The following is a 114549-nucleotide window of genomic DNA, read 5'->3' on the forward strand; positions in this document are numbered from 1 at the left end:
GTCGTCGGTGAGCAGCCGCATCATCCGCCCCAGCGCCTCGCGGTCGGTGCCCGGCAGCAGGTCAAGGCCGACGAACACCCCGTACGCCTGTGGCACGGTCGCGATCCCCGCCTGGTGGACCCCGTCGAAGGGTTCCACCGCGGAACCGCCGGAGGCGGGGACGGCCGGGGCCGGCCGGGGGGTGGCCGGGGAGGCGGCCTGGTCGGGAGCGCACGCGGCGAGGGCGCCGGCCGCGGTGGCGGCGCCTCCCGCGAGCAGTCCCCTACGGCTGATTCGGGGGTTTGGCATGGGTTTCACTCCGTTTTTCGCTCAGCCGTGGCTCTCGCCGGTGTCCATCCCCTTGTCATCCTTGTCGGCTTTGTCCCCTTCCGTGTCCATTCCGGGCTGGTACTCTTCCTGGCCTCCGGCGAAGTCCTTGCCGACCGCGGTGAACTCCACGGTCTTGCCGTCCTTGAGGTTGAGGGTGAAGGGGATCTGCGCGCCGGGCTTCACCGCTTCGGTGACGCCCATCAGCATGATGTGGTCGCCGCCCGGCTGGAGCTGGTGGGTGCCCCTCGCGGGGATCACGATCCCGCCCTCCTTAGGCCTCATGATCATCTTTCCCTTGGAGTCGACGACCTCGTGCAGCTCGATCATCGGCGAGATCGGCGAGGTGGCGGAGAGGACCGTCACCTCGGCGTCGGTGTTGTTGACCAGGGTGCCGAAGGCGGCGCTCATCCCCTTCTTGGCGGTCTTCACCCACGGATCGGTGATCGTCAACGCGGGAGCGGCGGAAGAGGGTGTCGCGGAGGGCACGACCGGACTCGGCGCCGCGACCGGCACCGTGGCGGCCTGGGAACCGCACCCGGACAAGGTCAGTGCCGCCGCGACGAGGATCGCGGCAGGGGTGATACGACGAGCGAACATGCTTGATGCCTTTCTTCGGGCCGAGCCGGGCAGGCCTCGGCGAAACGCCGTCTCGATACGGTCATGCCGGACGGGCAGCGGGATATCGTCACGCGAATTCGGTCCGCCGGGCAGCCGGAGAGCCGCGCCGACACGTGTTGGTCGCGGGGTCGGGCTCGGGCCGGACCGCCACCGTGGCGACGGCTCGGAGCCGCGCGGGCCCGCGCGGGCGGGCTTGGGAATGGGTGATGGCCCGGGTGACCTGGGAGGTCAGCCGGAGGTGGCGGTGACGATCCAGGGAGGACCACGCCGGCTGACGGCGTGGCGCAACACGGCGGGGCGGAGCACGCCCGGCTCGATCGTGCCTGCGCTGAGAAGGGAAACGTACGCCGGGGTCACGAGCATGACGAGCACGCGGCACAGCCGCACGCCCAGCCGACGGAGCAGCGCCCACAGCACCGCCTCGCCACGCGCCAACCACAGTGCGGTCAGCCCCACGGCCCACCCGTGCCCCACCAGCATGCCCAGACCGGGCAGCAACCCCGAGTGGACATGCCCGATCATCTCGGCCGGGGACGCAACGTGGGAGAGGGAGAACAGCACATGCAGCCCGGCCTGCACACCCGCCAGCAGCGGCAGGATCACCACGAGCGTGCGCTCGCGCCCCGACACCGCGAGGCCCACGCCGAAGGCGAGGGCCAGGGCGGTGGCCGAGACCGGCGCGGAGACCGAACCACCCGCGAGGAGGTGCGCCAGCACGCCCAGCCCCAGGCAGACCGCGGCGAAGGTGGCAGCGCGGGCGAGGCGGAAGGGCAAAGTCGCGGGCATGGTGCGGTAATCATCCCATGCCGCCAGGGCCGTCTCTAGCACTGAGGCCCGCCGAGGCCACGAAACGATCGGCAGTGGCCCCATGAATCCTCGCCGAGGGAAGAAAACATTGATCATTTTGGGGAATGTCGGCTCCGCAGGTTCGTAAAGGTCATCCGAGAAGCTGGGAGACCGTCGCGAGATGCGATTCCTCCGGAGCCCCGGGAAGACAGGCCGGGCGGCCGGTGGCCGGCATCTGCGACGGTGGGGCACCGCAATCCAGCGCGGAATGAATCTGAGCTGCGCCGCGGGTGACCTGCTGGAGCATGCGGGCGGTGGCGACCTTGGCCAATCCGGTCTCCAGCCGAGTGTCCAGGCCCGCCTCCATCCGGGCGACGGCCTCGAACACCACCGGCCGGGTGGTCCGAATCGCCAGGAACATGTCGAATACCTGCCCGTGAACCTGGAAGAGATCGAGCCGGCCTCGTGTCTTCCCGGATCCCGAACGGACGCGCTCGCACATGCGCATCAGAGCCTGTTCGGCTCTGCCCAGCCCATGTAAACAGTGCAGCAGCGTCGCCAGCCGCGAGCGCTGGGTCAGCACACGCCGACCTTTACCGGGCCGTCCGATCAGGTGGTCGGCGGGGACGGTGACACCGTCCAGGATGAGCGTGCGCCACCTGTCCGCGGTCGCTTCCCGCAGCCTCCCGGCGGCCCCAATGGCAGGTGCCGCGGCGGGTAGAAGAAACAGCGACGTCCCCTGATGGTCCGGCTGCGGGCCGTCGATCCCGGCCGGCACCAGTATCAGGTCGGCGTCCGTGGCGAGCCATGCCCTGCCATACAGTTCCCAGGAGCCGTCGCTTGCTCGTACCGCGCGCGGCGCATGGGGTTCGGGGTCGTTCGTGACATTGCGTCGGTCGTGTGCGTCGCATACGCGCAGCCGGCCGTCGATGATCCCGTCCAGGTAGTGATCGAGTACGGCGGGCGCCGCGTGCTCGCCCAGCGTTGTCACATCCGGCAGGGTCACCGATCCCAGCGTGGCCGGTCCGTGCTCGCTCGCGCCCTCCGCCTCGGCTAGGTGGGCGTACTCCGTGAACAGGAGCCCGCCGCCGCCCAGTTCGGCGGGGAGCGGCAGTCCCCACAGCCCAGCGGCCTTGGCCTCGGCCGCCAGGTGGTCCGATGCCGCTCTGGCTGAAGAACCACCTCCGTTCAGTCTCTCCTCGTGCGGCACGACCTGGGCGCGGACGAACTCGCTCACGCGGTCGCGCAGAGAGACGACCCCGGGCGGGCATATGGGTTCTCCCCAGAGGTTGTCAGGTGGTTCGGCGGTGTTCTCTTTGGTGAAGCGGTATGTCATTTCAGCTCCGATGTGATGAACGACCATGCCGGGCCCCACGACGGCCTGCCGTGGAACCGCTCTAAAACATGCCGGTCGGGTCACCGGGTGTTGTCGGGCCGTTCCCGGCGCAGGGTCAGCAGGAACATGGCCAGACTGATGAGCGCGATCGTGCTGAACCCGACCAGCAGCAACGCCGACGCGCCCGAGGTGCTCTCCCGGTCGTCGATCGTGGCAGCGGGGCCGGCGGAGGCGGTCAGCGAGGGCACCACCTGGCCTGTCGAGCCGGTCGGGGGAGTGGTCGGTGGGGCGGACGCGGTAGCACTCGGCGCAGGCGAGCCGTTGCCGGTGAGGCCATGTGCCGGTGTGGCGGGCGCGGAGAACAGGATGAACGGCGAGCAAAACAGGGCGATCAGGGCGCCCTTGACGACAGGTGGTGGCAGGACTGCCATGACGAACTCCAGGAGAGACCCGGCTGCGGTTGACACCGCGGGGCGCGGGTATGCGGACGCGGCCCCGCATGGGCGTGCGTCTGGTCACAGAGGCGTGCCGGCGACCCGGAACTCTTCGGGACCTCTCGGTCCGCGCGTCGGCGCGGATCACCCTGGAGCGTGCGCGTCGGTCAGCCGGCGGGTCGCGAGGCCGGGGGCCCTCGTCGACGCGGGACCGGGGCGGTCTCCCAGCCTCCGCGGGGGTGCTCATCGGCCGCCGGTATGACCTGCCAGAACCGCGGGACCTTGGCGGGGAGGACGAACAGCGGCCGGATCACCGGCATGGGCATGCCATGCAGGCGGATCATCAGCCACAGCGCGCTCTCACCGCGGTGCAACCACCAGCCGGTCAGCAGTGCCACAGTCAGATGCGCCAGGATCATGCCCAGACCCACGTGGTGGTGCTCGGCAGAGGCCGCCGGGACCGGTACGGCCCGGGAGAACACCTCGTGCAACAGGATCTGGCTGGTGGCGGTGGCCGTCAGGACGACTCCCAGCCCCCGCTCGCGGGCATTGAGCGCGTAGGCCAGGGCGAAGGCGAACGCCATACCCGCCAGGGCCAGGTGCGGGGGCACGAGGCCACCGCCCGCCAGGGCATGGCCGCCGCCGGTGACCGCGATGCACAACGTCGCGAAGACGAGGGCTCGCGGCACGCGCAGCGCCGACACCGTGGAGGTCATGGCCCACATCCTGACAGCTCCGGGTGCCGCCCCTGTTCCCGGCCCCGCCACGGGCCCGGGCGGCACCTTTGAGGTCCTCGTGCTGGAAGTCGTTTGTAACGATCTCCACGGTCTGCGCTGTGGTGTTGCTCATGGTGTCCTGCTCCTCAGGGCAGAGGAGGGACGAGGTGCTGGAGCGGACGGTTCCCCGCCAGTCGGCGGCCGCCGGTTTACGGGCTGGACCTATCGACCGGTGAGGTCATTGCCGAGAACAGTGATCTGTGGTCGCCCACGGCTGCCGGTGGATCGTGTGTTCGCCGCGCATGTGCGCCTCAGCGGTCAGGTGTGCTGATGCCTGGGGATGGAGTTGGGCAATTCGGTGGCGGGCGGGGTGGTGCCGCTGCGCCAGGGCTGTCCGATCCGCACCAGCGGGGAGGGGGAGTTGGGGGACTTCATCAGGGCTTTCTTCACGGGAAAGCAGTAGTGGGCGTACGAGGTGAGAATGTGCCTGCTGCCGATGTCGAAGCAGCGCCTGCCGTCGCCGGGGTGGGTGGGCAGCGTGGCGGTGGAGAAGAACAGGTAGCCGTTGTAGAGGCCGGCGGTGGCGAATACGTCGATGCGCCCGTAGTGCCCCGCCTCCACGCCGAAGTCTGAGGAGGTGGAGCCGGTTCTGCTCCAGGTGGTGGTGTTGGTGCGGCTGTGGGAGTACTCGGTGCTGACCGATCCGCCGAGCGGGCCGAGGTTGAAACCGGCGCTGCCGCCGATGGCCCATCCTTCGGTGACGCTCTCAGAGTGCTCCAGGGTATGGCTGACGGTATAGGTGATCGTGGTCGGGCCCAGGGCGCTGTCGGTGGACAGTTGCCAGGGGTAGGGCTTGTCCAGGCATCCTCCGAAGGAGGTGGCGGCCGGGTAGCGGCGGATGAGCTCAGGGATGCGGTCGTAGATGTACTTGCACAGCTCGTGGGTGTCGTACCGGTCGATATAGGCGATGTTGTCGTGGTTGGTCGCGGTGAAGCAGATGTTGCACAGTTGGCGCAAGTCCTGCCAGCGGGCCGAGCACCAGGAGATGTCCGCCAGGGAGGTCGTCTTCCAGTCCGCTCCCCGGGCCAGGCCTGAGGAGGAGGCCGTGCCGGGGATGTCGTAGCCGGGGTCGCGTCCCATTCCCGGCGCGGGCAGCGCCGACTCCCCGTGCGGGGGCGGGCTTTGCGGGGGGAGTGTCCGGTGGGTGTGCTCGGGAGGCGCCGTACGGTACTCGGGGCTTTCATGGGCGAGGACCGCGTCCTCGTCGCTCATCACTTCCATCTGATGTTCCATGTGCTGTCCCATCTTCCGTGGCCGTGATTACGATCGAATGTTAAAACTCGGTAGGTGATCTCAAAGGTGATGGAACCCTCGCTTTCCGAGCCCAGCCCATGCGCCGACGCGAACCTGGGTGTCGATAAGGCTGCTGTCACCGGGGACATGCGAGCGCATCAGCCCTGATCATTGATGTCCTTGTGGGTTTTTTCTATGGATTCCGAGAGGTGTGAGGTCGTGCGTGGCCAGTATTGGCCCGCTCTCGGGGGTTTATCTGCGGCAGCTGGATAGCCGTCAGCCCGATGAGAGCCGGATGCGACGTGGCGCGTGCCATCGATGAACTCGTGGCCTGCGCGCTGGTCTGTTCCCTGGCCCCGGCCGTGGCCACTATGGTTCCGGCACCCGACGTTTCTCCCGGCCCTTTCAAGCCACGGCAGGCCCCGGGAACCGGCCGGCGCGTCAGGTCTCGTCGAGCCTGTCGGATCAGCCGCGAAACTCGTGGGAACTTCTCCGGGCGCGTATCCGACTCATGAGATGAGAGACCGCGTGGCGATGACCGCGCGGCCCTTCGGCGGTTCCGGATCCTGATGCCACCCTTCCCGGGGCCGGAAAGAGGATCGAACCCGGCCGTCTGATCAGCCGTACCTCAGGGTGATGTCCGTTCGGCGGTTTGTTGCTATGCCGGACTGATGGGCACTGTCACTCCTGATCGATTGAGAGAGTCATGGGCGCGAACACGTACGTGGTGCAGGGCATGAACTGTGAGAACTGTGTCGCCTCGCTGACCAGGAAGGCATATGACGTGCCAGGAGTGACCGAGGTCGCGATCGATCTGCCCACCGGCAGGATGGATGTGACCTGGAATAACGCTGTCGACGATGCCGCGGTTCGCGACGTCGTCGAGCGGGCCGGATTCCAGATTGCCTGACGCGCACTCATGACGCCTTCCACGAACGAGGTTCACCCGAGAATTCGGCGGGCCACCGCGCTGACGTGCAGTTCGTCGGGGCCGTCGAGAAGACGGGCCATCCGGCCGGTACGGAACAGGGCGGGCAGCGGGGTGCCGGGGCCCAGCCCGGCCGCCCCGTGGACCTGGATGGCCGCGTCGGTGACCTGTTGCAGCATCCGGGCGGTGGCCACCTTCGCCAGGCCGGTCTCGACCCTGGCGTCCAGCCCCGCCTCCACCAGGGCCACGGCCTCGAACACCAGCGGGCGGGTGGTCCTGATCGCGAGCAGGGCGTCGAAGACGAGCGCTTGGACGAGTTGAAGGTCGGCGAGTCGTCCCGAGGCCGTCGGTCGTGAGCGGGCTCGCTCGCGCATGAGGGTGAAGGCGCGTTCGGCCTGGCCGAGCCAGCGCAGGCAGCGCAGCAGGCGGCCGAGCCGCACCCGTTCGGCGACCACGCGCAGCCCCCGCCCGGGCTCCCCGAGGAGATGGCCGGGTGGGACGGTGACCGCGTCCAAGGTGATCTCCCATTGGCCGCCCACGCCGAGGATCGGCAGTTCACGGATTACCCGGAAGCCGGGTGTGGAGGTGGGCACGAGCAGCAGGGACAGGCCGGTCGTGGAGGGTGGGGCGCCGGAGGTGCGGGCGAGCACGGCGGCCAGGTCCGCGTCGCCCGCGCCGGTGACGAACCATTTGCGTCCGTGGACCGTCCAGGAGCCGTCGGGCTCTTGTACGGCCCGGGTGGCGGTGAGGCAGGGCTCTGAGCCGGGCGCGTCCGGCTCGGTCATCGCGTTGCACATGGTCAGCCGCCCGCTCGCCACCCGGGACAGGTAGAGATCGCGTACGGCGGGCTCGGCGTGTCCGGTCAGGGTCGTCACGTCCAGCAGCGCGGTGGAACCGAGCACGCCCGGACCGTGATCGCTCGCACCCTCGGCCTCCGCCACGTGCGCGTACTCCGTCAGTGACAGGCCCGCGCCGCCCAGCTCTACCGGCAGCGGCAGTCCCCACAGCCCTTCGGCGCGTGCCCGGTGCCTGAGCCGGGCGAGGAGTTCGCGTGCGGGCGCGCCGCCGGAATCCAGTTCCCTCTCATGTGGCATGACCTGCTCGCGGACGAATCCGGCCACCCGCTCGCGCAGCGCGAGCACCTGCGGCGGGCAGGTGGGCGCCCCCCAGGTGTCCCCGGCGGACAGTTCAGTGCCGGTCGTGGTGACGGCCTGCTGTGACATTCCAACTCCAGACATGTCGGGAACTGATTGAAAAATTCATCCGACTTCCTGCTGTGGAACAGGTCGCGTAGATGCGCCGCCGAGTTCCCGTTCGCGTCAGGCACGACTCGCGGTCACCCCGCGGGAGAGGAGAGCCATGGCACACCCCGTCACCGTCGCAGCGGCGCACCCGCTCGACGGCCTCGGCCTGCGGGCGGTGGGGCCACCTGCCCTCACCGCCGTCGCCGCCCGCCATCTGGTTCTGCTGGGCGCCGCCGACCTCGGATCGGCCGCCTCGGACGGCCCCGGGATCGTGTCGCTCAGCGGTGCGGGCGGGCGCCCGCTCACCGCCGAAATCGTCTGGGCCGACCTCGCCCCGGAGGACGAGGTGAGCGACGAGGCCACCGCGCAGGCCGCGACCGGGGTCGCCCACGTGCACGGCCGCCGCGACGGCGAGCCGCGTGGCCTGGCCGCCGACTACCTGACGACCGCCTGCTCGGTGCTGGCCGTTCAGGGACTCCTGGCCGCGTTGATCGGCCGTGCCCGCGGCTGTGCGGCCGAGACCGTGCGAACCGGCGTGGACCTGGCCGGGTTGCTCGCCGTCGGCCAGTACCTGGCCGCCGCCACGGCCGGAGAGGAGGAGGCGGTGCCGTTCGCGCCCGGTGGGCCGCCCTTCACCACGGCCGACGGTGTGTGCTTCGAGGTCGAGACCCTCGATCCGACCGCCTGGTTGGCTTTCTGGCAGGTGTTGGGGGTGGCTGAGCGTCTCGCCGGGTCGGCGTGGAGGTCTTTCCAGTTCCGTTATGCCACGGCCTGCTGTCCGCTTCCCGAGGAACTGCACGCGCGGGCTCGCGCGGCGGACTGGGAGGACGTGCGGCACGCCGCGAAGGAGTCGGGGGCCTTGGTGTGCGCGCTGCGGTCCCTAGCCGACCGCCTGACCGAACCTCGCCCGGCGGCGCCCTGGCAGCTGTCGCCGCTTCTCCCGGTTTGCGGGCCGCTCTCGCGGGATGCAACGGCCGAGATCGCCCGCCCGCTGGCCGGGCTCACGGTCCTGGAGGCCGGGCGGCGGATCCAGGCGCCGCTGACCGCCTACCTGCTGGGCCTGCTCGGCGCGGACGTGGTACGGATCGAGCCGCCCGGCGGGGATCCGCTGCGCGGCATGCCCCCCATGTGCGGTGATCTGTCGGCCCGGTGGCTGGCGCTCAACCGGGGCAAACGCGCGGTGGAGATCGACATCAAGTCGGCCGCGGGCCGAGCCGGGCTACGCGACCTGGTCGCGGACGCGGACGTCTTCGTGCACAACTGGGCCCCGGGCACGGCCGAACGTCTCGGCCTGGACGACGGCGACCTGTCGGCGGTCAACCCCGGGCTGGTCTACGCCTACACCAGCGGCTGGGCCGGGCGGTTGGCCGACGTCCCGCTGGGAACCGACTTCATGGTCCAGGCCCGCACCGGTGTGGGCGAGGCCGTGCGGCCCGCCGGTGAGCCGGCCGCGCCGTCGCTGATGACGCTGCTCGATGTTCTCGGCGGCCTGCTCGGCGCCGAGGCGGTGCTCGCCGGGCTCCTGCTGCGCGAGCGCGACGGCCACGGGGTGCGGGTGGACTCCTCGCTGCTGGGCGCGGCCGAGGTGCTCACCGAGCCCGCGTTGCGCCGGGCCGCCGAGGGCGGCGGTCCCCGCGCTCCGCAGGGTTTTCGCCGCCCCCTGAGGACGGCGGATGGCTGGGTGGCCGTCGCCGACGGCCGAACCGGGCAGGTGCGAGCCGGGCAGGTGGGCGCGGCCTCGCTGAGCGAGGTCACCGAAATCACGGAAATCACCGAGATGACCTCGGCCGAGGCCCTCGCCTGGCTCCGGAGCCGAGGGCTGGGGGCCACCACCGTGACGACCGCCCTGGACGCCCTGCCCGCCGACCCGCGTTTCGCATCCGCCCTCACCCGTGACGAGCACGGGGCCCTGGCCGTACCCGCTCCCTGGAGGTTCGCATGACCTTGCACCTGGACGACCTGGTACCCGTCGCGCTGAGACGCCGGTGGGCCGCCGATGGCACCTGCCCGGATCTCGACCTGTACGCTCTGTTCCGCGCCCGCCGCCTGGCGACCCCGGACCAGGTCGCGGTGATCGACACGGCGGGCGAGCTCACCTACGCCGAACTGGACCGCCTGGCCCGGGCGGCGGCGGCCGGGCTGCGCGGGCTCGGCGTCTGCGAGGGCGACGTCGTCGGCGTTCAGCTGCCCAACGGCCGCGACGCGGTCGTGGCGGATCTGGCGGTGGCGGCGCTCGGCGCGGTGGCGCTGCCGTTCCCCGCGGGGCGGGGCGCGGCCGAGGCCGTCTCCCTGCTGGGCCGCTCCGGCGCACGGGCCGTCATCGCCGCCGTCGACCACCGGGGCACCGCCCACGCCCGCGAGCTGGTGGCCGCCGCCGACGGCCTGCCGGGCCTGCGGGCGGTGATCGCCGCCGGTCCGCAGGAGCCCCCGCCGGGCAGCGTCGCCTGGAGTGAGGTGCTGCGCGCCGACGGCGGCGCCTTCGTCCCGGCCAGACCCGACCCCGACGGCGCGGCCCGCATCCTGGTCTCCTCCGGATCGGAGTCAGAACCCAAGATGGTCGCCTACTCCCACAACGCGCTCGCCGGGGGGCGGGGCAACTTCATGGCCACCCTCATTCCCGGCGGGAGCACGCCGCGCTGCCTGTTTCTGATCCCGCTGGCTTCGGCCTTCGGCAGCAACGGCACCGCCGTCACCCTGGCCAGGCACGGCGGCTGCCTGGTGCTCCTGGACCATTTCTCCCCCCGAGCCGCGCTGGCCGCGATCCGTGAGCATCGACCCACCCACGTGCTGGCCGTACCGACCATGATCCGCATGATGCTCGACCAACCGGACGCCGGACCGACGCCGCCTATGACGGCTCTGGTGCTGGGTGGCGCCGAGCTGGACGCGGCCACGGCGGCCGAGGCGGGCCAGGCGTTCGGCTGCCCGGTGGTCAACCTGTACGGCTCCGCCGACGGGGTGAACTGTCACAGCGGGTTCCGCCCGGCCACGGCGGGCGATCCCGGCCCCGGTGTGGTGGTGGGCCTGCCCGACCCCCGGGTGACGGAGATCCGTATCGCCCCGCCTCCGGACGGGGAGAGGTTCGGTGAGATCATCGCGCGCGGCCCGATGACCCCGATGTGCTACGTCGGCGCGCCGGAGCTGAACCAGCGCTACCGCACGGCCGACGGCTGGGTCCGCACCGGCGACCTGGGGGTGATCGACGCCGACGGGCGGCTGCGCCTGATGGGCAGGCTCAAGCATGTCGTCATCCGCGGCGGCGCCAACATCAGCCTGGCCGAGGTGGAGCACGCCCTGGCGACTCACCCTGAGGTGCGCGAAGTGGTATGCCTGGGCGTTCCCGACCCGGTGATGGGAGAGCGGCTGGCGGCCTGCGTGGTGCCACGCCCCGGCGCTACCCCCGGCGCCCCCGACCTCGCGGGCCTCTCCTCCCACCTGCTCCAGCGGGGGCTTGAGCGGGGCAAGCACCCCGAACGGCTGCTGCTGGTGAAGGAGCTGCCGCTGACCCCGGCGGGCAAGCCCGATCGGGACGCGCTGCGCGATCTCCTGCTCGGCGGACACCGCGAATCGGCGTGAGCCCTCCCGGGCCGGAGGCGACTTCGGCCCGGGAAGGACTCTCTTTCAGGCTGCCCGGTCGGCGGCCTCCAGCGATTCGATGAGCTGGGTGCGGGCTCGCGCGACCCGGGAGCGCACCGTGCCGATCGGACAGCCGATCAACAAGGCGGCCTCGGCGTAGGGCATGCCGACGACCTGGGTGAGCACGAAGGCCTCACGCCGCTCGTGCGGCACCTTGGCCAGCAGGTCGGCCAGGGCCACCCCGTCCTCGCGTCCCGGTAGCCCGCGAGGCTGACATCGTTCGGCGGCGGCTTGCCAGTCGGCGAGATCGGCGATCCTGGGGCGGCGGGACGCCGATCGGAACCGGTCGACGACGACCCTCCGGGCGATGGACAGCAGCCAGGTCCGGGCCGACGAGCGGCCGGCGAAGCGGGGCAGGCTCCCCAGGACCCGCACGAACGTCTCCTGGGTCAGGTCCTCCGCCGACGGGGTCCCGGCCAGGTAGGCGATGAACCTGCTCACATCGGTGTAGACCGCACGGGTGAAGGCCTCGACGTCCGCGGGCGCTCCTCCGCGCGCGGCCAGTGCGAGCACCGTCAGATGCTCGTCAGAGCATGCGGGGGTGTCATGGTCGGATGCGCGGTGGTCGCGCGTGACAGAACTCATGATGATCGTTCCTTGGGTCGCGGTGCAGAACGGATACACGGTCCGGAGATGCGTGGCCCCTGACGGGCTGGTGGAGGAGACAGGGGCACAGGGGCGGGGCGGCCACAGGAGCCGGGGAGGTGGGCCGCGAGGACGCGGCGCGTGCGGCGGCCGGACGGCTTCTCGTGCGGGTCGCGTCATCGCGCCCGCTCTTGTGGGAACCTCGGCGGGCCCGCGTGCGACTGTCTGGAGCGCGGTCGTCGCGAGGACGCCGCGAGTGGAAGGAGGCCGCGATGCGGCTGGAAGGACCGGTACGCTCCGGGCGCGTCACGGCCGGGGAACGGTGGGTGACCGTCCTGCTCACCGCGGCCATGGGGGTGTCGATGCTTCAGCTCTTCCTGATCGGTGCGCTCGGCCCGCGGCTGGTCGGGGAGGCGGGTATCTCCCGTACGGCGATCGGCCTGACCACGACCGCCGGGTTCGGGGTCGCCGCGCTGTTGTCGCTCACCGCCGGTCGCTGGGTGGACCGGCTGGGCGCCCGTCGCTGCCTGGTCGCCCTGCTGCTGCTGGCCGCGGTGGCGCTGGCCCTGATCGGCGCCGCCTCGAACACGTTCGTCCTGCTGGCGGCGGTGGCCCTGGGCGGGCTGCCGCAGGCGCTGGCCAACCCCGCGACCAACAAGATCATCATGGCTGTGGTCGAACCGGCCAGGCGCGGCGCGGTCACCGGCTGGAAGCAGTCCGGGGTGCAGCTCGGCGCCTTCGCGGCGGGACTGCCGCTGGCGGCGCTCGCCGCCTGGATGGGATGGCGTGGTTCGGTGTGGACGGCCGCCGCGCTCGCCGTCCTCATCGCCTGCTGGGCCCTTCGCGCGCTGCCGCCCGACCCCGGCCTCGCGCAGGCGCCGCCCGCCCTGGACAGGCCGCGCACCCGCGTCGGCCGGCTGGCGCTGTTCTCCTTCCTGCTGGGGTGCGGGATCGCCGCGGTGAACACCTACCTCGCGCTGTTCGGGGTGGAGCGGCTGGGATTGGGGCCGGTCGTGGCGGCATGGTTGATCGCCGCGCTGGGCGTCACCGGGGTGGTGGGCCGGGTCGGGTGGTCGCGGCGGGCCGGCCGTCTGGGCCGGTCCGAAGTGCTTCTGGCCCCCCTCGCGGCGGGAGCGTGCGGGGCCGCCCTGCTGCTCGCGGCGGCCTCGTCGGCTCCCTTTCTGGTCTGGGCCGGGGCGGCGGCCGTCGGCGCTTTTGCCGTCGCGGGCAACGCGGTCACGATGGTCGCGGTGATCAAGCGTGCCGACCCTCGTAGCGCCGGTCGTGCCTCCGGGCTCGTCTCGGCGGGCTTCTTCGCCGGCTTCGCCGCCGGGCCGCCACTGTTCGCGATCCTCGTCGAGCTCATGGGGTACGGGCCGGGCTGGGTGCTGGTGGCCGCCGAGTTCGCCGCCGCTGCCGCCGTCGCGGCACCGCTGCGGTTCCGGGCCGGAGCGCGCCGATGATCTGGGCGCAGAAAGCGCTGGTGGAGCTTTTAGTTCGGGCAGGGACAACCGAAACCGAAGTGGCCGGGCGGTGGCCGCTACACGCAGACCCCGGCTCCGGCCGTTGGACGACCACCGCCCGCGGGTCATGGACCGGTGGTTTCTGGGCGGGCCTGCTCTGGTTGCGGGCGATCATGAGCGGTGATCCCGCCGACCGGGCCGCCGCGACCGGCCGCACCGCGCTGCTCGGCCCCTGGATCGAGGCCGACACCGCGACCCGGGGCCTGATCTTCTGGTACGGCACCGCGTTCGGCGTCGCGGGTGGGGACACCGCGGCGGCGGCGCTTCGCGACCGCGCGGCCCGCGCCTGCCTGGACGCCTACGACTCCGGGCTCGGGTTGGTGCCCTGGGGGGAGGCGTTCGGCGGTCCCCGCGAGGTGGCTCGGGTCGACGGGCTGCCCGGCCTCCTGCAACTCCTGCGCCTGCAAGGGCCCGGCGGGATCACAGCCGCCCGGAATCAGCTCGAACTGCAGCTCGGGCTGACGACGGGGGAGCGGGAGCCGCGCCCGGCCTGGCGGGCGCGGCCGGATGGTACCTGGGCGCACCATTCCGATCCGGCGCCCGGCTGGAGTCGTACGGCGGCCTGGCTGTCCCTGGCGGTCGCCGACGCCGGCGACGAGGCAGAGCGACGGAAGTTGCTGAGTCATCCCCGGGTGGCCGCCCGGTTCGCGGCGACCTCGCCCGCCGTCCCCCTGGCACGTCCCGGCGGACCACCCGATACCTCGGCCGCCGCGATCGAGGCCGTGGCCGCCCTCAAGCTGGCCGCGCGAGCCTCCGCGACCTGCCCGCAGACAGCGGCCCGGCTGCGGGAGCGGGCCACCGCCGTGCTGCGCGAACTGGTTACCGCGCACCTGCGCGACGGCCGCCTCCTGAACGGGTGCTACGACATCGACCACGGCGTGGCCACCCGCCACGAACTGGTGTGGGGCGACTTCTTCCTGGCCGTGGGTCTGGCGACCCTCACCGGAGTGATCAGCCCCTTCACCTGCTGAGTACCGTGGCCAGCGCCTGGGCGACGGCCTGCTCCGGACGATCCGGCAGCCAGGGGCATCGCCAGGCGACGTGGTCGTCGGGACGGACGAGGACGGCGCCGTCGGCCTCGATCCCACAGGCGGTGGCGATGTCCGCGTCGCCCACATGCACCAGCAGGGGTACACCCTGGGGCACCGACTCTCGCCAGGGGGCTCCGCCCGGCCCGGTGAGCAGGGTGAAGCCGGTGCCGACAAGGTCGAGCGTGGAGATCTCGCGCCCCTCAGGGCGCGTCCACAGGTGGGGAAGACGATGTCCCGGGCGGGCCGAGGGCCGGTAGGCGCAGACCGGATCCGGCAGGTCGGGGGGCGATGTGCCGTCGGGGACAACCGCCGCGCCGGGGCCGTCGTAGGCATAGCCCAAGACGAGTCCGTCGCTGGGGCGCGAGCACGGCCGGGGCCCGTCCACGCCCGAAAGGACGGCGGTGGATTCCAGAGTCGCGAGCAGGCTGCGACGGCTCTGGGTGACGGTGTCGGCCCCGACGGGGCGCCGCTCGGCCTCGTAGGAGTCGAGCAGTTCGGGCCCCGCCCAGCCCTGCAGGACGGCGGCGAGTTTCCAGGCGAGGTTGTCGGCGTCCTGGATGCCGCAGTTCATCCCGAATCCGCCGTAGGGAGTCATGGGATGTGCCGCGTCCCCGGCCAGGAACACCCGACCTGCCCGGTAACGGTCGGCCAGCAACGCGGCGGCGGTCCACTCCTGTGTCGCGATCACGTCGATGTCGAGATCCGGTACGGCCGCCGCCTCGTGGATCAGATCAGCGCAGTCGCGGGGGGTCAGGTCGTCGACCGCGCGGCGCGCGGGGTCGTGGACGAGGTTGAACAGCCATCGGCGCCGGTTGTCCACCGTCATGAACGTGCCGGTCAGTGCGGGATTGGCGATGGTGTAGATCAGGCTGAGCCGGTCGGCGAGGTGTGGGCGCAGGTCGGCTTCGAACAGGATGTTGAGATTGCGGCTGAGGGCGAGGTCGCCGGACATGGCGATGCCAAGCTCGCGCCGTACGAAACTGCCGGCGCCGTCGGCGGCGATGACATAGGCGGTACGGAGGGTCGATGTCTGTCCGTCGGCGTCGCGCAGCCACGCGGTCACCCCCCGCTCATCCTGCTCCAGCGCGATCAGTTCCTGGCCGAAGTGCACCCAGCCGGGGCCGAGCGACTCGGCGTGCTCACGCAGCAGCGGCTCCAGCACGTCTTGGGAGCAGACCGCGGTGAAGGCAGGGCTGAAGGCCGCCCGCGCCGGGTCGGGCAGGTTGCTGTTACGGATGTGATCGGCGCAGGTCAGGGAGGTGCCGAAGAAGAAGTGCAGGCTCTCCTCGCGGGGCACTCCGGCGGCCAGCACGGCCTCCTCCAGGCCGTAGCGGCGCAGCACCTCCATGGTGCGGATGCTGAGCGCTCGCCCCTTGGGGAAGGCCGAGGTGGCCGCATGCCGCTCGACGAGCAGCGAGGGCACCCCGAACCCGGACAGCGCGATCGACGCGCACAGGCCGACCGGTCCGCCGCCGACGATGAGCACGGGAACGTCCACGTGCCTCCTTCCAGAAAAAAGGGGTGGCGGGGCGGCTCGTACGGAACCGCCCCGCACGATCGGTCAGCCCAGGGCCGCGGTCAGCGCGTCGGCGCCTGCCCGGTACACGGCGAGCAGATCCAGCCCCTGGTCGGGGAAGTTGTTGATGACCACACGCTTGGCCTCGACACCCGCAAGGGCGTCCCCGCCGGGCATGGCGGAGTTGTCGAGCACCAGTTGGGGCTTCTTGCCGGCCAGCTCGGAGATCTGGCCGGCGGTGGGCGGCTGCGGGCCGAACACCCCGGCCGGCTGGGCGCCGGCCAGGTCGGCGGCCCAGACCACGAACGCCTGCGAGACGATCACCGGCGCGGTGCCCTTGGTGGCAGCGGTGACCTTCTCCTTCAACGCGGTGTACTCGGTGTCGAAGGCCGCGGTCCACGCCTCGGCGGCCTGGGCGGTGCCGAACTCACCGCCCAGGCGCCGCACCTCGGCCTTGACCTTGTCGGGGGCGTTGTCCAGGGAGACCTCGATCAGCTTGGCCTTGGACCCGGCGGCCTCCTTGAGCTTGCCGGCGAAGCCCTCGAAGGCGGCGTACAGCACCACGTCGGCCTCGGCCACTTTCGCCAGATCCGACGGCTTGGGGTCGTAGTCGGCGGCGTGGTGCACGCCGGGTGGGACGATCACCGTGATGTCGGTCGCGCCTGCGGCCTTGGCGAACCCCGCCTCCCAGGTGGAGGCGGCGACCACCTTCAAACCGCCTCCCGTGGATGAAGTGGGAGAAGCGGAGGGGGAAGCCTCCTCGGTGCTCCCGCAGGCGGCCATGGCCAGCGCGGCGACAGCGGCCAAGGCAGCGAGACGGAATCGGCGCAAGATGATCATTTCGTGAGGATCCTTTCCGGGATCGAGTAGAGAAGGACGGTGCAGACCCCGCCGACTAGCACCAGCACCGGGCCTGGCGGGAAGTCGAAGAGCAGGGCGAGGCAGAAGCCGCCCAGGTTGAAAGCCAGCCCGAAGGCGACCGACCAGCCGACCATGGCCGACAACGACCGGCCGACCCGGCGCGCGGCCAGGGCGGGCAGCAAGGTGAGCGCGTCGACCAGCAGCGCCCCGGTCAGCCGGATGGCCGAGGCGATCGCCACCGCGATCACCACCAGCAGGACGAGCGTGAGCCGCTCCACGGCCACCCCCGAGCAGACGGCCAGCTCACGGTCGTGCAGCAGCAGGGCCAGGTCCTTCCTGCGCAGCCCGTACAGCACCGGGACAAGCACGGCCAAAACGGCGAGCGCGGCCACATCCCCGGGGCGGGTCGCCAGGATCGACCCCCACAGCAGTTCGAACGCCCCGTTGGCGTTCACCCCGGAGATCGACAACACCAGCAGCGCCGCCGCGATGGCCAGCGTCATCAGCAGGCCCATCGCCCCCGACAACCCCGCGCTGCTGCGGGCCAGCGGCGTGAGCGCGCCACCGGTCAGCCCGCACAGCACCAGCGCGCACAGCAGCGGGTCCAGCCCGGTCAGCAGGCCGATCGCGATGCCCAGCAGCGCGACGTGCATCATCGCGAAACGGACCGGCATGATGTCCAGCCCCACGATGAACACCCCGACGATCGGCAGCGCCACCGAACCGAGCAGCAGCGCCACCAGGGCCAGCCGGACCGAGGGAATCTCCAGCAGCGTCCAGATCGAGTTCACCGGACCTCCCGCAGCCGCCCGGCGGCCATCTCGGCCACCCGCCCGCACGCCTGGGCGACCACCCGGTCATGGGTGACCACCACCACGCTCACCGCCAGCCCGGCCAGCACGCCGGCGACCTGCTCCTGACCGGCGAAGTCCAGCGCCGCGGTCGGCTCGTCGGCCAGCACCAGCCCCGCCCCGGCCGCGACCTGTCCCAGCGCCCGCGCCAGGTAGGCGCGCTGCAACTGGCCACCCGACAGGGTGGCCAGCGGGCGTTCCAGCAGTGCGCCCACTCCCAGGTCCTCGGCCGCGGCGAACGCCCGCTCGGCGTGTCCGCCGCTGGCCAGCAGCTCGCGCACCAGCAGCGGAAAGCGTCCGGCCGCTTGGCGCTGCGGGATCCAGGCGACCTCGGAGCGGCGGCGGGCCCAGTCGGCCGGCGTGCGCGCCCGCCGTCCCGAGACCTCGATCACCCCGGAGACCTCGCGATGCAGTCCAAGAAGCGCGCGCAGCAGCGTGCTCTTGCCCGAGCCGTTGGTGCCGGTGATGGCCAGATGCTCGCCGGGGGCGAGCGCCAGGTCGACGGCGTCCACCGCGAGGAGCCGGCCGTGCCGGCAGCTCACGGCGGACAGGCGTAGGTCGGCGGCGGACGCCGGGGAACCGGACAAGGGGACGGGGACGGGCATGGGCGTACTCCGGTTGGGGGGAGGGGCAGGGCGGCAGCCGGGCGGACCGGGTCCGCCCGGGAGGGCATCGTGAGGAGGCGGGACCGCCTGTGGGGGGCAGCCCGTGAAGGGGGAGCGGCTCAGCCGCGGATCGGCAGTGGCGGGGCCCGCCCGCTGAGCGCGTACCGCAATAGCGCGGACCGCAGGAGCGGCGGTGCGAGGGAAGTCGTACGCGATAGGCGGGCAGGCGCGGCCGTCTGGCTACACCGGACCTTCAGCAACCGGAACAGCCGGACGGCGAGGCGGCGCAGCACCGCCCAGAGCGCGGCCTCGCCACGAGCCAGCCACAGCGCGGCCAGCGCTCCCGCCCAGCCGTGCGCCACCACCATGCCCAGCCCGGGGACCAGCCCGGAACCGGAATGCGCGTGCCCGCCGACCTCGGCCAGCGGCGCGATGAGGTGAACCGTGGAAAAAAGCAGGTGCAACGCCACCTGCGTGCCTGTCAGCAACGGCCAGATCACGCCCAGGCCGCGCTCGCCGCCGGTCGCGGGCAGCGCCACCAGGAACGCCAGCGCCAAGGCGCACGCCGCCGCCGGCGCGGAGACGACGCCCCCGCCGGACAGGTGTGCGAGCACGCCGAGCCCCAGGCACACCACGGCGAAGGCCGCGGCGCGGGCGAGACGTAGCGTCAGGTGCGCGGGCATGGCCGGCGGATCACTCCGCGCCGCCGGGACGGCCTCGGCGAGAGGCCTGCAACCAGATGCCCGCGCCGATGGCCACGATCGCGGCGAGTGCGACCCAGATCCAGCCCGGCAGGCTCCCGGCGTTCTCCTGCTCGCCGGTGGCGGAAGCGGGGCCAGGCGAAACGGGCTGCGCGACCACCGGTGCGGACGCCGAAGCCGTCGGCTCCGGCACCGGTGTGGTCGCGACGGTCGGTGCGGCCTTCGCGGACGGTGTCGCCGGGGCGGTCACGGTGAAGGGAGTCTCCCCCTCGATCGGATGACCGTCGGAGGAGACCACCCGCCAGGCGATCACATAGTCACCCGGGTCCAGAGGCGCCGAAACGTCGGAGGTGACCGTGTCACCTGCGACCTTCGCTTTGCCGATGTCGATGATCGTGTCGCTCGCCGTACGCAGCGCGACCGCTGGGAAGCGGACCTGAGAGCTGAACTCCAGCTTGATCCGTTCGACGGCGGAGACCTTGGCATCCTTGGCTGGAGAGCTGCTCTTGAGACGGTCGTGGGCGAGCGCGGCGGGTGCGCCGAGCAGGACGAATATGGCGCAACACAGGGCGGTGACAACGGTCGTGCGGACGGATCGTGGCAGGGACGCCATCGTGGACTCCAGAAGGGACCTCCGGCCGTGCCCTCGGCACAGACCGGCGAAACGGAAGGAACGCCTCCAGTGAAAAAAGGAGGGCGTCTGGTCACGGGGGCACGCCGCCCTCCGGACCCTTCCTCCAGGTCCTTCAGTCGGCGTGTCGCGGCACGGGCGGGCCGCGCCGCCGCAGCACCGGCAGGATTTCCCAGCCGCCGTACGGCCGGACATCGGCGGCCGGAACGGCCCGCCACACCGGCGGCGCCACCTCGGCGGGGACGGCGAACAACAGCCGGATCAGCGGCCTCGGCCCGCCGTACAGGCGGATCATCAGCCACAGGGCGCTCTCGCCCCGGTGCAGCCACCATCCGGTGCCCAACGCCACCGCGAGATGGATCATCGTCATGCCCAGGCCGGAATGGCCGTGCTCAGCGGAGGACATCGCCTGCGGCGCGGGCGCGGCGCGATTGAACAGCTCATGCAGCAGGATCTGCGCGCCGATGGTCGCGCCGAGCACGACCTCCACACCGCGCTCGCGCCCGTTGAGCGCGTACGCCACGCAGAAGGCGATCAGTGCGCCCAGAACGGCCAGGTGCGGCGGGATCAGGCCGCCCCCGGCCAGCGCGTGGCCGCCCGCGGAGACCGCGAGGCACATCGTCGCGAAGACGATGGCTCGTGGCACGCGCAGCGCCGACGCCGTAGGGGTCACAAAGGACATCCTGTCAGCCGGGTGGCTCGCCGAGAAGACCGGGACGGCGGATCATGCCTCAGGCCGTCGCGGCCGGGTGCATGAATCTCATACCCGGACATACGTGGGAACGGCTCCCGCCGTTCACCCGAAACGCGGGACGGTCATGCGAAGAGCGCCTCGTTTCCCATGGCGGCCGTGCGTGTGGAGCCGGATCGCGTGCCGTCCGGGACCGCACGCACGGCACGCGCGGCGGTCCCGGACGCCGTTGCAACGATCACTGAACGAACCGGTCGGGGGCTTGTCGTTAATGGTGGTTGTGCGAACATGGTCGGCGTAGGCGACGGCGGAACGAGGAAACCGGTGTGAATCCGGTGCGGTCCCGCCACTGTGATCGGCGAGTGAATCCCGAACAGGCCACTGCCCGCGTGCGGGTGGGAAGGCCGGGAGGAGCATCGACCCGAGAGCCAGGAGACTCACGCTGTCGCCTCCTCACGAAATGGGGCGGATCTCCCCAAGAGAGGATGGTGGCCGTCATGCGGTTCTCCCGCTATAGGGCCCTTCAGCCTGCCCGTCGTGCAGGACTCTCCTGGTGATCCGGCCTCTCGCCCGTCGCGGCAGCCGTCGAGGAACGGTGGCCGCGGCCAGTTTCCAGGAGACCACCTATGGGCATCCCCCGCCCGATCACCGGCGTGCTGCTCGCCGTCCTGCTCACCGCCACCGCCTGTGGCGCCCCCGCGTCGCAGGGCTCACCGAGCGCTTCGGCGGCACCGCCTTCGGCCGAGGGCCGTTGCGTCACGAGCTTCGACGCCGCCAAGGACTACTTCCCGGTCAAGCAGAAGGTGGAGCACGCGACGAACTTCACGCTGACCTACGCCAAGAACTATCAGGTCCTCACCGTCAAGCAGCCCGCCCCCGGCGCCAAACCGGAGACCTACGTGCTGGTGCGGTGCGGTACCCCGGCTCCCGCGCTCACCGGCGAGCTGGCCGCGGCGGTCACCGTCGAGACCCCGATCGAGCGGCTGTTCTCCGCTTCGACGACCCACCTGCCGTTCATCACCGACCTGGGCGTGCTGGAGCGGCTTACCGGTGTTTCGTCGGCCGGGTACATCACTTCCCCCCAGGTGCTGGCCCAGGTGAAGGCCGGGAAGATCACCGAGTACGCCAAGGGTCAGGAAGTCGACACCGAGAAGGTGATCGCCGCCAAGCCGGACGTGCTGATGAGCGGCGGCACCGAGGACAAGTCCTACGGCCCGTTGCGCCAGGCCGGGATCAAGGTGGTGGCCAACGCGGAATGGCTGGAGTCCACCGCGCTGGGCCGCGCCGAGTGGATCAAGGTGATGGCCGCGCTGACCGGTACCGAGGCCAAGGCCGGTGAGGTGTTCGGCAAGGTCGAGACCGACTACACCGCCTTGGCCGCCAAGGCCAAGGCGGCCGCGCCGGTCACCGTGCTGCCGGGCCAGATGTACGAGGGGCAGTGGTCGGTGCCCAACGGCGGCAGCTATGTCGCGGGGCTGATCAAGGACGCGGGCGGCACCTACCCGTGGGCGGACACGCCGGGCCCCGGCAGCACCACCTTGGACCTGGAGGCTGTGCTGTCCAAGGCCAGGGACGCCAAGGTGTGGCTGGCCACCGTGAACGAGTGGAAGAGCCTGGCCGATGTGGAGAAGGCCGACCCGCGCTATGCCAAGTTCGGCGCGTTCGAGTCCGGGAGCGTCTGGTCGGCGAACAGGACGCTCGGGCCTGGGGGCGGCAACGACTTCTACGAGCGCGGCGTCGGCCACCCGGACCTGATCCTGGCCGACCTGGTCGCGATTTTGCACCCAGACCTCGCGCCAGGGCACGCCTTCACCTTCTACCAGCAGCTGACCAGGTGACGGCTCTGGCCCTCGCAGGCGTTCCGGCGGCGGCCCAGCGCCGCCGGAGCGTCGTCCTGGCCGCTCTGGGGATCACGGTGCCGCTGACCTTCGTGCTGGCGGTCCTGCTCGGATCGACCCTGATCCCGCTGAACCAGGTGCTGGCGGCGCTGGTGCGTGACACCGGCGCGGATCCGGGGGTTCAGGAGATCATCTGGACGGTACGGCTGCCGCGCGCCATCACCGCGGCCCTGGCCGGAGCAGCCCTGTCAGTTTCGGGAGTGCAACTGCAGACCCTGTTTCGCAACCCGCTGGCCGAGCCGTACATCCTGGGGGTGAGCTCGGGCGCGAGCCTGGGCGTGGCCCTGGTGATCATCGGGTGGGGCGGCGCGGCCGGCGCGTTCACCGCGGGCATCGCGGGCCTGGGCCGCGCGGGCGTGGTGGTGGCCGCCTCGGCCGGTGCGGCCACGGTGCTGGTGCTGGTGCTGGTGCTGTCGCGGCGGGTCAGGTCGGTGATGACGTTGCTGATCATCGGCGTGATGGTGGGGTCGGCCGCCACCTCGCTCATCACGCTGCTGCTGGTCTACACCGACCCGCAGCGGGCCCAGCAGTTCATCATGTGGGGTCTGGGCAGCTTCGCCGGCACCACCTGGGGGGACCTCGGGGTGTTCGTGCCGGTCTGCGTGGCCGCGCTGGCGGGTGCGCTGGCCGGGGTCAAAGCGCTCAACGCGCTGCTACTGGGCGAGAACTACGCGCGCACGATGGGCGTGCAGGTCCGGGGGGTGCGCACGCTCACCCTGCTGACCTCCTCGGTGCTGGCCGGGGCGGTGACCGCCTACTGCGGGCCGATCGCCTTCCTTGGCCTGGCGGTGCCGCACGTGGCCCGGCTGCTGCTGGGCACCGCCGACCATCGGGTGCTCATGCCCGCGGCCGTCCTGCTGGGCGCCGCCGTGGCGCTGGCGTGCTGTGTGGCCACCCAGGCGCCGGGCAGCGGGGTCGTGCTGCCGCTGAACGCCGTGACCACCATCGTGGGCGCGCCAGTGGTGATCGCCGTACTGCTGCGCAGCCGCGCGGCCCGAACCGGACTGGCGGTGTGAGCATGAGCCTGGAACTGCGCGCACTGCACGCCGGATACCCCGCCCGGCGGGGACAGCAGGAGCGTCGCGTGCTCGGCGACCTGGACGCCGAGGCCCTGGCGGGCGAGCTGACCGTGCTGATCGGCCCGAACGGCACCGGCAAGTCCACGCTGCTTCGTACCATGGCCGGGCTCCAGCCCGCGCTGGGCGGCCAGGTAAACGTCGACGGCGTCGGCATCGAGACCCTGCCCGCCGCCCGCCTGGCCAGGAGCCTGGCCGTCGTGCTCACCGAACGCGATCTGCCGCCGCTGCTGAGCGCCCGCGAACTGGCCGGGCTGGGCCGTCACCCGCATACCGGATTCACCGGACGGCTGTCGCCCGGTGACCACGAGATCGTCACGTGGGCGTTGACCGCTGTGAACGCGGGCCATCTGGCCGACCGGGCGGTGAGCGAGCTGTCCGACGGCGAGCGCCAGCGGGTGCTCGTCGCCCGCGCCCTGGCCCAGGAACCGGCGGCGATCTTGTTGGATGAGCCGACCGCCTTCCTCGACGTCACCTCCCGGGTGGCGCTCATGGGCCTGCTGCGCCGTCTGGCCCGCGAGAAGAACCTGGTCATCGTGGTCTCCACCCATGATCTGGAACTGGCGCTGCGGGTCGCCGACCGGATGTGGCTGATCGACCCGGCGGGCCGCCTGCACACCGGGACCCCGGAGGAGCTGACGCTGCGGGAGGTGATCGGCGCCTCCTTCGACGGGGCTGAACTGACCTTCGACGCGGCTTCCGGCATGTTCGTGCCGCAGAGCGGGACCGGCGCCACCGTCCGTGTCCTCGCCGAGGGTCTGCACGCTCCGCTGCTGGAGCGGGCGCTGGCCCGAGAGGGCTGGCATACGGTCGGCGCCGGGCCCGCCGAGTTGGCGGTGGAATGGACGGGCGACGGCTACGAGGCGGCCTACGACGGCACCACCCACTGGTTCGCCACTTTGCCCGACATGGCCACCTGGACGCGTACGGCGCACTCCCGGCTCACCGTCGCCCGGCCCGGACTGCTTCCCGCCTCACCGCCGACGGTGTCCGCGGCGATCGCCGACGTCTCCACGATCAGCGGCTACTTCGACGTCGGGATCGGCCCGATCGAAGCGGGCTGGCGACCGCTCATCGACCTGCTGGTCGACCCTGAGCCCCTGCGGCAGCGAATCACCGATGTCGCCGAACGCCTGGGGACCGACGAGATGCGGGTGGCGGCCTCCATCTTGTTCCAGGGGCTGGCGGCCCGGCTGTGGTCACCCGTCATCGGCGCGGCGGTAGCGCACGACCTGCTCTTGGACCTGGCCCCCTTGCGAGTCCACTGGCAGGCGGCGTCCAGCGGGCCGCTGCCGCTGCGGGCCGAGCGCCTGACCGGCTGGCAGATCCTCGACCCCGCCAGGATCGCCGAACCGCTGCACCGCAACGTGCTGACCGAGGTGCTGGAGCCGCTGGCGCAGGGCGTACAGGAAATCGTGAAGATCGCCCCTGGGCTGCTGTGGGGCAACACCGCCTCCGCCCTGGCAGGAACGGTTCGGACCATCGCCCGTCAACGACCCGAACTCGCCGCGCGGGCCATCGCGCTCGGGCGCGAGCTGCTCGCACTGGGGGTACTGCGAGGTAGCGGCGACCTGGTCGAGCCCGCCCCGGGGCAGCCGTTCTTCGTCCGGCGCAGCTGCTGTCTGTATTACCGCCTGCCCGAGGGCGGCAAGTGCGGAGACTGTGCCCTCATCGACCCCGAAACCCGCCACCGGCAGTGGGCCGCGGCCCTGCGACAGACCAAAGGATTCTCATGAGCCACACCGTCGTCGAGGAACACGGCACAGGAACTCTGCACGTGTGGGCGTTGCCCACCGACGAACGCACCCTGCTGTCGCTGGTCACCGGCATCTTCGAGAAATACTGGGAACACATCTGGTTCGGCGTCATCGTCCAGGGCGCGGCCTGGGAGGTCGCCGCCCCCAACGCGCCCGAGCGGATCAGCCTGTACGACGGCTATGTCACCGTCGACTTCGGCCGCTGGCACTTTCACCTGTGCATCGGCGAGCACACCGCCAGTGGCCCCGAACTCGGGCGGATCCGCCGCTGCGCCCGCGCCGAGCTGTATCGCTCGATCGGCGCCGACGGCAGCCCCGTCTCCTGGGGCGTGCGGATGTTCAACGGCCGGGATGACCAGCTGATGACGGTGCTGCTGCCCAACCCGTTCCTCACCGACCGCCAGCAGATCCTCGACCCGCCCGACTATGAGCGTCTGGCCGCCTGGGACGAACTGCGCGCCACCTACCTCGGCCTGGGACCCGACCCGCTGGATCGCACCGGAAAGGGATTCAAGCACGCATGAGCAGGCTCACCGTCTGCCGGGACTGCTGCTGCGGCAGCGCCCGCAAGGTCCCCGGTCTCGACCACGACGAGCAGCTCCGCCGCCTGTCGGAGATCGCCGAGGTCCACATCAGCGACTGCCTGGATGTGTGCGAGCAGGCCAACGTCATCGTCGTCCGCCCCTCGCCCGCCGGACGCGCCGCGGGCGGGCGGCCGGTATGGCTCGGCCTGGTCAACCACTCCGATGCCGTCGAGGATATCGCCGCCTGGATCCGGGGCGGCGGTCCCGGCCTCGCGCCGATTCCCGACATCCTCACCCTGCACGCCTTCACCCCGCCTGGCCTGGTCAGAGTGAGGAAAGACCCGCTCGTCCGAGGGCTTTCCGTGGTGAGCCCCGAAGAAGGCGTCTCAGCGAACAGGGAACCGTGATGCCGGACCAGCGCTCTTGCGGCCAAGCGTCGTGTCCGGGCCGGTTTCGGCGGCGCCGTATCAGCTTTTTGTCGTTGATTTGAAGATCCGGCTTCTCGCCTCATCCCGCTCATCGGGCTCAGCCCGTGAGTGAAAGGACCTGTTCATGACGAGCCGACGCTCGCTCCCCCTCCTCCCACTTCTCGTATCCGCCTTGCTGGTGGCCGGCTGTGGAACCACCGAGCAGCCCACCGCCGGCCCCACGGCTGTCACGAGCCCGGCCGCTGCGGGCTTCCCGCTCACCGTGACCAACTGCGGCGTGAGCACTACCTTCCAGAAGCCGCCGCAGCGGGCGGTGACACTCAACCAGCATGTCACCGAGATCATGCTCGCTCTCGGGCTGGAGAAGTCGATGGTCGGGACCGCCTACCTCGACGACGAGATCCCGCCCGACTACCAGGCCGCCTATAACGGAATCAAGGTGCTCGCCGAGGAGTACCCCTCCTACGAGGCGCTGCTGTCGGCCGAGCCCGACTTCGTCTACGGCGGCTTCAACAGCGCCTTCGACGACAAGGAAGGGCGCGGCCGGGACGCCCTGGCCAAGGCCGGGATCAACTCCCACGTCAACATCGAAGCCTGCCCGACCGGTCCGGTGACCATGACCCAGGTCGAGGACGAGATCCGAACCATCGGCACCATCTTCGGGGTGGCCGACCGTGCCGAGCAGCAGATCACCGCGATGCGCGGCGTGCTGGACGGCGTCAAGGCCAAGATCGACGGGGCCGACCCGGTCAAGGTGTTCGTCTACGACAGCGGTGACAAGACCGCCTTCACCGCCGGCGGCGCCGGAATCGGCAACGAGATGATCAAACTGGCCGGTGGGACGAACCTGTTCGCCGACCTTCCCAAGTCCTTCGGAGACGTCTCCTTCGAGCAGGTCGCCGACCGGGCACCCGAGATCATCGTCATCTACGACTACGGCGACAAATCCCCGGAGGACAAGAAGAAGTTCCTGCTCGCCAACCCGGCCCTCAAGGACGTGCCCGCGATCAGGAACCAGCGGTTCGCGGTGCTACCGCTGTCGTCCACGGTGCTGGGCGTGCGGGTTCCCGCAGGGGTGGAGTCGCTGGCCCGTCAGCTGCACCCGGACCGTTTCGCGTGACCCAGATCGCTCCAACCTCGCCGTCGGTGGCCTTGGCCCGTCGCCTGCGCATGCCGTACGCGCTGGTCCTGTCAGTGCTCGGCATCGCCGTGGTCGTGGCCGCGACGGCTGGAATCTCGATCGGCTCGGTCCGCCTGCCGTTCGCCGAGGTGTGGGGCATCGTGCTGCACCGGCTCTACCCTCCGCTGGTCGAGCCCACCTGGACGCCGGTCAGGGAGACGATCGTGATGGACGTCCGCCTGCCCCGGATCCTGCTGTGCGGCGTCGTGGGGGCGGGGTTGTCGGTGTGCGGGATGGCCTTGCAGGCGCTGGTGCGCAATCCGCTGGCCGACCCGATGCTGCTCGGGGTCTCCTCGGGGGCGACGGTCGGCGCCGTCGTCGTCATGGTGTTCAACGTCTCGCTGCTCGGTGTGTTCTCGCTGCCGCTGGCCGCCTTCGCCGGCGCCTTCACGGCGCTCGTGCTGGTCTACTTCCTGGCCCGCACCGGCGGGCGGATGACGACCGTACGGCTGGTGCTGGCCGGCGTCGCCACGGCCGAGGTCCTTTCGGCGGTGGCCAGCTACCTCATCGTCACCTCCAACGACCCGCACAAGGCCGATTCGGCGCTGCGCTGGATGCTGGGCGGCCTGGCCGGCACCACCTGGGACCTCGTCTGGATCCCCGCGGCGGCGGTGCTGCTCGGCACCGGCGTACTGCTGGGTCTTGGCCGCCCGCTCAACCTGCTGCTGGCCGGGGAGGAGGCCGCCGCCGCCCTGGGACTGAACGTGCACCGCTTCCGCGGTGCGCTGTTCGCGCTGGTCGCCCTGATGATCGGCACGATCGTCGCGGTCAGCGGTTCCATCGGGTTCGTGGGGCTGATGCTGCCGCATGTGGTGCGCCTGCTGGTCGGCGCCGACCATCGGCGCGCGCTGCCCGCCGTCGCCCTGCTGGGCGCGGCCTTCCTCATCGCCGCCGACCTCGCCGCCCGCACTGTGATCGCCCCCGAGGAGATTCCGATCGGCATCCTGACCGCCCTGACCGGGGGGCCTTTCTTCCTGTGGCTCATGCGGCGGAGGGCGGCCCGGTGATCCCGGCGGACAGACCCGCGGCTCTGCACGTGGAGGACGTCGGCGTCGTCGTCAGCGGCAAGGTCCTGGTGCGGGAGGTGTCCTTGGACGTCGCCCCGGGCGAGGTCGTCGCGCTCGTCGGCCCCAACGGCGCGGGCAAGTCCACCCTGCTGCGCACCCTCTACCGTGCGCTACGCCCCACGTCGGGACAGGTGCGGCTGGACGGTGAGGACGTCTGGCGGATGACCGGCAGGCGGCTGGCCCGGCGGCTGGCCGCCGTCCTGCAGGAGACGCCCGGCGAGTTCGAGCTGACCGTGTACGACGTGGTCGCGATGGGCCGCAGCCCGCACAAGCGCGCGTTCCAGGGCGACGACGCCGATGACCGGCGCATTGTCTTGGACGCGCTGGGCGAGTTGGATGTCGCCGACCTCGCCCAGGCTCCGTTCGACCGGCTGTCCGGCGGCGAGAAGCAGCGCGTCCTCATCGCCCGCGCCCTGGCGCAACAAGCAGGGACGATGGTGCTGGACGAACCGACCAACCACCTCGACCTGCGCCACCAACTGGATGCCCTCCAGTTGGTGCGGCGGCTCGGCGTGACCGCCGTCGTCGCGCTGCACGACCTCAACCTGGCCGCGGCGTTCTGCGACCGGATCTGCGTCATGGACACCGGCCGCCTGATCGCCGCGGGCCCGCCCGCCCGGGTGCTCACCACGGCACTGCTGGCCGCGGTCTACCGGGTCGAGGCCGAGGTCACCCTGCACCCCCGCACCGGCGTCCCGCAGATCAGCGTGCTTCCAGGAGACCTGACACGACCCGACTGCGGCCCGGGGCCGTGGTGATGTGCACGGGCCGGGCCAGCCTGGTCAGGGCGGATTCGCGCAATGAACCTGGGCATCAGCGGGCTACAGAGTAGGTGCATAACGGCACAGCAGAGTCATGCCAAGGGCGACCTGGGCGGGTTCCAGCGTAGTCTTGCCGTCCTCGATGTCCCACAACCCGTTCTGCAGGATACGGCCAAGCGTCCACCCGGTCGCCCGCTGCCGGTCCAGGCCGAGCACCTCGGTGAGGAGGTCGAAGCGGCGGAGGACCGTGCGGGTCACGTCGCCGGTCGCCACCACCGCCTCTTCCCATCGGCTGTCCAGCGCCGGCCACAGGTCGAACCCGGGGTCGCCGGCCAGCGGTTCGGGGTCGATGGCCAGCCATGGTTCCCGTTGCCCGGCGAGGATGTTGTCGTAGTGCAGGTCCCAGTACAGCAGGCGGTCACCGGGTTCGCCGATCAATTCGGCCACGGCGGACGCGCAGGCGCGTACCAGTTGTTGCTCGGCCGGGTCACGCAACGCCGACACAGCGCGTGGAACCTGGTCCAGCATGGCGGCGGCGATGTCGGCCAGGCGCCGCAGACCAGGTGGGGCGGGCACCGCGACCAGGCGCGCCATCAGTTCGGCGAGGATCCGCATGGCGGCATCGTCGTCAGCCACCGACGACAGCGGCCGGGCTGCGTCCAGTCGTTCCAGCAACATGGTGCCGGTGTGCGGGTCGTGGTCGAGCAGGCGCACCACGCCGTTGCCGTCCCATGCCCGCAGACCAAGCGCGGCGCCGACGTTGTCTTCGCTTGCCTGCTGGAATTTCAGCACCGCGGGCGCACCATCTGCGCGGATCACCGGCAGCACGAGCGAGGCCTGGCCGTGTGCTGCGGGGCCGTCCGGCCGCAGTGTCCAGTGGTCCAGGAAGTCCGCGGCCAGTCGGGGCAATTCGGCGATCCAGGCACGGCCGGACGCATTGTCCTTGCCGTACGCCGCGGCGAACGCGTCGGGGACGTCGACGGGGATCGGCGTGCTCATGTCGGGTATCTCCTTCGTGGGTTTCGGGGTGTTCGGGATACGAAAGGTCCTGGGGGTGCCCGGCTTCTGGGCCCTCCACTCGGGGCGCCGTCACCAAAGGGCTGCGAAACGCCCTCTGAAGCAGTCCGTGCAGGATTTACCGGCTCAGTCATGTGCTACCCGGTGTTAGGGAAGCGTTCCAGAAGCGGATACGGCCATCGGGCTTCGCGTGCCGCGTTCGCGGTCGCCCTCGGTTGTGAGTTGCGCCACGTCCACCGCCTGGTCTACTCCGAAGGCATCGCGCTCGACGACCCGGGAGCCGCCGTGCCCATCGGCCTTGGCTGCCGCATCTGTGAGCGGCGCGACTGCGTGCAGCGAGCGCGTCCCCCGGCCGGGGGACGGCTGTCGATCGACGAGAACCGCCGCACCCACGTTCCTTATCCGGTCGTCAGCCGGGAGGCCGGCATCGACGGTTGACGGCGGCGAGACGGTGGCGGGAACGGCGTGCAAGAGATGCGGGCGCCTTTCATCCCAGGGCGGCCCGCAGGACATCGGGTGCCTCCACCAGGGACGGGCCGTACCAGGTCAGATGCCGGCCGCTGACCAGCGCGGCCGGTGTCCCGGGGAAGAACCCGGGACCGTCCTCGGCGGTGAACCGGTAAGGCTCGTCAGGCAGGACGACGAGGTCGGCGCCCGCCGCCAGCAGGTCGGGCAGGGCGACCTTCGGGTAGCGCTCCGGGTGGCCGGAGTAGAGGTTGCCGACACCGATCCTGCTCAGGAGGTCACCGGCGAAGGTGTCACGTCCGAGGACCATCCAGGGTTTGCGCCAGATGGGGATCACCGCCCGCCGTACACCGGGGAGCGGCGGAGCCGACCATGCCCGTTCCGCGGCGGCGAGCCAGCCCGGCTCGGGAAGAGCGCAGGCCACCGTGAGCGTCCGGCGCAGGGAGGCGAAGGCCTCCTCCAGTGTGCGGATCCTCGTCACCCACACCGCCAGCCCGGCCGACCGCAGCGCCTCTAGGTCGACAAGGCGGTTCTCCTCCTCGTTGGCCAACACCAGGTCCGGCTCAAGGGCGGCGATCGTGGCCAGGTCGGGGTTCTTGGTGCCGCCGATCCGCCGCACCGGCAACGGCGCGGGATGGGTGCACCAGTCGGTCGCGCCGACCAGCAGGTGCGGGGCGGTCTCGGCGAGCGACTCGGTGAGCGAGGGGACGAGGGACACCACGCGGCGTACGGCACCACGCGTTCCAACGGAAGTGCCGAGGTCGTCAAGCATCGTCGATGTCCCTTCCGGTGGGGCCGGTCACAGCCTCGACGCGGGCGGCCAGGGCATTCAGTACCTCACCGTGCTGGGCGGGCACACTGATCTCCAACAACAGGTGGCCTCCGGTGGCGGTCAGAGTGAAGGTGAAGAACGAGCAGCACAACGTCTCTCGTAGGGCCGGTTGCGCCGCCCAGGCAGCCACCGATGGCACGGAATCCAGCCTCAGCCGCAACCTGACCGGGCAGGGCCGTCAGCGCGGAGGATCCTCCGGCGCCGGGACGTTTCCGGGCTCGCGAGCGCGTACCGATGCCATGCGTGTTCGCTCCATCCTCGTGGACAACACGGATCAACCCGCGGCCGGTATCCTGACTCCCGGATCAGCGCGCCATCCGGCCTTCCCGGCTTTCGCCAGTGGCTGTCGATGTTGCGATGACGCACTTCCCGGTCACAGTGGCGGGACCGCGCTGGATTCACACCAGCTTCCCTGCACCGCGGGCCTTGTCCACGAACATATAGTTGGACGTCCTAGTAAGTCCAGTGCGGCACCCGCCATCAGGCCCAGAACGATCACCCGGCCCCCGGCCCGCCCGTACGGCGCGAGCGCATTCCGGCCCCTGTCGCCCGGGGAGCCGAATGCGCCTAGGCTGGACCCGCAGTCGGTTCGCCCTGCCCGCCAGGCAGGCGCGTCGTAAGAGGGAACCCGGTGCGGCAACACTCGCCTGCTTGGCTCGCGAGCTCGCCAATTCCGGGACTGCCCCGCAGCGGTGAGTGGGAACGACCGCCGTCAAACGCACTGGGTCCGAGTACCGGACCGGGGAAGCGACGGCCAGTAGATGCCCGGGCGAAATCCCGGGCGTGCCCGCGAGTCCGAAGACCTGCCACTGCCCGCGTGCGACCACGCACGCGGTGACTTCGGTGACCTCGAGGGCGGGTCGGCGGTACGAGCGGGCATCAGATCAAGGTGCTCGCCGCTCAGCCGTTCCTTCGCGCCCCTGAGAGCACCGGGGTCCTTCCATGACTCGCGAAGGAGAGTTTCGTGGCTGAGACTTCCGCCACCCCCGCATCAATCGCCACCGTCCACGGCTATCCACGCCAGGGACCCGACCGCGAGCTGAAGAAGGCGATCGAGAGCTACTGGGCGGGCCGCGTCACCGCCGATGAACTGAACGACACCGCGGCCCGGCTGCGCCGCGACAACTGGCGCCACCTGACCGGCGCCGGCGTGCGAGAGATCCCCACCGGCGACTTCTCGCTGTACGACCATGTGCTGGACACCACCGTCATGGTCGGCGCCATCCCTGAGCGTCACCGGGCCGCCGTCGAGGCCGACGCCCTGGACGGCTACTTCGCCATGGCGCGCGGCACCCAGGACGTCGCTCCGCTGGAGATGACCAAGTGGTTCGACACCAACTACCACTACCTGGTGCCGGAACTGGGGCCCGACACCGTCTTCACCGCAGATCCGGCCAAGCAGGTCGGCGAGCTGCGTGAGGCTCTCACACAGGGGCACAGCCCGCGTCCGGTGCTGGTCGGCCCGGTGACCTACCTGCTGCTGGCCAAGCCCGCGCCCGGCGTGGACCCCGGCTTCGACCCGATCACCCTGATGGATCGGCTGCTGCCGGTCTACATACAGGTACTCGCCGCCCTGCGCGCGGCGGGCGCCGAGTGGGTGCAGCTGGACGAACCCGCCCTGGTGCAGGACCGCGATCGGGCCGTGCTGAACGCTACGGCCCGCGCCTACCGGGAGCTCGGCTCCCTGACCTACCGGCCGAAGATTCTGGTCGCCAGTTACTTCGACCGGCTGGGGGAGGCGCTGCCGGTTCTGGCCGGGGCGCCGATCGAGGGGCTGGGCCTGGACTTCACCGGCTCGGCCGCGGCGAACCTGAACGACCTGGCCAAGGTGGGCGGGGTTGTCGGCAAGCGTCTGATCGCGGGCGTCGTGGACGGCCGCAACGTGTGGATCAACGACCTGGAAAGGTCGTTGTCCACCCTGGCCACCCTGCTCGGCCTGACCGACCGGGTGGACGTGGCGGCCTCCTGCTCGTTGCTGCACGTCCCGCTGGATGTCGCGCTCGAGCACGGAGTGGATCCGCAGGTCGGCCGCTGGCTCGCCTTCGCCAGACAGAAGACGGCCGAGATCGTCACCCTGGCCAGGGCACTGAGCGAGGGCACCGGCGCCATCGCCGGGCAACTGGCCGCCAACCGGGCCGATCTCGCCTCACGGGCGGCCTCGGCGCTCACCCACGACGCCGCCGTACGGGCCCGCGCCGCCGCGGTCACCTCCGCCGACACGCGCCGCGCCCAGCCGTACGCCGAGCGGGCCGCCGCCCAGCGTGCCCGGCTGAACCTGCCGCAGCTGCCGACGACCACCATCGGCTCCTTCCCGCAGACCGCCGAGCTGCGGACGGCCCGCGCCGACCTGCGCGCCGGACGCATCGACGCCGCCGCCTACGACGAGCGGATCGCCGCCGAGATCCGCTCGGTCCTGGCCTTCCAGGAGGAGGCGGGCATCGACGTCCTGGTGCACGGTGAGCCCGAGCGCAACGACATGGTCCAGTACTTCGCCGAGCAGCTCAACGGATACCTGGCCACGCAGCATGGCTGGGTGCAGTCCTACGGCACCCGCTACGTGCGGCCGCCGATCCTCGCCGGAGACGTCTCCCGCCCCGAGCCCATGACCCTGCGCTGGACCCGCTACGCCCAGTCCCAGACGACGCGTCCCGTCAAGGGCATGCTCACCGGTCCGGTTACCATGCTGGCCTGGTCCTTCGTCCGCGACGACCAGCCCCTGGCCGAAACCGCCCGCCAGGTGGCGCTGGCCCTGCGTGATGAGGTCACCGACCTGGAGGCAGCCGGCACCACCGTCATCCAGGTCGACGAGCCCGCCCTGCGCGAGACCCTGCCACTGCGTGCCGCAGACAGGCCCGGCTACCTGGCCTGGGCAGGCGAGGCCTTCCGGCTCACCACCGGCGGGGTGCGGGCCGACACCCAGATCCACACTCACATGTGCTACGCCGAGTTCGGTGAGATCCTGGCCGCCATCGACGACCTGGACGCCGACGTGATCAGTCTGGAGGCCGCGCGCTCCCACATGCAGGTGGCCCACGAGCTGGCCGGGGCGGGGTATCCCAGAGAGGTCGGCCCGGGTGTCTACGACATCCACTCCCCGCGCGTCCCCGATGCCGGGGAGATCGCGTCCCTGTTGCGTAAGGGGCTCGACGGTATCCCGGCCGAGCGGTTGTGGGTCAACCCCGACTGCGGGCTGAAGACCCGCGGCTGGCCTGAGGTGCGAGACTCCCTGGGCAATCTCGTCACCGCCGCCCGCGAGATCAGGACCGAGGTGACCGGCTAGGAGGCCCACTGACGCGCGCCGGGCCTGGGACGGCGGGTTTTCCTGCCGTCCCAGGCCCGGCCACGCCGTCTTACACGCGACGACCGGCCGATGGCCAGCCTGATCGTCATGTGCGGCGAAAGGACAGCCACATGAGCAAGACTCCCAAAACGCGGCAAGTTCGAATCGGCGAGCACGACATGGTGGCGATGAGCCCTGACGACTACCACCGGCTGCACGCGGTTCGCCGTCAGATGGGCGCGCAGTCCGCACGCATGCGGGTCCTGAAGTCCGACTTGAACCGGGCACTGACGCGGCTGGCCCAGATCGAGGCCGTCATACGAAGGGTCACCCTCGACCACGCCGCGGACGCGTGCGGCCGAGAGGAATGCACTTCATGCATTTTACTGAAAACCGTCGACACAGCTCCCTCTCCGCACGACGCGAACGGCGATCACAGCTAGAGCGTTTCGATAGGACGGATGAAAGTCCAGGCCGGTCTTGGTGGTGAACGCGCTGACCGTGGCCAGGCGGTACGCCTCGCCACGGCAAGCACCGGCACCTCTAGCTGGCCAGCCCTTTTCTCCATACCACTTCTTCGCCATGGCCCGGCAAGCAGCGGGCCTCCAGCGACGCAACCTCCAGCACCGCGGGAAGAGCCCGCTCATGGAGCGGGCCCGCGAACTCGGTTGACTCACTGCTCCAGAGGTTCACGTTGAGTTCCATCGGTTGGTCCGGGATCGGTGTCGGCCCCCACAGGAGACGTTCGTGGACGATGACCCTGTCGACGTGCCATCGAATGTATTCGGGCCGCCATTCGATTTCGTAGCGGTGAAATGCTGCGGACGCATCGAAGCCGAGATCGATGAGGGCCGGTGTTCCCCGATACCCGTACTCCAGTTTCGTGCCCGCGGCCCCTGGGTTGTAGAAGACGTTGATGAGCATGCGGGTGGTGTCCCGGCCGAGGAACTCGATGTCGATCTCCTGGCGAGGGCCGTTGCGATGGAGGAACAAGCCCGTCACCAGGCCCGAACCAGAGGGAACCCGCAGATCTGCCGCGAACGTGCCGTAGGTGAAGGAGCGGCGACTTGCGATTGCGCCCCCGGTGAGCTCTCGCACCTTGTTCGTTTCGCGGCGGAGCGTGAGTGACGCAGGGCTGCCGTGCTGCAGCGTGACGTTGTCGGGGCGGAAGAGGGCTCTGTTGCTCGGGAAGGTGTCGTCGCGGAGGTACCAGTCGCTGCCGTCGAGACGGGGGTGCACACGCAACGCGATCGCCGCACTATCGCCGTCTGCGCCCCCGCCCCCAGGCATCCTGCCACCACCGGGAGGTGGCGATGACTCGAACGAGACACCCCGCCACGCCGGGCGATCGACAATCCAGGGAGAAGCATCCCAGGCCAGGCGATGCCCCGAAAGAGCCATGTCCTCGATCGAGCGAGTTCCGGCCGTGATGCGTCGCTGTCCTCTCTCCTGCTGGCGAGGCCAAGGATGGATCGGGTAATCGCACCCGAGAAACCGGACGAGCCGTTCCCACGGGTCCAGCTCGTCGACCGGAAGCACAAGACGGTGATGCTGCGGAGTGTCGAGGTCCTCGCCCAGAACGTCCGCCGTCGCGCTGGTTCCATCTGTCGTGACGATGAGACGCATCGGCGCCTTCGAAGCGATGCGTTCAACCTCGCCCAGACCTAGCGATCCGATGTTCACGTAGGCGTCGAACATCCGGCGCCGGCCGCCACGAAGGAGCGTGTCAAGCTCGCCCGGGGGCAGGTCGGTGAGGTCACTGATGCAGCGGAATCCGAGGACTGACAGAGCCTCCGCCACCGTGGACAACCCCGTACCGGGCGCGCCGACGACCACGATCGGACCTCTTGTGGGCCGAGGCCGGGCGAGCAGAGGAGACTCGCGCTGGATCGCGCCCACCTTCGCCAGAATCGGCAGGACCGAGTAGGAGTTACTTGACTTGATGCCTGGGCGCTGCTCGATGACGGGCCGATCCGTCATCCGGACCGAGAGACGATCGAACTGCAGGTTCATCCACAGGTCGATCGGGCCGTGGGCTGGAAGCAGGCTAAGGAGTTTTTCTGCTCCCGCACGAGAGAGCACGTAGCCAGATAGCTGCCACAGCCCCCTGGTCGGGCGCCGGAGCGCGGGCCGGGTGCGGCTTCGCGCTTCGTCCTCTCCTGTCTCTTGGTAGGAGAGATAAAGAAGGTCGACGGCGTCATCGAGACCTTGGCCCGATCGCAGTTCGCTCCATGCACGGTCCAGCACGGACATGCACGTCCGCGTGACGTACGCATCGTCCTCAAGCACCAGGGTGAAGGACGCGTTGCTGGCGACGATCAGCCTCCACACCTCGATGTGGGAGAGTGCCACCGCGATCTCTTGCGGCGTCATGGTAATCCGCGTCGCCCAGGTGGCGTCGTTGACGTCGAGCCTGGGATGCGGATCGACAAGGAGTTGCTCGGCCAACGTGTAGGTCGGCTCGAGGAGGGTCGCCGGGGGCGGGCCTTCGAGATAGCGGGCATCGATCGCCGAGAACCGTCTCGTGATCGTGCTGAGCGAGCGGCCTTCCATATCCTTCAGCCGTCCGAGTTCACGGTTCAGCGTGTTCCAGCGTTCCTGGGCGCGATCGAGGTTGATGACATAGATGCGTTCGATCGCCGTGTCGTCACCGTTTGCTGAGAACGCGGTTGACCGTCGCCGAGCGAGAATTCGTCTGGTCCGGTAGAGGGCATGGGCGCGCAATGTGGAACGCAGGCCGGAAAGGGAGGTGATGTTCATGCTAGGGAGAAGTCGCCAGTCGTCGTTCAGGGAGGAAGTGAGGCGATGTCGGCCAGGAAGGCCTGGTTTGGAGTTGCGAGTAGGGACCTCATCTGCCTTGGCGCCACAAGCGCCAGTTCCGCTCGTCGTTGCGGTAACTGAGCGGCCACCGGCTCGCGGCAATGGTGTCCCATGTACAGAGGATTTCGACGTCGATCGGTTGCCCGAGTCGTTCCCGCGAGAGGGCGTAGCGGGCAAGCGCCACCGTGAGGTTGCCCGGTCCCGTCATCGCCTGGATGTCGATTGGCCCGCCGGGATGACCGAGGATCGCCGCCGTGCTTGCCTCGAGTGCCGCCAGGACGACCGGATGGTGGTCCGGTGCGATGATCGGGGTGTTGTTGACGTAGTGGATCCATGCGTCGGAGTCGCTGTCGTTCGACATCGCGTTGAGTGGGTCAACCATGGCATCGGTCGCGCTGTCGTAGCAGAGTGCCTGGAGGCGCAGCCGAGAGTCCCGGAAGAGCGGTGTCCAGTCGGCGCCTTGGTAAGCGTCATCCGCATCGATGTAGAAGCCGCCGCTGTCGGCCAGATAACACAGTCGGAAGTAATCGCTGCGCATAGCCGGGTGCGGGCAGGCATCGAAGGCCGCCACGTGCGCGTCGTCGTACGTGGCCTCGATGAACGAGCGCGCCGACTCGTCGCCGTACACATCCCGGCGAAACCCCTGGCCCTCCAGCGCCGTCCAGCTCGCCATGCACTCCAACACGTCGGCTGGGATCCTCGCGGGATCGTCCCAGAACTGAACGATCACACGGGGAACGGGAGCGGTCAGAGTCGATTCGGAAGGATTTGAAAGCGTACGCGTCAGGTGCCGAAGGTACCGGGACCTGCGGACGTGGTCATCGACGATGTTCTCCACATCGGCGTCGTGATCGAGGGCCGCTCCTGGTCGAACGTCGTGGTCATGCGGGCCATGTGACGCGGGTAGAGTCATCGGCGCCCTTCTCAAGCGGCGTTGTCCTGGGCCGATTCGAGGCCCCGTACAGCGGTTCCTGGAGTGTTTCAGGGGTTATGGGCCGCGTCGCCAGAGTCTAGGCCACTTACGAGCGGCCGGAACATTGTCCGTGACTTGGTGGTAGAGGTCGACCTGGAACCCGCTGATGAGACAACGGCACCGCCTTCTCTGCGTGGCGATGAGCGGCGGTGAGCCGCGCCAGTTGGCATCACGGGGGAGAGACAGCCGACGGCCAGGTCGTTAAGCTTTCGGATGTGGATGGTTCGCCCGTCTTCTCCGGAAGGCGGGCGTCGTAAGAGGGAACCCGGTGGGAATCCGGGACTGCCCCGCAGCGGTGAGCGGGAACGACCGCCGTCACAAGCACTGGGCTCATGCCTGGGAAGCGACGGCCAGTAGGTCATGCCTCAGGCATGGTGCCCGCGAGTCCGAAGACCTGCCTCCGCCCGCGCGCCGCTCGGCGCGCGGTGGTCCGCGGCCTCGTGGGAGGGCTTGGGACGCGCTCGCCGGGGTCCGCTCCGCGTTGCGCTTCTTTCTCCTGCCCGGCCGCATGCTGGCAAGACGAGGGAAGTTGCCATGAGGACGACCGTTCTGGGCTACCCGCGCATCGGTGCGCATCGGGAGCTCAAATTCGCCACCGAGGATTTCTGGGCCGGAAAGATCGGCGCCGACGAGCTGGAGGCGGCCGCCGCGTCGCTGCGCGGCTCGGTCTGGACCGAACTGCGCGACGCGGGTCTCGACACGATCCCGTCGAACACGTTCTCGTTCTACGACCAGGTGCTCGACACCACGGTAATGGTCGACGCCGTGCCCGCGCGATACCGGGAGCTCACCGGGCTCGACCGGTACTTCGCCATGGCGCGAGGCACCGCCGAACTCCCGCCGCTGGAGATGACCAAGTGGTTCGACACCAACTACCACTACATCGTCCCCGAACTGGCGCTGGACGCCCGGTTCCAGCTGGCCGACGGCTCGGCCGCCAAGCCCGTGGCCGAGTATCTGGAGGCCAAAAGGCTGGGGATCGAGACGCGGCCCGTACTCGTCGGCCCGCTCACGTATCTGCTGCTGGCCAAGCCCGCGCCGAACTCGCCCGAGGGATTCACCCCGCTCGACCTGCTGGACTCCCTGGTGGAAACCTACGCCGAGCTGCTGGAACGGCTGGCGGGTGCGGGCGCGCGGTGGGTGCAGTTCGACGAGCCGGTCCTGGCCCGCGACCTCGGGGCCCGGGAGATCGACGCGTTCGGGCGGGCCTACCGGCGGCTGGGCAACCTGCCCAGCCGTCCGAAGATCCTGCTCGTCACGTACTTCGGCGAGGTCGCCGCGCAGGCGCTGCGGGTGATCGCCTCCACCGAGGTCGAGGCGGTCGGGCTCGACCTCGTCGCCGGGCCCGGCAACCTGAACGCGGTGGCCTCGGCCGGCGGACTGGTCCGCAAGACCGTGGTCGCCGGCGTGGTCGACGGCAGGAACGTGTGGCGTGCCGACCTGGCGCGGGTGAAGGCGACGTACGCGGTCCTGCTCGGGTTCGCCGACACGGTGGAGCTGAGCAGTTCCTGCTCGCTGTTGCACGTCCCGGTCGACCTCGACAGCGAGACGGCACTGGACCCGGCGGTCCGGGCGCGGCTGGCGTTCGCCCGGCAGAAGGTCGCCGAGCTGGTCGATCTGGCCGCCGGCCTGCGGTCGGAGGATCCGTCGGTGGTGAAACCGCCCGCCGTACCGGCCGATCCCGACGTCCGGGCCGGGCTGGAGACCCTCGGCGACGCGCGGCGGGCCGATCGGGCGGTCCGGTTCGCGGCACAGCGTGCCAAGCTGGGGCTGCCCGAGCTGGCCACGACGACGATCGGCTCGTTCCCGCAGACCGCGGAGATCCGCAAGGCCCGCGCCGACCACCGGGCGGGACGGATCGACGAGAATGCCTATGTCGAGGCGATGCGCGCCGAGATCGCCCGTGTGATCACGCTTCAGGAGGAGCTTGGACTGGACGTGCTCGTCCATGGCGAGCCCGAGCGCAACGACATGGTCCAGTACTTCGCCGAGCAACTCGATGGCTACGCCGCCACCGACCACGGCTGGGTCCAGTCGTACGGCTCCCGCTGTGTGCGCCCGCCGATCCTGCACGGCGACGTCTCCCGCCCTGAGCCGATGACGGTGGGGTGGAGCGCCTACGCCCAGTCCCTCACGCCCAAGCCGGTCAAGGGCATGCTCACCGGGCCGGTGACGATGCTGGCCTGGTCCTTCGTCCGCGACGATCAGCCCCTGGCGCAGACCGCCCGCCAGGTCGCCCTCGCGCTCCGGGACGAGATCACCGACCTGGAGGCCGCCGGGATCGGCATCGTCCAGGTGGATGAGCCGGCGCTGCGCGAGCTCCTGCCGCTTCGCAAGGCCGACCAGGAGGGCTATCTGGCCTGGGCGGTCGCCGCGTTCCGGCTGGCCACCTCCGGCGCCGCCGACTCCACCCAGATCCACACCCACATGTGTTATTCGGAGTTCGGCGAGATCATCAGCCCGATCGCCGACCTGGACGCCGACGTCACCAGCGTCGAGGCCGCCCGCTCCCACATGGAGCTGGTGCCCTACCTGACCGAGGTCGGCTACGCCAACGGCATCGGTCCCGGCGTCTACGACATCCACTCGCCGTGTGTCCCGACCGCCGAGGAGATCGAGGACAACCTGCGCGACGCCCTCCAGGCCGTCCCGGCCGACCGTCTGTGGGTCAACCCCGACTGCGGGCTGAAGACCCGCGGTTACCCGGAGACGCGAGCCGCCCTGGCCAACATGGTCGCCGCCGCCCGGGCGGTCCGGGCGGCCATCTGACCGGTACAGCCTCCCGGCCCGAAGTGCTGCTTTGGGCCGGCGTTCCGGTCAAGGTCATCCTGGACGGTCGCGGAGGTGAAAGCGCGGGCCGCACCCAAGCAGGCAGCTCGCCGGCAACGAGGCCGCCCTGGATCTCCTAGCCCGGAAGCTGGGCTCATCACGGTGAGTGCTCGGGGGGCGTCGCCGTCATCGGACGCGAACGCTCAGCCGGTGTCAGCACTCCGTTCAACGGCGGCCGGTTACTGCCGATAGAGGTCCAGCGGGAGCCGTCCGGGGTGTCCGCGACCAGCACGCCGCCGCGCAGCAGTGCCGCGCGCAGCGCGTCCGCGACGTCGTAGCGTCCCTGGCGGCGCAACTCACCGCGCAGCGCGAGCACGGACTCGACCAGGGAAGCGACCAGATCCCCCGGAGTCGGGGCGCATGCTCGGGTGCCCAGCTTCGCGATCAGCAGTCGCAGGCTCTCCCTGGCGTGCTCGGCCCCACCCTCGTCCTCCTCGGTGTCGGCGCCCCAGCGGGCGATCTCGGCCTCCAGATCGAGTACGGCCCGGACTGTGTCGGCGCCGTCGCGCCGGGCTAGCGCGACGGCGAACCGCTCCTCACAGGAGCGGGTCGCCTCTCCCAGACTGACCTGGCGGGGCGCCGACGAGATGACCGGCGGCGGAGCGTCGCTCACCGTCATCTCACCGCGGGTCAGACGACGAATCTCCTCCAGGTTTGTGCTCGTACCCGCGGGCAGTACGGCCTGGGAGCCGGGCCGACGGATCGTCACGCGGCCCCGGCCGGCCACCAATGCCTCCTCGGTGTTCAGGTCGACGACCAGCGCGGTGTGCTCGTCGATCCCCAGGACGGCGGCGCCCGGCGGCAGTTCGGGTTCCATCCGGGCCAGCCGCCGCTCGCCGAGGTAGCAGTAGCGGGTGTCGTGGGTGCCGCCCTCGGTGTTGTCGTAGTGCGGGACGACCGCCACCTTGAGGCCGAGGGCGCCCAGCAGGTCCAAGCCCGGCCGCCAGTGGGGGGCGATGCCCACCTTGTAGATCTCATACACCGGCACCGCCGCCACGCCCGCCGTGCAGGCGGCGGCCGAGGCCAGCACCGTCGCCCCCTCCCGCGACCGGAGGCGGGCGCGTAGGTCACCGGCGACGTGCGTCGCCGTCCACCGCTCAAGGGCGAACGTGGGGCTGCCAGGGCCGGAGAACACCCAGTCGGCGCCACCGACCTCGTCGCTCACCTCCACCTCCAGGCTGACACTGCGCGCGAAGTACCCCCGGGCCCGGGTGGAGATGTCAGCGGCGTTCTCCTGGAACGCGTACGGAGTGTCGAGCAGTACCGCCCGCGGCCGGTCATCCAACCGACGGATCACCGAGCGATGGACCTCGACCATCGTCGGGCTCGTCTCGCCCGAGCCCATGAGCACCAGCACCCCAGGTCGTCCCGGCATCGAGTTCCGCCTCTCCGTCGTCCTGCGCCAAGCCACGCACAGGAACGCCTCGGCGGCAATAGCATCTCTGCGACAAACACGTTGTTGCATAATCAGCGCAACAGTGCGGCCGGATGACGGGACATCATGTGAACGAGCAGCTCAGCCACCTCGTACCGGTATCGGTCGAGATCCTGTTGCTGCGGGTCGACCCGGCGGGCGCATGGCACTACCGGCACATCGTGACATCACTGAACAAAGGAGAAAGCCCGGACCAGGCGGTCCGTCGCGTCGGTGGCCTCACCGCCGAGGCGACGTCCACCGTGGTGCACTCCACGAGCTGGCGCTACCAGCCCGAAGGCCAGGTCGTCCTGACCTACGCCGTCTGTCCCGATCCCGCCGCCCACCTGCCAGCGATCGCGCTGACACATTTCCGGCTCGCCAGAGGGGCCACTTCCTCGGCGCCGTCACCCGAGCACCTGCAGATCGAGAACGTGGTCACCCACGCCCTGCGACACCTGGCCTTCCTTATGCTGACCGACCCGGTCGTGGGCGAGGCCCTCACTCGCGACCCGGCCCTGGCCGCCGGCCTCGACGCCCTCCAGCGCGACGCCGCGCCCCTCGGCGTCGCCGGAGAGCTGCGACCCGCGAGAAAGCACTGAGGACGCTCGTGTGAGCGTGCGAGTCCGTTCGCGGGCACGGGAAGGTCGGAGGAGATTCGAAGGAGAAGGCATGGGTGCCGGGCATGGCACGTGAAAACGCCATCACGGCATAGTTCGCAGGTGTGGATACATCACAGAAGGTGCCTGGTCAGTTTGCGGTGTTCTCCTGCTGGTAGGCCTGCAGGACCTGCTTGCGGCGCTTGGCCGGTAGGCGGTCGATGTAGAGGCGGCCCTCCAGATGGTCGCTCTCGTGTTGCAGGCAGCGGGACAGCAGGCCGCTGCCCTCGACGGTGATCGGGGCACCGGTGACGTCGAAGCCATGCACGGTGGCGCGATCGGGCCTGGCGAGGAGGGCTCGTTGGCCAGGCACCGACAGGCAACCCTCTTCCTCTTCGTGCAGCCTGCGGTGTCCCACCTCGGGCATGATCAAGGTTGGATTCACCACGACGCCCTTGCGGAACTCCTTGCTGTCGTCGGGGCAGTCGTAGACGAACACCCGCAGGCCGACGCCGATCTGGTTGGCCGCCAGCCCGACGCCCCGCGCGGCGTACATGCTGGTGAACATGTCCTGTACCAGTCTCGTGAGGTCGGCGTCGAAGACGGTCACCGGCGCGCACGCGCGGTGCAGGACCGGGTCGCCGACATGGCGAATGGGCAGCGCGGAGCCCTGGTCAACGGCGTGCACGATACGAACCCTCCCGGGCGGCGAACATTCTGCGACTCAGATGCACCTGCATTTTAGGCGCAGGAAGGCCGGCGGATGCCATGATCGATTAGCTCTGTCCGCTGTTCTCGTTCGAAGAACGTCCCAGGTTCCGCATGAACCGTGGCCATCCTCCTCACGGATGGCGTGCAAGCCCATCAGGAACCGGTCAATGGATGTCTCGGCGCGACATGATCAGTCGTTCGCTGCCCGTCAGAGCGACCGCTCGCCACCCTCGGGCGCGGTAGAGGCCCAGGGCCGCGGCGGCGCAGGTGTGAGTGGTCAGCCAGCACCTTCCCGGCACGGCGCGGGCGAGCACGGCGTCATGGAGTGCGGCTCCGAGCCCCAGCCCGCGCCGCTGCGGCAAGACGCACAGCTCCCTGAGCGTGAAGTCCTGGCCCGGCTCATGACAGGTGAGCCTGGCCAGACGTGAGCAGCGCACGCCGTAGGCGAAGCCGTACAGCTCCTCACCGCCCAGAGCAAGGGCGAGCACGAACCCGGGCCGCTTACTGTCGGCGAGCAGCCGCGCGGCCACACCCCGCGCGGCGAGGTACGGCTCGCGCCAGGGCGGCAGGGTGAAGACGTCACCGCCGACGTCGGCGATGGCCGGCAGGTGGGAGGCGGCGGCCTTCTGGCCGACCACCTGGATGTGGATGGGGGCGGCGCCCGGTCGTCCGGTTGGACCATTCATCAAGGAAGGACGGACGGCGGGCGCCGCGGTCATGGGGTCAGGCCCTGGCCGCGTCGAAGCGGGCGATGACGTCGCTCCAGTTGATCAGCGACCACAGCTTTTCGACGTAGTCGGGGCGCACGTTGCGGTACTGCAGGTAGTAGGCGTGCTCCCAGGCGTCGAAGACCAGCAGCGGGGTGGTGTTCATGCCGACGTTGCCGTGGTGGTCGTACACCTGCTCGACGACCAGACGGCGGCCCAGCGGTTCCCAGGCCAGGATGCCCCAGCCCGAGCCCTGCACGGTCGCGGTGGCGGTGGTCAGCTGCTTCTGGAAGGCCTCGAACGAGCCGAAGTGCTCGGTGATGGCCTCACCGAGCGCTCCGTCGGGGCGGTCGCCGCCGTCGGGGGAGAGGTTCTGCCAGAAGATCGAGTGCAGCACGTGCCCGGACAGGTTGAAGGCGAAGGTCTTCTCCAGCCCGACCAGCCCGCCGAACTCGCTCTTGTCGCGGGCCTCGGCCAGCTTCTCCAGGGTGTCGTTGGCGCCCTTGACGTAGGCGGCGTGGTGCTTGGAGTGGTGCAACTCCAAGATCTCCCCGGTGATCGCGGGCTCCAGCGCCGCGTAGTCGTAGGGCATATCCGGAAGGGTGTAGTCACCCATGGGTGTCTCCTCTGCAGGCTTCTAATGCATGTATCTCGCAACAACAATAATCATGCAACTAGCCGGGAGGGAGTGCGGCATGCCACCGCGCGCCCTCAGTCGGTCCGGCAACGCCGGCAGCGGCCGCGCAACACCTGGCCCGAGGGGGTGATCTCGAACCCGGTTCGTGCCATCAGGCTTGCCGCCGTCTGTGTCAGGTTCGCAACGGCCACGTCGGTCAGGATCCCGCAGTGCTCGCACAGGACATGGTGGTGCGGGGCCGCGGCGATGCCGAAACGCGTCTGCCCGGCGTGCTCCACGCTGTGCAGGAGGCCGTGTTCGGTCATCGCCGTCACGTTGCGATAGACGGTGGAGACGTTGATCGTCGGCTGGGCCGCCGTCACCAGGTGGTGCAGTCTGGAGGCGCTGAGATGGGCTGAGGCCTTCACCAGGATGGACAGGATCGTCATCCGGGGGACGGTCCGGCGCAGACCCTTGCTGCGCAGAACCTTCTCGAACTCGGCGTCCGTGTGCTTCACGTCGATGTCTTTCATCTCGATGTCCTTCACCTCGATCGCGTCCGTACGGCGAACACGATCAGAGCTCCGCCGTCCACCTGCAAGGGCGCACAACGCGGCCACCAGCGCCGGCACCCGCCGATGAGACGCGATGGGTACCTCGATGTGGACCACCTTTCCCAGGCCCCAGGGCAGCCCGCAGCTCATACGCCCGAGCCTGCTGTCACCTTGACCGTCCCGCGATGATGGTGCAAGCAGTCTGCTATTGCAACTTTTATGCAATTAGGCAGGTCGGCGAGTGCTGCGTTCATCTACGGCCACCCCCTGGCGATGACGCCCGAGCAGGTCCGCCACGCCCGCGACCCGCCGACCCGCTCCGACAACACCGTCTCCTCGATCGCCGCCGCACGACAACAAGAGCGCGGCGCAACCCTGCTGGAGGTGGCAGGAACCAGCCAAGACCTCAAGGAGCGCCCGGCCCGCGTCGAGACGCGCGCCGAGGCTCGCCTCCGGCCATCGCCGATCTAATGCCACTTGCCCGCAATTGCAACCTATGTGCAGAATGTGGTGTTTTCTCGTATGACGATCATTTGACCTCGCACCTCCGGAGACTCATCACATGAGCCGCCCGCCCCATATCCCCCCAGCCATGCCGACCATTGGCGACAACGCGCCGCTGAAGGCGGTAACCCGATCATGAGAAGGCTGCTCGTCCTGGTAGTGGCTCTGACGCTGACCGCCTGCTCACCAGCTCCCGCCACTCAGGAGACCGGCCAGGAGGCCGAGCAGACGGCGGCGGCGCCGCAGGCCGGCTTCCCGGTCACGGTGGAGAACTGCGGGCGCAAGCTCACGTTCGACAAGCCGCCCGCCAAGGTGGTGACCGGCTACCACCCCGCCCTGGAGACCCTGCTCGCCCTCGGCCTGGGCGACCGGATCGCCGGGCGCACCAACTTCTCCGAGAGCCCGTTCCTGCCGGGGCAAAAGGAGCAGTACGCCAAGATCCCGGAGATCTCCGACACGATCATGCTGCCGCAAAAAGAGGTCATGCTCGCCCAGAGCGCGGACTTCGTCCTGGACAACGCGATGGCCAGCTTCGACGCCGCCGGCGGCTACGCCACCGTAGAGGAGCTGGACGCGGCCGGCTCCCCCGTGTACATCCTGGGCGGCTGGTGCAGCCCCGAGGAGGTACTCGAGTTCACCATCGACGATACCTACGCCGACCTGCGCAATCTCGGCTCGATCTTCGGCGTCCCCGACCGTGCCGACGCGCTGATCGGCGAACTTCAGGGCAAGCTCGCCGACGTCACGAAGCGCGTCGCCGGCCGTACCCCGGTCAAGGTGCTGGCCACCGACGGCGGCAAGGGCCCGGTCAACGCCTACGGCGGCGCGGGCATCACCAATCAGATGATCACCTCCGCCGGCGGGACGAACGTGCTGGCCGACGTCAAAGGTGACTACACCGAGGTCAGCGCCGAGAAAGTCAGCGCGGCCCAACCCGAAGCCGTCCTGATCAGCGACTACGCCACCCTGCGCGGCGAGGACATGCCGAGCTCGCAGGCCAAGGCCGCCGAAGCCTTCGCCATCGCCAGGAACAGCCCGGCCGCCAAGGACCAGCGCTACCTCGCGCTTCCCGTGGCGGCCCAGCACCCCGGCTACCGCAACATCCTGGCCATCGCCGACATCGCCCGCTTCCTGCACCCCGACGCCTTCACCCCGTGACCAGCACGACCCGGCAGAGCCCGGCACAGACCGGGCTCGTGCCAAAGAACCGCCGCGCGAGCAGGTTCCTCCTGCTCATCGCCGCGCTCGTCGTCGCCGTCGTCGCCTCGACCTGGCTGGCGGTGAGCATCGGCGCGGTGCACGTCGCCCTGCCCCAAGCCTGGGGCATCGTCGCCGACCGCCTCCTCCCCGCCGCCCTGACCGATGGCATGCCGCGCACCTGGACCCCGGTGCAGGAGCAGATCGTGTGGGAGTTCCGGCTGCCACGCGCGCTGCTGGCGCTCCTGGTCGGGGCCGGGCTGGCGGTGGTCGGGGCGGTGCTGCAGGCCCTGGTACGCAACCCGCTGGCCGACCCGTTCCTGCTCGGCGTCTCCTCCGGCGCCTCGTTCGGCGCGGTACTCGTGCTGATCCTGGGCGCCTCGGCGCTGGGCGGGCTGTCACTGTCGGCCGCCGCCTTCGCCGGATCCCTGCTCGCGCTCGCCCTGGTGTACGCGCTGGCGCAGCGGTCCGGCCGCCTCACCTCCTCCCGGCTCGTGCTGGCCGGGGTGGCGCTGGCGTACCTGTTCCAGGCCGCCTACAGCTTCGTCCTGCAACTGGCCCAAAGCGGCCGGGCCGCCCAGCAGGTGCTGTTCTGGCTGATGGGCAGCCTCGGCGGCGCCCGCTGGCACATGCTGCCGCTGCCGGCCGTCGTCCTGGCCGCCGGGGTGACGTACCTGCTGCTGCAGCACCGCCCGCTGAACGCGATCGCCGCCGGAGAGGAGACGGCCATCTCGCTCGGCGTGCACGTGCACCGCTTCCGCCTGACCTTGTTCGTGCTGACCTCGCTGCTGGTCGGCGTGATGGTGGCCACCAGCGGCGCGATCGCGTTCGTCGGCCTGATCGTGCCGCACGCCGCCCGGCTGCTGGTGGGCGCCGACCACCGCCGCGTGCTGCCCGTCACCGCCCTGCTCGGCGCCGTGTTCCTGCAGCTCGTGGACATCTCCGCACGCACCGTCAACGCGCCTCAGGAACTGGCGCTCAGCATCGTCACCGCCCTGTTCGGCGTACCGTTCTTCCTGTGGCTGCTGCGCCGCCGCTCGGTGGACCGGGCGGTGAGCATCAGGTGAAGCTCGACCTGCGTGGCGTGTCCGTCGCTCCCGACGGCCACCCGATCGTGCACGAGGCCGACCTGCTGGTGGACGACGGCGAGTTCGTCGGCCTGGTCGGGCCGAACGGCTGCGGCAAGTCCACCCTGCTGCGTTCGATCTACCGGGCGCTGCGCCCCGCCGCCGGGCTCATCACCGTCGACGGTGACGACGTGCACCGGCTGCCGGCCCGCCAGGCCGCCCAGCGCACCGCCGTGGTCGCCCAGGAGAGCCCGGCCGACCTCGACTTCACGGTGACCGAGATCGTCTTCATGGGCCGCACCCCGTACAGGGCCGGCGCCGCCGCCGATGAGGAGTTGTGCGCGCGGGCGCTGGAGCGCGTCGGCCTGGCCGGCGCCGCCGAACGGATCTTCGCCACCCTGTCCGGCGGCGAGAAACAACGCGTCCTTCTCGCCCGCGCCCTGGCCCAGCAGACCCGCCTGCTCCTGCTGGACGAGCCCACCTCCCACCTCGACATCCGCCACCAGCTGGAGATCTTGCATCTGGTGCGCGAGCTGGGCATCACCACCCTGGCCGTGCTGCACGACCTCAACCAGGCCGCCGCTTTCTGCGACCGCCTTTATGTGATGAACGCCGGCCGCATCGTGGCCGGTGGACCGCCCGGCCAGGTCCTCACCCCAGACCTGATCTGCCAGGTGTACGGCGTGCGCGCCATACATCGCACCCAGCTCGTCTTCGAGCGGCTCAAGGAGGAGCGATGATCCCCCGACTGCTGGCCCTGTCCCCGTCCATCCGGTGGCGCCTGGCAGGGCTCGTAGTGGTGTTGCTGTCCATCACGGCCACCTACGTCGGCCAGGGCGTGCTCGTCGCCCAGGCCTTGGCCCGCATCTTCGCCGGGCACAGCGCGGGCTCGATCGTCTGGCTCGTCGCCGCGGTCGTCGCCCTGCAACTCGTCCGCAGCGCCGCACTGGCCGTGCGCGAGCCTGTCGCGCTGCGGGTCTCGGGCGCCGTCAAGGCCGAGCTGCGCCGCCGCCTGACCGCCAAGCTGCTGCGGCTCGGTCCCGCCCACGCCCAGCGCGGACGCACCGGCTCCGCGCAGACCACTCTGGTGGACAGCATCGAGACCACCGACGCCTACATTGGCAGATTCCTGCCCCAGGTGATCGCCGCCGTCCTCGGCGCGGTCGCAGTGACCGCCTACCTGTTCACCCTGGACCCGCTGGTCGGCACCGTCGTCTTGGCCTGCGCGCTGCTCATGCCGGTGCTGCCGCTGGCCTCGGACCGCGTGCTGCGAAACCGCAACGCGGCCTGGTTTCGCGGCTACAAGGGCCTGTACGCCGAGAACCTGGACGCGCTGCAGGGCATGGCCACGCTCAAGGCGTTCAACGCCAGTGGCCGCCGCGGTGCCGAACTGGCCCGCCTGGCCGAGCGGTTCTGCCGCGACTCGATCCGGCTCATGGCCATCGTCATCGGCTACGTCGGCGGCGTGGCGTTCATCACCGGCTTGGGCACCGCCGTGGCGCTCGGCACCGGCGCGCTGCGGCTGGCCGCCGGCGAGCTGACCGTCACCGAACTGCTGCTCATCCTGCTGCTCACCGCCGAGAGTTTCCGGCCCCTGAAGGAACTGGAGGCGGCCTACCACTCCAGCTACAACGCCGTCCCCTCGCTCAAGGCCGTCTTCGAGATCCTCGACACCCCCGAACCCGCCCAGGGCACCACCCCGCCCGGCCTGACCGGACCACCCTCGCTGACCTTCGACAACGTCCTGTTCGGCTACCCCGGCCGGGAGCGCCCCGCCCTCGACCGTTTCACCCTCGACATCGCACCAGGTGAACGCGTCGCCCTCGTCGGCCGCTCGGGCGCGGGCAAGACCACCGTCGCCTCCCTGCTGCTGCGTTTCTTCGACCCCGACGCGGGGCGCGTGAGCGTCAACGGCGTCGACGTCCGCGACCTGCCCCTTGACCGGCTGCGCGCCCTGGTCGCCGTGGTGTCCCAGGACACCTACCTCTTCCACGGCACCGTCCGCCGCAACCTCGCCCTCGCCCGCCCCGAGGCCACCGCCGGCCAGCTCGAAGCCGCCGCCCGCGCCGCCCAGGCACACGACTTCATCGCCGCCCTGCCCGACGGCTACGACACCGTCGTGGGAGAGCGCGGCCTGAAGCTGTCCGGCGGCGAACGCCAGCGCATCGCCATCGCCCGCGCCCTGCTCAAGGACGCCCCCATCCTCGTCCTCGACGAGGCCACCTCCGCCGTGGACGCCGCCAACGAGGCCGCCATCCAGCACGCGCTGGACACCCTGTCCGGCGGCCGGACCACCCTGATGATCGCCCACCGGCTGTCCACCGTCCAAGCCGCCGACCGCGTCATCGTCATGGCCGACGGCCGCATCCAAGAGGCCGGGCCACCTGGCGAACTCCTGGCCGCTCAGGGCGCCTACGCCCGCCTGGTCGCCGCGCAGAACGGAGCCACCCGATGACCGCCGCCACCGCCGTCGCGCTCGACCGTCCCGGCAGGTCCCGGTTCCGGCCCCTGTTGGCCCTGCTCGGCCCGCACCGGCCCCTGCTGCTGACCGCGATCGTCAGCGGTATCGCCCACCATCTGGTCGTCCTGGCCTCCGCCGGCGTCGGCGCGTGGGTCGTCAGCCGCGCCATCACCGGAGCCACACCCGACGACCTGCGCGGCGGCCTGATCGCTCTCGGCCTCCTGCTGCCCTTCCTGGCCCTCACCCCGTGGCTGGAGTCCTACCTCGCGCATGTGGCCGCCTTCCGCGTGCTGGCCGACGTCCGCGGCCGCGTCTACGCCGCCTTCGAACGCCTCGCCCCCGGCTACCTCCTCCAACGCCGCTCCGGCGACCTCGGCGCCACCGCCATCTCCGACGTCGAGCAACTGGAGCTTTGGTTCGCCCACACCCTCAGCCCGCTGATCAGTGCCGTCACCGTCCCGGTCGCCGCGCTGAGCGCCCTGGCCGTCTTCCACCCCGCCCTCGCCGCAGCCCTCGCCCCGGCCCTGATCCTGCTCGCCCTCCTGCCCGCCTGGCTGCGCAAACGGGCCGCCGCCCAAGGCGTGAGGCTGCGCGCCGAACTCGGGGAGTTCAACGCCGAAGCCGTCGACACCCTTCAGGGTCTGCGGGAACTGCTCACCTCCGGCGCCGGAGCCCGCCAGCTCGACCGCCTCGGCGAACAGAACCAGCGGCTCCTGGAGGCCAAACTCGCCCACGGCCGCCGCTCCGGCCTCGAACACGCCGCCACCAACGCCGCCACCACGCTCGGCATGCTCGCCGTGCTCGTCACCGCTGCCCTGCTGACCTCGGCGGGCAGCCTGCAACCGGCGTTGTTCCCCGTCGCCGTCGTCCTGGCCGCCACCACCTTCGCCCCGGTCATCGCCGTCACCGACGTGGCCCGCGACCTCAACCTCGTCGTCGCTGCGGGGGACCGCATCATGACCATCCTGAACACCCCCGCCCCGGTCACCGACCGCGTCACCGCCCCGCCTTCGGGCCCCATCGATCCGCACGTCCGCTTCGAGGGGGTCTGTTTCCGCTATGCCCCCGACCTGCCCGAAGCGCTCGCCGGCGGCACCTTCGACATCGCCCCCGGCGAGACCGTCGCCCTGGTCGGCCACTCCGGAGCGGGCAAATCCACCTGCGCCAGCCTCCTGATGCGCATGTGGGACGTCACCGCCGGCCAGATCACCGTCGGCGGCCACGACATCCGCGACTTCCCCCAGGAAGACCTGCGCCGCCTGATCACCCTCGTCCCCCAGGACGTCTACCTGTTCAACATCCCGCTACGCGACAACATCCGCCTCGGCCGCCCCGAGGCCACCGACGAAGAGGTGGAGGCCGCCGCCCGCGCCGCCCACGCCCACGATTTCATCACCGGCCTGCCCGACGGCTACGACACCCTGCCCGGCGAACTCGGCGCCCGCCTGTCCGGCGGCCAGCGCCAGCGCATCGCCATCGCCCGCGCCCTGCTCAAGGACGCCCCCATCCTGATCATGGACGAGGCCGTCTCCAACCTCGACGCCGAAAGCGAGCAGGAGGTCGCCGCCGCCATGACCGCCGCCCGCCGCGATCGCACCACCCTGGTCATCGCCCACCGCCTGTCCACCATCCGCACCGCCGACCGCATCATCGTCTTGGACGATGGTCAGGTCTCCGAAGTCGGCACGCACGCCGAACTCCTTGTCACCCATGGCGCCTACACGCGGCTCCTCGCCACCCAGCTCACCAGTTGACCGCCTCGGGCATGTCAGGCACTCGGGTGACAGTGTCACGGGGAGTAGCTCCTGGCGATCCGTATGCCTTCCAGGAGAACGCCGCCGACGTCTCCGTGTCAGATCGCCCTGGAGAAGGCGACCCGCTCCTGCGAGGAGTGAGTCACGGTGGCGCTAGCTGGACCCGATGAGGCAGCCGCCGCCCGGCGACCTCGGGGAGTGTCGCCACTCGGCGAGCGCCTGACCCTCGCCGTCGGCGACGTCCCAATGCTGGCGTAGCCGCGGCAGGGTGAGATCCGCAGCCAGCCATGTCCAGGTGATCCAGGAACGCCTCCGATTATGCGGGTGAAGGCGTCTGGGGTGACGAAGGGAATGCCGGAGCCGTGCTGTGCGGGCTTGGCCGCACGAAGTGCCGGGTGCGGCGTTCGACGGCAGTGGCCAGGCGTTGATCGATGCGCTGGGTTGGGGAGAGGTTGAGCGACTTGGGGTGAGCGTAGATTTGTGTGGTGTCGGGAGAGGCGTGGCCGAGCAGGGCTTGTACCGCCGACAGCTCTTCGCCCGCCTCCAGCAGGGCGGTGGCCACGCTGTGGCGGATGCCGTGGATGGAGAGTTTGCTGTGGTCGGCGACTCCGATGGCCTTGGCGATGCGCTGGATGAGTTCGCGAATATAGGTGCGCTGCAGTGGTCGTCCGTTGCGTGATCGGAAGAGAGGGCCGGGTGAGCTTCCGCGCTCGGCCAGGTAACCATCAAGGATTTCACCGATGAAAGGGCGCACGTCGACCGGGTGTGTGCGGCTGCCCTTGACCGGCAGGTTCACGACCCTGAGGCGTCCCTGGTAGGTGAGGTGGCCGACCTCGACGTTGAGCAGGGAGCTGATGCGACAGGCGGTACCGATCAGCACGGCCAAGATCGCTTGGACGCGGGTGCTCTCGTGGAGTACGGCGTGCACGAGCATGTCGTCCAGCTGTTCGCCGCTGATGAACCGGGTGGTGGAGGCGCTGCGCCGGGGAGGTTCCATCCCGTCGAACGGGTTGGCGGTCGCCAGGTCGGCGCGGCGTAGGTAGGTGTACCAGGATTTCGCGGCGGAGATGCGGGCCCGGCGGGTGTTGGCCGACAGTCCGGCGGCGCGCATGGCCGCGGCGTACAGGTCGGTCTCCATGGAGGGGACGTCGCCGATGTGCAGGCCACGGGCCTGGATCCACCACAACCACCAGGAGACGTCGCGAATGTAGTTACGTTGGGTGGCCGGTGAGGAGCGCCGTTCCGATGACAGCCAGCCCGCAGTGGCCGCCAGGGCCTGCTCGGGTGCTTGTACGGTACGCAGCAGCGCGGCCAGTTCATAGGCGTTACCGGCGGGCGGCGGGCTGCCCTTGGCCGGCAGCGCGAGGGGGGAGGTGTGCTGTCCCAGCAGTGCGTACAGCTGCGCTTCGGCGGCTTCCTCCGCATCGGCGTCGAGGTCGCGGGGCCGGTCCAGCACGATGACACCGGAGATCGCCAGCGGCGCAAGCGCGCTCGACACCGTCGGAGGGGCCAGTGGCAGGGTGGATTCGTCGTCAACAGGACGAGAGGAGACGTCATGGAGGCTCATAAGGTGCTTTCTGACGATACGACGGAGCCAGCAGCAGGACTGGATGAAAGGGCGGAAAACGCTGGCCACACCAGACGTGGCCAGCGCCCGCAACAGGTGAAACGTTAGCGGTTGCCAATGGCCGTCACAGCAACCTCTTCGCGGACGCGTCGCGATCGGCAGCAGGTGACACAGAGGCTGTGAACATTGAGAGCTGATCGGTCGGAGTTGGCCGAGGCCTTCTTGGCGAAACCCATCGTGGTCGGCTACACGATCGCATCTGCCATCTGATCATTCAGGTTCGATGAGCGCGAACTAGACGCAGCCAATGTCAACGCGCTGTCTCGCCTCGGGGTCGATGGCCAGGGTCAGCTGGATCGTGTTGTCCTCGGTTGGATAGAGACTCCCGGTCCGGCCATCCTCGAATGTAGGAGACCAGCGGCCAGCGATCACGTAATTATCGACCAGCCCCACTTCCCACTGTCTGCCGGCGACGCGCACCGTCAAAATCGATTGATCACTACGCCCAACCTTAGGCACCCGGTGCGACACGACGAGCTGTCGCAATCGACCGGGTGGGCGAGCAGGAAAACGAGCACGACGCACTCGAGGTGTCGATGGGCTATGACATCATCTGCCCGTCGGCGGACGGTGATCCGTTGGTTCGGCTGCGAGCGATCCGCTGGTGAGCGTCAGGCCGGCGACCACCAGGATCCGCCAGCGGCGGAGTGCCGGGCGAGGTGTCGTTCGCGCAGAGGCCCGTCATGGTGGCCATCCACCTGTCGACACAGCCCTTACAGAACCGGCGCGGACGGGCAGGCCGGGGCTGATGCATCGGGACGCAAAAGTGTGCCTTTCCGTTCCGATGCATCAGCCCCGAGTCCCTGCAGGTCAGAGGCATGCTGGTTCATGCGTGCCTACAGCCGAACTCTCCGCAACACGGACAGAGTAGGGTGGGAGTGCCAAACCGCCCCTACCTGTCGATCAACCCGCAGTGCCCAGCAGGCCATATTCAGTTCGACGAACCAGTCAACGGCTTGCCGAAGCCGTACTTGTGCGCGGCTCGTTGCGCCCGCACTCGCTGGCCTTTCATCTGCATCTGCGCGAACTGCGTGCTCACCCCATAGGCAGCCGCAACCCGTGTGTTGTCCCAGCCATCGAAGGCCATGCGTTCGGCTGCGGCGAACGGGATCAACAGCTCACCCGCCATGAAAGTGGCCTCCTTCTCCTGCTTCGCATCGAACTGCCGCTTGTGGTCTTCACCGAGGATCACGTTGTCAAAAGGGTGCTCAAGTAGGAAATGACCGAGCTCATGCGCGATGTTCGACCGGCGCCGGACACGGGAGTGGGACTCGTTCTCCACAATGACGCGCGCCGTGCCCAGCGGGAGTAAGGCCGCCGACCATACAGCCGAGTTACCCATGGTGAAGTGGCAGAAGGCTTCCGGGCTCACACCGTGGGCGAGCAGATCTTCGAGCCCGTAGACATCGATCCCATGGGCGTCGGCCAGCACGTACGGGTCGAGGGGATCAGCTGGGCTCAGCCCGAGCTCTTCCCGCTCCTCGATCACGACCTCGCGCATCCGCGACTGCGTCCACCCACCACGGGGCATTCAGCCCTCCTGGCCTTCTCGTTCGGCCCGGAACCGCCGGGCTGCGGCGGCAATGACCTCTTCGAGGTACGCCACATCGTTCTCCGTGAGGTCACGACGCGCCCGCAGCAACGGGACGAGAGATGCCACGAGTTCCGGCTCCTCATCTGACCGCATCGGATCCACGTAGAAGGACTCGGCCGGCATCCGTAACCAGGTCGTCATCGCCGCGAATGCCGTGACGTCCGGTTTCAATCCGTTGGCCATGCGAGAGATCGTCGACGCCGACACGCCGACCTCCTTGGCCAACTGCCGCCACGACAGGCCTTCCTTCGCGCGCGCGGCATCCAGGGCCGCGTGCAACGCCTTGACGTCCACCCCAGGGCTCTCACTCATCCCCGGTGCCCCTGACTTCTTCCAACGCTCCACATGTCGCTCACCCCTGCTACAGTATCACTGCTCGAAACTTCGAGCACTGGTCTACACCTAGCGCAGATGTGGCCTGTCTCGCTATGCGCCACAGGAGATACCAATGTCTCAGGACGACCGCGGGCACCCGCCCGTCACCATCATTGTCAACACCCGTTCGCACCCCTGGAGGGCAAAGGCCATCACCTTCGAGCAGGTCGTCGAGCTCGCCTACCCGGGCCAGCCGCCGACCGACCAGGACACCTTCACCGTCCGATACAGCCGCGGTCGCGACGGGCACGGAGCCGGCAGCCTGACCGCCGGCCACAGCGTGAACGTCAAGAACGGAATGGTCTTCGATGTCGTCCGCACCTCTCGTTCGTGACCCGGACCTGTCCCGCCTGCTCGACGACGGCTACGACGTCGTGGTGCAGGCGGGGCACCTGCTCGTCCGGCACATCCCCTACGTCACCGAGGCCAGGACCGTACAGTACGGATTCCTGGCCTACCCGGTCACCGTCAGCGGAGACCGAGTCGTCAGCGACACCGACCACCGCATCTGGTTCGGGGGATCGGCTCCATGCGACGAGCACGGCCGTCGGCTGCCGATGGTCAACCCCGAGGTCCGGATGATCGCCGACGGCATCCAGGCGGACTTCATGCTGTCCTCCAAGCCAGAGCCGTCCGGCTACCCTGACCAACACACGAAGGTCACCACCTACACCCGGATGATCGTCGACCAGGCGCAGGCACTCGACCGAACGGTCACGGCCACGCCGGGCGCGGCCTGGCAAGAAGTCGAGGACGACTCGCCGTTCGTCTACCGCGACACCGCCACCTCACGGGCCGGGCTCGCAACGGTTAACCGCCGCTTCCGCGGCCACCACGTCGCGATCATCGGACTCGGAGGCACCGGCGGCTACATCTTGGACCAGGTCGCCAAGACCGAGGTCGAGTCGATCCTGCTCATTGACGGAGACCACTTCGACAACCACAACGCCTTCCGGGCACCAGGCGCGGCGTCGCTAGAGACGCTCCGCGAACGCCCGAACAAGGCTGCCTACTTCGCGTCGGCTTACTCCCGGATGCACCGTAACGTCACCGCCTACGAGCACTACCTCGACGAAGACAACCTTGAGGTCCTGTCCGGGACGACCTTCGCGTTCCTGGCGTCCGATGACGCGCTGAGCAAACCGCCGATCATGGACTGGCTGGAAACCCACGACGTGCCTTTCATCGACGTCGGTATGGGCATCGAGGAGATCGACGGCAAGCTCACGGGCCTGCTACGGGTCTCCACCAGCCTGCCGGGACGTCGCGCCTCTGCCCGCTGCAGGATCCCGGCCCCGGCTCCCGAACGCGACGATTACAGTCGTAACATCCAGACCGCCGACTTGAATGCGCTCAACGCGCTTCTCGCAGTCGGCCGATGGAAACGCCACATCGGCGTCTACGCCGACGTAACCGACGAGGCCTTCACAACCTACTCGCTGATCACTAACGAGATCGTCAACGAGGACCTCCCGTGACCGCAGTTGCTTTCCTGCGTCCAGAGTTCATCGAGAGCTTCCCGCCGGAGATGATGCGCGGGGTGCTCTACGTCTCGATCCCCTATGCGACCTGCGGGCACCTGTGCGCCTGTGGCTGCGGGCAGGAGATCGTCACTCCGCTGTCTCCAGCACAGTGGGCACTCACCTACGACGGTCAGAACGCCTCCCTGCGTCCCTCGATCGGCAACTGGGGGCTGCCCTGCCGCTCCCACTACTGGATCAAGGAGGGCGTAGTGCGATGGAGCCGCCGCTACACCGCCGACGAGATCGCCGACAACCGAACGCGCGACCGCAGAGACCTGCAGGAGCACCTCGGTAAAAACAACCCCGGTCCGATCGCCAAGCTGATTCGCCGCTTCAGGCCATGACCCCGCGAGGTGAAGACATCAGCCGGGCGTGAGCTCCAGGGCGAGATACCGGAACGTCGGCCTCGATCTGAGGTTACTCTCGGGATTCAATCCAGGGACGTACTTGTCAGACTGTGGTCAGGCTGACTTCCAGGAGCCGGGCGAAGCGGGAGACGGTGGCGTCGGGCCGGACGAGCAGTGGCGCGTGCGTGCCGGCTTGCTTGACGTCATGGCGCGCGGGGGAGGCGACACCGCATGCCTTAGCGGCGTCCAGGTCCTCGTTGGTGCCCCTCGGCTCCTTCGAAGCCTTCCAAAAGCAGCTCCACCCCTACCGCGACCGTGCAGGGGTCCAGCTGGGGCGTGCTGGCCTGGGAGCCGTTCGGGCGGAGGCTGGTCGTCGAGCAGGTCTACGACCACCACGGCAACGTCGGCATGAACACCACCCCGCTGCTGGTCTTCGACGCCTGGGAGCACGCCTACTACCTGCAGTACCGCAACGTGCGCCCCGACTACGTCGAAAAGCTGTGGTCGCTGATCAACTGGAACGACGTCATCGCTTGCTTCGACGCGGCGCGCGAGCTGTACAAGCTGGCCCTCTGCGAGCACACCCTGACCGTGAAGGCCGAGACGTCGTCGGGCGCGAGCTTCGAGCAGTCCCTGAAGTTCATCGGAGGCGGAGAAGTCGTCGATGGCGCACTGAAGCGCGGTATCGACTTGCGGCACGGCTTCACGACGAGCGGGCTTGGGCTGACAGCCTGGCTCCGGCCGGCCTTTCGACAGTGACATGGCTTCGGCGGCAACCAGCACCTGCAATCCAGCACGGAGGCGGGGAGCGTATTCGGGGAGTTACAGGCGCCGACGGAAAAGTCGTCTTCGAGCTTCGCGGCGCCCGTCGTCGACAGCTCTCCGCTGTCTTGAACGCCACGATCAGGGCCGAGATCTCATCGGTCGAGAAAGATCCGCACTTCGACTGGTGGGAGAACGTCCGTGACGACGGTGAACTCACCCGCATCGCCGATGTCTTCGAGTCGCTTCCCCGGCGACGCCTGGTCATCCTCGGCGCGGGTGGTGCGGGGAAGACCGAGCTCGTCGTCGAGCTCGCGTGGCGGCTGCGCGAGCGGACAGCGGGATGGGATGTCGGGCTCGGCACACCCAATCCTCGTCTGTGCCGGTTCGCGTGTTACCCGTTGCCGCCAGTTGGAGAGAGGACCTCGGCGCCGAACGCGAGAGCTGGAGCGAAGCCAACCCCTGCGCATCGCGGAGACTTCTCTGAGCGTCCCTGAGACGCTCACGCCCTTCCGCCGCGGCGGCCGACGACACAGGGGAACGCCTCTCCGGACACCGCGCCCCACCTCGGCCCCAGGAGGTTGGGTATCGAGCCTGAACAGGTGAAAAGACGGACAACCGAGCCGATGGACCGCCCGTCGTTGGCAGAGGCGTCACTTGACATCCTGATGACGATCTCCACTGACGGCAGATGACGAACCTCCAGGTCAGAGCATCTTTCTCCTCGTTATGCCGTCCCGAAAACGTCACGTGGTCAGTGCCGCCCGACCTGCCTGCACCTACCTTTAGAAGCTCTGTGCTGACGTAACAGCGCATGCCCAGGCCCGCTGAGCCAAGCCGCGCCTGGGTCAGGGTTCCTGTACTAAGCCGACGGCCGCCAGCGCGACCACACATCCTGCGCAACGCCAACCTTGTAGCCCGTAGCGCCTCCACCAACGTGACGCGGCCTCAGAGAAGATCACCGCAGGTGAACGCCAGCAGACGAAAAGTGCCTCCGACCTGCGTACTGACACCTCATGCAGATTTCTAGTGACATCTAGCTGCAGATCTCCACGCCCCTTCATCATCCCCTCGCCGCGCCCGAGGATACATAGACAGGTCGCATGTCGATAATGTTGATTGTCGCCATGTCCTTCAACGTGCTCATTGTCGTAACGTGACGTTGCGATTTTTAGTCGTGTCATGCAGACACGTTTTGGTAGAGTGCTTGAGTGACCGACAACGCGCCGACCCAATCCGAGGGCGACCCGAATAACACCGATTTCGACCTCCGCCCGCAACGAGGTCACCCGGCCGACCCGCCCGCCGACGCCGGAGCCCCGCACGGCCGATGCGCCTGGGACGGCCAGCCGCTGCCACGCTCCACCGGCCGCCGGCCTCGCCAGTACTGCAGCGACGCCTGCAAAACCGCCGCCTCCCGCGCGCGCCGCAAAGAGCAGCTCACCGCGGTGACCACCGCGGTGACCGAGTCCGGCGCGGTCCTGGCCGAAGCGCGCCCGCTGCAGGAGGCACTGCGCACGCTCCTCGACCGCTTCGCCGAGAAGGTCGACCTGGCCGAAACCGGCGCGCTGGCCCGGATCAGTGCCGCCGAAGCCGAAGCCGCCGAGGACCGTGCGGACGCCGCGATCGCCCGCGAGCAGGCCGTAGTCGCCGATCGCGCCCGCATCGCTGCCGAGCGGCGGATGCGCGAAGCCGAGCAGGCCCAGCGACTGGCCGAAGAGCGCGAGCACACCGCCCGCGCCGACCTGGAACGCATCGGGGAAAAGACCCGCGCCCAAGTGCTCGAACTCGGTGAAAAGCTCGGCGACGCCAAGAAGGCCGTCGAGCTCGCCGAAAGCGTGACCGCCGACCAGGCCAACCAGCTGCGCGCGTTGCGCACCGAAAACCGCGAGCTGCAGGCCGCCCGCACGGCACTGGAGGACGAACTCGCCGAACGCGGCCGCCGGCTACAGGACAGTCAGCACACCAACGCCCAGCTACGCACCCAGCTGAGCGAGCACAGCGACCGGGCCGCGGCCCTGACGCTGCAACTGGCCGCCGCCGCCGCTGAGGCCGCTACAGCGCGCGAGGAGACCCTGGCCACCCATGCCGACCTGGAGAAAGTGCGCCAGCGTCACGACGAGCAGACCCAGCGCCTGCGCGCTGACCTGGAGAGCGCCCGGCAGCAGGCCGAGACCCGCGCCACCGAACTGGTCCGTCTTCAGACGCTGCACGAGGCCGCCCAGGAGCTGCTCGCCGAGCTGCGCGGCCAGCGAGAGGATCTCAAGGCCCGCTACGACGCCCTGTACGCCGAGGTGGGGGAGCTGCGAGCCGAGATCACACGACTGCGGGCGCACCCCGCACCCGGCGCCGCAGAGCCCGAACAGGAGCGGTGAAGCCGTATCCGGCCGATATTTCCGCAGGTCAGAATGCATCGATCTGCCCATCAAACACGGCATCGACGGCCGGGGCAGGAGAGCCGAGGGGCCGTATTCGGGTGCCGGGACCCACGAGGATCACACCGCACGATGCCCGGGAGCGTTCACCGGTGAGCATCAGGAGGCCGGGCTAGGCCTGTCGATCAGCGCATGGCCGCCACTGACATCCCAGTGACGGTTCTTACTGACAGGAAGTGACGAAACCGCAGTTCAGGGGACTGCGACACCACCCGAACATCGCGGAAACACCACCGGATGTCGGCCGGGGAAGTACTGCTGAGTTCGTCCAGGAGCGCATGTGCCGAACAGGGGCAAGCGCCGAGCTGTTGAACGTCCGCCGAGAGAGGAGGGCGAAGGGGTCTAGAAGTTGTGGCGGAATCTAGGCAAAAGCGGCAAGGAAGTGAGAGAGCTTCACGTTACTGACACGAGGTGACGATTTCGCTGACACCAAGTGACGAAACCCCGTGTCGGCGAAGTGACGGATCCCACCAGGTTCATGCGGCCATCCCTTACTGATTCATAGGATCATCGGTTCTATTTTGACGTTTAAGGCTTGCGATAAGCAAAGTTATCGCAAGCCTGCTCGAGATGCGCTGATCTTCAAAGTTTCGTTTCGTGACGCACGGAAACATGATCGTTCGCGAACGGTACGATGATATTCTTTGCCAGTGAGCGAAGATCCTTCCCGCGCGTTCGCGCCCTTTGCGGCCCTTGAGAAGGGCCCCGATGATCCCGATACGGGGCGGATGTGCGCCCGCTCGGGATGCGTCAACCGGCTCGAACCCACCGGCCGCCGCAGTGGCCGCCCGGCCCTGTACTGCGGGGACGCCTGCCGCGCCGCCGCGCACCGCGCCCGCACCGCCACCCACACCCCGGTGGTCGCCGAGGCGCTACGCCGGACCGGTGCGCTGAGCGGCGACCTGCTCAGCGCGGGCGAGCAGTGGAGCGCCCAGCTGACCGCCTTCACCGAGGCGCTGAGCGCCGCGACCGCCGGTGCGCTCACCCAGATCGACGCCGCCGAACAGGCCGCCGAAGAGGCCCGCGCCGCCGCCGCGGCCGCCGAACAGCGCACCACCGACGCCCAGCACAAGGCCCAGGCCGCGATCACCGCAGGTGAGAAGGCCATCCAGCAGGCCGTCGCGGCACAGCAACGCGCCGAGGACTCCGAACGCGCGGCCTGGCGTGCGGCCGGCGAGCACGAATCCGAACGTGCCCGCGCCCAGCAGGCCGCCACCGCAGCCGTCGAACGCGCTGCGGCCGCTGAGCGCGCCACCCGGCGCATCACCTCCGAACGCGACGCCCTGCAAGGCGTCCTGGACGCCGAACGCCGCCAGGCCAAGGCCGCGGCCGACGACCACGACCGGCAGATCGCCACCCTGCAAACCACGCTGGCCGACCGCACCGTCGATCTCGATCAGGCCCGCATCGACCTGAAAGCCGCAGGTAGCCATACCGAGCGTGCCGAGACCGACCGGCAGAAGGCACACCAGGACGCTGAGGTGGCCCGCGCCGAGACCGGCCGAGTTCGCGAGGAACTCACCGCGCACATCACCCGGCTGAAGGAGAAGCTCGCCACCGAACGCGAGGATCTGCGGCAAACCCGAGTTCACCGCGATGAGGCACGAACCGCGACCGCAGTGGCCGACGCCCGCCTGGAGGCCTTGCAGCAGGCGCTGGAGCGAGCCGAACACCGTGCCCAGGCCGCCGAGCAGCGCGAAGAGGTCGCCCAGCAGACAATCAGCCGTCTCCTCGCCCTTCAACCAGTCCCGGAGACCGCGTCGACTGAGGGCTCGGGCGGCACCGCGCCTCGTGAGGACTTCCCTGAGCGCCCCTGAGACGCGCATGCCCATGCGCCGCAGCGGTCAGCGACGCCGGAAAACGCCTCTCTCAACGCCATCTCCCGCCCCCGTTCAGGGTGCAGGCATCGAACCGGCCGGGCGAAGAGACTGAGCGCTGAACCCAGAGCAGACGATCGTGGAGAGGGACCGTTGTCGCCAACACGGTCGGCTACTGGCGCGACAGCGCCATACGCAAAGTCGATCTTTGATCCGTCCCCGACACGAGAGGAAACCACCGAAGGCGTGCTACTGACATCTCGATGACAACAGCACTGACATCCCATGGCAAAACCACAGGTCAGGCTGCTGATGAGGGCTGTCGGTACGTGGCAAGGTGACACGACTCGTCAGTCGGGCGTGGCCGAAAAGCAGCGCCGGAGCACACCAAAGCCCCCTCAGCAGGCCGCATGGGACGCTGCTCATGGAGGGGAGAACGCGGTGTGCACACAGCTGCAGGCTCACGTCAAAGCGATGGGCTTGCCGGAGAACAGGGTTCTAGCTGGGAAAACTACCTGCGTCCCGGGATCTTCGCCGGGCGGATCAGGCGAGGCTTAGTGATCTTGCTGACACGAAGTGGCAAATCCACTGACATCAACTGGCATTACGCCAGGACAACTTCATGGCAGTTTGCAGCACACCCCGCGAAGAGATGACATCCAACCTTAACTTGCGGGAATTTACATTCCCGGTAGTTACCTTCACGTGGAGGAGACGCAACGGATCTCATTTATTGATTTTGAATTTCTGGAAAATCAAAGATGCTACGCTGAGAGCATGCGAGAGTCGGGCGCGGTGACGCCGTGTAAACACTGCGGGACACCGATCGAACAGAAGCCCGGGCGGGGGCGGCCAAGGGCGTACTGCGCCCAGGGGGACTGCCAGGCGGTGGCCAAGCGCGAACGCGAGATGCGGCGGGCGACGCCGGGGCTCGAGGGAGCGCTGGCCAGAGCCGAAGAGTTCTACGAGCGCATGGAGAAGGGAATGATCGCGGCGATAGCGCCGCTGGCGCAGGTGCTGTCCGAAGAGCTGAGCCCCGCGGGAGTGGAGGCCAAGGTGAGCGCGGTACAGGCCGAGGCGCACACCCGGGTGGCGATCGCGCGCACCGAGCGGGAGCAGGCCTTCGAACAGGTACGGCTGGCACGCGAGGCCTCCGAGCACGCCCGGCGCGAGCGGGATGCGATGACGCTTCAGGTGGAGGAGGCCAATGCCGAACGTGACATCGCGCTGGCCGACGCCGAGACCGCCAGGGAGCAGGCACTGGCCGCCCTGCACGAGGCGGCCAGCACCGAACGCCGGGCCAGGCAGGCAGAACAGGAGGCCACCCGCAGGGCACAGCGGGCCGAGGCGGCCAGGGACGCGGCGCTACGGGAGATGGCCGAGCGGGTGGAGGCCGCCGAGAACGAGGCCCGCCGGGCCGGAGCGCAGGCCGTACAGGATCGACAGCTTGCCGAGCAGGCGCACGCGGAGCGAGAACGGGCACTGGAGGAGAGCAGGATCGCCCAGGACGCCAGGGGCGTCGCCGAACGTGCCGTCGCCGCGGCCTCGGCGCGGGCCGAGGCCGCGGAGACCGAGCGGGACCGAGCGCTGGCACGTGCCGACGCCGCGGCGACGGCACGTGCCCAGGCTCTGGCCGAAGCAGCCGAGGCACGGACGCGGGTGGAACGGGCGGAAAACCAGGCGGCCGAACTGGAGAAGCGGACGGTACGCCGGCTGGCCAAGGCCGAGGAACGCGCCGCCGAGAAAATCGCCGAGGCACAGGATCGCGCGGCGGCGAAAACCACCGAGGCGCTCGCCGAGCGAGACGACACGCGCATGCGACTGGCCATGGAGCAGATGCGCCTGTCAGATCTACGTGAGCAACTGGAGACTCTGCGCGCCGAGACCGTCCTGCTCAGGGAACGCGCGATCACCGCGGAGTTGCGAGCACGGGATGGAGGATGAGGGCCAGACGCCTGAGACGTGATCGTCCGGACTCCTGTATCGGGGTGCCGGTAGGGAACGTGTCATGAGCCCCAGTGCCCCACGAAGCGCTGATTTGTCCGTGCGGAGATGAAAGACCACCGCTGCTCTGCCGTCGTGGTGGCAGAGCAGATTCTGCCGGCCAGGCACCTGGAAAAGGACATCCACAAGCGGCTGTTCGGCCCCAACGGGTCCCGGCTGCCGATCGTGATGGACGGAGGAACTGGTCAACCCGGCGCGAACACCCGCGATCACGCGGTACCGCTACCGGGGCGGCACGATCCCCACCCCCTGGACGAACGCCTGATGAACAACCCACGGCAAGAACTGTGCAGAGCCCGGTAAGTGGCAACACCGGTATCGCGCTCCAGGCCGGCTCAACCGCTCAGTTCTCCCCGCCGGGAGTGACGAGGCCGCTCTCGTAGGCCAGCGCCACCGCCTGGGCCCGGCTGCCGAGGTTGAGTTTGGCCATGGCCCGGTTGAGATGGGTTTTGACGGTGGCCTCGCTGACATTCAGGCGGGTGGCGATCTCGAGGTTGGGCAGGGCGTGGCCCACCAGCTTGAGGACTTCGGCCTCGCGGGCGGTCAGGACATCCAGCGCTGATGCGGTCCTGCGGCCGGTGGGGTCCGGCCGATGGGTGTAGGCCTGGACCAGGCGCTGGGTGATGGTGGGGGCGAAGAGCATGTCGCCGGAGGCGATGGTGTGGATGGCGGCGATGAGCCGTTCGGGCGGGGTGTCCTTCAGCAGGAATCCCGAAGCGCCCGCGCGTAGCGCGTCGTAGACGTACTCGTCGAGGTCGAAAGTGGTCAGGATGACCACGCGGGGCGGCTGGTCACGGTGGGCGGACAGGATGCGTTCGGTTGCCGTGACGCCGTTCATGCCAGGCATCCTGACGTCCATGAGGATCACATCGGGCCGCTTGGCGACCGCCTGGGCGATGGCTTCCTGGCCGCTCGCGGCCTCGCCCACGACGTCGAGGCCGGGGGCGGCGCGAATCAGCGCGGCCAGGCCGGCACGGATGAGGACCTGGTCGTCGACGACGAGTACGTTGATCATCGGTTCGGTTCGCCGGGTGGGGTGAGGGGCAGGGTGACCACGACCTCGAATCCTCCTGACGGCTGCGAACCGGCCTTGGCTGTTCCCTTGTAGAGCTTGACGCGTTCCCTCATGCCGATCAAGCCGTGGCCGTCTCCCTGAGGGTCGGGCGGGGCTGCGCGTCCGTCGTCGCTGACGCGCAGCTCCAGGTCGGCGCCATAGTGAAGTGAGACTTGCGCCGTTGCGGGGCCGGCGTGTTTGAGCACATTGGTCAGGCATTCCTGAAGGATCCGGTAAGCGCACAGGTCGATTCCGGGCGGCAGGGGGCGTACGGCACCGGTGATCGACGTCTCCACCGGGACGCCGGCGGAGCGTACCCGCTCCACGAGGTGGTGGAGCCGGTCCAGGCCGGGTGCCGGATCATAGCTGCCATCGCCGTCGTCGGTGTCGTCGGTGTCGTCGGTGTCGATCCGCAGGACCGCCAGGAGCCGCCGCATCTCTGCCATGACCTCGCTGCCGGTGTCGGCGATGGTGGCGAGCGCCCCGCGTGCGGTGGCCGGGTCGGAGCCGAAGACGTAGCGGGCGAGTCCGGCCTGGATCACGATGACCGACATGTGGTGGGCGACCACGTCGTGCAGTTCGCGGGCGATGCGCACGCGCTCCTCGGTGACGGCGCGCCGCGCCTTGTCCTCCTGGTCGCGCCGTAGTTGCTCGGTGAGCCGGGCGAGTTGTTTGTTGCGCTCGCGCAGCACCCAGGTCCGGTTGCCGAACAGCCACACGACGGCCACGAACAGGCTGACCTGGACGACGTTCGGCCAGGCGAAGTCGTCCGGTCCGAGGAACGCCGCGTGCCACCAGGCGGCCGCCACGGCGAGCGCGCAGGGAACGGAAACGGCCGGGAGCCGCCGGCTGGCGACGGTGTAGAGGGCCAGCAGTTGCGCCGCCTCATTCAGCCGGACGTCGTAGCCGAGTAGGTGGAAGACGATCCCGGTGACGCAGGCGATGGCGAGCACGGTGAGCGGGGCACGCCGCCGCCAGGCCAGGACGAGGTTGGCCACCAGCGTCAGCCCCATGCCTGCGGCGTCCCAGGGGCGCTGCGCGTGACCGGGCGCCGTCGCGTCCTCTGACAGCAGGAGGCCGAACAGAACGGAGACGCCGACGACCATCACGCCGAGGATCAGGTCGGCGGCGAAGGGGTTCATCGCGGCAATCCGCCGGAGCGACGACAGCATCTTCGCGCGCATCCGCGCATGCTAACCGCCGGGGGAGGTGTCCCTCATCGCCTGAGCGGCCGGTCCGCCGCTGCAACCGCGGCGGTAGGGCGGGGAGCCTGCTACAGCGGAGGTTTACCTCTCCGGCGCGGTCGTACCGCGGATGGCGCAGCAATCTTTATCCGGGAGTTTGACGCCGTGATGACCTCTTTTTTCTATAAATGGTGCCGGTTCAAGTCGCCCGCACATAAGTACGGGACGTGGTCGGTCCTGCGCTGCGGTGGAACCGATGAGTAGCCCGCGCAAGCACACCTAGCCGCATTCCTGGAGGCTCGATGCGCCGCCGCACCTCCCGCAGCATCCTCAGCCGTGTCCGCGCCGCGGTCGTGTCGCTGGCAGTCGCACTGGTCGTGTCGCTGCCGGCCTGCTGTTTGGCCGCCGTCGCCGTCCCGTCCGGTGGACCCTCGGCGCAGGCGGCGACGGGAGATCCTCCCGCGCGCAGTGAGCACGAGGCCCTGCAGCAGGCGCGCGGCAGCAAGCAGCGCGTCGAGGTGCTGCCGCTACGCACGGAGACCCGCCAGGTGTTCGCCAACCCCGATGGCTCGTTCACCTCGGAGACCGCGGCGCTGCCCGAGCGCGTACGGCGCGGCGACGGCTGGGCCGCCGTCGATTCGACCCTGGTCTTCGCCCCGGACGGAAGCGTGCGCACCGTGGCGACCCCGCTGGAGCTGACCTTCTCCGGTGGCGGGACCGCTCCGCTGGCCGCCATCGGCGAGGGCGGGCGTTCGGTCGCGATGACGTGGCCGGTAAGCCTGCCCAAGCCGGTGCTCGAAGGGGACACCGCGACCTACGGCGAGGTGCTGCCGGGCGTGGATTTGAAGGTGACCGCTTCGGTACTCGGCTTCTCCGAGGTGCTCGTGGTCAAGAACCGGGAGGCCGCCGCCAACCCGGCGCTGGGCAAGCTCACCTTCGGCATGCGCGCGAACGGGTTGTCGGTGCGCGAGACTGCCGCCGGCGGCCTGAGCGCCGTCACCGAGTCTGGAACGGAGCTGTTCCACGCGCCGGCGCCGCGGATGTGGGACTCCTCAGGCGCGATGGCGGCTCCCGCCGCGCTGGAGGCCGGGCCGTCCCGCGAGGGCAGGCAGGCCGTGATGGGCGTGGACGTGGCCCGGGACCGCATCGCGATCATTCCGGACAAGAACCTGCTGACCTCCGCCGGCACGACGTACCCGGTCTACATCGACCCGCAGTGGTCGGGCTCGAAGCTGGCCTGGACGTACGTCGACAGGGCGTACCCGAACCAGGAGTACTGGAACTCCAGCCACATGCCGGAAGCCGGCAACTACGGTAGCGGCCTCAAGCGGTCGTTCTTCCGGATGGACTCCGACAACGTCAACGGCAAGCACATCCTCAAGGCCACCTTCCGCATCACCCAGGTCAAGTCCTGGGGCTGCACCTCCAGCCCGCAGGCCGTGCAGCTCTGGCTCACCGGCGGCATCTCCACCTCCACCAACTGGAACCATCAGCCGTCCTGGAGCGACCATCAGGACAGCGTCGCCTCCGACGCCGGTTACAGCTCCTCCTGCCCGGACAAGGGCATCGAGTTCAACGTCACCCGTGCGATCGTCAAGGCCGCCAAGAGCGGCTGGTCGAACACGACGTTCGGGCTGAGGGACTCCAACGACACCAGCAGCGGCGTGTGGGGGTGGAAGGGCTTCAGCAGCGCGCCGAAGCTCGTCATCGACTACAACACCCCGCCGGCGGCCCCCTCGGGGATCGGCACCTACCCGGCCACGCCCTGCGTCACCGGCGCCGCCCGCCCGGCGGTCAACGCCGGTGACACTGCCAACCCGCTCCAGCTCAAGGCCAAGATCTACGACCCGGACAAGGCCAACGACGGCGTACGGGCCGAGTTCGTCCTGCACCACTACAACACCGTCACCGGGGTGTGGGACGACGTCACCTCGACCATGCCCGGTGGCGGCAAGACCGCCTACAAGTACACCACCTCGGCCACCGACCATTCGGTCAAGCTGGCCGGACTGGTCACCGGCCACAGTTACGCCTACAAGGTCAAGGCCTACGACGGCACCGACTCCAGCGCCTGGAGCAAGTGGTGTGAGTTCACCGTGGACACCGTCGATCCGACCCCCCTGCCGAAGGTCAGCTCCCTGGACTACCTGCCGGACACCCCCGACGCCTGGCAGGGCAGCGTGGGCTGGGCCGGCGGCTTCACGCTGGCCCCCGGCGACGGCGAGAGCGACGTGGCGGCCTTTCGCTGGGCGCTCGACGACCCGGCGCTGGCCACCGCCGCCACCCAGATCGCGATCCCGGCAGGGCAGAGCTCCGTCAACGTGCGGCTCGCGCCCCGCCACGACTGGCTGAACGCCCTGTACGTCTACCCGGTGGACCGGGCGGGCAATGTCGGCAAGACCCCGGCCGTCTACAGCTTCTACGTCAACGCCGGGTTCGGACCCGAGGGGCACTGGCGGCTGGACGAGACGGCGGGCACCGCGGCGGCCGACTCCGGGGCGACGACACACCCCGCGACGCTGGCCGGCGGCGCCACCTGGGTCGGCGGCCGGGTCGCCGGCGCGCTGCGCCTGAACGGCACCACCGGCTACGCCAGCACCGACGGCCCGGTGGTGCACACCGACCGCAGCATGAGCGTCTCGGCCTGGGTGCTGCTGAACGACAAGACCAAGAACTCCACCGTGGTCAGCCAGAACGCCGTCCGAGGCTCGGGATTCCAGCTCTACTACTCCTCCGGCTACAGGCGGTGGATCTTCAGCAAGTTCGACGCCGATGTCGACGACAAGACCATCGTGCGGGCGATCGGCGACGCCGAACCGGTGACCGGCATCTGGACCCACCTGACGGGCGTGTGGGATGCCCCGGAGCGGCAGCTTCGCCTGTACGTCGACGGCATCCTGCAGGCCACGACGGGCGCCTTCCCGTACAAGCCCTGGGACGCGACCGGTCCGCTGCAACTCGGCCGGGTGCAGTCGCGCGGCACCTATATCGAGAACTTCGCCGGTGACATCGACGAGGTGAGGATCTGGAAGCGGGAGTTGTCGGACTATCCGCGCACGGTCAACGATCCCGCGCTGGGCAACGAGATCGCCGCCATGGCCAAGCAGCCGCCCATCCAGCGCGGCTGGTGGAAGTTCGAAGAGGGCACGGGCTCCACGGCGGTCAACTCCACCGACAGCCGCTGGCCCGCGGCTCTCGGCGGAGCCGCCACCTGGTCCGGTGACGGCTTCGACGGCGGCGGGGTGCTCAGCCTCAACGGTGCCACCGGCTACGCGGCCACCCCGTCGGCGCCGCTCCGCACCGACCACAGCTACGCGGTGACGGCGTGGGTGCGTCTGTCGGGCGACGACACCTGCGTGCTGCCCGGCCGCGCGATGACCGTCCTGGCCCAGGACGGAGCCACCTACAGCTCCTTCTACCTCGGCTACCGGCTCATCGCCGAGAACGGTGCCGCGGTGCCGCATTGGTCGTTCTCGACGAGTCCTAACGCCGCCGACGGGACCTTGACGCACGCCATCTCGGCCGAGCCCATCGACTGCTCGGCGTTCAACACCTGGACGCACCTGGCAGGCGTGTACGACGAGCAGGCCAAGCAGATCCGTCTTTATGTCAACGGCCAGCTCAACGACCAGCGTTCCGTGACCGGTGGATGGGCGGCAGGCGCACTGCAGATCGGCCGCGCCAAATACAAAAGCGCCGCTGTGGACTATTTCAGCGGTGACATCGACGACGTCCGCGCCTATACCGGCACCCTGACCGACCGTCAGGTCATCAACATCGCGATGAACCTCCCCATCGACGGCTAGACCTCCGGGTCACCGACGCCCCCTACCCCCTCGGAGGAAAGCCGTGCTCGGTTCACGTCGAGGCTGGACCCGAATCGCCGGAGTCCTGGCCGTCGTGCTGCCCGCCACTCTCATCGGCCCGAACTCCGCCGCCCAGGCGGCCGACGACCCCCCGGCGTGGCACAAGGCCCAGGAACAGCATCCGGTTCCCGGTCACGCCGTCAAGGCACGAGGGCCCTTGACGGACCCGGGAGTTGCCTTCGACCTCAAGGACGCACCCGCCGTGACCTGGCCCCGGCCGAGTACGGCGATGGTGGGTCTCCCGGCGGCGGGCACACCGCCGGCCGCCACCGGACAGGCCGCGCCGTCCGCCACCCCCGGGGGCGACGCCGCCGGAACACGGGCAGGAGACTTGCCGGTCTGGCTGGCGCCCGCCACCCCCGCCGCCAAGGACAAGGACTCGGCGCGCATCGCTGCGGTACCGACTCCTCCCGCTGTCCAGGTGCGAGCGCTGGACGCGCGCACCGCCGACAGGTCCCGCATCACCGGGCTCGGCATCCAGCTCACCCCGCAGACCCCGCCCGCCGGTACGGCCCGCATGACGGTCGAGGTCGACTATTCGGGTTTCCGGTACGCCTACGGCGGCGACTGGGCCTCGCGCCTGCGCCTGGTCCAGTTGCCCGCGTGCGCGGCCACCACCCCCGACCTGCCCCAATGCCAGACCCGAGAACCGCTGCCCACCCGCAACAACGTCACGACCGGCCGCCTGTCCGCCGACGTCGGGTTCACCACCGCGACCACGATGACGCTGGCGGCCGAGGCGGCCCCGTCCGGCGCGGCAGGCTCGTACGAGGCGACGTCGCTGTCGCCCTCGGCGACCTGGAGCGCGAGCGCCCAGAGCGGCGCCTTCTCCTGGTCCTATCCGCTGCGCCTGCCGCCGCCCCCCGGCGGCCCGGCCCCCAACGTCGGGTTCGTCTACTCCTCCGGGAGCATCGACGGCCGGACGGTCGCGACCAACAATCAGGCGTCCTGGATCGGTGAGGGCTTCGACTACTGGCCTGGATTCGTCGAGCGCAGATACAAGGCCTGCTCCGACGACGGTGTGACGCCCAAACGCAACGACCAGTGCTGGGGCAACCACAACGCCACCCTGTCCATCAACGGCCAGGCCACCGAGCTGATCCTGGACGACGCCACCGGCACCTGGCAGCCGAAGAACGACGACGGCTCCAAGGTCGAGAGGCTCACGGGGGCCGACAACGGCGACAACGACGGCGAGTACTGGCGCGTCACCACCGCCGACGGCACGCAGTACCACTTCGGCCGCAACCGCCTACCGGGCTGGGCCGGCGGCAAGGCGGAGACGGACTCGGCCTGGACGGTCCCGGTGTTCGGTAACGACGACGGCGAGCCCTGCCACCAGAACTCCTTCTCCGACTCCTGGTGCCGGCAGGCGTGGCGGTGGAACCTCGACTACGTCGTCGACCCGCACGGCACCGTCAGCACCTTCTGGTACGTCAAGGAGAGCAACTACTACCGCCGCGACGTCACCCTCCTGACCGACGGTGTCCCCAACGGCGCCCCCACCTCCTACGACCGCGGCGGCTACCTCAAGCGCATCGACTACGGCCAGCGTTCCAATGCCGTCTTCTCCTCCTCGGCCCCGGCCCGCGTGGTCTTCGACGCCAAGGAGCGCTGCGTCCCGACCTCGTCCTTCGACTGCGCGGCCGACAAGTTCACCAAGGCCAACGCCAAGTACTGGCCGGACGTCCCCTATGACCAGAACTGCGACTCCGGCGACAAATGCCTCGACCGCTACTCGCCCACCTTCTGGACCCGCAAGCGGCTGGCCGCCGTCACCACGCAGGTGCTGTCCGGCGGCACGTACAAGGACGTCGACACCTGGACGCTGGACCAGCAGCTGCGCGCCCCCGGCGACGGCACGGCGGCGGCGCTGTGGCTGGCCGGGATCCGGCACACCGGCAAGGTCGGCGGCACGGCGTCGCTGCCGCCGGTGAGGTTCGCCGGCGTGCAGCGGCCCAACCGCGTCGACGCCCTGGAAGGACGGCCGCCGCTGACCAAGTGGCGCGTCTCGGCGATCGACAACGAGACCGGCGGCGCCCTGTCCATCACCTACTCCGGCGAGGACTGCACCGCCGGCAGCACCCCCGGCCTGGACTCCAACACCCGCCGCTGCTACCCGCAGTACTGGACGCCGGAGGGCGCCACCTCGCCCAAGCTCGACTGGTTCCACAAGTACGTCGTCACCCAGGTCCAGCAGATCGACCGCACCGGCGGCGCCCCCGACGTGCTGGAGACCTACGACTACCTCGGTGGCGGCGCCTGGCACCATGACGACGATGACGGGCTGACCAAGGAGAAGTACAAGACCTGGTCGCAGTGGCGCGGCTACGGCAGGGTCCGGGTGCTGCGCGGCGCCCCGGGGGAGCAACGCTCCAAGGCCGAGTTCACCTACTTCCGCGGTATGGACGGTGACGAGCTGTCCGGCGGCGGCACCCGCGACGTCAAGGTCACCGACTCTACGGGTACGGCCGTGGACGACGCCGATCCGCTGCAGGGCCGCGTCCGCGAGGAGATCCGCTACGACGGCCCCTCCGGAGCCGCCCTGGCCGGCGTGATCAGCACCTACTGGACCAAGCAGACCGCCAAGCGAGTCCGCTCCTGGGCGACCACCACGGCACACATGGTCCGCCCCGACAAGGAACGCAACCGCACCGCGCTGACCTCCGGCGGCTGGCGGTACACCATGACCGACACCGACTACAACGCCGACGGCCTGCCCACCCAGGTCAACGACCTCGGCGACGAGGCCACCGCCGACGACGACCAGTGTGTCCGCACGACCTACGCCCGCGACGCCACCCGGTGGATGCTCTCCTACACCATCCGGGTGGAGACGGTCGCCAAGGCGTGCACCGCCACCCCCGACCGGCCCGCCGACGTGCTCTCCGACGTGCGCGAGTACTACGACGGCAAGGCGTTCGGCGCGGCGCCGTCCACGGGCGACGTCACCAGGACCGAGAAGATCGGCTCCTGGAACAGCGGCCCGCAGTACGTCACCATCTCCTCCGCCACCTTCGACGCCTATGGCCGGCCCCTGGTGGTCACGGACGCCGACGGCACCACCACCAAGACCTCCTACACGCCGGCCACCGGCCTGCCCACCGCCAAGCAGGAGACCAATGCGCTCGGCCACGTCACCACGAGTGAGCTCGATCCCGCCTGGGGTCTCGCGACCGCGACGACCGACCCCAACGGCAAGCGCACCGAGTTGGCCCACGACCCGCTCGGCCGGTTGACCGGCGTCTGGCTGCCGGGCCATGCCAAGGCCACCTACCCCTCGACGCCGAACATGAAGTTCGGCTACCAGATCCGCGCCGACGGCCCGACCACCGTCACCACCTCGACGCTGCGCGCCGACGGCGCCGCCTACACCACCGGCTACGCTCTCTACGACGGCCTGTTACGCGTCCGCCAGACCCAGCGGTCCGCGCCGGGCGGCGGCCGGTTGATCAACGATACCTTGTACGACACCCGCGGCCTGCTCCACAAGTCCAACGACGACTACTACGCCGAGGGCGGCCCCGGCGGCGTTCTGTGGGTCCCCGGCAGCGACGACGACGTCCCCGGCCAGAACGTCACCGCCTACGACGGCATGGAGCGGCCGACCGCGCAGATCTTCCGCAAGCGCGGCACCGAGCAGTGGCGCACCACCACGACCTACGGCGGCGACCGCACCAGTGTGGACCCGCCCGCCGGCTCCACCCCGGCCACGACCATCGTCAACGCGCGGGGCGAGACCGTCGAGGTCCGCCAGTACAGGGGCGACGCGCCCACTGGCGACTATGACGCCACCAGGTACACCTACACCCGCGCAGGGCAGCCGGCCACCGTCACCGACACCGTGGGCACCACCTGGACCTACCACTACGACCTGCGCGGCCGCCTGATCCAGACCGACGATCCCGACAAGGGCACCTCGAAGCTCGCCTACGACGACAGGACCGACCTGCTCACCACCGTCACCGACGCGCGCGGCTTCAGCCTGTTCGTCAGCTACGACGCCCTGGACCGCAAGACCGCCGAGTACGCCGGCACCTCCGCCTCGGGCACCAAGCTCGCCGAGTGGACGTACGACAAACTCGCGGACGGCACCAACGTCAAGGGGCAGCCGACCGGCTCCACCCGCTACGTCAAGAACACCGCCACCGGCGCGATGGACGCCTACGCCACGACCGTGACCGGTTTCGACAACGCCTACCGGCCGACCGGCGCCCAGCTCGTCGTCCCGGCCGCCGAAGGCTCGCTGGCCGGGACGTACAGGACCACCACCGACTACAACCCCGACGGCACCGTGCACCGCACGGTCCTGCCCGCCGCCGGCGGCCTGCTCGGCGAGACCCTGCTGTACGACTACGACGAGCTCGGCAACCCGATCACGATGCGGGGCCTGACCAACTACGTCACCTCGACGACCTACTCCAAGCTCGGACAGGTCCTCGACCTGACGATGAGCACCGGCCTGAAGCGGGTCAAACAGACCAACTTCTACGAGGAGGGCACCAACCGGCTCACCCGCTCGGTGTTCGAGCGGGAAACGGCACCGATCTCCGTCGCCGACACCAACTACGCCTACGATCCTTCGGGCAACATCACCAAGATCGCCGATACGCCCTCCGGCCAGACGCCCGACGTGCAGTGCTTTCGCCAGGACTACCTGCGGCGCCTGACCGACGCCTGGACGACGACCACCGGCGACTGCGCCACCGCTCCTTCCCAGAACATCGTCGGCGGACCCGCGCCGTACTGGCAGTCCTTCGCCTACGACAACACCGGCAACCGCACCAAGGAGATCGACCACCAGGCGACCGGCGACATCACCAAGACCTACACCTACGCCGGCCCCGGCAAGCCGCAACCGCACACGCTGACCTCCGTCGCCTACACCGGAGGCGCGCGTGACGGCCAGGTCCACGCCTACGCCTACGACCAGGCCGGCAACACCACCCGGCGCGGCCCCGGCCGCCTCCTGGAATGGGACGTCGAGGGCCACCTGGCCAGATCGACCGACCCCTCCGGCGTCAGCACCTACCTCTATGACGCCGACGGCGACCGGCTCATCCGCCGCGACCCCACCTCCACCACCCTCTATGTGGCAGGCATGGAGCTCCGGCTCGACGCCAAGACCGGCGCCAAGACCGCCACCCGCTACTACAGTTTCGCCGACCAGATCGTCGCCGCCCGCACCGGCAACGGCGTGACCTGGCTCGGTGACGACCACCAGGGCACCGTCACCATGGCCGTCGACGACACCGCCCCCCAGACGGCCACCCGCCGCCGGTTCACCCCGTTCGGGCAGCAGCGCGGCGCCGCGTCGGCCTCCTGGCCCGGCCAGAAGGGCTTCGTCGGCGGCGTCATCGACGAGTCCACCGCCCTGACCCACCTCGGCGCCCGCGAATACGACCCGGAAACCGGCCGTTTCATCTCCGTAGACCCCCTCTTCGACACCTCGGACCCGCAGAGCTGGAACGGCTATGCGTACGCCGACAACAACCCCGTCACCAACGCGGACGCCGATGGCACCATGTGCTACAGGACTCCGGATGGGGTCGACTGCTTCAATGGCGACGGCGGGGACCGCCGCCCCAACAAAAACGGTCACGGATACACGGTCTATCCCCGCCACGGAAAGCCGGTGCGCTCCGGAGACAGCACCGGGTCACGGACGTTGTGCGATGTGTTCCCGACCTTGTGCATGCTCCCGCCGCCGGTCAAGTACCGGCCGAAGCCCAAGCACGAGACCAAGCTCCCCGTCATCCTCCAGCAACTGGGGCTGGGCCTCAATCCGGCGGGCAACCACGGCCTCACCGGAGCCTCTGGCTACGTCGCCATATGGCAGTCGATATTCAAAAGGCTCGGGATCGTGATCGTCGACAACGGGCACGTCAAGTACCTGCAAAAGCTCAACAAGTACTCGAAGAGGCCACCCACGAGAGGGAACGACAGAAAGCTCGCCAAGGCCGGCCGGAAGGCCGAGAGCGCCGAGAAGTGGGGCGGGCAGGCCGCCAAGGCCGGACGCTTCCTCGGCAAGGTCGGCGGAGCTCTGACCTTCGCCGACGGTTTCCGTAGCCAATGGGTCGACGACTCAGGTGACCATGGCCTGTCCACCTGGGAAAGGATCGCGCGTGGTTCCATTCGCGGAGGTGGGGCGGTTCTCGGCGGGTATATCGGCGGCTCGATCGGAGAAGGAGTCGGATTCGAGTTCGGAGGCCCGGTCGGCGCGGTCGGAGGCTCGGCCGTCGGTCAGTATGCGGGAGCCACACTCGGTGGATACCTTGCGGGCGCTGCACTCAGGAAGTGGTGGTGATCGACATGCCGGCGCCGCTCCGTAACGTGGGGGTCATGGAGACGCGATGAGTCGAGCCGCGCTACTCCCTGACGCCGAGGGGATCGGCTTCCTGGTCGTCATCGTCCTGCTGGTCGGCCTGTCTCTCGCGCAGTTCGCGGGTCAGGCGTTCATCGTGAAGAGATGGCCGACCCGTACCTCCCTGGATTCCTTCTTCGCCAGGCGCCGCCGCAGGCTCGTCGACGCCTACCTCGGCGGATCGGGTCAGGCCGCTGACGGGACCGCGCTCTTCGTCCAGCTTCCCGGCGCGGCCGCGACCGGGCTGTGGGGGCTCAGCGCCATCGTCGTCCAGATCGACGGCAGCGGGAACGATCGTCTCCTGCCGCTGGCGCTCGGACTGTTCGTCTCGGGACTCGTGCCGGGAATCATCGTGATCTGGCGGCGCGGGGTCGGCCCCCCGGAGAGGATCAAGCCCGTGTGGCTCATCGAGGAGGAACGAGAACGGGAGGCCGCCGGAGAGATCATGCGTTATGGGCGCGGCTGGGTCCGGATCCGTACGACGCGATAGCGGCCGAGCGGGCAGCAAGGAGAGCCGCCTTGTCGGGAACAGATCAGCCGACTCTGAACCGCGCCGGGATTGCTGGAGTACATCACTTCATCGGTTGGAAAGGATGAAGCCCATGTCAGGTCGATCTGGTTCATCGCACCCCGCCCAGCGTCGGTATCCGCCGGAGTCGAAAGAACGGGCGGTTCGGATGGTGCGGGAGTCCACCGAGCAGTCCGGGGAGTCGTTCGGTGTCATCACCCGTGTTGCCCGGCAGTTGGGCATCGGGTCGGAATCGCTGCGCAACTGGGTCAGGCAGGCCGAGATCGACGGCGGTCAGCGGCCCGGGACCAGCACCGATGAGGCCAAGCGGATCGCCGAGCTGGAGCGTGAGGTCCGTGAGCTGCGCCGCGCCAACGAGATCCTCAAGGCGGCGTCGGCTTTTTTCGCGAGGGAACTCGACCCTCGACCGCCCAGATGAACGCCTTCATCGACGCTCACCGCGCCCAGTGGGGTGTCGAGCCGATCTGCCAGGTTCTGCAGGCCGCGCCCTCGACGTACTACGCAGCCCGCACCCGGTCGCCGTCTGCGCGAGCGCTGCGCGCCACCGGGACCAAGGATGCGATTCCTCCCGGCCCTGAAGGACCGGGATTCCTCGCAAAGATTCTTGTTGAATGCCGGAGGCCGGCGCGGGCAAGGGCGTCTCACCCGCGTCCCTCCGGGCCGCGCGGTACTACTCGCATCCAGGCGTCGACGCGCCGCCGATACCTGCCATCCGGCCGGCTGGACCCGCCTATGATCTGCTACGCAAACCGTCAGGCCTTTTCGCCCGCGAGCCAGGCCGCCAGTCCCAGGTAGACGACCCCGCTGCCGACGTCCATCCGGCGTCGGGCCCGCGCCGATCGCCGGACGCGATCGGCCAGCGCTGAGCTGAGCATCGCGTACGTGCCGTCGCTGGCCATGCCCAGCACCACCCAGACCAGCCCGAACACCAGCATCTGCGTGGCGACCGGCCCGGCCTCCGGGTTGGTGAAGCCCGGCAGGAACGCCAGGAAGAAGATGGCCGTCTTCGGGTTGAGCACGTTGACCACGAACCCTTCCCAGAACATGCGCCGCCCCGTCTGCCGCGGCATCTCCGCGATCTCCTCGCCGCCCTCCCGGCGTACGAGCTTGCGGACCCCGAGCCAGACGAGATAGGCGATGCCGGCGTACTTGACCACGGTGAACGCCGTCGCGGAAGCCGCCAGCAGCGCGCTGATGCCGAGCGTGGCGGCGGCCACGTGCACCAGCGAGCCCGCGTGCACGCCGAGCGCGGAGATCAGCCCGGCTGCCCGGCCTTGCGCGACGCTCCGGCTGACGATGAACACCACAGCGGGTCCCGGCACCAGCAGGATGGCGAGTGTGGCAGCGCAGAAGAGGGCGAGTGTCGCAAGATCAGGCATGATCTCATCGTAAAGAGGTCGTCAAAGGCTTTCCTGCAGGGCCGGCAGCATCACCCGTACCCGTTAGGCAGGGCGATACCGAGTACAGCGACAACGCCCGTGATGAGACGGCCCTTGGCGGCAACCAGTCGGTGTCGATGGCCACGACCATCGGCACGAAGGCGACAACCCGCATCAGGATCCCCTGACCACAGGCGCATCCGGTGATCGACCGGCGAGTGCCGAAGGGCACCTCCGCCGGCCGCAGGGGGTGCCGAACGGCATCTGGTCCACCGGCCGGCCGGACCGGGAGGCTTGACGCATGAAATCCTTTGCTTCTGGCCGGTACGGCTACGCGGCCGCGCTGTGGGCGCTGCTCTACGGTGTGCTCGGCGCCGGATGGGCGCTGGGGATGCCCGGCTTCCCCGGGGGCGCCGAGGACCCCGACCCCGACGGGCAACTGTCGATCCTGGCCTGGACGACCCCGAGCTTCGGCTGGTGGATCGCCGTCTTCTCGGTGATCATCGCGGTGACGGCGCTGACGCTGAACCGCAGGAGCAGCAGTGGCCGGGATCACCTACATCAGGTCGAAGATCGCCGACCGATTTTCCTGGGCCGATTGGGGAGCCTGGCTGCCGGAATGCTTCTGGCGGATCTAGGGCGCCGCCCTGGCCATCGCCACCGTCTGCTACTACAGGCGCCGGAAGCCGGACGAGCAGCAGGCGGGGGCCGCCCACCTGGTCCTTGCCGGCGACAGCGCCGGGCGCTGAACCTCACGCGAACCGGTACGGGGTCTCTCACAGGCCCGCTGCTCAGGCGGGAGCATGCTCGACATCGCCACCGGAACCGGTGTGATCGCGCTTGCCGCACTGGAGAGATATCCGGACTCGACCGTCCACGCCGTCGATTTCTCGGAGCGAATGCCGGCGGAGGCGGCGAGGAAACCGGGGGCCTCCGCCATCACGTGGCAGTATGCGGACGCCAACGAACTGCCTTTCGGCGACGAGTCCTTCGACGCCGTCACGCACGGCTATCTCCTGTGGAACGTGGAGAGTGTCGAGCGCGTGCTCGAAGAGCAGTACCGCGTGCTCAAACCCGGAGGCCGGGTCGTCATCCTGGAGACCTGCCCGCCGCGCGGGCTGCTCCGTTATCCGGTGGAACTGGGAATCCGGATCGTGATTCCCCTTCTCGGCCGGCTGGTCGCACGCGATCGGCAGTCGTACGCGTACCTGCAGGAATCCACGCTCGGCTTCATGACTCCGCAGGAGGTCTCCGCGATTCTCCGCCGAGTCGGCTTCAGCTCCATAGCGTGGCGGAAGAGGTTCTTCGGCACCCACATGATCATATCGGCCGAAAAACGGTAAGCCTTTCGTGCACCCAGCAGAACGGGTGGAGATCTGCGGAGTATCGGGAAGGGACATCCCTGCTCATGGGATTCCCCGACCCGCCGGTGGCGACCGGGCCTCGGCCGCCGGCCGGCCGCCCGGGTCCCGGGCCTGACTCCGCCGGGCACCGCTGTCATGGTCGTCCTGCTGGGCGCGGGCCCGGCCCTGCGCTGTGTGGCAGCCCTCTGGCGCCGAGGTGCCCATCGATTTATAGTCATATCCATGACTACCCATATCCGTGAGTATTGAGCCGATGGCCCTCAGACATGCGGTGCTGGCGGCGCTGCTCGACGGCGAATACAGCGGATACCAGCTCACCAAGATCTTCGACATCGGCGTCTCCAACTTCTGGTACGCCGCCCCGCAGCAGCTCTACGCCGAGCTGACCAAGCTGGAGAACGGCGGCCTGATCACGGGCCGGGAGGTGGTCCAGCGGGGTCGCCCCAACAAGCGCGTGTTCAAGGTGACCGAGGCCGGGCTCGGCGAGCTGGCCGCCTTCGCCGCCACCCCGGCCAAGCCCCTGCTCATCCGCGACGACCTGGCCGTCAAGGTGCACGCCGTCGACCTGCTCGACCCCGCACCGGTGATCGAGCAGCTGCACGACCGAGCCCGGGAGGCCGCCGCCAAGCTGGAGGTCTTCGAGCAGCTCCTGCTGCGCCTGCGCGGCGAGCTGGACGAGGAGACATTCCTGCGTCAGGGCGAGCACGTCGGCCCCTACCTGTCCTGCCTGGCGGGATGCAGGCTGGAGCGCGAGACCCGTGCCTGGTGCCTGGAGACGGCGCGGACGCTCGGCGAGCGCATGGCCCGCGCCGCAAGGGAGACCTCATGACCGTCTACACGCGTTACGTCGCGCTCGGCGACAGCCAGACCGAGGGCCTCGGCGACGGCGACGACGTCAACGGCCACCGCGGCTGGGCCGACCGCCTCGCCGAGCACCTGGCCCGCGCCAACCCCGACCTCCTGTACGCCAACCTCGCGGTTCGTGGCCGGCTCGCGGGCCAGATCCGCTCGGAGCAACTGGCCCCCGCGCTGACGCTGCGCCCCGACCTGGCCACCGTCATGGCGGGCATGAACGACCTCATCCGCCCCGGCTGCGAGCCCGCCGCTGTGGCGGAGGTGCTGGAAGAGATGTACGCCGCCCTGACCGAATCTGGCGCACACGTGGTTACCGTGACCTTTCCTGATATTGGGAAGATCGCCCCGATGGCTCGGCCGCTCCGGCCCAAGGTGCTCGACCTCAACGCCCGCATCCGCGCCGCCGCGGCCCGCCACGGGGTCACGGTAGTGGACACGTTCGCGATGGAGTTCGTCACCGACGCGCGCATGTGGGGCACGGACCGGCTGCACGCGAGCCCGGCGGGCCACGCCCGCATCGCCGCCGCCATGGCCCACTCCCTCGGCCTGCCCGGCAGCGACGACACGTGGATGCTGCCCTTCCCGCCCTTGCCCCCGGCGGCGGCGTGGCGGGTGGCGGCGGCCGAACTGCGCTGGTTCGCCACGTTCGCGGGCCCGTGGATCGGCCGCCGCCTCCGCGGCCGCTCCTCGGGCGACGGCCGCACGGCCAAGCGTCCGGAGCTCACGCCGCAGGCCGGGCCGGCCACGAACCCCGGCGCGCCGGGGCCCTCGGCCGGTCCGGGGGGCGAGGAGCATCCGTGTCGGATCGTGCGCTGAGGCTTCATCGTTTCCGAGCGCCCGCCGGATGGCGACTGCTTCGCCTACGTCGCCCACGACGGTGGACGTCACGTGGCAGTTGACACGGTCAATGTCCGCAGGCTGGAGTCCCGCGGCCGAGACGGCCTTGAGGATCGCCCGGACCTGGCCGGCGCCTGACGGATCGGCGCTATGACGTCGGCATCGGCTCGATCGGTGCGGGCGTCCGCGTGCAGGCCTGGTCCGCGATCAGGGCTCGGCTCTGCCGGTCGCCCATGCCCAGGCCGCAATGGCGACGCGGTTTCTGCTGCCGGTCTTGCGCGGGATGGCCGCGATATGGTTTTTCACGGTACCCGGGGCGAGGACCGCACCCGCCCCCCGGAACGCGCACACGCCCAGCCCTTCCAGCGGCGAGGCCGGCGTGAAGAAGCGCAGCAGCCAGGTGGCCGCGGCCATACCCGCCGCGGGCGCGGCCAGCACCGCCCGCCGAGCCCGTGCCGTTCGGCACCCTCCGCGGCGGCCGAGGGTGCCGACTCGACAAGTACGCCGGACTCGACCTGCACCAGCCGCGCCACAGCGCCGCCACCCGCCTGGGCGGCGCCGAGGTGCCGGTGTCCACCCGTTATCAGATCGACCGCTTGAGATCACGCCGGGGTCTTGCCGTGGCAGCCGCGCACCGGACAAGATAAGTCGCTATACGTCTAACGACGCGCGCCTGGCACCAATGGAGGTGGCCTGTGACGATGGTCGGCTCGGCACTACCGCGCAAGGAGGACGCCGCGCTGCTGACCGGGCGCGGCACGTTCGTGGACGACATCCATCGTCCCGGACTGCTCCACATGGTCTACGTGCACAGCACCGAGGCCCACGCGCTCATCACCGGCATCGACGCGGAGGCCGCCCGGGCACTGCCCGGCGTGCTCGGCGTGTGGACCGCGCGGGACTTCGCCGGACTTCCGCCCAGACCCTCGGTCCCCGGACTGGAACGCGGCTACCTGGCCGGCGAGAAGGTCCACTACGTCGGCGAGCCGGTGGCCGTGGTGGTCGCGGCCGACCGGTACACCGCCGCGGACGCGGCGCGCGCCGTGCGGGTGGAGTACGAGCCGCTGGCGGTGATGGCCACGGTGACGGACGCGCTCGCGCCGGACGCCGTGCCCATCTACGCGCCGCTGCCCGGCAACCTGGCCCTGGAACAGCAGGTGACATCGGACGAGGTGGCGGACGACGTGGCGGCCGGCCTGGCCGCCGCCTCGCACCGCCTGCGCGCCCGCCTGGTCAACCAGCGCTGCGCCGGCGCGCCGATGGAACCGTACGGGGTACTCGCGGACTGGACCGGGGCCGGGCCCACCGTGTGGGCCACGGTGCAGGCGCCGCACCGGGTACGGGCGGAGATCGCCGAGCGGTTCGGGCTCGCCAGACACCTGGTCCGCGTGGTCGCGCCCGACGTCGGCGGCGCCTTCGGGGTGAAGTCCTCGTTCATGCCCGAGCTGTTCCTCGTCCCCGAGCTGTCGCGCAGGCTCTGCCGGCCGGTCAAGTTCGTCGAGACCCGCAGCGAGCACATGGTGCACACCTACCACGGCCGCGACCAGCAGCAGGACATCGAGGTGGGCTTCGACGGCGAGGGCCGGATCCTGGCCCTGGACGTGACGCTCACCGTCAACATCGGCGGCGTGCCGGACCCGGTGGGCATCGGGCTTGCCACGCTCACCTCGTACATGCTCGGCGGCTGCTACCGGATACCGAAGATCGCGGCCCGCTATCGGAGCGTCGTTACGAATACCACGCCTACCGCCTCCTACCGGGGAGCGGGACGGCCCGAGGCGAGCTTCCTGATCGAGCGTGTCATCGACCTCGTCGCCCGTGAGCTCGGCAGGGACCCCGCCGATGTCAGGAAGGCGAACCTGATCCAGCCGGGCGAGATGCCGTACCAGACCCCGTTCGAGGGGATCGTGTACGACGAGGCCGACTACCCGGCCGCGCTCGACCTGCTGCTGGATGAGCTGGACTACGCCGGGCTGCGCGAGGAGCAGGCGCGGCGGCTCGCGGACACCCGCGCGCCCCTGCTCGGCGTCGGGCTGTCGACGTTCGTGGAGATGGGCGGCTTCGGGCCCACCCCGCTGTTCGAGCAGTTCGGCTACCTCGGCGGCTGGGAGTCGGCCAACGTCCGGATGCAGCCGGACGGCTCGGTGATCGTCCTGGTCGGCACCGCTCCGCACGGGCAGGGTCACCAGACCGCGCTGTCCCAGATCGCCGCCGACCAGCTGGGCGTGCCCTTCGAGGCCATCAGCGTGCTGTACGGCGACACCGCGGTCGTACAGGAGGGCACCGGCACCATGGGCAGCCGCGGGATGCCGGTCGCGGGCAACGCCGTGCGACAGGCCGCGGTGGAGGTGGCCGACCAGGCCAGGCGCATCGCGGCGCACATGCTGGAGGTCGACGCGGACGACCTGGTGCGCACCGGAGACGGCTACCAGGTCAAGGGCATGCCCGACGCGACGGTGTCCCTGGCCGAGGTGGCCGAACGCGCCTTCAAGCCACACCTGCTGCCCGAGGGCGCCGCGCTCGGCCTGGAGAACACCTCGTACTTCGAGCCGAAGAACCTCAGCTACCCCAGCGGCGCGCACGGCTGCGTGGTGGAGATCGACCGGGACACCGGGCAGGTGCGGATCCTGCGCTATGTCTGCGTGGACGACTGCGGCACCGTCATCAACCCGATGACGGCACGCGGGCAGATCCACGGCGGGGTGGCTCAGGGCATCGCGCAGGCGCTGTACGAGAAGGTCGCCTTCGACGCCGACGGCCGACCGCTCGCCGCCTCCCTGGAGGACTACATGGTGCCGGGGGCGCTCGACCTGCCCCCGTACGAGACCCACCACATCGAGACGAAGTCCAGCTTCAACCCGCTCGGCGCCAAGGGGCTCGGCGAGGCGGGCGCGACGGCCGCGCCGCAGGCCGTGGTGAACGCCGTGGTGGACGCGCTCGCCCACCTCGGCGTGCGCGACGTGGAGATGCCCTGCACGCCGGAACGAGTCTGGAAGGTCATGCACGATGCGAGTTGAGATCACTGTCAACGGGCAGCCGCACACCCGGGAGGTCGAGCCGCGGCTGCTGCTCGTCCACTTCCTGCGCGACGTGCTTTCGCTGACCGGCACGCACGTCGGCTGCGACACCTCCAGCTGCGGCGCCTGCACGGTCCTGCTCGACGGCATGGCGGTGAAGTCCTGTACCGTCCTGACCGCGCAGGCCGACGGCTGCGCGGTCACCACGATCGAGGGCCTGGCCGGGCAGGACGGGCTGTCGCCCGTACAGGAGGGCTTCCGGCAGTGTCACGGCCTGCAGTGCGGGTTCTGCACGCCCGGCATGGTCATGGCCGCCACCGCGCTGCTCACCGAGCGGCCCGACCCTTCGGAGCAGGAGATCCGCAACGGGCTGAAGGGCAACATGTGCCGGTGCACCGGCTACCAGATGATCGTCGAGTCGGTCCAGTGGGCGGCAGCGAACGGAGGCGCGCGATGATCCCGGCGGCCTTCTCCTACGTGCGCGCGGGCTCCGTCCAGGAGGCGCTCGACGAGCTCTCCCGGCACGGTGGCGCCGCCAGGCTGCTGGCGGGCGGCCACTCGCTGCTACCGGCGATGAAGCTGCGGCGGGCCGAGCCGGGCGTCCTGATCGACATCGGCAGGCTCGGCGAACTGGCGTACGTCAGGGCGGACGGCGACCGGATCGCGGTCGGCGCGCTCACCCGCCATCGGACGCTGGAACGCGACCCGCTGGTGGCTGAGCACGTGCCGCTGCTGGCCGCCGCCGCGGCCCGGATCGGTGATCAGCAGGTGCGCAACAGGGGCACGATCGGCGGCTCGCTGGCGAACGCGGACCCGGCCGCCGACCTGGCCGCCGCGGTGCTCGCCCTGGACGGCGTGCTGGTGGCCCGCGGCCCGGCGGGGGAGCGGGAGATCCCGGCGCGGGAGTTCTTCACCGGCCGCTGCCGGAGCGCGCTGGCCGCGGGCGAGATGCTCACCGAGATCCGGCTGCCGGCCGCCACGGGCCGGTCGTACGCGTTCGAGAAGTTCAGCCGCCGCGCCCTGGACTGGGCCGTGGTCGGGGTCGCCGCCCAGGCGCGGCCTGGCGGCGTGGCGGTCGCGCTGATCGGCATGGGGCCGACGCCGGTGCGGGCGACAGCGGTGGAGGAGGCGCTGGCGGCGGGCACGCCCTCCGCTGAGGCGGCGCGACTCGCGGCGCGGGGCTGCGAACCGCCGGACAACGCGGCCGCGAGCGCGTCCTACCGCGTCCACCTCGCCGAAGTCCTGGTCGGCCGCGCCCTGGCGGCGCTGTGAGTGCGTGGCGGCTGAGAGCGCACGTCAACGGCTGAGGTCGAGGCCCAGCGTGCGGCAGGTCGGCGCGGCCGGCCCCAGCGACTGCGTCGGCGCGAACGGCTGCGTCATCCCGGTCGTCGCATACCGGCCGCCCAGGCTCTCCGGCGCACGGATGTTCCTCGTCCCGGATGGCCGGCCTCTCTTTGAGATCAAGGCCGGCTGACAGCCAGGACGGACCCGGTGTGTTCAGCGGCCGAGGAAGGCGCCGGTGGAGGCGCGGATCGCGGATACGAACGCGGCTATGGCCGGGTGGGTGGCGGCGCCTTGCCGGTAGGCGATGTGGGTCCGTCTGCGGATGGACAGCGGGATGAGGCGGACACCGGCCGGGGGCTGCGCGGCGGCCAGCTGCGGTACCAGCGAGACGCCTTGCTCGGCCGCGACCAGTGCGAGCACGGCGGCGAAGTCGTCGGCGTGGTGACGCGCCCGGGGTGTGAAGCCCGCGCTGCGGCAGACGTGCAGCGTAACGGTGTGGCAGAGGGTGCCGGGGCTGGCCATGATCCAGGCGGCGTCTCGCACGTCTCGTAGCGAGCCGGTCTCCTCGGCCGCGGGTGCGGTGCCGGGCACGGCGAGGAACACCGTTTCGTCCAGCAGCGGAACCGTGTCCAAAACGGGATCCGGTTCGATCGGCACGACGTCGTAGTCGTGCAGCAGCCCGACGTCGAGCCGCCGCTCGCGCAGGGCGTCCGGCACCGTGACCGGGTCCAGCTCGGTCACCGTCAGCTCGAGCTCGGGGTGCCGGCGCCCCAGTGCGACCAGCGCCGCCGGGAGGAGGGTACGGACCGCGGTGGGGAAGGCGCCGATGCGCAGTGGGCCGGACAGGCCGGTGGCCAGCGCGGCCAGCGCGGCCGTCGTCTGTTCCAGAGCGGTGAGGACCACCTCGGCGTGCTGTACGAGAATCCGGCCGGCCGTGGTGAAGGTGACACGCCGGCCGGTGCGTTCCAGCAGTGCCACGCCCGCTTCTCGTTCCAATGCGGACAGCTGCTGGGAGACCGCCGAGGGCGTGTAGGTGTGCGCTTGCGCGACGGCGGCGATCGTGCCGAGGCGGGAAAGGTCGCACAGCAGGCGTAGGCGGCGCACATCGAGCATCAGCACAGCTTACGGTTCTGTTCAGGAATGTGAACTGGACCTTACTGATTGGCCTGCCGGATGCTGAGACCATGACGCTTACCGGTGTGTACGTACCGCTGATCACCCCGTTCGACGCCACCGGTGCCGTGGCCCTCACCGCACTGGAAGCCCTGGCGCACGAGGTGCTGGACGCTGGCGCGTCGGGTGTCGTGGCCCTGGGCACCACCGCGGAACCGGCATCGTTGACCGCCGCGGAACAGCGTGGCGTCGTCGATGTGATCGCCCGGGTGTGCCGTGAGCGTTCAGCGCGGCTTGTGGTCGGCGCCGGCACGGTGGAGGCGGTGCAGGCATTGCGCGGGCGCTCAGAGGTGGTCGCCGCGCTCAGTGTGGTGCCGCCGTTCCTGCGGCCCGGCGAGGCGGGGATCATCGCGCACTTCGCGGCTCTGGCCCTGGCCAGCCCCGTCCCGCTCGTCGTCTACCACGTCCCCTACCGGACCGGGCAGCACCTGTCCGCCGACACCGTCCGGCGGCTGGCCGATCTCGCCGGTGTGGCCGGCATCAAGTACGCCGTCGGCGGGATCGACGCCGATGCCATCGAGCTGCTGGCGGACCCGCCGGCCGGCTTCGCGGTGCTGGGCGGCGACGACGCCTTCGTCTCGCCTCTGCTGGCCTTGGGCGCGCACGGCGGCATTCTGGCCTCGGCGCACCTGGCCACGGCACGATTCGTCGAGCTGGTCGACGCATGGCACACCGGCGCCACCTTCCGGGCCAGAACGCTCGGTCACCGCCTCGCCGCCATGTCGAGCGCGATGTTCGCCGAACCCAACCCCACCGTCATCAAGGCGGTCCTGCACGCACAGGGGCGCATCCCGACCGCCGCGGTACGGCTGCCGCTCCTGCCGGCCGGTCCCGGCAGCGTGCGGGCGGCGTTACGGCACATTGACGCCGACGCACGGGGCTGACGGCCGCGCGGACCCACCCGGGCTCGGCCGGATCCGAGGTCGCCTCTCAGGGCGCCGGCCGTCCGAGGTAGGTGCGGGTGCGGGTGTAGGCGGTGAAGCCCATGGACTCGTAGAGCCGTTTGGGAACGGGGTAGCCGGCGTCTCCGCGGGAGTAGACGATGGCGCGCCGGCCGCCGGCGTCGGAGAAGGCGTGCATCACCGCGGTGCAGACGGCGCGGGCCAGGCCGAGGCGGCGGTGGCCGGGATGTGTGCCGACCGGTTCGAACGCGCCGACCCCGTTGACCTCGTCGTACCAGCCCTGGCAGTAGGCGACGACGTCACCGTCGGGAGACACCGCGACGAGATCCAGTTCGGGACGATAAGGCCAGGTCTCCCTCATCCGGGCGTGGCGTTCGGTGGTGACCCGGGTCGATCCGAAGGCGGCGCGGTGCGCCGACGCCCGGCCGGCCACGTCGGCGCGGTCGCGCTGGGCTCGGATCGTGTAGCCGTCCGGCAGGCAAGGCACGTCCTGCAGGCCGATGAGCGGGCGGCCGAGGCACACCATGAACGGGCCGTCGACGACAGGGGTGTAGTGATGTCGCTCCAGCGCCGCGACCAGGTGCGGTTCGGTTTCGGCGACCTCGACGCTCAGCGGGCCGCCGGCCGTTCGCCCGGCCCAGGCGAGCACCTCGTCGGCCAGTTCCGGGTGGTCCGGGTCGACCTGCAGCATCAGGCTGTCAGGTGGTTCCAGCCAGCCCCAGGCCAGTGTCCGCTCTCCTTGCGTCCAGGTCGCCGTCGGACACTTCTCGGCCCGGTCGAGGGACAGGCACCAGTTCCAGGTGAGATCACCGATGTGCCGGAATCCGGTCGCCGGGAAACTGCGGGAGGCCAGGCTCTGCATGGCGCGTAGCGCCGTGGGATCGGTGTACTCACGGCGTCGCATGGCCGCCATGCTGCCCGCTCCGCCCTCGATCGGGCAACGGAATTATCCGGCGCCCGACGGTCTGCGCACCGCCGGGCTCGTGGCCGTCGGGCACCGGCTCACGCCTCTTGGAGCGGGCTTCCTGCACCGCTACCGGCCGGATGCCGGCCGGTAGCGGTGCAGTGCCTCGACCTGCTCGTAGGACGGGACGCCGGCGGTGGCCGGTTCGCCATCTGCCACGCCCAGCGCCGTGGTGACGGCCGCGTGCAGTGCCGCCCGGAACAGCAGTGACCCGTAGCTGATCCGGGCCACGCCCAGATCGGCCAGCCGCCGCACCGGCACGCCGGGCCGGACGAGCACGTTCAACGGCACCCCGGCTCCCGCCACCAGCGCCTCGATGTCGTGCTCGGTGCTCGCCCCCGGCACGAACACCCCGTCGGCGCCCGCCTCGGCGTAGGCGCGGGCCCTGGCCAGCGCCAGGGCCCGCGCATCCGGCAGGCCCAGCCAGAACGCGTCGGTCCGGGCGTTGAGGAACACCCGGGGAACCCGTCGCTTGACGGCGGCGATCAGTTTCGCCTGCGCCGAGGCATCCGCCAGGCCGGTGCCGCGCCCGTCTTCGAGGTTGATCCCCGCCACCCCCAGCCCGGCCAGTCGCGCCACCAGGTCGGCCACCTGGCCGGGCGTCCTGCCGAACCCCGCCTCGATGTCCACGGTCACCGGGATCCCCAGCCCCGTGATCGTCCGTGCCAGTGCCAGCGTCTCCTGCCGTGTCGCCCGCCCGGCGTCCGGTTTGCCCGCGGCGGCGGCCACCCCCAAGCTTGTCGTCCCGATCGCGGCGAACCCCGCCCGTGCCAGCGCCGCCGCGGAGGCGTGGTCCCATGCGCAGGGCAGCAGCAACGGTTCATCCGCGTGGTGCAGCGCCCTGAACCGCTCGAACGTCATCGAGCCACCGCCTCGACCGTTCCGGCCGCCAGCGCCAGCGCCACCCGCCTGCCGGGGCAGGCCCGTGGCCCCGCGCCGAACGCCAGGTGCGACAGGGCCCGCGGGTCCCGGTTGGCCGCCGCGATGTCGAGCACCACGGCCCTCCCGTCGCCGGGCGCCCTGCGCCGCAGCGTCCGGACCGGAGGATCGCGGCGCAACGTCTCGTCGAGCAGTTCCTCCACCGTCTGCTCCACCGTCTGCTCCACCGGCCGGGACGCCGCTGCCCTGGCCAGCGCGCCGCGGACCAGTCCGGCCGTGGGGCCGCATGCCTGGGCGAGCAGTCCCGCCAGCACGGCCAGCCGCTCAGGAGCCGGGTCGCCCAGGAGCCGCGCCAGCCGCGCCAGTCCCTCATCGGCGGCCTCGCTGTCCACCTCTTCGGGTCCCGGCAGGTAGGCCGGGGCGAGCGCCGTGACGGCCTCCACCGCCGACGGCCCGTCCTGGACCGGCACTCCCAGTGCGACGGCCAGCACCAGCACCGGGACCAGTTCCGGGGGACAGGGCGGCGGGCCGGTCTTCTGTGAGGCGAGCCGGACCGCCTCGGCGCGTAGCGCGTCGGGGTCCAGCCCGGCCAGCACCGCCTCGCCGGCGGCCCGGCGCCCGGCGTGTGTGGATCCCTCGGCGAAGCGGCCGACCGCACCGCGCAACCATGCCACGCTCAGCGCGAACGGCGGCCGCGGTACGGGGTCGACGGTGAACCGGGGATCGGCCAGCACGGCCCGCACCTGGGCGTGGCCGCTCACCACCAGCGGGTCAGATGTCATGACCGGCAGGCTAGAGGCCGGACGCTTCGGCACTCACCGAAGCGTTCACGTGGCCCGACGGCGGTTGCGGGACTTCGGCTCCTTGCGGGGCGGCCACCCCGGTCTCGATCTCACCAGCTGCGCCACAGCGTCGCCCCCCACCTCGGCGAGGCCGAGGTCCCGCGACAGCTGGTCATGGGCAAGACCCGCCGCATGGCCCCCCGCACCGCCGTGCGCTATGTCATCGTCCACGAGCCAGGAACCTCCGGGTAGGACACAGGATCAATGCCTGCGGTGCCCCTGGCCGTAGCCATAGGAGATTCCGGCCTCCACCACGCACCCCAAACGGTCATGCACCGATGCTGGGCATCACTTTCCGCACAAGATCATTCTTAGCGCCCAATGCTGTTCCTGGGTTTTAGTCTCGACTGTGCAGTAGCGCTGCCGGCTGACAGAACCGGCCTGTTAACCGGGGCGGCGGAGGGTGCGGCGCACGGCCAGGCCGCCGAGGGCCGCCGACGCGAGCGTCAGGATTCCCGCCTCGGTCCATTGGAAGCGCCAGAACCTGGACGGCGGATGATGGTACACCGCGTACCGGTAGCCTTTGCCGAACATGCACGCCTGCCACACCCTGGCGTTCTTGTCGCTCTGCCCCACGTCCACCCGGCGCGGGCAGCCGCTGTCCGACGGCTCGGCGATCTCTCTTCCCGACGGTTCCACCCAGGCGGTGCTCACCAGCCGGGCGTCGTGGTCGTCCAGCACCACGGTGCCGGACAGCTCTGCACGTACCGGCTCGGCGTAGTGGTCGCTCAGCTGGAACAGCGTGAACATCGTCACCGTCACCCCGGCCACGACCAGTGCCATCGCGGGCAGCGTCCGCCGGAACAGGGTGCCGGCCGCGGTGCCGAGCGCGAACGCGTACAGCCACCACGCCGCCGGCTCCACCCCGACCATGTTGAACACGCCGATGTTGCCGAATGTGGAGTCGACCCCTTGCCTGAACACCGGCCGCCAAAGGCTCACCATGAGCGACAGCAGCAGCCCGCCCGCCACGACCGCGCCGCCCAGGGCAGACAGTTTGACCGCCAGCCACCGCCACACGGGTACGGCCTGGGTCCAGGCCAGGCGGTGGGTGCCGCGCTCGTACTCGCGGCCGAGCAGCGGCGCGCCCCAGAACGCCCCGATCAACGCCGGCGCCACCAGCGGCATCCAGCCGAACACCGAGTAGACCGCGTCGTAGCGCTGCCCGAGCGCCACCACCAGGTCGCCGCACGCCAGGGCGGGCCCGGGGCAGCCGGGCGGGGCGTGCTCGGCCACGTACCAGCTCGCCTCCACGGCCGAGCCCAGCAGCAGCACCCCCAGCAGTGCCAGGAAGCCCGCCGTTACGAGGATCTGCGCCCGGTGCTGGCGCCACGTCACCCAGATCACGCGCCCACCCCCGTCAGTTTCGGCAGTGCCGCCGACTCGGGGCTGCGCAGGTAGCCCATGACGAACTCCTCCAGCCCGGGGCGCCGCGCCTGCCAGCGGGGGTCGAGCGGGGGCGTGCCCCTGACCAGCATGCTGACCTGCCTGCCGGTACGGCTCGCGCTCACCACCTGCGTTCCCGCCATCGACGCATCGTCCGGCCCGGTGAGCACGAGATGCCCGTCGAGCAGTTCCGCGGTGTCACCACTGACCTGTGGCCGGCCCCCGTTCAGCACGACCAGCCAGTCGCACGTCTCCTCCAGGTCGGAGACGACGTGTGAGGACAGCAGTACGGTCAGCTCCCGCCCGGCCACCTCAGCCATGATCGAGCGCATCACGTCGTGGCGGGCGAGGGGGTCGAGGTTTGCCAGCGGTTCGTCCAGCACGAGCAGGTCGGGCCGGCCGGCCAGTGCCAGCGTGACCGCCACCTGTGCCTGCTGCCCGCCCGACAGCCTGCTCACCTTCCGTTCCAGCGGGATGCCCAGCCCGGCAAGCCGGTCAGCGGCGGCCTCGTCGTCCCAGTGGGTGTTCATGCGGCGGCCGAAGGTGAGCATCTCGGCGACGGTGAAGTTTTCGTACAGCGGCTTGTCCTGTGCCACAAATGCCGCCTGGCCGGCCACGCGGATGCTTCCCAGCGCGGGCCGCAGCAGGCCGACGGCCGCGTGCATGAGTGTGGTCTTGCCTGCGCCGTTGGGGCCGACGAGCGCCGCCACGCGTCCCGTTGGCACGGACAGCGAGCAGTCGCGCAACACCCACGTGCGGCGATAACGGACCCCGAGCCCGGTCGCCTCCAGCGCGGAACTCATGCCACGCCCTCCTTCGCGGCGTCGGCCAGGACCACGGTGAACAGCGCCCGCAGGTCCTCCTGATCGAGCCCGGCCGCGCGGGCCGCGCGCACCCACGCCTCCAGATCGCGCCGCAGCCGTGTGTGCTCGGCGAGCGTCGCGCCCGCGATGCCCTGCCGGACGAACGTCCCCATCCCCGGCCGCCCCTCGACCAGCCCTTCGCGCTCCAACTCCCGGTATGCCTTGAGCACGGTGTTGGGGTTGATGGCCAGGCTCTCGACCACCTCGCGGGCGGTCGGCAACTGATCGCCGGGCCGCAGCGTGCCGAGCCGGAGCGCCTGTTTGACCTGGTGAACGAGCTGCAGGTACGTCGAAACCCCCGAGCCGCGATCCAGGTTGAACTCGATCAACCAATATCACCCTTTCACTATTTGATTAGTGAAAGAGTGTTGCATTCGGCTGCCCGGTGTCAACCCGCGGTCGCCGGCTTCGTCCACCGGCAGGGCGTGCGGCGTACGAGCCGGCCGTCCGGCCGGCGTGCAGGAGGAGACGGAGTAGCGGCCCAGGACGTCGAGGTGGGCGTGGCCGAGCGGGAATAGCCGGACGGCGCCCTCGCCCTTGACCGGGACGCCTTGGGTGCGCAGCTGGTCGACCGCAGCCGGCGGGTATTTCGAGTTCCACAGCGCGACAGCGTTGACGACGGGACCAAGAGCCGCTAGTTGATCTTATGGATATTCCGGTAGCTAGAATTTTCGGATATGGAACTGAGGCAGCTCGAATACTTCGTCGCGGTCGCCGAGGAGCGGAACTTCACCCGGGCGGCCGAGCGGGTGCACATCAGCCAGTCCGGTGTCAGCGCCCAGATCCGCCAGCTGGAACGTGAACTCGGCGCCGAGCTCTTTGACCGGTCGGCGCGCACCGCCACCCTCACCGTCGCGGGAAAGGCCGCGCTCGAACACGCCCGCGCCGCGCTCGCCGCCGCCGGAGCCCTCGGCCAGGCGGTGGGCGAGGTGACCGACCTGATCCGGGGCCGGCTCACCGTCGGCATGGTCATCGGCTGCACCCTCACCCCGCTGTTCGACGCCTTGGCCGCGTTCCACCGGGCGCATCCCGGCGTGGAGATCTCCCTGCTGGAGGACAACTCCGACCGGCTCGTCGAGGAGGTGCGCGCCGGTGCCGTCGACCTGGCTCTCACCGGGACCGCGACCGCCGCCCCGGAGGGGGTGAACGCGTTGACGATCATCAGCGAGCGGCTCGTCGCGGCGGTCCCCGCCGGGCATCCCCTGACCGGGCGGCGTCGGGTCACCCTGCGCGACCTGGGCGCTCACCCGCTCGTGTGCATGCCGCCGGGCACCGGCCTGCGCACGGTGTTCGACCAGGCCTGCGCCGCGCAGGGCCTCCAACCGGTGATCGCACTGCAGGCCAGCGCCGCCGACGCCATCGCCGGCCTCGCCACCCGCGGGCTCGCCGTCGCCATCCTCAGCGAGTCGATGGCCGCGCACTACCGTGACCGGCTCACCGCCCTGCTCATCGACGACGTCGAAGCACCCGCCCTGCTCACCCTGGTCTGGAGGAGCACGCACAACCCCGCCGTGCGCGAGCTGCTCGCCCACAGCAGGCGGGCGTTCACGCAGGGGCCTACCGTGACGTGAACGCTCGCGATCCGCCCTCGTTCTCGCCGTGGCGCTCCCGAAATCCTCGGCGTCCCCAAAGCCTCGCGAACCGCGGGCGTCCACGGCACCCTCTGGTGGACGCAGGCGTTCGCCCAACGCGGCGCCGCAACCCGGTCCACCGGAGACGGTGTGCTCACGGCCGCCGGTCATGCCCCTCGAACAGGCCCGCCCCGCGCGGCCGCCGTGGCCCGGCCGACGGACGCCGAGGCGAAGGCGCCGATGACCGGGTGCGGACGGCGTCCGTCGCCGGCCAGTTCCGGCTGGAAGAGGGTGGCAAGGAAGAACGGGTGCTCCGGCAACTCCAGGACCCGCACCAGCCCCGCCTCGTCGTGGCCGGTGAAGCGCAGCCCACCCGCCTCCAGGGCGGGCACGTAGCCGGCGTTGGGGCCGAAGCCGCAGTAGTACCTCTCCACGGTCCTTTCGGCGCCGATGACCCTCTCGGCCAGCGACCCGGGCTCCAGCCGGACGGCGTTCTCATGGCCCGCCAGCGAACACGCCAGCGGCAGCAGCAGGAGGTTCTCGGCGTCCGGATCGTTCTCGGCGTGGGCGACGGGCATGTCCAGCACATTGCGCGCGTACTCCAGCAGGGCGTGCTGGAAACCTCCGCAGGTGCCCAGGAACGGGATGCCGTGCTCGCGGGCGGTGCGGGCGGCGTTCAGTGCGCCGGCCTCGCTGCGATACGGGCTGCCGGGCAGCATCCAGATGCCGTCGAACCCCTCAAGGCCGACGGTGTCGGTCGTGGGGATCCAGTAGGCGTCCAGGTTCAGCCCGTCGCGCTCGCGCAGCGCCTCCAGCAGCGTGGGAATGCGGGTGTGAGACTGGACGGCCGGTGACCTGTCGCCTACCAGGGCGATCCTCGCGGTGCTCATGCCCCGATCCTGGCCCGGCCACCGGGGTAAGCGCCAACGATGATCACTGCTGGGCCGATAAGCGATACTGATGCTTCGTGGACCCGCATCTGTTGCGCACGTTCGTGCTCGTCGCCGACCGGCGTTCCTTCTCCGCCGCCGCCGCCGAGCTCGGCTACACCCAGTCGGCGGTCTCCCAGCAGATCGCCGCACTGGAGGCCGACCTGGGACTGGTGTTGCTGAGCCGCCGTCCGGTAGTGCCCACTTTGGCGGGGGAGCGTCTGCTGGAACACGCCGGACCGCTGCTGCTGCGCCACCGGGCCGCCCGCGCCGACGTGCTGCGTGCCGCCGCGGGCCCGGCCGGGCGGCTGAGCGTGGTGGCCTCCCCGCTGGCCTGCGTCCCGGCGATCGCCCGGGGCCTGTCTTCGGCCGCATCGGACGGGCTGGAGGTGCGGCTGCGCACCGTCGCCCGTGAGCGTGTCGCCGACGAGGTCGCCTCGGGCTCGGCCGGCCTCGGCCTCGTCGACGGGATCACCGCGCCCGGCGATCCGTTGCGGCTGCCGGACGCAGGGCCGCTGTCAGGTTTCGGGGTCGCCGAGGAAGAGCTGGTGGTGGTGTTGCCCGCCGGCCACCCGCTCTCACACCGCGACGGCCTGGCGCTGAGCGACCTGACCGACGCGCTGTGGTTGCGGGCGCCGGTCGCCGTACCGGTGGAGCGGCTGCGCGAGCTGGCCGGCGGGGGCGGGTTTCGCGCCGCGCTGCGCTACGACGGCGAGGACCTGCACACGGCGGTGAATCTGGCCGCCGCGGGCAACGGCCTGGTCCTGCTGCCCGCCTCGGCGACGGCCGGAGTGGCGCGGGGGGTGCCACTGATCGCGCCGCGGGTGGTGCACCGGGTGGAGGTCGTGTACGCCGGGCCCGCGGGCCCGGCCGCCGCGCTCGCCGCTCAGCTGCGCCAGCCGCCCTCGTCCACCCCGCCGGGCACCTTCGCCCGCGGATCGTAGGGGGTACGGGTGAAGACGAAGGTGTTGAGATCCAGGTGGCTGGGTGAGCCGTCGGGCCCGCGGACCACGCGCAGGGTCTCACCCGCGTAGTAGCCCTCCAGTCCCAGCCAGGTCCCGTCGGCCTGGGCGGCGAACCGGGAGGCCCGGCCGGCGCCGCCGACCGTGTTGAGGCAGACCCCGCCTTCGGGCAGCAGCCGCAGCACGTAGGCGCTGGGCCCCCAGTACCAGGGGCCGGTCAGCTCCAGCAGGCCCGCGTCGTCGGCGACGGGCACCCACTCCTCGGGCAGGCGCGGCTCGTGCTGGTCGAGGATCGCCAGCAGGTCGGTCAGCAGGCCGCGGCTGACACCCGAGGTGGAGTTGGCCGTGAACAGCACGCCGACCCTGTCGGAGGGGTCGACCCACACCGTGGCCAAGAAGCCCGGCATGGAACCGGTGTGACCGGCCAGGCGGCGGCCGTTCGCGCGGGCCAGTTGCAGCCCCAGACCGTACCCGCCGGTCCAGGCGTCGCCGTCGTCGACGGTCGCGGGTTCGCGCATCTCGGCCACGGTGGCCGGGGCGAGCACGTCTCCGGTGTCGCCGGCCACGAACGCCGCCCACCGGGCGAGGTCGGCGGGGGTGGACCACAGCTGCCCGGCGGGAGCCATGGCGAGCGCGTCGTGCTCGGGCTCGGGCAGCAGTACGTCCGCCCAGGGGTGCACGGCGTAGCCGTGCGCGTGCGGCGCGCGCGGCCGGGTCGTGGTGTCGCGCATGCCCAGCGGCCGCAGGATCTCCTCCTGCACGGCTCGCGCCCAGCTCACGCCACGATGGCGGGCCACCAACTCGCCCAGCAGGGCGAAGCCCACGTTGGAGTAGTGGTAGCGGCGCCCGGGACGGTGCTTGGCGGTGTCGGGCCCGAGCGCGGCGACCAGTTCCTCGGCCGACATGCCCGGGGTCCGCTCCCACCACTGGCCCGGCGACTCGGCACTGAGCCCGGAGGTGTGCGACAGCAACTGGGCGACGGTCACCTCGCCGACGCCGATCCCAAGACCGGGGACGTGCTTGGAGACCGGGTCGAGCAGATCCACCCTTCCCTCGTCGCGCAGGCGCATGACCACGACCGCGACCAGGCTCTTGGTGATCGAGCCGATGCGGTACTGGGTGAGGGGGGTGGGGGCGGCCCCCTCCACCCGGCCTCGCGCGCCGAACCAGGCGAGCTCCCCGTCGCGCACCACCGCGGCGGTCAGCGAGGGCAGGCGCCCCTGGGACTGCTCCACCGCGACCCTGCGCAGCAGCGCGCGAGCCGTACTCTCCAGAACCGGCGACATGAGATGGCCCCTCCCCGACACGACAAAAAGTGCCCCCAGGTTAGTGCCGCCCGGGCCTGGAGGGCATCGCCTGCGGCTTCGCCTGAGTGATCGCCGTGTACGGCTCGCGGTGGTATGCGGGAGATGTCGGTCCGCGGGAGACGAAGGCCTCTCAGGCCCCGGCCAGGAAGTCGCCGATCCGGCCGGCGACGGCGGGGTAGTCCTCGGCGAACCAGATGAAGTGGCTGGCGGCCCTGCTCTCGACGAGTTCGGCCCTGGACAGGCGGGCCATCAGCGATTCGGCGTGGGCGTAGGGCATGGCGCCGTCGTTGCGGCTGGCGATGACCAGGGCCGGTTGGGTCACCTCACCGGTCACGTCGAGGCAGGGGCGCAGGTCGTTGAGGAAGCCGCTGCCCGAGCGCATCCGGGAGAAGAGCGTGACCAGCCTCTCCCGGTCTGCGGGGGTGAGGGCGGCGGCGACCCGGCGAGCCGGTTGCGTGGCCAGGTCGGCCAGCATCATCCGCAGCCCGAGAGCGGGGGCCAGGCGCATCAGCGCGTGCACGGCCCCCCAGGTCACCTTCTCGGTGGCGGGGGAGAAGACGATGTTCGCGGCCAGGCGCGTGCGGCGATCCGGATACGGCAGGAAGCTCAGGGCGCTTTCCAAGATGAGCCGCCGCACCAGGCCGGGGTGCCGGGCGGCCATCGTCACCGCGGTCGGCCCGCCGGCCGACACCCCGACGACCGCGGCCACCCGCCCGATGCCCAGGTGATCGCACAGGTCGGCGACGGCGTCGGCGAAGGCCACCGGGGTCGTGCCCGTCCGCAGCGGAGTGCGGCCGTAGCCGGGCCGGGAGGGCACGAGCAGGCTGTAGCCCAGGTCGAGGAACACCTCCTCCCCGAGTGGGAGATCGGCGCGCATGTGCCCCCCGTGGAACACGATCACGGTGTCCTCTCCCTGCCGCTCCAACCGGTACTCCACCGGGCCCGCGCTCAGTGCGGCCACCGCTGTGCGTTCCTGTGATCCCATGAACTCAACGCCTCTTCGACAAGCTCGGTTGTTTTCCCGCCGGGATACACGCTGCCCGTCTCGCCCGGCGTCTTGGAAGTACGTGGAGCAGACGGATCAGGGGTCGTGCTGCGCCGGCCCCTGATCCTCTTCGGCGAGCGGGTCGCCCGCTGTGGCCGCGCCCGGTGCGGTCGCCTTCGTGGCCGGGCGGCTCTCAGCCGGGCACCACCGCCCGGGCCGGGAGGGCGAACCTGGCGCTTCTGGATTCGGCCGGGGTGCGCACATCCAGCACGTCCCGGCCGACGGCGACCGATGTGATCGCCAGCGGGAGCGCCACCAGCGTGAAGTGCACCCGGGCGTCCAGACCGGCGGCGAGCACGCCGACGCCGGAGCCGGCCAGTGCCCCCAGGCTCCACAGGCCGTGCAGCCCGGACATGACGGACCGGCCGGCCTTCTGTTCGATCAGCACCCCTTGGGCGTTCATCGCGATGTCGGCCAGGGCGGTGGCGACGCCATACAGGAACATGACGGCCCCGAACCAGACCAGGTCGGTGATGAGCGCGGGGATCACAAGCGACGCGCACCACATGACGTTGAGCACGGCTGTCGTCGGGCCGGAGCGGAAGCGCCGGTTGACGGCTGAGGAGAACCGCATTCCGGCCAGTGAGCCGACCGAGGCGAGCAGCAGCCCGAACCCGAGCCCGACCAGGTCTGCCCCAAGGCGGCCGGAGATCCAGGGGAGGCGGGTGGCGAACGTCCCGACGACCACGCCGTGGATGACGAAAAGAACAGAAACAGCGAAGCGGGCACGTGTCACGTGTGCCATCAAACAGGAGGACGGCACGACTAGAACAGTTCAAGCGACCCTCACCGACGGCGGGTTCACCGTGCTCCAGGACGCCGCGCCGCGGCACGTCGTCGAGGTCCGGCGACTGGTCTTCGACCCGCTGACCAAGGCCCAGCAACGCCAGCTCGGCGCGATCGCCACCCGCCTCCTGCGCGTCATCGCCCCCGGCCGTGAGCCCCAAACCCTCCTGAACCCCGCGTCCCGGACTCCCCGGACTCCTCGAAGGCCAGGACGAGCCAGGCGGAGGCTGCGACCGGCTGCCCGAAGGCGCCCGCCCCCGCCGGAAAAGGGACCTTCGGCTCTGACCGCGGCCCCCCAAGGACCCTGGTACACCGGGCGGGCATGACGCACGGTGGGGGCAACACCACGGGGGAGGTGGCCCGATGAGTTCCTTCGGCTACCGGATCCGGTGCCGTCTGCGCCTGCATCGGTTCGACGGCAACCCTCTGCGCAGGCGCTCGGACCGGATCGAGACAGTCGCCCTGCTGGTGAGCCTGCTGCTTTTCGTCGCCGGGCTGTGGCCGGCGGCCGGGCTCGGCCGGCAGGCCTACCAGGACGGCCTGCGGGCCGAGCTCACCGCCCCCTACCGGCGGGCGGTCGCCGCCGAGGTCGTGGACAGCGCCCGCCCGGTGGAGCCCGGCTTCGGCGGGCAGGCGCGCACGGTGCGCTGGAGGCCGGCGAACGGGCCCCCGCGCACCGGCCAGGTCGTGCTCCCCGCGGCGCTACCGGCCGGCTCGCGCATTGAGATCTGGTTGAACGCCGAAGGCAGGCTCACCGATCCGCCGCAGAGCCGGGTGGAGACGGTCACGGTCGCCGCGCTCACCGCGATCGCAGTGATGGTGGGTGTCTCGACGGTCTCGCTGGTCTTCCTGACCGGCCTGCGGGTGCTGCTGAACCGCCACCGTGACGCCGAATGGGAAAGGGCGTGGTCCCTCGCCGACCAGCGATGGCACCGGCCGAAGCAGGGCTGACCTCTGCCGTCGTTCCCCCGGGGAGGCGCGCATCGCGGTCATTTCGACAAGACATGAGACACGACGGGAGGGCCGGATCCACGCGCCTGCACCGCTTGGACCACCGGCTGTGTCGCGGGGGCCGGCCCAACCGCCTGGCGCGGGCGATCAACGGGGCCTGGGTCACCGTGTTCGCAACCGGGATCCTGCAGCCGGACCGGATGGTGACCCTGCGGGTGCTGGGCCGGCGTGGCGGCGCCGGTCACCGACCCGGACGCCAGGGAGGGAAGGACCTGTCTCACCTGGACTTCAGGGCTTTCGGCCCTACCGTGACCCGGCTACATGACGAACACTGCGGGGGAGGCGGCGGAACCGCCGAGGAGGCCAGGTTGATGATCACACGGATTCGGCTGCGCTTCCGGCATGCGACGGGTAAGGCGAAGTCAGGACCTCCGAACGAGCCGACGCCGACGCCTCCGCCGTCCGCCGGTTGGCGACGCTGGCTGTTGCCGATCGGCATGGCGTTGATCGTGCTGTGGCTGCTGGTGCCTCTCGTGTTCACCGGGCCGGCGGCCGCTTCGTACTCCTACACCGACTTCGTGACCAAGGTGAGCACCGGACAGGTGAAGGCGGTGACAATCGACGATCAAGGTGCGGTGTCCGGCAGCCTGAACAACGGCACGAAGTTCACCACTCAGATCCCCACGGCACTCGACGTCGGCCAGCTGGAACCCCGGCTTCGAGCTGAGCACGTCCAGATCACCGCGACCCGGGCGGACAACTCGCTGTCGTCGATCCTGGCGGGCTTCCTGCCGCTGGCGCTGTTCATCGGCCTGATCATGTGGATGGGACGGCAGGCACAGCAGTCCCTGGCCGGCGGTCTCGGAGGCTTCGGCCGATCACGAGCGAAGATCATCGAGGCGCAGCGGCCGACGACCCGGTTCGGCGACGTCGCCGGCTATGACGGCGTCAAGCAGGAGATCGGCGAGGTGGTGGACTTCCTGCGCGCGCCCGACCGATACGCGGCGGCGGGGGCGAAACCACCCCGAGGGGTGATCATGGTCGGCCCGCCGGGAACCGGCAAGACACTCCTCGCCCGGGCGGTGGCCGGTGAGGCGTCCGTGCCGTTCCTGTCGGTCACCGGCTCGGGATTCGTGGAGATGTTCGTCGGCGTGGGTGCTTCCCGGGTCCGCGACCTCTTCGACGAGGCACGCAGGCGTGCCCCCTCGATCATTTTCATCGACGAGATCGACGCCATCGGCGGTCGCCGCGGCAGGACGACCATCGGCGGTAACGACGAGCGAGAACAGACGCTCAACCAGTTGCTGGCGGAGATGGACGGCTTTGATCAAAGCAGCGGGATCGTCGTGATGGCCGCGACCAACCGGCCCGAGACCCTTGACCCAGCCCTGCTGCGCCCCGGCCGTTTCGACCGGCAGGTCACGGTCCCTCTGCCCAACCAGGCCGAACGCGCGGCGATCCTGGCCGTGCACGCCTCCGGCAAGCATCTGGCCCCGGACACCGATCTGAGCGTGATCGCCCGCGCCACCCCGGGATTCTCCGGCGCCGACCTGGCCAACATCGTCAACGAAGCCGCGATCAACGCGGTCAGGGCGGGCCGCACGACCATCGACGCCCAAGATCTCGACTCGGCACGTGACCGGGTGCTGCTCGGCCGGCGGGAGACCTCCAACGCCCTGCTCCCGCAGGAACGGCGCGCGGTGGCCGTGCACGAGTCCGGGCACGCCCTGCTCGCCGCGTTGTGCGAGAACGCCGATCCGGTCGCGAAGGTGACCATCCTGCCCGCCGGCCTGACCCTCGGCGTCACCGAGCAACTGCCCGAGGCCGAGCGGCACCTCTACAGCGAGAGCTACCTGGCCGACCTGCTCGCGGTGCGGCTCGGCGGCCGGGCCGCGGAACTGGTCGTCTTCGGGGAGGGTTCCACCGGCGCCGCCAACGACCTCGCGGCCGCCACCCAGATCGCCACCCGCATGGTGCGCGACTTCGGCCTGTCACCCGCGCTCGGTCCGGTCGGCTACTCCTGCGCCGCTCCTCAGTATCTCGGCGAGGACGTCGAAGACCTCCGGCACAGGTCGTACTCCGAACGGACCCAGCAGATCATCGACGAAGAGGTCACCCGGTTGCTCAGCGGGGCGGAGAAACGCGCCGTCGACCTGCTGCGCGCCCACCGTGGCGCCCTCGACCGGCTCGCCGTGATCCTGGTCGAACGCGAGACCGTCGACGGCGACGTCGTCGGCGACGTGCTGCGAGAGGAACAGCGGGCGGTCGCCTCCCTGAAGGCCGGCGCCGGTTGAACCGCGAGCTTCTTCGCCACTCGCGCCCTCGCAAGGTGCCCGGCCGAAAGGGAGGGCCATGCCCTCGGTGCCGGCCCTGACGACAGCCAAAGTGATCATGGTGATCGCCCGCATGGGCTGTCCTGCTTCCGCCCTGCTTCCACGCTGATCAGGGGTCTTGTACATGGATAGGGCAGAAGGCCCCGACCGGGTGGGACTTCCGTACCTGCCGCCCCTGCCGGGCCGGTCACATGCTGGAACGACATCCTCACCGCCGTCGAGGAGGCTGCGATGACGTGGGATCCGATCCCCAAAAGCCGGCAGCAGGCCGACGGGGCCAACCTGACGGACTACGAGCGTGAACGCCGTGAGTTCTCCTGGCGGGCGGCCCGGCGATCGCTGCGTGGCCTGCCCGGCGGCCGGGGCCTGAACATCGCCTACGAGGCCGTGGACCGCCATCTGGACACTCCCCGATGCGACCAGGTGGCGCTGCGGTGCGTCGGCAGGGACGGCACGGTGACCGAGTTGACCTACCGGGACATGCACCTTGCCACCAACCGCTTCGCGGGCGTGCTGCGCGGGCTGGGGGTGGGCAGAGGCGAACGAGTGTTCACGCTGCTCGGCCGCGTGCCCGACCTCTACATCGCCGTCCTCGGCACGCTGAAGAATCTCAGCGTGCTGTCGCCGCTTTTCTCCGCCTTCGGCCCCGAGCCGATCCGCGAGCGGCTGCGCCTCGGCGACGGGCGGGTGCTGGTGACCACTCCGGAGCTCTACACGCGGAAGATCGCCGCGATCCGCGAGTCCCTGCCCGGCCTGAAGCATGTCCTGCTCACCGGGCGCGGCCCCGCGCCTGAGGGCACCTTGTCGCTGGGCGAGCTGATGGCCGGGGCACCCGCCGGGTTCGAGATCGCACCCACCGATCCCGAGGACATGGCGCTCCTGCACTTCACCAGCGGGACCACCGGCAGGCCGAAGGGGGTGGTGCACGTGCACGAGGCCGTGCTCGCCCACCGCGTCACCGCGGCCTACGCGCTCGACCTGCGGCCTTCGGACGTCTTCTGGTGCACCGCCGACCCCGGTTGGGTCACCGGCATGTCGTACGGCGTCATCGCGCCCCTCAGCCTCGGCCTCACCCTCGTGACCGACGCGGGCGAGTTCGACGCGCGACGCTGGTACCGCGTTCTGCAGGACCAGCGGGTGAACGTCTGGTACACCTCACCGACGGCGCTGCGCATGCTCATGCGCCACGGCGGCGCCCCCGCCGGCGAGTACGACCTGTCCGAGCTGCGGTTCGTCGCCAGTGTGGGAGAGCCGCTCAATCCCGAGGTGGCCGTCTGGGGCCTGCACACGCTCGGCCTGCCGGTCCATGACAACTGGTGGCAGACGGAAACGGGCGCCATCATGATCGGCAACTTCGCCGCGACGGACATCAAGCCGGGCTCCATGGGACGCCCGCTGCCCGGAATAGCGGCGGCGGTACTGGAGCGCGGCGAGGACGGCCGCGCCCGCGTCGTCGACGGGCATGTACGGGTGATCGAGGAGCCCGGGGTCGAGGGGGAACTCGCCCTGCGCCCCGGCTGGCCCTCGATGTTCCGCGGCTACCTGAACGAGCCGGAACGGTATGCCAACGCGTTCGCCGGAGGCTGGTACCTGTCCGGCGACATCGCGCGTGAAGACGAGGACGGGTATTTCTGGTTCGTCGCCCGCGCCGACGACGTCATCAAGTCCGCCGGCCACCTCATCGGGCCGTTCGAGGTCGAGAGCGTGCTGATGGAGCACCCCGCCGTCGCCGAAGCCGGGGTGATCGGCAAGCCCGACCCGATGGCCGGTGAACTGGTGAAGGCCTTCGTCACGCTCAACCCCGGGTTCGAACCCGGCGACGGGCTCCGGCTGGAACTGATCGCCTTCGGCCGCCGCCGGCTGGGCGCGGTGGCCCCCAAGGAGATCACCTTTGACCAGAGTCTTCCCCACACCCGCAGCGGCAAGGTGATGCGCCGCCTGCTGAGGGCCCGTGAACTCGGCCTGCCCGAAGGCGACACCTCCACTGTCGAACACCCCGTCCCCATGGTTCCGGGCCGCCTGAAGCCTCTCGCGTCGCCCGAGCCGCCGTGAACGCGGCAAGGACGCATCCGGGCTCAGCCCGTTTCCGCGTGGGCGGCCAGGAAACCCGCCCCGCCCGCCACGGTGGTGAACGCGGGGTAGTCGTCCTCCTCGATACGCAGACCGCTGGTGGCGCTCAGCGTCTCCACGTAGCTGAGGAAGTCCAGCGAGTCCATCTCCAGGACCTCGCGGACGTCGGCGTCGGTGGCCAGCGCCGCCAGGTCGGCATCCGGCACCACCCGCAGCAGAGCGTCTTCGATGATTTCCTGTGCCTGTCGCGGGGTCATAGCGCCTCCGGGTGGCTGAGCAGCCGGTCCACCGCGGTGAGGAAACGGGCGCCGATATAGCCGTCGGTGGCCCGGTGGTCGGCGGCGAGGGTGACAGTGACCAGGGGGCGGACGCCGAGCAGCCCGCCGACGGCCCAGGGACGCTCCAGGATCTTGCCGAAGCCGACGAGGGCCACCTGCGGCGGGTAGATGACGCCGTGAACCGTTTCGACTCCCTGGTCGCCCAGGTTGGTGACGGTGATGGTCGCCTCGGTCATCTCGGCGCCACGCAGCCGCCCGGTGCGGGCCCGGCAGACCAGGTCCTTCAACGCGGCCATCAGGTCTGCGAGATCACGGCCGGCGGCGTCGTGAAGGGCGGGCGCGATCAGGCCGCCGCCCTTGAGGGAGATCGCCACCCCCAGGTGCACCGCCTCACCGGGGGCGAAGGCGTCGTCGAGCCAGAAGCCGTTCAGTTCCGGGACCTCCCCGGCGGCGCGGGCGGCCGCCGCCAGGAGCAGGGCTACGGGAAGCAGGCGCCGAGCCACCGGCAGGTCCCGGTTACGCTCGCGCAGCCACGCGAGCGCGGCTCCCACGTCCACGGTCGTGCTCAGGTGGTAGTGCGGGATCTCCCGGTTGGATCTGGTCATCGCCCTCGCGATCGCCTGACGCATCGCGTCTCGCCGAGGCTCCAGGCCAGGTCCCCGCACGGGCTGCGCGCCCGCGAGGAGCGCCGTCCGCTCGGATGCGGCTCGCGCCGTCCCCTCTGCCGACCCCGGCCGGGCGCCGCGTGCGGCCACGGTGCGCACGTCGCCGGCGCGAATCGCCCCAGTGCGGCCTGTAGCGGGGACGCCGGCCAGATCCACGCCGAGTTCCAGGGCAAGCCTGCGGGCCAGTGGCGATGCCCTCACCCGGTCGGGGGCGCCGGCGCGTTCGACATCCGCGCGGGTCACCCGGCCCCCTGGCCCCGTCCCGTGCACGACCGCCTCCTCCACCCCCCGTTGCTCGGCCAGATGCCGCACGAGCGGTGAGGTGATGGGCGACGGAGCACGCGGCTCACCCGATTCCGGCTCACCGGCGGACGGCGCGGTCCTTCGCCGTGCTCGCTCCTGCCCGAGGGCGGCGGCGGCCGCCGGCCGGCGGCCGGGCGGACGGCGCTTGGCGGTGGCCGAGGCGGCGGTGATGACGGCCAGAGGTGTCCCGACGGGGACCCGTTCGCCGATCCCGGCCACCAGGCTCTCCACCGTGCCGGTGTGGAACGACTCGACCTCGATCAGAGCCTTGTCGGTGTCGATCACGGCGACGGTGTCGCCCCTGCGGATCCGGTCCCCGGGTTTGACCAGCCATTCGGCGACGGTGCCCGACTCCATGTCGGCACCGAGCGAGGGCATCACGAACTCCCAGCGCTCCTCCGTCATGAGGTGACCACCTCCCGCACGGTCGTGACGATCGCGGCCACCTGGGGGATGGCCGCCTCCTCCAGGTGGCGGGCGTAGGGGATCGGGACTTCCGCACTGCACAGCCGTCCGATCGGCGCGTCCAGGGTGTAGAAGGCCTGCTCGACGATACGGATGCCGATCTCGGCCGACAGGCTGCCCGAACGCCAGCCCTCGTCGACGATGACGGCCCGGTGCGTCCGGCCGACCGACTCCATGATCACGGTGTCGTCGAGAGGGCGCAGGACCCGCAGATCGATCACGTCCGCCTCGATGCCCTCGGCGGCGAGCGCGTCGGCGGCCGACAGCGTCTTGGCGACGGTGCCGCCGTAGGCGATCAGTGTGACGTCCCCGCCGGACCGCCGCAGCGCGGCGCGGGTGATGTCCACCGGCCCGGGACGCACCACCCCCGACATGGCGTACAGCCCACCGTGCTCGAAGATCAGGACAGGGTCGGGGTCCTCCAGCGCGGGCCAGAGCATGCCGCGGGCGTCCTCCAAGGTGGCGGGAGCGAGGATCCTCAGCCCTGGGATGTGGGCGTACCAGCCTTCCAGGCTGTGCGAATGCTGGGCGGCGAGCTGCCGCCCAGCGCCGGTGGTCATCCGGATCACCAGCGGGACGTTGAACTGGCCGCCGGACATGTGCAGCAGCGTCGCGGCGTTGTTCAGGATCTGATCCAGGGCCAGCAGACTGAAGTTGACCGTCATGATCTCCACGATCGGCCGCATTCCGCCCAGTGCCGCCCCGATACCGGCACCAACGAACGCCGACTCCGACAGCGGGGTGTCACGGATGCGCTCGGGACCGAACTCCTCCAGCAGTCCCAGGCTCACCGCGAAGCAGCCGCCGTAGGCGCCGATGTCCTCGCCCATGAGGAACACGCGCTCGTCACGGCACATCGCCTCGCGGATCGCCTCCCGCACGGCCTCGCGATACGTCGTGGTCTGGCTCACCAGGCCACCCCCACCGGCCTCACAGTCGTGCCACCGGCGGGCGGCCTGTCGCTGTAGAGGAAACGGGTGAGGTCCTCCACCGGCTCGACGGGCGCCTGCTCGGCGAAGGCGATCGCCTGGTCGATCTCCGCGGACACCTCCTTCTCCAGCACGGCGAGATCGTCATCGACGATCTCCCGCGCGGCCCTCATCCGCGCGACGAGGGCGTCGATCGGATCTCGCTTCTTCCACCGCTCGATCTCGGCCTTGTCCCGGTAGCGGTCAGGGTCGTACATCGAGTGCGCGCGGAAGCGGTAGGTGCGCAGTTCGAGGAAGTGCGGCCCGGCCCCGGCGCGGATCGACTCCACGGCCCTGGAGGCGGCGTCGGCGACCGCGTGGACGTCCATCCCGTCCACCGGCCAGGCCACGACGTCGTATCCCGCCGCCCGGAGCGCCAGATCGGTCTCGGCATGGGATCTCGCCAGTGCGGTGCCCATCGCGTACAGGTTGTTCTCGCAGGCGAACAACACCGGCAGCCGCCAGAGCGCGGAGAGGTTGAGACACTCGTGAAACTCGCCCTCGGCCACCGCGCCGTCACCGAAGAAGCACGCCGTCACCCGGTTCCTGCCGCGGAGCCTGTCGGCCAGGGCGAGCCCGACAGCCAGGGGAAGGCCGCCGCCGACGATCGCGTTGCCGCCGTAGAAACGGCGGGCGGCGTCGAAGATGTGCATGGAACCACCCCGGCCCCGGCTGCATCCCGCGGCCTTGCCGTACATCTCGGCCATGATCGCCGTGGCCGGCACCCCGCGGGCGAGTGCGTGCCCGTGCTCGCGGTAGGTGGAGACGACCGCGTCATCCGGGGTGAGCACGTGACAGACCCCGGCGGCCACCGCCTCCTCCCCGATGTAAAGGTGCATGAATCCGCGGATCTTCTCTCCGCTGTACAGCTCGACGCAGCGCTCCTCGAACCGGCGGATGCGCAACATCTGGTGCAGCAACTCCCGGTGCGGTGTGGTCCGCGTCCTGTGTTTCACTGCCATGGGTCTGCCCTCGCTCGCGCGTGCCCGTCTTGTCCACTGTCGACGACGTGTGACGGGGTCGGGCAGAGACGAAGGTCCCACGCCTGTGTGACGGTCTCCTCTATGCCGGCGGGCCTTGTCCCGTGAACGTGAAGGCATGCCGGTCACGGATCGGAGACAACCGGGCCTGATGTCCTGTGACGTGCGTTCTGCCGGCCTCGCGTCATTTCGGGCGGATCCCGCCTCCTGGGACGTGGACTCGGTCTGGACGCGCTTTCCCCTGCCTGGTGTCGGCGAGGGCGGCGTTGACCTCCAGGACGCCCTTGTCGTAGAAGGCCCTGACCTCCGACGCCGGCAGGTGCCTGAGGTTTCGTACGCGGTGATCTACCCCGCGTTCACCTTGGAGCGGGCGCCGCGCCACCGGGGGAGCGGCGCCGCGCGGGGAGGACGTCAGAGCAGCAGGCGCACCGCGGCGAGCAGGGTGAGCCCCAGCGTGATGCGCTCGAAGAGCGTCCGGTCGATCCGGCCGATCACGGCACGCCCGGCCGCGGCCCCGGCCAGCACCGCGGGCGTGCCCAGCGCGGCGAACAGGAGGGTGGCCGGGGTGATCAGGCCGAGCGCGACGCTGAACGGCACCTTGAAGGCGTTGATCGTCAGGAAGAACCACGCGCTGGTTCCCAGGAAGCCCAGCATCGGCAGGCCCGCCGCCAGGAGATAGACGGCCATGATGGGCCCCGCGGCGTTGGCCGTCATGGTGGCGAAGCCGGCCAGGATGCCCGCCAGTGCCGCCACGGGGCGGTGGTGGGCCAGGGAGTCCTCCTGCGCCCGGCGCCGGTTCCACAGGTGAACGACGACGATCACCACCAGGATCACGCCGATCAGCCGTCTCATCTGCGCGTCGTCGACCCAGCGCACCACGAACGCGCCGGCCACCACACCCAGGGCGACCCACGGAAAGAGCCTGATCAGCCTGGGCCAGTCGGCATGGCGGCGGTAGGAGAACACCGCGACCATGTCGCCGACGAGCAGTAGCGGCAGCAGCGTGCCCGTGGACTGCCTGGTCGGCAGCACGAGCGCGAACAGGGCGATCGCCACCGTCCCCGCTCCGGAGACGCCGGTCTTGGAGAAGCCCACGAGGAACAGGGCGGCCGACAGCACCACCCACTGGACGGCGTCAAGGGAGAGCATCGGCCTCGCCGGAAACAGGGCACGAAAGGGGCGTACCTGATGTAAAGGGTCGGAGGCGACGGTACATGACGCGTCAGCGGACAGCGTCTTCGGCCCGCACCTCGCCGGAATGCCCGATACCGGCTGTCCCGAGAAGACCCCCGCAGCGCTGAGAGACCTACCGGCCACCGGCCCCGTGCGCCCACCTCGCACGAAGCCCATGAGCACTCGTGGTGAATTCCCGCGGGCGTCCCAGGCTCCACCGGCGAGAGCAGGTGAAAGTTTCACCCCCGCACCGGGCGCACGAGCACCGGATCGCCTCTCGCCGGCGCCTGGTAACCGCAGGTGAAAAGGGAGGCGGCGGGCACCGGAACCTCTTTGGGCACCGAGGCCACCCCACCCCCCGATGGCTCCGGAAGGGGATTTTCGGTATGTGATGAAAGTTCTGAAAGCGCTTTCCGAACTCGTGTCCGCTCAACCACAAGGGGAGAGCATGTCCCGATCATCACCGCCGTCCCCGCGCCGCCTGCGCGTGATCTGCTCGGCGGCCGCGCTCGCACTCGCCGCGAGCCTGGCACCGGTCCTGGTCGCCCAGGCCGCGGCGGCCGGCTGCCGCGTCGACTACTCGGTGTCCACCCAGTGGTCGGGAGGCTTCACCGGCAACGTGGCGCTCACCAACCTCGGTGACCCCGTCAACGGCTGGACCCTGAACTGGAGTTTCACCGCCGGACAGCAGGTGAGCCAGGCATGGAACTCCACCGTCACCCAAAGCGGCACCCAGGTCAGCGCCACCGACGCCGGCTACAACGCCGCGATCGCCACCGGCGCAGGCGTCTCCTTCGGTTTCAACGCCTCCTGGAACAACTCAGCGAACCCGGCGCCGACGGTGTTCACACTCAACGGCGTCGCCTGTACCGGCTCGACCGGCCCGACCTCGACCCCAACACCCACTCCGACGGTGACCCCCACTTCCTCCGCCGGCGCCCGGCAGGTCGAGGACCTCGACCGCGGGCTGATCAGCGCCCGCTCCGGCAGCGGCAACTTCGTCGCCTGGCGCCTGCTGGGCACCGACCCGGCGGACGTGGCCTTCAACCTCTACCGGGGCTCGACCAAGGTGAACGCCTCACCCATCACCGCCTCCACCAACTACTTCGACTCCGGCGCCGCGGCCGACGCCTCCTACACCGTGCGAACGGTGACCGGCGGCACCGAGCAGGCCGCCTCCGAATCCTCCCTGCGCTTTTCCGGCGGCAACTACCTCGACGTGGCGATCCAGCCCCCTGCCGGGGGGAGCACACCCGACGGCGTCGCCTACACCTACACCGCCAACGACGCCAGCGTGGGCGACCTCGACGGCGACGGCCGCTACGAGGTGATCCTCAAGTGGGAGCCCACCAACGCCAAGGACAACTCCCAGTCCGGCTACACCGGCAACGTCTACCTCGACGCCTACCGGCTGGGAGGCGGACGGATGTGGCGCATCAACCTCGGGCGCAACATCCGCGCGGGCGCGCACTACACGCAGTTCCAGGTCTACGACTACGACGGTGACGGCAGGGCCGAGGTCGCGATGAAGACCGCCGACGGCACGGTGGACGGCATCGGCACCGTGATCGGCAACTCCTCCGCCGACCACCGCAACTCCTCCGGCTACATCCTGTCCGGCCCCGAGTACCTGACCATGTTCAACGGGCAGAACGGCGCGGCACTGTCCACGGTCAACTACGACCCGCCCCGCGGCACGGTCTCGGCCTGGGGTGACTCCTACGGCAACCGCGTCGACCGGTTCCTGGCCGGGACCGCCTACCTGGACGGCACCCGGCCCAGCCTGATCATGGCCCGCGGCTACTACACCCGTACCGTCGTGGCGGCCTGGGACTTTCGTAACGGCTCCCTGACCCAGCGCTGGAAGTTCGACTCCAACAGCGCGGGATCGGCCTACACCGGGCAGGGCAACCATCAGCTCTCGGTCGCCGACGTCGACGCCGACGGCAAGGATGAGATCGTCTACGGGGCGATGACCCTCAACGACAACGGCACGGTCCTGTGGAACACCGGCTTCGGCCACGGGGACGCGTTGCACGTCGGCGACCTCAACCCGGCAAGGAGCGGCCTGGAGGTGTTCAAGGTCGACGAGGATGCCTCCAAGCCCAGCTCCTGGATGGCCGATGCCCGCACCGGGCAGATCCTGTGGCAGACCGGCGCAAGCGGCGACAACGGCCGGGGCGTGTCGGGCGACATCTGGTCCGGCAGCGCCGGAGCCGAGTCCTGGTCGGCCTCCGGCGGGGACGGCGTCTTCAACACCTCCGGCCAGATCGTGGGCCGCAAACCCTCCTCGACGAACTTCCTGGCCTGGTGGGACGCCGACCCGGTACGGGAGCTGCTGGACGCCACCAGGATCGACAAGTACGGCACGAGCGGTGAGACCCGCCTGCTGACCGCCGCCGGGGTGCACTCCAACAACGGCACCAAGGCCACCCCGGCACTCTCGGGTGACCTGCTGGGCGACTGGCGCGAGGAGGTCATCTGGGCCACCTCCGACAACACCGCGCTGCGGATCCACACCACCACCGCCGTCACCGACCGGCGGATCCACACCCTGATGCACGACACCCAGTACCGCACCGCGATCGCCTGGCAGAACACCGCCTACAACCAGCCGCCGCACCCGAGCTTCTTCATCGGCTCGGGCATGTCGACCCCGCCCAGGCCCAACGTCTACGTGCGCTGAGGGGAGGGCTCGAAAGGCGGGGAAAGCGCGGGCGACCCGGCCACGACCCGGTGCCCGCCTGCGCGGCCGCCCAAGGCGGGCCTCCGGCAGGTGCCGCACCTGCCGGAGGCCCGCGCGAACCTCATGGCGCCGGTGGCGAACGTAGCGGTCCGTGTGCCGCTGCCGGCGCCCTGCCCCCCTTTGCGCGGGACCCGCCCACGCCGCGCCGGCGCGACCGCGACCAGCCCACCGGGTGGAGCGGTGTTCGCCTCACCCGCCGCCTGGGGCCGCGCAGCCGTCGTCAGAGGGCCGGGACGTCCCTGCCCACCTGGCCGGTGACGCCGGGGCTGACGTTAGCGCTGATGACACGGCTCGGGCGGATACGGATGACCTCTTCGCTATGCGCCGAACTCACTCCTCGGGCGTGCGCCGGGCCGCCGGATTCCAACGGCCCGCACAGGTCATCTCGAACGCGCGGCCGCTCCTCAGCCACGGTCGAGCCGGATGGCGATGTCGAGGACCTGGCGGTTGGCGGGAAAGGCGCCGTAGTTGTAGTTGACGGCGCCGGTGAGCAGGTTGATGCCGTAGAACCCGTAGCGGCCGGCGACCTTCAGCGCGGCGAAGGCGCTGTTGGAGACGGTGACCCCCTCGCGCAGCGAGCTGTAGACGTCGAAACCCGCCGCGCCGCTCGCGGCCACCCGCAGGCTGCCGGTCTGCACCAGGGTGCCCGCCCCCGCAGGCGACTGCAGGTTCACCTGGCCGGTGGCGGTGTTCACGCCGAAAAGCGTCGTGGCGGTGTCCGGGCTGAGGTCGTTGTTGGTGTATCCGGCACCCGACACACCGGTGGCGACCGTTCCCACCACGGCGGGCGGCACGGGCGGCAGGGTCAGCGTACGGTCGGCCACGGTCTGCCCGGCGGCCGGGCCGCCCGTGGGGTCGTCGAGGTTGTGCCGCAGGTTCTGCCCGGTGTCGCTGATCACCCGCAGCCGGTTGGCCGCGGGACTGAAGTCGACGCCGAAGTGGTAGCCCCTCAGCGCCACGGTCAGCTGGGAGACCTTGACCGCCCTGGCCGGGCCGCTGAGCGTG

Annotated in this window: 97 protein-coding genes, 4 pseudogenes, 4 riboswitches and 1 other annotated feature (1 of these 106 only partly in view); of the genes and pseudogenes, 48 read left to right on the forward strand and 53 right to left on the reverse strand. The window is 70.2% G+C overall.

The features are described 5' to 3' along the window. From AB0K21_RS21010 to AB0K21_RS21040, 7 genes and pseudogenes are all read right to left on the reverse strand, one after another. Nucleotides 1–288, reverse strand: a pseudogene (locus AB0K21_RS21010) (peroxidase); the annotation flags it as partial. Between the two features lie 21 nt (nt 289–309). Next, entirely contained in the window at nt 310–906 is a 597-nt protein-coding gene (locus AB0K21_RS21015) for a copper chaperone PCu(A)C (RefSeq protein WP_364152017.1), read from the reverse strand. 249 nt (nt 907–1155) lie between these two features. Then, entirely contained in the window at nt 1156–1713 is a 558-nt protein-coding gene (locus tag AB0K21_RS21020) for an MFS transporter (RefSeq protein WP_364152020.1), read from the reverse strand. Nucleotides 1714–1864: 151 nt separating this feature from the next. Beyond that, nucleotides 1865–2950: an acyl-CoA dehydrogenase family protein gene (locus tag AB0K21_RS21025; protein ID WP_364152023.1), complete on the reverse strand. Its 1086-nt coding sequence runs from the start codon at nt 2948–2950 to the stop codon at nt 1865–1867. 179 nt (nt 2951–3129) lie between these two features. After that, nucleotides 3130–3480 carry a hypothetical protein gene (locus AB0K21_RS21030; protein ID WP_364152026.1) on the reverse strand — a complete coding sequence of 117 codons (351 nt, stop codon included), beginning with the start codon at nt 3478–3480 and terminating at the stop codon, nt 3130–3132. A gap of 170 nt (nt 3481–3650) precedes the next feature. Next, nucleotides 3651–4199 (reverse strand): hypothetical protein, encoded by a 549-nt coding sequence (locus AB0K21_RS21035; RefSeq protein ID WP_364152029.1) that lies wholly within the window; start codon nt 4197–4199, stop codon nt 3651–3653. A 318-nt stretch (nt 4200–4517) separates the two neighbouring features. Further along, a complete protein-coding gene (locus tag AB0K21_RS21040) occupies nt 4518–5480 on the reverse strand; it encodes a hypothetical protein (protein WP_364152032.1) in 963 nt (320 codons plus the stop codon). Between the two features lie 718 nt (nt 5481–6198). Here AB0K21_RS21040 and AB0K21_RS21045 point away from each other — a divergent pair. Next, entirely contained in the window at nt 6199–6402 is a 204-nt protein-coding gene (locus AB0K21_RS21045; protein WP_364152035.1) for a heavy metal-associated domain-containing protein, read from the forward strand. A 32-nt stretch (nt 6403–6434) separates the two neighbouring features. Here AB0K21_RS21045 and AB0K21_RS21050 read toward each other — a convergent pair whose 3' ends face one another. After that, nucleotides 6435–7643, reverse strand: coding sequence for an acyl-CoA dehydrogenase family protein (locus AB0K21_RS21050; RefSeq protein ID WP_364152038.1), 1209 nt, complete (start codon nt 7641–7643; stop codon nt 6435–6437). Nucleotides 7644–7779: 136 nt separating this feature from the next. On the opposite strand from AB0K21_RS21050, the gene AB0K21_RS21055 reads away from it, so the two are divergent. Next, complete coding sequence (locus tag AB0K21_RS21055; RefSeq protein WP_364152041.1) at nt 7780–9606, forward strand: CoA transferase; 1827 nt, start codon at nt 7780–7782, stop codon at nt 9604–9606. Further along, nucleotides 9603–11240 (forward strand): class I adenylate-forming enzyme family protein, encoded by a 1638-nt coding sequence (locus AB0K21_RS21060; protein ID WP_364152044.1) that lies wholly within the window; start codon nt 9603–9605, stop codon nt 11238–11240. Before AB0K21_RS21055 ends, AB0K21_RS21060 begins: the two co-directional genes overlap by 4 nt. Before the next feature lie 45 nt (nt 11241–11285). Here the strand turns inward: AB0K21_RS21060 and AB0K21_RS21065 are convergent, their stop codons facing one another. After that, the gene (locus AB0K21_RS21065; protein ID WP_364152047.1) at nt 11286–11885 is read right to left on the reverse strand and encodes a sigma-70 family RNA polymerase sigma factor; all 600 of its coding nucleotides are present in this window, start codon (nt 11883–11885) and stop codon (nt 11286–11288) included. Nucleotides 11886–12157: 272 nt separating this feature from the next. Between AB0K21_RS21065 and AB0K21_RS21070 the strand changes: the two genes are divergently transcribed. Then, a complete protein-coding gene (locus AB0K21_RS21070) occupies nt 12158–13348 on the forward strand; it encodes an MFS transporter (protein WP_364152050.1) in 1191 nt (396 codons plus the stop codon). 173 nt (nt 13349–13521) lie between these two features. After that, a complete protein-coding gene (locus AB0K21_RS21075; RefSeq protein WP_364152053.1) occupies nt 13522–14379 on the forward strand; it encodes a hypothetical protein in 858 nt (285 codons plus the stop codon). Here the strand turns inward: AB0K21_RS21075 and AB0K21_RS21080 are convergent. The 7 genes from AB0K21_RS21080 to AB0K21_RS21110 all read right to left on the reverse strand — a co-directional run bounded on the left by AB0K21_RS21080 (nt 14369) and on the right by AB0K21_RS21110 (nt 20277). Continuing rightward, nucleotides 14369–15937 (reverse strand): FAD-dependent monooxygenase, encoded by a 1569-nt coding sequence (locus tag AB0K21_RS21080; RefSeq protein WP_364152056.1) that lies wholly within the window; start codon nt 15935–15937, stop codon nt 14369–14371. The two genes, AB0K21_RS21075 and AB0K21_RS21080, sit on opposite strands and share 11 nt — an antisense overlap. Before the next feature lie 63 nt (nt 15938–16000). Next, nucleotides 16001–16663: a zinc ABC transporter substrate-binding protein gene (locus AB0K21_RS21085; RefSeq protein ID WP_364152722.1), complete on the reverse strand. Its 663-nt coding sequence runs from the start codon at nt 16661–16663 to the stop codon at nt 16001–16003. Between the two features lie 128 nt (nt 16664–16791). Beyond that, on the reverse strand, nt 16792–17607 hold the full coding sequence (locus AB0K21_RS21090; protein ID WP_364152059.1) for a metal ABC transporter permease: 816 nt from the start codon (nt 17605–17607) through the stop codon (nt 16792–16794). Then, nucleotides 17604–18272: an ATP-binding cassette domain-containing protein gene (locus AB0K21_RS21095; RefSeq protein ID WP_364152062.1), complete on the reverse strand. Its 669-nt coding sequence runs from the start codon at nt 18270–18272 to the stop codon at nt 17604–17606. The genes AB0K21_RS21090 and AB0K21_RS21095 overlap by 4 nt, the downstream gene beginning before the upstream one ends. A 119-nt stretch (nt 18273–18391) precedes the next feature. Continuing rightward, entirely contained in the window at nt 18392–18955 is a 564-nt protein-coding gene (locus AB0K21_RS21100; protein ID WP_364152065.1) for an MFS transporter, read from the reverse strand. Nucleotides 18956–18965: 10 nt separating this feature from the next. Continuing rightward, the gene (locus tag AB0K21_RS21105) at nt 18966–19586 is read right to left on the reverse strand and encodes a copper resistance protein CopC (protein ID WP_364152068.1); all 621 of its coding nucleotides are present in this window, start codon (nt 19584–19586) and stop codon (nt 18966–18968) included. 133 nt (nt 19587–19719) lie between these two features. Next, nucleotides 19720–20277 carry a hypothetical protein gene (locus tag AB0K21_RS21110; protein ID WP_364152071.1) on the reverse strand — a complete coding sequence of 186 codons (558 nt, stop codon included), beginning with the start codon at nt 20275–20277 and terminating at the stop codon, nt 19720–19722. Nucleotides 20278–20573: 296 nt separating this feature from the next. Next, nucleotides 20574–20755, forward strand: a riboswitch (cobalamin riboswitch). 166 nt (nt 20756–20921) lie between these two features. Between AB0K21_RS21110 and AB0K21_RS21115 the strand changes: the two genes are divergently transcribed. The 8 genes from AB0K21_RS21115 (at nt 20922) to AB0K21_RS21150 (ending at nt 28983) form a co-directional block, all read left to right on the forward strand. Continuing rightward, a complete protein-coding gene (locus tag AB0K21_RS21115) occupies nt 20922–22133 on the forward strand; it encodes an ABC transporter substrate-binding protein (RefSeq protein ID WP_364152074.1) in 1212 nt (403 codons plus the stop codon). Further along, a complete protein-coding gene (locus AB0K21_RS21120; protein ID WP_364152077.1) occupies nt 22130–23209 on the forward strand; it encodes an iron ABC transporter permease in 1080 nt (359 codons plus the stop codon). Before AB0K21_RS21115 ends, AB0K21_RS21120 begins: the two co-directional genes overlap by 4 nt. Nucleotides 23210–23211: 2 nt before the next feature. Next, nucleotides 23212–25005 (forward strand): ATP-binding cassette domain-containing protein, encoded by a 1794-nt coding sequence (locus AB0K21_RS21125; protein ID WP_364152080.1) that lies wholly within the window; start codon nt 23212–23214, stop codon nt 25003–25005. After that, the gene (locus tag AB0K21_RS21130; RefSeq protein WP_364152083.1) at nt 25002–25550 is read left to right on the forward strand and encodes a hypothetical protein; all 549 of its coding nucleotides are present in this window, start codon (nt 25002–25004) and stop codon (nt 25548–25550) included. Before AB0K21_RS21125 ends, AB0K21_RS21130 begins: the two co-directional genes overlap by 4 nt. After that, nucleotides 25547–25957, forward strand: a complete 411-nt coding sequence (locus AB0K21_RS21135; RefSeq protein WP_364152086.1) for a (2Fe-2S) ferredoxin domain-containing protein — start codon at nt 25547–25549, stop codon at nt 25955–25957. The genes AB0K21_RS21130 and AB0K21_RS21135 overlap by 4 nt, the downstream gene beginning before the upstream one ends. Before the next feature lie 145 nt (nt 25958–26102). Continuing rightward, nucleotides 26103–27098 carry an ABC transporter substrate-binding protein gene (locus tag AB0K21_RS21140; protein ID WP_364152089.1) on the forward strand — a complete coding sequence of 332 codons (996 nt, stop codon included), beginning with the start codon at nt 26103–26105 and terminating at the stop codon, nt 27096–27098. Nucleotides 27099–27148: 50 nt separating this feature from the next. Then, entirely contained in the window at nt 27149–28165 is a 1017-nt protein-coding gene (locus AB0K21_RS21145) for an iron ABC transporter permease (protein ID WP_364152725.1), read from the forward strand. Continuing rightward, on the forward strand, nt 28162–28983 hold the full coding sequence (locus tag AB0K21_RS21150) for an ABC transporter ATP-binding protein (protein WP_364152092.1): 822 nt from the start codon (nt 28162–28164) through the stop codon (nt 28981–28983). Before AB0K21_RS21145 ends, AB0K21_RS21150 begins: the two co-directional genes overlap by 4 nt. 63 nt (nt 28984–29046) lie before the next feature. On the opposite strand, the gene AB0K21_RS21155 is transcribed toward AB0K21_RS21150, so the two are convergent. Further along, nucleotides 29047–29985: an aminoglycoside phosphotransferase family protein gene (locus AB0K21_RS21155; RefSeq protein ID WP_364152095.1), complete on the reverse strand. Its 939-nt coding sequence runs from the start codon at nt 29983–29985 to the stop codon at nt 29047–29049. A 150-nt stretch (nt 29986–30135) separates the two neighbouring features. On the opposite strand from AB0K21_RS21155, the gene AB0K21_RS21160 reads away from it, so the two are divergent. Further along, nucleotides 30136–30441 carry a short-chain fatty acyl-CoA regulator family protein gene (locus AB0K21_RS21160; RefSeq protein ID WP_364152098.1) on the forward strand — a complete coding sequence of 102 codons (306 nt, stop codon included), beginning with the start codon at nt 30136–30138 and terminating at the stop codon, nt 30439–30441. 49 nt (nt 30442–30490) lie between these two features. Here the strand turns inward: AB0K21_RS21160 and AB0K21_RS21165 are convergent, their stop codons facing one another. Further along, nucleotides 30491–31240: a helical backbone metal receptor gene (locus AB0K21_RS21165; protein WP_364152101.1), complete on the reverse strand. Its 750-nt coding sequence runs from the start codon at nt 31238–31240 to the stop codon at nt 30491–30493. Then, nucleotides 31233–31439 (reverse strand): hypothetical protein, encoded by a 207-nt coding sequence (locus tag AB0K21_RS21170; RefSeq protein WP_364152104.1) that lies wholly within the window; start codon nt 31437–31439, stop codon nt 31233–31235. Before AB0K21_RS21170 ends, AB0K21_RS21165 begins: the two co-directional genes overlap by 8 nt. A gap of 126 nt (nt 31440–31565) precedes the next feature. Continuing rightward, a riboswitch (cobalamin riboswitch) is annotated at nt 31566–31737 on the reverse strand. A gap of 180 nt (nt 31738–31917) precedes the next feature. Continuing rightward, nucleotides 31918–32105: riboswitch (cobalamin riboswitch) on the forward strand. A 159-nt stretch (nt 32106–32264) separates the two neighbouring features. On the opposite strand from AB0K21_RS21170, the gene metE (AB0K21_RS21175) reads away from it, so the two are divergent. Both metE (AB0K21_RS21175) and AB0K21_RS21180 read left to right on the forward strand, forming a co-directional pair. Continuing rightward, nucleotides 32265–34580: a 5-methyltetrahydropteroyltriglutamate--homocysteine S-methyltransferase gene (gene metE, locus AB0K21_RS21175; protein WP_364152107.1), complete on the forward strand. Its 2316-nt coding sequence runs from the start codon at nt 32265–32267 to the stop codon at nt 34578–34580. Nucleotides 34581–34711: 131 nt separating this feature from the next. Then, nucleotides 34712–35023, forward strand: coding sequence for a hypothetical protein (locus AB0K21_RS21180; protein ID WP_364152110.1), 312 nt, complete (start codon nt 34712–34714; stop codon nt 35021–35023). Between the two features lie 100 nt (nt 35024–35123). On the opposite strand, the gene AB0K21_RS21185 is transcribed toward AB0K21_RS21180, so the two are convergent. Both AB0K21_RS21185 and AB0K21_RS21190 read right to left on the reverse strand, forming a co-directional pair. After that, the gene (locus AB0K21_RS21185) at nt 35124–37340 is read right to left on the reverse strand and encodes a family 16 glycosylhydrolase (protein WP_364152113.1); all 2217 of its coding nucleotides are present in this window, start codon (nt 37338–37340) and stop codon (nt 35124–35126) included. A gap of 88 nt (nt 37341–37428) precedes the next feature. Further along, nucleotides 37429–38130, reverse strand: a complete 702-nt coding sequence (locus AB0K21_RS21190; RefSeq protein ID WP_364152116.1) for a glycosyltransferase — start codon at nt 38128–38130, stop codon at nt 37429–37431. Nucleotides 38131–38576: 446 nt separating this feature from the next. Next, nucleotides 38577–38790, forward strand: a riboswitch (cobalamin riboswitch). A 117-nt stretch (nt 38791–38907) separates the two neighbouring features. On the opposite strand from AB0K21_RS21190, the gene metE (AB0K21_RS21195) reads away from it, so the two are divergent. Next, nucleotides 38908–41142 carry a 5-methyltetrahydropteroyltriglutamate--homocysteine S-methyltransferase gene (gene metE, locus AB0K21_RS21195; protein ID WP_364152119.1) on the forward strand — a complete coding sequence of 745 codons (2235 nt, stop codon included), beginning with the start codon at nt 38908–38910 and terminating at the stop codon, nt 41140–41142. A 157-nt stretch (nt 41143–41299) separates the two neighbouring features. Here metE (AB0K21_RS21195) and AB0K21_RS21200 read toward each other — a convergent pair whose 3' ends face one another. After that, nucleotides 41300–42577, reverse strand: coding sequence for a hypothetical protein (locus AB0K21_RS21200; RefSeq protein WP_364152122.1), 1278 nt, complete (start codon nt 42575–42577; stop codon nt 41300–41302). A gap of 113 nt (nt 42578–42690) precedes the next feature. Here AB0K21_RS21200 and AB0K21_RS21205 point away from each other — a divergent pair, with 113 nt between their 5' ends. Continuing rightward, the gene (locus AB0K21_RS21205; RefSeq protein ID WP_364152125.1) at nt 42691–43218 is read left to right on the forward strand and encodes a hypothetical protein; all 528 of its coding nucleotides are present in this window, start codon (nt 42691–42693) and stop codon (nt 43216–43218) included. A 148-nt stretch (nt 43219–43366) separates the two neighbouring features. Here AB0K21_RS21205 and def read toward each other — a convergent pair whose 3' ends face one another. The 4 genes from def to AB0K21_RS21225 form a co-directional block, all read right to left on the reverse strand. After that, nucleotides 43367–43903, reverse strand: coding sequence for a peptide deformylase (gene def, locus AB0K21_RS21210; protein ID WP_364152128.1), 537 nt, complete (start codon nt 43901–43903; stop codon nt 43367–43369). A gap of 187 nt (nt 43904–44090) precedes the next feature. Beyond that, entirely contained in the window at nt 44091–44612 is a 522-nt protein-coding gene (locus AB0K21_RS21215; RefSeq protein WP_364152131.1) for a GNAT family N-acetyltransferase, read from the reverse strand. Nucleotides 44613–44649: 37 nt separating this feature from the next. Then, complete coding sequence (locus AB0K21_RS21220; RefSeq protein ID WP_364152134.1) at nt 44650–45249, reverse strand: superoxide dismutase; 600 nt, start codon at nt 45247–45249, stop codon at nt 44650–44652. A 95-nt stretch (nt 45250–45344) separates the two neighbouring features. Further along, the gene (locus tag AB0K21_RS21225; RefSeq protein ID WP_364152137.1) at nt 45345–45782 is read right to left on the reverse strand and encodes a Fur family transcriptional regulator; all 438 of its coding nucleotides are present in this window, start codon (nt 45780–45782) and stop codon (nt 45345–45347) included. A gap of 240 nt (nt 45783–46022) precedes the next feature. Between AB0K21_RS21225 and AB0K21_RS21230 the strand changes: the two genes are divergently transcribed. The 6 genes from AB0K21_RS21230 (at nt 46023) to cydC (ending at nt 52786) form a co-directional block, all read left to right on the forward strand. Beyond that, entirely contained in the window at nt 46023–46274 is a 252-nt protein-coding gene (locus tag AB0K21_RS21230; protein WP_364152140.1) for a hypothetical protein, read from the forward strand. A 168-nt stretch (nt 46275–46442) separates the two neighbouring features. Next, on the forward strand, nt 46443–47465 hold the full coding sequence (locus AB0K21_RS21235) for an ABC transporter substrate-binding protein (protein WP_364152143.1): 1023 nt from the start codon (nt 46443–46445) through the stop codon (nt 47463–47465). After that, a complete protein-coding gene (locus AB0K21_RS21240) occupies nt 47462–48571 on the forward strand; it encodes an iron ABC transporter permease (protein ID WP_364152146.1) in 1110 nt (369 codons plus the stop codon). Before AB0K21_RS21235 ends, AB0K21_RS21240 begins: the two co-directional genes overlap by 4 nt. Further along, complete coding sequence (locus AB0K21_RS21245) at nt 48568–49311, forward strand: ABC transporter ATP-binding protein (protein ID WP_364152149.1); 744 nt, start codon at nt 48568–48570, stop codon at nt 49309–49311. The genes AB0K21_RS21240 and AB0K21_RS21245 overlap by 4 nt, the downstream gene beginning before the upstream one ends. Then, entirely contained in the window at nt 49308–51026 is a 1719-nt protein-coding gene (locus tag AB0K21_RS21250; protein ID WP_364152152.1) for an ABC transporter ATP-binding protein, read from the forward strand. The genes AB0K21_RS21245 and AB0K21_RS21250 overlap by 4 nt, the downstream gene beginning before the upstream one ends. Then, on the forward strand, nt 51023–52786 hold the full coding sequence (gene cydC, locus AB0K21_RS21255; RefSeq protein WP_364152155.1) for a thiol reductant ABC exporter subunit CydC: 1764 nt from the start codon (nt 51023–51025) through the stop codon (nt 52784–52786). The genes AB0K21_RS21250 and cydC overlap by 4 nt, the downstream gene beginning before the upstream one ends. Before the next feature lie 316 nt (nt 52787–53102). Here cydC and AB0K21_RS21260 read toward each other — a convergent pair whose 3' ends face one another. The 3 genes from AB0K21_RS21260 to AB0K21_RS21270 form a co-directional block, all read right to left on the reverse strand. Continuing rightward, nucleotides 53103–54284, reverse strand: coding sequence for a tyrosine-type recombinase/integrase (locus tag AB0K21_RS21260; RefSeq protein ID WP_364152158.1), 1182 nt, complete (start codon nt 54282–54284; stop codon nt 53103–53105). Nucleotides 54285–55344: 1060 nt separating this feature from the next. Next, a complete protein-coding gene (locus tag AB0K21_RS21265) occupies nt 55345–55914 on the reverse strand; it encodes an ImmA/IrrE family metallo-endopeptidase (RefSeq protein ID WP_364152161.1) in 570 nt (189 codons plus the stop codon). Nucleotides 55915–55944: 30 nt separating this feature from the next. Further along, complete coding sequence (locus tag AB0K21_RS21270) at nt 55945–56301, reverse strand: helix-turn-helix domain-containing protein (protein ID WP_364152164.1); 357 nt, start codon at nt 56299–56301, stop codon at nt 55945–55947. Nucleotides 56302–56455: 154 nt separating this feature from the next. Between AB0K21_RS21270 and AB0K21_RS21275 the strand changes: the two genes are divergently transcribed. The 7 genes from AB0K21_RS21275 (at nt 56456) to AB0K21_RS21305 (ending at nt 65210) form a co-directional block, all read left to right on the forward strand. Further along, nucleotides 56456–56716 (forward strand): multiubiquitin domain-containing protein, encoded by a 261-nt coding sequence (locus tag AB0K21_RS21275; protein WP_364152167.1) that lies wholly within the window; start codon nt 56456–56458, stop codon nt 56714–56716. Next, a complete protein-coding gene (locus AB0K21_RS21280; protein ID WP_364152169.1) occupies nt 56691–57860 on the forward strand; it encodes a ThiF family adenylyltransferase in 1170 nt (389 codons plus the stop codon). Before AB0K21_RS21275 ends, AB0K21_RS21280 begins: the two co-directional genes overlap by 26 nt. Continuing rightward, nucleotides 57857–58249, forward strand: coding sequence for a DUF6527 family protein (locus AB0K21_RS21285; RefSeq protein WP_364152172.1), 393 nt, complete (start codon nt 57857–57859; stop codon nt 58247–58249). Before AB0K21_RS21280 ends, AB0K21_RS21285 begins: the two co-directional genes overlap by 4 nt. Nucleotides 58250–58567: 318 nt before the next feature. Then, a complete protein-coding gene (locus AB0K21_RS21290; protein ID WP_364152175.1) occupies nt 58568–59011 on the forward strand; it encodes a Fe-Mn family superoxide dismutase in 444 nt (147 codons plus the stop codon). 1214 nt (nt 59012–60225) lie between these two features. Further along, complete coding sequence (locus AB0K21_RS21295; protein ID WP_364152178.1) at nt 60226–61389, forward strand: hypothetical protein; 1164 nt, start codon at nt 60226–60228, stop codon at nt 61387–61389. A gap of 710 nt (nt 61390–62099) precedes the next feature. Further along, nucleotides 62100–63266: a hypothetical protein gene (locus AB0K21_RS21300; protein ID WP_364152181.1), complete on the forward strand. Its 1167-nt coding sequence runs from the start codon at nt 62100–62102 to the stop codon at nt 63264–63266. 777 nt (nt 63267–64043) lie between these two features. Next, on the forward strand, nt 64044–65210 hold the full coding sequence (locus AB0K21_RS21305) for a hypothetical protein (RefSeq protein ID WP_364152184.1): 1167 nt from the start codon (nt 64044–64046) through the stop codon (nt 65208–65210). 403 nt (nt 65211–65613) lie between these two features. Here the strand turns inward: AB0K21_RS21305 and AB0K21_RS21310 are convergent, their stop codons facing one another. After that, nucleotides 65614–66285, reverse strand: a complete 672-nt coding sequence (locus AB0K21_RS21310; protein ID WP_364152187.1) for a response regulator transcription factor — start codon at nt 66283–66285, stop codon at nt 65614–65616. After that, nucleotides 66282–67508, reverse strand: a complete 1227-nt coding sequence (locus AB0K21_RS21315) for a sensor histidine kinase (RefSeq protein WP_364152190.1) — start codon at nt 67506–67508, stop codon at nt 66282–66284. The genes AB0K21_RS21310 and AB0K21_RS21315 overlap by 4 nt, the downstream gene beginning before the upstream one ends. A gap of 302 nt (nt 67509–67810) precedes the next feature. Here AB0K21_RS21315 and AB0K21_RS21320 point away from each other — a divergent pair, with 302 nt between their 5' ends. The 4 genes from AB0K21_RS21320 (at nt 67811) to AB0K21_RS21335 (ending at nt 78685) form a co-directional block, all read left to right on the forward strand. Beyond that, on the forward strand, nt 67811–71314 hold the full coding sequence (locus AB0K21_RS21320) for a LamG-like jellyroll fold domain-containing protein (protein ID WP_364152193.1): 3504 nt from the start codon (nt 67811–67813) through the stop codon (nt 71312–71314). Between the two features lie 43 nt (nt 71315–71357). Next, nucleotides 71358–77681 (forward strand): RHS repeat-associated core domain-containing protein, encoded by a 6324-nt coding sequence (locus AB0K21_RS21325; RefSeq protein WP_364152196.1) that lies wholly within the window; start codon nt 71358–71360, stop codon nt 77679–77681. A 46-nt stretch (nt 77682–77727) separates the two neighbouring features. Beyond that, nucleotides 77728–78228 (forward strand): hypothetical protein, encoded by a 501-nt coding sequence (locus tag AB0K21_RS21330; protein WP_343971254.1) that lies wholly within the window; start codon nt 77728–77730, stop codon nt 78226–78228. A 112-nt stretch (nt 78229–78340) separates the two neighbouring features. Further along, nucleotides 78341–78685, forward strand: coding sequence for a transposase (locus tag AB0K21_RS21335; RefSeq protein WP_364152200.1), 345 nt, complete (start codon nt 78341–78343; stop codon nt 78683–78685). Next, nucleotides 78643–78756 (forward strand) — a sequence feature (AL1L pseudoknot). It overlaps the preceding gene by 43 nt. Before the next feature lie 263 nt (nt 78757–79019). Here the strand turns inward: AB0K21_RS21335 and AB0K21_RS21340 are convergent. Then, nucleotides 79020–79646: a LysE family translocator gene (locus AB0K21_RS21340; protein WP_343971262.1), complete on the reverse strand. Its 627-nt coding sequence runs from the start codon at nt 79644–79646 to the stop codon at nt 79020–79022. Nucleotides 79647–80003: 357 nt separating this feature from the next. Further along, nucleotides 80004–80150 (reverse strand): hypothetical protein, encoded by a 147-nt coding sequence (locus AB0K21_RS21345; RefSeq protein WP_364152203.1) that lies wholly within the window; start codon nt 80148–80150, stop codon nt 80004–80006. A 290-nt stretch (nt 80151–80440) separates the two neighbouring features. Between AB0K21_RS21345 and AB0K21_RS21350 the strand changes: the two are divergent. The 3 genes and pseudogenes from AB0K21_RS21350 to AB0K21_RS21360 form a co-directional block, all read left to right on the forward strand. Further along, nucleotides 80441–80989, forward strand: a pseudogene (locus tag AB0K21_RS21350) (class I SAM-dependent methyltransferase); the annotation flags it as partial. 274 nt (nt 80990–81263) lie between these two features. After that, nucleotides 81264–81839 (forward strand): PadR family transcriptional regulator, encoded by a 576-nt coding sequence (locus tag AB0K21_RS21355; RefSeq protein ID WP_343971268.1) that lies wholly within the window; start codon nt 81264–81266, stop codon nt 81837–81839. After that, complete coding sequence (locus tag AB0K21_RS21360) at nt 81836–82681, forward strand: SGNH/GDSL hydrolase family protein (protein WP_364152206.1); 846 nt, start codon at nt 81836–81838, stop codon at nt 82679–82681. Before AB0K21_RS21355 ends, AB0K21_RS21360 begins: the two co-directional genes overlap by 4 nt. A 12-nt stretch (nt 82682–82693) precedes the next feature. On the opposite strand, the pseudogene AB0K21_RS21365 reads toward AB0K21_RS21360, so the two are convergent. Together AB0K21_RS21365 and AB0K21_RS21370 are read right to left on the reverse strand one after the other, a co-directional pair. Next, a pseudogene (locus AB0K21_RS21365) lies at nt 82694–82840 on the reverse strand (beta-ketoacyl-ACP synthase); the annotation flags it as partial. Between the two features lie 69 nt (nt 82841–82909). Continuing rightward, the gene (locus AB0K21_RS21370; protein ID WP_343971273.1) at nt 82910–83116 is read right to left on the reverse strand and encodes a hypothetical protein; all 207 of its coding nucleotides are present in this window, start codon (nt 83114–83116) and stop codon (nt 82910–82912) included. 287 nt (nt 83117–83403) lie between these two features. On the opposite strand from AB0K21_RS21370, the gene AB0K21_RS21375 reads away from it, so the two are divergent. Genes AB0K21_RS21375 through AB0K21_RS21385 form a run of 3 tightly spaced genes read left to right on the forward strand, consistent with a single transcriptional unit; the run spans nt 83404 to nt 86991 of the window. Next, a complete protein-coding gene (locus tag AB0K21_RS21375; protein WP_343971385.1) occupies nt 83404–85719 on the forward strand; it encodes a xanthine dehydrogenase family protein molybdopterin-binding subunit in 2316 nt (771 codons plus the stop codon). Continuing rightward, nucleotides 85709–86176 (forward strand): (2Fe-2S)-binding protein, encoded by a 468-nt coding sequence (locus AB0K21_RS21380; protein WP_343971277.1) that lies wholly within the window; start codon nt 85709–85711, stop codon nt 86174–86176. Before AB0K21_RS21375 ends, AB0K21_RS21380 begins: the two co-directional genes overlap by 11 nt. After that, a complete protein-coding gene (locus tag AB0K21_RS21385; protein ID WP_364152210.1) occupies nt 86173–86991 on the forward strand; it encodes an FAD binding domain-containing protein in 819 nt (272 codons plus the stop codon). Before AB0K21_RS21380 ends, AB0K21_RS21385 begins: the two co-directional genes overlap by 4 nt. A 225-nt stretch (nt 86992–87216) precedes the next feature. On the opposite strand, the gene AB0K21_RS21390 is transcribed toward AB0K21_RS21385, so the two are convergent. Beyond that, nucleotides 87217–88116: a LysR family transcriptional regulator gene (locus AB0K21_RS21390; protein WP_364152213.1), complete on the reverse strand. Its 900-nt coding sequence runs from the start codon at nt 88114–88116 to the stop codon at nt 87217–87219. Nucleotides 88117–88187: 71 nt separating this feature from the next. Between AB0K21_RS21390 and AB0K21_RS21395 the strand changes: the two genes are divergently transcribed. After that, the gene (locus tag AB0K21_RS21395) at nt 88188–89060 is read left to right on the forward strand and encodes a dihydrodipicolinate synthase family protein (protein ID WP_364152216.1); all 873 of its coding nucleotides are present in this window, start codon (nt 88188–88190) and stop codon (nt 89058–89060) included. Nucleotides 89061–89106: 46 nt separating this feature from the next. On the opposite strand, the gene AB0K21_RS21400 is transcribed toward AB0K21_RS21395, so the two are convergent. From AB0K21_RS21400 to AB0K21_RS21430, 7 genes and pseudogenes are all read right to left on the reverse strand, one after another. After that, nucleotides 89107–89982, reverse strand: coding sequence for a GNAT family N-acetyltransferase (locus AB0K21_RS21400; RefSeq protein ID WP_364152219.1), 876 nt, complete (start codon nt 89980–89982; stop codon nt 89107–89109). 129 nt (nt 89983–90111) lie between these two features. After that, on the reverse strand, nt 90112–90903 hold the full coding sequence (locus AB0K21_RS21405) for an isocitrate lyase/phosphoenolpyruvate mutase family protein (protein ID WP_364152222.1): 792 nt from the start codon (nt 90901–90903) through the stop codon (nt 90112–90114). Next, complete coding sequence (locus tag AB0K21_RS21410; RefSeq protein WP_364152225.1) at nt 90900–91703, reverse strand: cytochrome P450; 804 nt, start codon at nt 91701–91703, stop codon at nt 90900–90902. Before AB0K21_RS21410 ends, AB0K21_RS21405 begins: the two co-directional genes overlap by 4 nt. Before the next feature lie 444 nt (nt 91704–92147). Continuing rightward, nucleotides 92148–93110, reverse strand: a complete 963-nt coding sequence (locus AB0K21_RS21415) for a hypothetical protein (protein WP_364152228.1) — start codon at nt 93108–93110, stop codon at nt 92148–92150. Further along, complete coding sequence (locus tag AB0K21_RS21420; RefSeq protein ID WP_364152231.1) at nt 93107–93952, reverse strand: ABC transporter ATP-binding protein; 846 nt, start codon at nt 93950–93952, stop codon at nt 93107–93109. The genes AB0K21_RS21415 and AB0K21_RS21420 overlap by 4 nt, the downstream gene beginning before the upstream one ends. Then, nucleotides 93949–94341: a GntR family transcriptional regulator gene (locus AB0K21_RS21425; RefSeq protein ID WP_364152234.1), complete on the reverse strand. Its 393-nt coding sequence runs from the start codon at nt 94339–94341 to the stop codon at nt 93949–93951. The genes AB0K21_RS21420 and AB0K21_RS21425 overlap by 4 nt, the downstream gene beginning before the upstream one ends. A gap of 6 nt (nt 94342–94347) precedes the next feature. Beyond that, nucleotides 94348–94641: pseudogene (locus AB0K21_RS21430) on the reverse strand (Tn3 family transposase); the annotation flags it as partial. A gap of 48 nt (nt 94642–94689) precedes the next feature. Here AB0K21_RS21430 and AB0K21_RS21435 point away from each other — a divergent pair. Beyond that, entirely contained in the window at nt 94690–95583 is an 894-nt protein-coding gene (locus tag AB0K21_RS21435; RefSeq protein ID WP_364152237.1) for a LysR family transcriptional regulator, read from the forward strand. A gap of 167 nt (nt 95584–95750) precedes the next feature. Here the strand turns inward: AB0K21_RS21435 and AB0K21_RS21440 are convergent, their stop codons facing one another. Further along, nucleotides 95751–96473, reverse strand: a complete 723-nt coding sequence (locus AB0K21_RS21440; RefSeq protein WP_343971317.1) for a hypothetical protein — start codon at nt 96471–96473, stop codon at nt 95751–95753. 77 nt (nt 96474–96550) lie between these two features. Between AB0K21_RS21440 and AB0K21_RS21445 the strand changes: the two genes are divergently transcribed. Continuing rightward, a complete protein-coding gene (locus AB0K21_RS21445) occupies nt 96551–97456 on the forward strand; it encodes a LysR family transcriptional regulator (RefSeq protein WP_364152240.1) in 906 nt (301 codons plus the stop codon). On the opposite strand, the gene AB0K21_RS21450 is transcribed toward AB0K21_RS21445, so the two are convergent. From AB0K21_RS21450 to AB0K21_RS21460, 3 genes are all read right to left on the reverse strand, one after another. Continuing rightward, a complete protein-coding gene (locus AB0K21_RS21450; protein ID WP_364152243.1) occupies nt 97399–98760 on the reverse strand; it encodes a serine hydrolase domain-containing protein in 1362 nt (453 codons plus the stop codon). The two genes, AB0K21_RS21445 and AB0K21_RS21450, sit on opposite strands and share 58 nt — an antisense overlap. Nucleotides 98761–98911: 151 nt before the next feature. After that, nucleotides 98912–99766 carry an alpha/beta fold hydrolase gene (locus AB0K21_RS21455; protein WP_364152246.1) on the reverse strand — a complete coding sequence of 285 codons (855 nt, stop codon included), beginning with the start codon at nt 99764–99766 and terminating at the stop codon, nt 98912–98914. A gap of 193 nt (nt 99767–99959) precedes the next feature. Further along, nucleotides 99960–100562: a hypothetical protein gene (locus AB0K21_RS21460; RefSeq protein ID WP_343971326.1), complete on the reverse strand. Its 603-nt coding sequence runs from the start codon at nt 100560–100562 to the stop codon at nt 99960–99962. Between the two features lie 413 nt (nt 100563–100975). Between AB0K21_RS21460 and AB0K21_RS21465 the strand changes: the two genes are divergently transcribed. The 3 genes from AB0K21_RS21465 (at nt 100976) to acsA (ending at nt 105948) form a co-directional block, all read left to right on the forward strand. Further along, the gene (locus AB0K21_RS21465) at nt 100976–101563 is read left to right on the forward strand and encodes a hypothetical protein (RefSeq protein ID WP_364152250.1); all 588 of its coding nucleotides are present in this window, start codon (nt 100976–100978) and stop codon (nt 101561–101563) included. 371 nt (nt 101564–101934) lie between these two features. Beyond that, nucleotides 101935–103857, forward strand: coding sequence for an ATP-dependent zinc metalloprotease FtsH (gene ftsH, locus AB0K21_RS21470; RefSeq protein WP_364152253.1), 1923 nt, complete (start codon nt 101935–101937; stop codon nt 103855–103857). Nucleotides 103858–104127: 270 nt separating this feature from the next. Further along, nucleotides 104128–105948, forward strand: a complete 1821-nt coding sequence (acsA, locus tag AB0K21_RS21475) for an acetate--CoA ligase (RefSeq protein WP_343971339.1) — start codon at nt 104128–104130, stop codon at nt 105946–105948. 23 nt (nt 105949–105971) lie between these two features. Here acsA and AB0K21_RS21480 read toward each other — a convergent pair whose 3' ends face one another. The 5 genes from AB0K21_RS21480 to AB0K21_RS21500 all read right to left on the reverse strand — a co-directional run bounded on the left by AB0K21_RS21480 (nt 105972) and on the right by AB0K21_RS21500 (nt 110774). Continuing rightward, the gene (locus tag AB0K21_RS21480; protein ID WP_343971342.1) at nt 105972–106223 is read right to left on the reverse strand and encodes a hypothetical protein; all 252 of its coding nucleotides are present in this window, start codon (nt 106221–106223) and stop codon (nt 105972–105974) included. After that, nucleotides 106220–107617, reverse strand: a complete 1398-nt coding sequence (locus AB0K21_RS21485; RefSeq protein WP_364152257.1) for a dihydrolipoamide acetyltransferase family protein — start codon at nt 107615–107617, stop codon at nt 106220–106222. The genes AB0K21_RS21480 and AB0K21_RS21485 overlap by 4 nt, the downstream gene beginning before the upstream one ends. Next, the gene (locus tag AB0K21_RS21490; protein ID WP_343971352.1) at nt 107614–108588 is read right to left on the reverse strand and encodes a pyruvate dehydrogenase complex E1 component subunit beta; all 975 of its coding nucleotides are present in this window, start codon (nt 108586–108588) and stop codon (nt 107614–107616) included. The genes AB0K21_RS21485 and AB0K21_RS21490 overlap by 4 nt, the downstream gene beginning before the upstream one ends. Beyond that, nucleotides 108585–109607: a pyruvate dehydrogenase (acetyl-transferring) E1 component subunit alpha gene (gene pdhA, locus AB0K21_RS21495; protein WP_343971355.1), complete on the reverse strand. Its 1023-nt coding sequence runs from the start codon at nt 109605–109607 to the stop codon at nt 108585–108587. Before pdhA ends, AB0K21_RS21490 begins: the two co-directional genes overlap by 4 nt. A gap of 429 nt (nt 109608–110036) precedes the next feature. Beyond that, the gene (locus AB0K21_RS21500; RefSeq protein WP_343971358.1) at nt 110037–110774 is read right to left on the reverse strand and encodes a sulfite exporter TauE/SafE family protein; all 738 of its coding nucleotides are present in this window, start codon (nt 110772–110774) and stop codon (nt 110037–110039) included. A gap of 472 nt (nt 110775–111246) precedes the next feature. Between AB0K21_RS21500 and AB0K21_RS21505 the strand changes: the two genes are divergently transcribed. Continuing rightward, nucleotides 111247–113484, forward strand: a complete 2238-nt coding sequence (locus tag AB0K21_RS21505) for a cellulose binding domain-containing protein (RefSeq protein ID WP_364152262.1) — start codon at nt 111247–111249, stop codon at nt 113482–113484. A 464-nt stretch (nt 113485–113948) separates the two neighbouring features. Here the strand turns inward: AB0K21_RS21505 and AB0K21_RS21510 are convergent, their stop codons facing one another. Next, on the reverse strand, nt 113949–114549 hold the 3' portion of the coding sequence (locus AB0K21_RS21510) for a DUF4394 domain-containing protein (protein ID WP_364152265.1). The gene runs 143 nt beyond the window's last position; the window shows 601 of its 744 coding nt (coding positions 144–744); its start codon lies beyond the right edge, outside the window — the gene reads right to left on this strand; the stop codon is at nt 113949–113951.

It is taken from the genome of Streptosporangium sp. NPDC049248 (assembly GCF_040678965.1).
Lineage (GTDB): Bacteria > Actinomycetota > Actinomycetes > Streptosporangiales > Streptosporangiaceae > Streptosporangium > Streptosporangium fukuiense.

Bases quoted from the DNA above. Each gene is read 5' to 3' on its own strand.
- AB0K21_RS21435 (WP_364152237.1), top strand. From the start codon at position 94,690: ATGGAACTGAGGCAGCTCGAATACTTCGTCGCGGTCGCCGAGGAGCGG.
- AB0K21_RS21165 (WP_364152101.1), bottom strand. From the start codon at position 31,240: ATGCTTGACGACCTCGGCACTTCCGTTGGAACGCGTGGTGCCGTACGC.
- AB0K21_RS21020 (WP_364152020.1), bottom strand. From the start codon at position 1,713: ATGCCCGCGACTTTGCCCTTCCGCCTCGCCCGCGCTGCCACCTTCGCC.
- AB0K21_RS21060 (WP_364152044.1), top strand. From the start codon at position 9,603: ATGACCTTGCACCTGGACGACCTGGTACCCGTCGCGCTGAGACGCCGG.
- AB0K21_RS21185 (WP_364152113.1), bottom strand. From the start codon at position 37,340: ATGAACATCACCTCCCTTTCCGGCCTGCGTTCCACATTGCGCGCCCAT.
- AB0K21_RS21505 (WP_364152262.1), top strand. From the start codon at position 111,247: ATGTCCCGATCATCACCGCCGTCCCCGCGCCGCCTGCGCGTGATCTGC.
- AB0K21_RS21040 (WP_364152032.1), bottom strand. From the start codon at position 5,480: ATGGAAGTGATGAGCGACGAGGACGCGGTCCTCGCCCATGAAAGCCCC.
- AB0K21_RS21130 (WP_364152083.1), top strand. From the start codon at position 25,002: ATGAGCCACACCGTCGTCGAGGAACACGGCACAGGAACTCTGCACGTG.
- AB0K21_RS21305 (WP_364152184.1), top strand. From the start codon at position 64,044: ATGCGAGAGTCGGGCGCGGTGACGCCGTGTAAACACTGCGGGACACCG.
- AB0K21_RS21225 (WP_364152137.1), bottom strand. From the start codon at position 45,782: ATGAAAGACATCGACGTGAAGCACACGGACGCCGAGTTCGAGAAGGTT.
- AB0K21_RS21265 (WP_364152161.1), bottom strand. From the start codon at position 55,914: ATGCGCGAGGTCGTGATCGAGGAGCGGGAAGAGCTCGGGCTGAGCCCA.
- AB0K21_RS21125 (WP_364152080.1), top strand. From the start codon at position 23,212: ATGAGCCTGGAACTGCGCGCACTGCACGCCGGATACCCCGCCCGGCGG.
- AB0K21_RS21410 (WP_364152225.1), bottom strand. From the start codon at position 91,703: ATGACATCTGACCCGCTGGTGGTGAGCGGCCACGCCCAGGTGCGGGCC.
- AB0K21_RS21015 (WP_364152017.1), bottom strand. From the start codon at position 906: ATGTTCGCTCGTCGTATCACCCCTGCCGCGATCCTCGTCGCGGCGGCA.
- AB0K21_RS21220 (WP_364152134.1), bottom strand. From the start codon at position 45,249: ATGGGTGACTACACCCTTCCGGATATGCCCTACGACTACGCGGCGCTG.
- AB0K21_RS21100 (WP_364152065.1), bottom strand. From the start codon at position 18,955: ATGCCCGCGCACCTGACGCTACGTCTCGCCCGCGCCGCGGCCTTCGCC.
- AB0K21_RS21030 (WP_364152026.1), bottom strand. From the start codon at position 3,480: ATGGCAGTCCTGCCACCACCTGTCGTCAAGGGCGCCCTGATCGCCCTG.
- AB0K21_RS21355 (WP_343971268.1), top strand. From the start codon at position 81,264: ATGGCCCTCAGACATGCGGTGCTGGCGGCGCTGCTCGACGGCGAATAC.
- AB0K21_RS21480 (WP_343971342.1), bottom strand. From the start codon at position 106,223: ATGACCCCGCGACAGGCACAGGAAATCATCGAAGACGCTCTGCTGCGG.
- AB0K21_RS21280 (WP_364152169.1), top strand. From the start codon at position 56,691: ATGTCGTCCGCACCTCTCGTTCGTGACCCGGACCTGTCCCGCCTGCTC.
- ftsH (WP_364152253.1), top strand. From the start codon at position 101,935: ATGATCACACGGATTCGGCTGCGCTTCCGGCATGCGACGGGTAAGGCG.
- AB0K21_RS21485 (WP_364152257.1), bottom strand. From the start codon at position 107,617: ATGACGGAGGAGCGCTGGGAGTTCGTGATGCCCTCGCTCGGTGCCGAC.
- AB0K21_RS21420 (WP_364152231.1), bottom strand. From the start codon at position 93,952: ATGAGTTCCGCGCTGGAGGCGACCGGGCTCGGGGTCCGTTATCGCCGC.
- AB0K21_RS21075 (WP_364152053.1), top strand. From the start codon at position 13,522: ATGAGCGGTGATCCCGCCGACCGGGCCGCCGCGACCGGCCGCACCGCG.
- AB0K21_RS21360 (WP_364152206.1), top strand. From the start codon at position 81,836: ATGACCGTCTACACGCGTTACGTCGCGCTCGGCGACAGCCAGACCGAG.
- pdhA (WP_343971355.1), bottom strand. From the start codon at position 109,607: ATGGCAGTGAAACACAGGACGCGGACCACACCGCACCGGGAGTTGCTG.
- AB0K21_RS21385 (WP_364152210.1), top strand. From the start codon at position 86,173: ATGATCCCGGCGGCCTTCTCCTACGTGCGCGCGGGCTCCGTCCAGGAG.
- AB0K21_RS21205 (WP_364152125.1), top strand. From the start codon at position 42,691: ATGACGGGACATCATGTGAACGAGCAGCTCAGCCACCTCGTACCGGTA.
- AB0K21_RS21440 (WP_343971317.1), bottom strand. From the start codon at position 96,473: ATGAGCACCGCGAGGATCGCCCTGGTAGGCGACAGGTCACCGGCCGTC.
- AB0K21_RS21200 (WP_364152122.1), bottom strand. From the start codon at position 42,577: ATGCCGGGACGACCTGGGGTGCTGGTGCTCATGGGCTCGGGCGAGACG.
- AB0K21_RS21380 (WP_343971277.1), top strand. From the start codon at position 85,709: ATGCGAGTTGAGATCACTGTCAACGGGCAGCCGCACACCCGGGAGGTC.
- AB0K21_RS21235 (WP_364152143.1), top strand. From the start codon at position 46,443: ATGAGAAGGCTGCTCGTCCTGGTAGTGGCTCTGACGCTGACCGCCTGC.
- AB0K21_RS21160 (WP_364152098.1), top strand. From the start codon at position 30,136: ATGTGCTACCCGGTGTTAGGGAAGCGTTCCAGAAGCGGATACGGCCAT.
- AB0K21_RS21320 (WP_364152193.1), top strand. From the start codon at position 67,811: ATGCGCCGCCGCACCTCCCGCAGCATCCTCAGCCGTGTCCGCGCCGCG.
- AB0K21_RS21070 (WP_364152050.1), top strand. From the start codon at position 12,158: ATGCGGCTGGAAGGACCGGTACGCTCCGGGCGCGTCACGGCCGGGGAA.
- AB0K21_RS21045 (WP_364152035.1), top strand. From the start codon at position 6,199: ATGGGCGCGAACACGTACGTGGTGCAGGGCATGAACTGTGAGAACTGT.
- AB0K21_RS21465 (WP_364152250.1), top strand. From the start codon at position 100,976: ATGAGTTCCTTCGGCTACCGGATCCGGTGCCGTCTGCGCCTGCATCGG.
- AB0K21_RS21315 (WP_364152190.1), bottom strand. From the start codon at position 67,508: ATGCGCGCGAAGATGCTGTCGTCGCTCCGGCGGATTGCCGCGATGAAC.
- AB0K21_RS21310 (WP_364152187.1), bottom strand. From the start codon at position 66,285: ATGATCAACGTACTCGTCGTCGACGACCAGGTCCTCATCCGTGCCGGC.
- AB0K21_RS21335 (WP_364152200.1), top strand. From the start codon at position 78,341: ATGTCAGGTCGATCTGGTTCATCGCACCCCGCCCAGCGTCGGTATCCG.
- AB0K21_RS21370 (WP_343971273.1), bottom strand. From the start codon at position 83,116: ATGGCCGCGGCCACCTGGCTGCTGCGCTTCTTCACGCCGGCCTCGCCG.
- AB0K21_RS21140 (WP_364152089.1), top strand. From the start codon at position 26,103: ATGACGAGCCGACGCTCGCTCCCCCTCCTCCCACTTCTCGTATCCGCC.
- AB0K21_RS21115 (WP_364152074.1), top strand. From the start codon at position 20,922: ATGGGCATCCCCCGCCCGATCACCGGCGTGCTGCTCGCCGTCCTGCTC.
- AB0K21_RS21230 (WP_364152140.1), top strand. From the start codon at position 46,023: ATGCAATTAGGCAGGTCGGCGAGTGCTGCGTTCATCTACGGCCACCCC.
- AB0K21_RS21275 (WP_364152167.1), top strand. From the start codon at position 56,456: ATGTCTCAGGACGACCGCGGGCACCCGCCCGTCACCATCATTGTCAAC.
- AB0K21_RS21450 (WP_364152243.1), bottom strand. From the start codon at position 98,760: ATGTCGCCGGTTCTGGAGAGTACGGCTCGCGCGCTGCTGCGCAGGGTC.
- AB0K21_RS21395 (WP_364152216.1), top strand. From the start codon at position 88,188: ATGACGCTTACCGGTGTGTACGTACCGCTGATCACCCCGTTCGACGCC.
- metE (WP_364152119.1), top strand. From the start codon at position 38,908: ATGAGGACGACCGTTCTGGGCTACCCGCGCATCGGTGCGCATCGGGAG.
- AB0K21_RS21155 (WP_364152095.1), bottom strand. From the start codon at position 29,985: ATGAGCACGCCGATCCCCGTCGACGTCCCCGACGCGTTCGCCGCGGCG.
- AB0K21_RS21330 (WP_343971254.1), top strand. From the start codon at position 77,728: ATGAGTCGAGCCGCGCTACTCCCTGACGCCGAGGGGATCGGCTTCCTG.
- AB0K21_RS21065 (WP_364152047.1), bottom strand. From the start codon at position 11,885: ATGAGTTCTGTCACGCGCGACCACCGCGCATCCGACCATGACACCCCC.
- AB0K21_RS21095 (WP_364152062.1), bottom strand. From the start codon at position 18,272: ATGCCCGTCCCCGTCCCCTTGTCCGGTTCCCCGGCGTCCGCCGCCGAC.
- AB0K21_RS21180 (WP_364152110.1), top strand. From the start codon at position 34,712: ATGAGCAAGACTCCCAAAACGCGGCAAGTTCGAATCGGCGAGCACGAC.
- AB0K21_RS21455 (WP_364152246.1), bottom strand. From the start codon at position 99,766: ATGGGATCACAGGAACGCACAGCGGTGGCCGCACTGAGCGCGGGCCCG.
- AB0K21_RS21135 (WP_364152086.1), top strand. From the start codon at position 25,547: ATGAGCAGGCTCACCGTCTGCCGGGACTGCTGCTGCGGCAGCGCCCGC.
- AB0K21_RS21050 (WP_364152038.1), bottom strand. From the start codon at position 7,643: ATGTCACAGCAGGCCGTCACCACGACCGGCACTGAACTGTCCGCCGGG.
- AB0K21_RS21055 (WP_364152041.1), top strand. From the start codon at position 7,780: ATGGCACACCCCGTCACCGTCGCAGCGGCGCACCCGCTCGACGGCCTC.
- AB0K21_RS21145 (WP_364152725.1), top strand. From the start codon at position 27,149: ATGCCGTACGCGCTGGTCCTGTCAGTGCTCGGCATCGCCGTGGTCGTG.
- cydC (WP_364152155.1), top strand. From the start codon at position 51,023: ATGACCGCCGCCACCGCCGTCGCGCTCGACCGTCCCGGCAGGTCCCGG.
- AB0K21_RS21375 (WP_343971385.1), top strand. From the start codon at position 83,404: ATGGTCGGCTCGGCACTACCGCGCAAGGAGGACGCCGCGCTGCTGACC.
- acsA (WP_343971339.1), top strand. From the start codon at position 104,128: ATGACGTGGGATCCGATCCCCAAAAGCCGGCAGCAGGCCGACGGGGCC.
- AB0K21_RS21400 (WP_364152219.1), bottom strand. From the start codon at position 89,982: ATGCGACGCCGTGAGTACACCGATCCCACGGCGCTACGCGCCATGCAG.
- AB0K21_RS21390 (WP_364152213.1), bottom strand. From the start codon at position 88,116: ATGCTCGATGTGCGCCGCCTACGCCTGCTGTGCGACCTTTCCCGCCTC.
- AB0K21_RS21345 (WP_364152203.1), bottom strand. From the start codon at position 80,150: ATGATCACCGAGAAGACGGCGATCCACCAGCCGAAGCTCGGGGTCGTC.
- AB0K21_RS21215 (WP_364152131.1), bottom strand. From the start codon at position 44,612: ATGAATGGTCCAACCGGACGACCGGGCGCCGCCCCCATCCACATCCAG.
- AB0K21_RS21035 (WP_364152029.1), bottom strand. From the start codon at position 4,199: ATGACCTCCACGGTGTCGGCGCTGCGCGTGCCGCGAGCCCTCGTCTTC.
- AB0K21_RS21340 (WP_343971262.1), bottom strand. From the start codon at position 79,646: ATGCCTGATCTTGCGACACTCGCCCTCTTCTGCGCTGCCACACTCGCC.
- AB0K21_RS21250 (WP_364152152.1), top strand. From the start codon at position 49,308: ATGATCCCCCGACTGCTGGCCCTGTCCCCGTCCATCCGGTGGCGCCTG.
- AB0K21_RS21105 (WP_364152068.1), bottom strand. From the start codon at position 19,586: ATGGCGTCCCTGCCACGATCCGTCCGCACGACCGTTGTCACCGCCCTG.
- AB0K21_RS21500 (WP_343971358.1), bottom strand. From the start codon at position 110,774: ATGCTCTCCCTTGACGCCGTCCAGTGGGTGGTGCTGTCGGCCGCCCTG.
- AB0K21_RS21405 (WP_364152222.1), bottom strand. From the start codon at position 90,903: ATGACGTTCGAGCGGTTCAGGGCGCTGCACCACGCGGATGAACCGTTG.